This is a genomic window from Natronocella acetinitrilica, from assembly GCF_024170285.1.
In the GTDB taxonomy this organism is placed as follows: domain Bacteria; phylum Pseudomonadota; class Gammaproteobacteria; order Nitrococcales; family Aquisalimonadaceae; genus Natronocella; species Natronocella acetinitrilica.
Genome location: NZ_JALJXV010000008.1, coordinates 115,344 through 230,686, shown reverse-complemented (window position 1 = coordinate 230,686; position 115,343 = coordinate 115,344). Strand labels below are relative to the sequence as shown.

Genomic DNA, 115,343 nt, shown 5'->3' with positions numbered 1-115,343 from the left:
ATGCGCTGGATGGTCTGGACGTGGACGACGTGGACGCGCTGGCCAGCACTGGTGCCGCGATTCGCCAGATGGTTCTGGATACCCCCTTTACCGAGCGGCTGGAACGGGAAATCACCGAGGCCTACGCCAGACTTGAGGCAGAAGCCGGTGGCGAAGCCTCTTTCGCGGTGCGCTCATCCGCCACGGCGGAAGATCTGCCGGACGCGTCCTTCGCCGGGCAGCAGGAGACCTTTCTCAACGTGCGTGGCCTCGACAATGTGCTGCTGGCGGTCAAGCATGTGTTCGCCTCGCTGTTCAACGACCGGGCCATCTCCTACCGGGTCCACCAGGGTTTCGATCATGCCCAGGTCGCCTTGTCCGCCGGCATCCAGCGCATGGTCCGATCCGATGTCGGGGCGGCGGGCGTGATGTTCACCATGGATACCGAATCCGGCTTCCGGGACGTGGTATTCATCACGGCGTCCTATGGCCTTGGAGAGACTGTCGTTCAGGGCGCGGTGAACCCCGACGAATTCTATGTGCACAAGCCCACACTCGCCGCTGGTCGTCCGGCCGTCCTGCGCCGCACCCTCGGCAGCAAGGCCATCAAGATGGTCTACAGCGATGAGGCGGGCCACGGCCGCTCGGTACAGACCGTCGACGTCGATGCGGCGGAAAGCCAGCGCTTCTCCCTCGACGACAACGAGGTGCAGGACCTGGCGCGCCAGGCGCTGATCATCGAGCAGCATTATGGCCGCCCCATGGACATCGAGTGGGGCAAGGACGGCCGCGACGGCAAACTCTACATCCTCCAGGCCCGACCGGAGACGGTGAAAAGCCGGGACGGTGGACAGACCCTGCAACGCTACCAGCTCAAGGATCAGGGCGCCGTGCTCGCCACCGGTCGTGCCATCGGCCAGCGAATCGGCGCCGGCCCCGCCCGGGTGATTGCCAGTCACAAGGACATGGGTACGGTGCAGCCCGGCGATGTTCTCATCACCGACATGACCGACCCGGACTGGGAGCCGATCATGAAGCGGGCTGCCGCCATCGTGACCAACCGCGGGGGCCGCACCTGTCACGCCGCGATCATCGCCCGGGAACTCGGGATCCCTGCCGTGGTTGGATGCGGTGATGCCACCGAGCGTGTGCGTGATGGCCAGGACGTAACGGTTTCCTGTGCCGAAGGCGACACCGGGTATATCTACGGCGGCAAGCAGGATTTCGAGATCAAGGAAGTCAGTCTGGCGGATATGCCCGACCTGCCCTTCAAGATCATGATGAATGTGGGCAACCCTGATCGGGCCTTCGACTTCGCAAACCTGCCCAATGAAGGCATCGGCCTGGCACGGCTCGAGTTCATCATCAACCGGATGATCGGGATTCATCCCAAGGCGCTGCTGGAATTCGACCGGCAGGATGACGACCTCAAAGAGGTCATCACCACGCAGATCGCGGGTTACGCGGACCCGGTCTCGTTCTTCGTCGACAGGCTGGCCGAAGGTATCTCCACCCTGGCAGCGGCATTCACACCGAAGCCGGTGATCGTGCGCATGTCCGACTTCAAGTCGAATGAGTACGCGAACCTCATCGGCGGAAGCCAGTACGAGCCTGATGAGGAAAACCCCATGCTCGGTTACCGGGGCGCATCCCGGTATATCTCGGAGAACTTCCGCGACTGCTTCGCACTGGAGTGCCAGGCGCTGAAGAAGGTGCGGGACGACATGGGGCTGACCAACGTCTGGATCATGATCCCCTTCGTGCGCACGGTGGACGAAGCGAAGGCGGTGGTGGATCTGCTTGCAGAACACGGCCTGAAACGGGGCGAGAACGACCTCAAGCTCATCATGATGTGCGAGTTGCCCTCCAATGCCCTGCTCGCCGATCAGTTCCTGGACGTTTTCGACGGTTTCTCCATCGGCTCCAACGATCTGACCCAGCTGACCCTGGGGCTGGATCGCGACTCCGGGCTGATCGCACATCTGTTTGATGAGCGTAACGATGCCGTGAAGGCGCTGCTCCACATGGCCATCCAGGCCTGCCGTCGCCGGGGCAAGTACGTGGGCATCTGCGGCCAGGGTCCGTCGGACCATCCGGAGCTGGCCCGCTGGCTCATGGATGAGGGCATTGAAAGCGTCTCGCTCAATCCGGACTCGGTGATCCAGACCTGGCTCTATCTCGCCGGACAGGAAGTCGGAACGGACGACTGACGACAGTTTTTGGAAACCGTTTCCACTTCACCGGTTTCCGCTGTTGTGCTAGTCTCAGTGCACCTCTTTCACCGGGGAGTCAAGCGCATGGCCGCATCTGTCTATCGCAGTGAGGATCTCACTTTCACCGTTGACGTGGAGGCCCTGCTACAACGCCTCGGCAACGCGCTGGAACCCGACAGTCTACTGGTGGACGAAGAGTCCAAGCGTCCATTCGAATGCGACGGCCTGTCTGCCTACCGGGAGCTGCCCCTGGTCGTGGCTCTTCCCGAGACGGTGGAGCAGGTGCAGACGGTGCTGACCATCTGCCGGGATCTGGGCGTGCCCGTGGTCGCACGGGGGGCTGGCACCAGCCTGTCGGCGGGCGCCTTGCCCCACCCCCAGGGCGTGTTGCTGAGCATGGCCAAGTTCAATCGCATCGTCGAAGTCGACAATGCCCGGCGCATCGCCAGAGTACAGCCTGGCGTGCGCAACCTGGCCATTTCCGAAGCGGCGGCTCCCCACGGCCTGTATTACGCCCCCGACCCCTCTTCCCAGATCACCTGCAGCATCGGTGGCAATGTCGCCGAAAACGCCGGCGGTGTGCACTGCCTGAAATACGGCCTGACGGTTCACAACGTGCTGTCCGTCACCATCGTGACCATGGACGGCGACGTGGTAACGTTGGGCTCGGAGGCGCTCGATTCGCCGGGCTATGATCTCCTGGCGGGAGTTACCGGCTCCGAAGGCATGCTGGGTGTACTCGTCGAGATCACCGTGAAGTTGCTGCCGCAGCCCCCGGTCAAGGAAGTGCTGCTCGCAGCCTTCCCCACCGTGGACAGTGCTGGCCATGCAGTCGCCGGCATCATCGCCGAGGGCATCATCCCCGGTGGCCTGGAGATGATGGACAATCCGGCAATTCGCGCCGCAGAAGACTTCGTCCATGCGGACTACCCGGTAAACGCGGCAGCGATCCTCATTTGTGAACTCGATGGCAACACCGAGGAAGTCGGTGACCAGTTGAACAAGGTGCGCGGCCTGCTCGAGCAATATGGCGCGAATGATATCCGCGTAGCTGCCAACGCCGATGAGAAGGCCCGCTTCTGGGCGGGACGAAAGGCCGCCTTCCCGGCTGTCGGCAGAATTTCACCGGATTACTACTGCATTGACGGCACCATTCCGCGCAAGCGGCTGGCTGAAGTCCTTCGCCGAATGGAGGAACTCAGCGAGGAATACAAGTTGCGCATCGCAAACGTGTTTCACGCCGGTGATGGCAACCTCCACCCCCTGGTGCTTTACGATGGGAATGTGCCCGGCGAATTCGATCGCACGGAACAGCTGGGCGGCAAGATCCTCGAACTCTGCGTTGAAGTCGGCGGCACTGTCACCGGCGAACACGGCGTCGGCATGGAAAAGATCAACCAGATGTGCGTGCAGTTCGAGAAGGGTGCGCTGGAACAGTTCCACGCAATGAAGGCGGCTTTCGATCCGGCGGGGCTGCTGAACCCCGGAAAGGCCGTACCGACCCTGCATCGCTGCGCCGAATTCGGGGCGATGCACGTGCACGGCGGCAAACTGCCGCACCCTGACATACCCCGGTTCTAGGCGATCTTCGCGTCGGCCTCTCCTGGCCGGCGTTGCCTGAGCATTGCGAGTAATCATGAGCGATAACCAAGACAGAAGCACAGAACTCGTGGAGCAGGTACGCGCCGCGCTGGCGGCGGGCACGCGGCTTGCCATTCAGGGCGGTGGCAGCAAGTCGTTCTACGGGCGCGCGGTTGAAGGCGAGCCTGTGACGTTGCAGGGGCACACGGGCATCGTGAACTACGAGCCAACCGAACTGGTACTGACCGCGCGCGCCGGCACACCCTTGCGCGAAGTCGAGTCCGTACTGACGGATGAAGGGCAGATGATGCCGTTTGATCCGCCTGATTTCGACGGCAACGCCACCGTGGGGGGCGCATTCGCAGCCGGGCTCTCCGGGCCGGCCAGGCCATGGCACGGCAGTGCCCGCGATCTGATTCTGGGCATGCGCCTGATCAACGGTCGTGGCGAACACAATCGCTATGGTGGCGAGGTCATGAAGAATGTCGCTGGCTATGATGTCAGCCGCGTCGTGACCGGATCGCTGGGCACCCTTGGCGTGATCACGGAAATCTCCATGAAGGTCCTGCCCCGTCCGGAAGCGGAATGCACGCTGGTTCTCGAGCAGGACCCCACCGCAGCCACCTTGGCCGTGGAAAACTGGTTCCGTGAGGGTATGCCGGTGACTGGTGCGGCCATGCATGAAGGGCGTCTGCACCTGCGCCTGGCCGGGTCCGCCAGCGCAGTCCGGGTGGCCCGGGAGCGCATCGGTGGCGAGAAGCTGAGCGACGGATCAGCCTGGTGGCAAGGTCTGCGGGATCAGACCCTGCCCTTCTTTGCCAGCGACCTGCCCTTGTGGCGCATTTCCCTGCCGCCGTCGGCGGGCAATCTGGACCTGGACGGCGATCGCCTGTTCGACTGGAACGGCCAGCTGCGCTGGTTGTACACGGCAACGCCGGCGGCAGAGTTGCGCGAGCGAGCGTCGAGCCTGGGTGGCCACGCCACCCTGTTCCGGGGTGGCGCTCCCGACGCGGCGGTTTTCCATCCGCTGACCCCGGGTGTCCACACGCTCAACCAACGTCTGAAACAGGCCTTCGATCCCGACGGCATCTTCAATCGCGGACGCATGTACGCCGACATCTGACCGGACTCCACTATGCAAACCTGGATTGACGCAGCACTGAAGGACACCCCCCAGGGGCAAGAGGCCGACCGTATTCTTCGTACCTGTACGCACTGCGGGTTCTGCCTGGCCACCTGTCCTACCTACCAGTTGCTGGGCAACGAACTGGACAGCCCACGCGGCCGCATCTACCTGATGAAGCAGGTGCTGGAGGGCAAGACGGCGACAGCGACGACCCAGCTTCACCTGGATCGCTGTCTGACCTGTCGCGCCTGTGAGACCACCTGCCCGTCCGGGGTGGAGTACGGCAAGCTTGTGGATATCGGCCGAGAACTGGTCGAGGAACAGGTCAAGCGCGACTCCGGCGGATTCATGCGCTGGGCATTGCGCACCGTCCTGCCTCGCCGTGCGCTTTTCTCGGCACTGCTGCGGACCGGTCAGTTCGTCCGGCCGCTGGTTCCCGGCGCGCTGCGCGGCAAGATTCCGCCCCGGCGGCAGCCCAAGCCCTGGCCGGAGAAGACACACCAGCGCCAGGTGCTGATGCTCGAGGGCTGCGTCCAGCCCGCCATGGAACCCACGATCAATCCCACCACGGCGAGACTGCTGGACGAAATCGGTATCAGCGTCATTCGCACGCCCTCATCCGTGTGTTGCGGGGCGATCAGCCAGCACCTGGGCCATCCCGACGAGGCCAGGGAGCAGATTCGACGGAACATTGACGCCTGGTGGCCCCATATCGAGGCGGGCGTCGAAGCGATCGTTGTCAACGCCAGTGGCTGCGGTGTGCAGGTAAAGGACTATGGTCATATCCTCCGCGAGGACAAGGCCTATGCCGAGAAAGCAGCCACCGTTAGCAAGCTCACCGTTGACCCCGTGGAATTGCTGCTGAACGAGGAAGACAACCTCACACCAGCGGCGGGAGTCCCCCGCAAGATCGCCTTCCAGTCTCCCTGCACCCTGCAACACGGTCAGAAACTCGGTGGCCGCGTTGAAGGGCTGCTCACGCGGCTCGGCTTCGAGCTGACGCCGGTGGCCGACGCGCACCTGTGCTGCGGATCGGCAGGTACCTACTCGGTACTGCAGCCGACCCTGTCCAAGCAATTGCGCACCAACAAGCTGAACAATCTGCAATCCGGGCGCCCCGATCTCATCGCCACCGCAAATATCGGCTGCCTCACACATCTGAACGAAGCCTCGGAAGTGCCCGTCCGCCACTGGCTCGAACTGCTGGCCGGGAAAGGAGCCGCATCGACATGAACAAACCACATCAGGATGATCTGTCCCGGGTTGTTGAACCGACGGAACTGCACCAGCAGCTTGCTTCCGACAACCTGGTCGTGGTCGACCTGAGTGACCGCTCGCGCTATGAGGAGGCCCACGTCCCAGGCGCGGTGCATTGCGACTATGCACGCCTGCTGCGGAAGGACCCACCGGCAATGGGGCTGCTGCCGCCGGCGGACGCGTTATCCCGGCTGTTCGGCGAACTGGGGCTACGGCCCGGCTGTCGCGTGGTCGCCTATGATGATGCCGGCGGCGGCAAGGCAAGTCGTCTCCTGTGGACGCTCGCTTCGGTTGGGCACCCCTCCTACGCCTTGCTCAATGGCGGTCTCGGTGCGTGGCTGGCCGCGGGCCTGCAAACGGATTCCGGCAGCGGCCCCGCCGCCGTGTCCGGTGCGTATCCGGTGAACCTGGCCGAGCTCCCGGACAACATGGCCGACAAGGCCTGGATTCAACAACACCTGGGGCAGCCCGGGATCGCATTGCTGGATGCGCGATCCCCGGCCGAGTATGCCGGCGAGGATCTGCGGGCAGCCAGGGGCGGCCACATACCCGGTGCCATCAATCTGGAATGGACACAGGCGCTGGACGCCGACAACTTCAACCGCTTGCGTCCTGCTGCGGAATTGCGGCGCTTGCTTGAAGAACGCGGTATCACACCAGACCGCGAGATCGTGACCTATTGCCAGACGCACCATCGCTCGTCGCTGCTCTGGCTGGTGATGCGTCACCTGGGCTACGGCGCGGTGAGAGGTTATCCCGGCAGCTGGTCCGAGTGGGGCAATGATTCCGCCCTGCCCGTGGAGAAGTAGTAAAACCCCTGGCTAGTTTTCCTCAGGGACGCGCAAAAGACCGTCCCTGTAGAACCGCAACTCCCTGATGGACTCCTTGACGTCGTCCATGGCGAGGTGCGCGGCTTCCTTCTTGAAGCCCTTGCCAAAACCCGGGTACCAGCGCGCGGCCAACTCCTTGAGCGTACTGACATCGATGTGTCGGTAGTGGAAATACCCCTCGAGTTGCGGCATGAGGCGGTGCAGGAAGCGACGATCCTGACAGATACTGTTCCCGCACATCGGCGAGACGCCAGCCGGCACCCATTTCTGCAGGAACTCCAGGGTCTCACGTTCCGCCGTGGCATAGTCGTAACTGCTGTTCCGGACGCGATCCACCAGCCCCGATTGCCCATGCTGTCGCGTATTCCACGCATCCATGCCCTCCAGTACGGAATCCGGCTGGTGTATGGCAATCACCGGACCTTCGGCCAGCACGTTCAGCTCACTGTCTGTAATGACCGTGGCGATCTCGATGATGCCGTCGTTGTCGGTATCCAACCCGGTCATTTCCAGATCGATCCAGATAAGATTGCGTTCACTTGGTTCGGGCATGAGGGTCTCGAGTTTCCAGTCTGGCGTTGTGCCGGCATTCTAACAGAGGCTATTCTGCCCTGCCGGCCCGGCAAGAGCCCCCCGGGGTTCTGCGAATACGACACCAAACGAGGGAGAGCCCGGACATCGCGAAGCCGCCTGAACAGGAAGGTCGGATTGTTGCGTCCTACGGTGCGGAGAGCATTACCGAGGTGGCACAAGGACGACTGCTGCGGACGATGACGCGGCGGAGCACCGGTCGCGTGGTCTGCGGCGACCGCGTGACGGTACGGGAATCGTTTCCCGGAGAAGCGGTGGTGGAACGTATTCTTCCCCGCCGGAACGTGCTGGAGCGCACCAACTACCGTGGGCAGGCCAAGCCCCTGGCCGCCAATCTCGATTTGCTATTCGTGGTGATCGCGCCGGCTCCGATACCGGATCTGCATCTGCTCGACGCCTATCTGGTGCTCGCAAGCCACCTGGCCGTGAAGCCCGTCATCGTGCTCAACAAGGTGGATACGCTCACAGACACCCACCCGCTACATGCGGACTTGGCGCTCTACCGGGAGCTGGGTTACGGAATGATCAGCGTCAGTGCAAAGCAGGCAGTTGGCCTCGATGCCGTGGGTGAGACCCTCGACGGCGGCACGGCGATTCTCCTGGGGCAATCCGGTGTCGGCAAATCATCACTCGTCAATCGGCTGATCCCGGACATCGACGCGCGGACCCAGGCGCTGTCAGCCACCAGCGGACAAGGCCGACATACGACCACCGAGACCACGCTCTACCATGTGCCTCCGACCGGGGCGTTGATCGATTCACCCGGTATTCGCATCCTGCGCCTCGGCCACCTGCCCGCATCGGAGATTCAGCGCGGTTTCCCCGAGGTGGCCGAGCATGCCCAAGGCTGTGACTACCGCGACTGCCGCCACGATCGTGAACCAGCATGCGCCGTTCGCGCCGCGCTGGAGAGCGGCCAGATCGCGGCGTCGCGACTGGTCAGCTTCCACCGTCTGCTGGCAGGCTCTGCTCAGGCCCCCGGGGGGTAACGCTCCTCTGGATGCGGTTCGGCGTCCGCCGTGACCGTGTCATAGCCTTCCGCCTCAAGTGCAGTCAGCACATCCCGCTTGTGCTCCACCCCCAGCGTCTCGATGGTCACCTCCACCTCCGCGGCACGCAGAGAGAGATCGGTAAAGGCCCGTTGGTGGGCAATCTGGATGACATTCGCGTTCAGGCGCGCAAGCAGCGTGGTCAGATGGGCGAGCGCGCCAGGCACATCGGGTATGCCGACACGAATCCGCGAAATGCGGCTGGTGCGAATCAGCCCCCGTTGAATGACTGACGACAACGGCAACAGGTCAATATTGCCACCGCAGAGAATCAGCCCCACGCGACGACCACGGAAGCGCTGCGGGTGTAACAGAACCGCGGCAAGTCCGGCGGCACCGGCACCTTCCACCACGGTTTTCTCGATCTCCAGAAGGTAAAGAATTGCCTGCTCGAGACTGTGCTCGCTGACCAGCAGCACCTCGTCCACGAGTCGCCGAATAATCGGCAACGTCAATAGCCCTGGCCGCTTCACCGCAATTCCATCGGCAATGGTGGCACGGCCGCAATGGATGGGTTCACCCGCCAGCGCCTGATGCACGGCAGGAAACCGCTCGCTCTGCACGCCCACGATATCGATGTCCGGCTTGACGGCGCGAGCTGCCGTGGCGATCCCGGCAATCAGACCACCGCCGCCGATGGGCACCACGAGAGTATCCAGCGCGGGTACATCTTCCAGGAATTCCAGCCCGATCGTGCCCTGGCCGGCAATGACGGCGGGATCGTCGTAGGGGTGCACAAAGGTCAGGCCGCGCTCGCCGGCGAGCTTTTGCGCGATGTCCCCGGCCTCGGCCACCGTCTCGCCCTCAAGCACGACTGCCGCGCCATGGCGGCGGGTGTTCTGTACTTTCACGGTGGGTGTGTGCCTGGGCATCACAATGGTCGCTGAGATACCCAGGCGTTCCGCGTGATAGGCCACGGCCTGGGCATGATTGCCGGCGGACATGGCAATCACGCCGGCGTTGCGCTGCGCTTCGTCCAGCAGCAGCAGGCGATTCAACGCCCCGCGCTCCTTGAACGCGGCCGTGAACTGATGATTCTCGAACTTGAGGTAGATCGTGGCGCCGGTGATGTCGGACAGGGTTTCGCTGAGTTCGCAGCCCGTGCGCATCACCTGACCGCTGATACGCGTCGCCGCCTTGCGTATGGCGGCGACGGTAGGAGCGGCGTCAGTCTGCTTCAACCCGGGGGCCACTGCATCCGCCGACCGGCCAGCACATGGAGGTGGATGTGATAGACATCCTGCCCGCCATCACGGCCGCAGTTCATGACGGTGCGGTAACCATCCTCGGCGAAACCCTGTTGACGGGCCACCTGCTGTGCCACCAGGAAGAGTTTGCCCACCAGGGCCTCATCCTCCGGGGTGAGGTCTTCGATGCTTGGAATACACCGCTTGGGAATGACCAGGTAATGATGTGGCGCCTGCGGGTTGATGTCCCGAAAGGCCAGAACATCGTCCGTCTCGACGACGATATCGGCGGGAATCTCCCGACGGACTATTTTCATGAAAATGGAATCGTCACTCACGCTTTTTCCCCCTCAAGAAGGCAGCCACTCATCGAAAACTTCGGCGGCCCGCAAACGCATGGGACAAGGTGCCACTGTCGACAAACTCGAGTTCGCCACCCACCGGCACCCCATGGGCAATGCGGCTGCAAGAGACGCCCTGCTCTGCCGCGATGTCCGCGACGTAGCGGGCTGTGGCCTCGCCTTCCACCGTTGGGCTGACCGCCAGTATGACTTCCCGGATTTCACCACCGGCAAGCTGTCGCTCGAGTTCATCCAGGCCGACATCGGCGGGGCCGATGCCATCCAGCGGCGAGAGCCGCCCGAGCAGCACGAAATAGCGCCCCCCGTAATCGGTGGCCTGCTCCAGCGCGAACACGTCCGACGGGCTTTCCACAACACAAAGGACCGACTGCTCTCGCTTGTCGTTGCGACAGAGCTCGCAGACGGTCTCCTCGGTAGGCAACCGGCACTGTGTGCAGCGCCCAACGCGCTTCATGGCCGCCTCCAGCGCACGGGCAAGCCGCTCTCCTCCCCCTCGATCCCGTTGCAGCAAGTGCAGCGCGATCCGCTGCGCACTGCGTGGCCCGACACCGGGCAAGCAGCGCAGGGCGTCCAGCAGTTCCTGGATAAGGGGAGAGTACGCCATGGATCAGAACGGCAGATTCATGCCGGGCGGCAGGCCCATGCCCGAGGTCATCTCGGACATTTTTTCCTGTGTGGTCTCCTGCACGCGCCGCACGGCGTCATTCACCGCCGCCGCCACCAGATCGGCGAGCATGTCCTTGTCATCCTCGAACAGCGAGTCGTCGATCTCGATCTTGCGTACTTCATGCTTGCCGTTCATGACCACCGTGACCAGGCCGCCTCCAGCCTGTCCGCTGATCTCCATGCGGGAGATTTCCTCCTGCACCTTCTGGATGTTCTCCTGCATCTTCTGGGCCTGTTTCATCAGGTTACCCAAGCCGCCTTTCATGCTGCTTACCTCTCAACTGATTGCACGGGTTTGCTTGCCAGCCACGCAGATTCAACGACGTGGCTGAATGGAATCCGGAATGACCTCTGCATCAAATAGATCTTTCAAGGCCCTGACGTTGGGGTCGCCCGCGATGGCAGCCTCCGCGGCCTCCTGTCGCCGGGTGCGGTCTTGGTCAGCCAACTCCGCAGGGGTGTCGGCCTCGACCTCACCCACCAGTTCGATGTTCAGGGACACCTTCCTGCCCAGTGCCTTGCTCAAGGCCTGTTCGATGCGCTGCTCCACGGGCTTGTTGCGCAAGTGGGTGTGCACACGTTCCAGTTTAAGCACCACCTGATCATCATCGATCCCGCCCCAGGCGCAGTGCATGGCCAGTGCCCGACTGATTCCTCCAAGCCGCATTTGCTCGACCAGGGTCGGCCAGGCCGGGATCTCGGTCACCGCTTTCGGCTCCTCGGGCTTGCCGGGAGCAGCAGCCGGCGGTGCCTTATTCACTGCCGCTGGCGGCGGCGGCTCAGGGGTTGGGGCAGGCGTTGATTCCTGCGGTTCTGCCTCGAACCAGGGGGGCTCATCGGCAGGCGGGGGTTCCTCCGGCGCTTTCGGCTTGACCGGTGGTTTCGGCTTCACCGGTGCGGCTGCGGACGGCGCGGCGCGATCGGCTCGTGGTGCCGGTGACGGCGCAGCAGCACGAGGGGTGTCCTGCTCGAGGACTGGTCTGAAATGCAGCATGCGCAGCATGATCATCTCGAAACCGGCGCGGGGCTCCGGCGCCAGGGTCAGATCACGGCGCCCCTGAAGGCCGATCTGGTAGAACAGCTGGACATCCTCTGGGCCGAGACTTTCCGCCAGCGCCTGCAAGCGCTCCCGCTCCGGTTCGTTGTCATCCACCGCGCCAGGCACGCTCTGCAGCAGACTCAGGGTGTGGAGATGGCCCAGCATGCCGGCCAGCACATCGTGAAAATCCGCGGCGCGCTCCGTCAGCGAGCCAACCACGCCCAGCAGCCCGGCTCCATCATCCGCAGCGAGGCGCTCCAGCAACTGCAGCACGGCGTCGTCCTCCATGCTGCCCAGCATGGTCCGGACGTCGTCATCATTGACGCCACCACCGCCATAGGCAATAGCCTGATCGGTGAGGCTCAACGCATCCCGCAGGCTGCCATCGGCAGCGCGGGCGAGCCGCGTCAGTGCCGGATTGTCGGCGACAATTCCTTCCTGTTCGAGCACATGCTGCAGGTGCCCGGCAATCAGTGCGGCAGGCAGGCGCTTCAGATTGAATTGCAGGCAGCGGGACAGAATAGTCACCGGCACCTTTTGCGGATCAGTCGTCGCAAGCAGGAATTTCACGTGGGGTGGCGGTTCTTCCAGCGTCTTCAACAAGGCGTTGAAGCTGTGCTGGGAGAGCATGTGCACCTCGTCAATGAGATACACCTTGTAACGGCCGCGCGTCGGTGTGTACTGCACGTTATCGAGCAGTTCACGGGTATCCTCCACCCGCGTGCGGGAAGCGGCGTCCACCTCGATGAGGTCGACAAAGCGCCCCTGGTCGATCTCACGACAGGCATCGCAGACGCCACAGGGTTCGCTGCTAACGCCGGCCTCGCAGTTCAGGCACTTTGCGAGTACCCGCGCAACCGTGGTCTTGCCGACACCGCGGGTGCCGGTAAACAGGAATGCGTGATGCAGGCGGTCATTATCGAGGCCGTTGATCAGCGCCCGCAGGACATGCTCCTGGCCCACCATCTCGGCAAAGATGCGGGGTCGATACTTGCGCGCCAGTACCTGATAACTCATGCCGCGAGGAACTCCGGATCAGCTGTCTTGGACGTCGCCGCGAATTGTACCATCGCGCAGCTCACAATCCGGTCAACAAGGCAGTCGGATTCGGGATGGGCCGACCCTTGTGCAGCTCGGAGAAGCCGATGACGATGCGGATCACCGCCCAGACGAACCAGGCGACCAGCACCACGAAGCCGATAATCACCACAGACAGCAGCATGCCAATCACCATGGCGGCCAGGCCCAGCCAGAACGTGTAGATCTGATAGGTGTAGTGGCTGCGCAGCCACTCGGGGGCGTCACGGCGTTGCACATACGCAAGAACGAGGCCGATCAGCGCCGTGATACCGGTAAAGAAACCGATCACGTAGAGCCCGTAGATGATCGTCGCCATGGTCTTGTCGCCATCCGCCGGCCCCGGCGAACCCGCTACCTGCTGTTGCTCCGTCATGCGGACCTCGTCAGATTGTCATCTTTCAGGTGTTTGATTCGGGGCCACCTCGGCGGCATTGTTGCCCTGGTCCAATCGCTCCACCGCCGCTCGGCCTCGATCGGTGAGATTCTCCAGCCGATCGATCTGCTCATCGAGCCGCGGCAAGGCCTCACGGCGGTACCGGGAGAGTTCCTCGATGGCTCCCATCACGTCGACAAAGGCGTGCTCGAGCTTTTCCATGTCCAGAGTGGCCGAGCTTGCCCGGGTCTGGATGTCCACGCCCTGGGTTCGCAGTTTCTCCGCAGTACCCGCGATCATGTCCGCCGTCGTGGCGTTTAGCCCTTCGACCCGATCGAGCACAAGTTTCTGGTTGGCCAGGGCCATGGCCACGGTGACCGCCACATTCAGGGCCGAGACCGTGACATTGATCGCCCGATCGACGCCCCGCATCAACTCCCGGTTGTTGCGGATGATCACTTCCAGGGCCAGCACGCCTTGTTGGGTCACTGCCAGCTGCTGCTGCAGGTCGGTGATCCGCTGGCGCAACGGGAAAAGCAGTTCTTCCTCGATGAACGCGCGGCGCTCCGACTCCCCGGCCTGATCCGCCGCGGCCACGAACCGCTCGTCGATGAGGCGCCCGAGCCGGATCTGATCGCTCAGTTCCGTCAGCAGGCCGCGCATGACCTCCTGATCATCCGTGAGGGTGAGGTTATCCCGCCGCAGCATGTCCTTGCCCGACTGGAGATCCCGAATGATTGCGTCCAATGCCTCCTGGGCGCTCTCGAACCGACGGAAATAACGCTGCAGCGGCGCACCCACGCCGGGAATGCGGCCGAGCAGGCTTGCCAGGCCGCCGGTGGTCAGGCGGTGGTGTCTGGGGTCGAGATCAGCCATGGCGGTGCGCAGTTCCACCAGGGCGTTGGCAACCGGGCCGCCATCATCCCCCTGGTGAGCGAGCCGGCGGATGGGCTGCTGCAACATGGCACTGCGGTGTGCCGCCTGTTGCTGCACCTCGATGCCCATGCCATCGACGGCATCACGCGGGCGAGCCCCACCGGTCAGCGCCAGCACGTCATGCACAAAGGAATCGGCCTGGGCCACCAGCGACTGGTCCGGCTCGTGGCCGGCGACGTCGGAATCTATCTCCTTCAAGTCCGGGGTACGTAATGCAAGCGGTCTGCCCTCCCCCTGGGAATCGACGTTCTCGGTCATGGTGCCGTCCTGTCATGGCTGTACTGTGCCGAACGCTCCGCGAAACGGCGCAGGTCGTCAAGAGCCCGCCCCGCCTCCACGGAGGCCGTGGGTCGATCCGTGTCGAGCCGCGATATGGCGAGGGTGGCGTCATCAAGCGCCGTCAGCATGGACTCCAGCCCGGCGACGTCGGCTCTCAGGGCGGCCTCCTCGCCCGCGATCAGATCAAGCCTGGCTTGTAGTGCCTTGCGCTCTTCCGGATGTTCATCGATGTCGGCGGCGGCCAGTCTGCGTCGCACGTAGGCAACGTCCATCCCCGCCAGGCCCTCGGCGCGCGCCGCCAGACCGTTCAAGTGATCAACGGCGGCATTGCAGACCTCCCCCACAAGAGAGCGCCCCCGCTCATAGGTCAATTCGCCGGGGTTGAAGCGCCGCCCGAGCAGATCGGTGAGACGGGCCTTGCGGGTGTAGACGCGATCGACCTGCGTAATCAGATCCTTGCGGCCGGCGGCAAGCAGACGTCGCCTGGTCTGCCAGAGGGACTGCACGACGGCATCCGCGTGCTCGGGGGGGCGGGCGCCATCCAGCCTGAGCAGCGCGGACTCACCTGCGGCAGCCCGCGTTTGCGTCGAGCGGGCCTTGTGCAACTGTGCCCGCTGCCGGCGCCACTTCAGCCAGTAGCGTTCCAGCGGCAGACTGGCCGGAATCACCGCCAGCCCGGCCAGCCAGCCCCACAGGCTGGGTCCGAAACCGCCCCAGAGAGAAGTGAGCCATAGCAGGAAGGCAAGTGCAGGAAAGGCGAACCAGTAACGCGCAATCACGTGCCAGCGCCGCGGAGGGTCCGTCGGCACGGCTTTGGCCGGGTTCATCATGCCGACCATGAACCAGATCGGGCAGGACAGGAACAGGCCGTATGCGAGGCCCTGAAGAAACGCGAACATGCCAACCCTCACGAGACATGAGTCTGGGTCGGCGAGGCGGCCCGACGGCCTGAATGGAGGCGGCGAATACCAGCCACACCCCGGCGCCCGAATCCACTGCTGCGGCTGCTCCCTTCCGGGCCTGACCGGGTTCACAGCTTCTCGTCGCGAGGGGACCGGCACCGCCGCCATTGACAGTGTCGACAGTCACCTATGCCGAACGCAGCGAGTGTATCAGTTGGCACCCCGGCAATCCATGCGGGCATGCCGGGAGAACCGGCACGCCCGCTGATCAGAAGCGCGCCCGCACCCCGGCATAAACGTTGCGACCCGGCGCCGGTTCGTAATACTGCGCATTGTTGGCGTTGACCCGGACGTTGCTGAAGTAGTCGCGATCGAACACATTGTTCAGACCAACGAAGGTCTCCACCTCACTGGTACCCATGCGCTGGACCGTGCCCACCCGGGTGTTGACGAGGCCGTACCCACCCACATTCTCGTCATTGGCGTTGTTTGCGTAGACGCGGCTGACCACGAGGGCATCAACGATCGCGTAGGCGCCGTTCGGCTCCCGCCAGGCAATTTCCCCGAACAGGGCGTGCTTGGGCAGCCCGGGCAGGCGATTGCCACTGAAGTCAGTCCCATCTGCGTCCTCGAAATCGGTAAATCGGAAATCAGACACGGTCCATGCACCGCTGACGCTCAAGTTGTCGCCAATGAAATGCTCCAAGCCAAGCTCGAGACCGTATCGCCGACTTCGACCGGCATTGCCGAACACATTCGGATCCGTCTGGACATTGACGATCTCGTCTCGGGTACGCACCGAGAAGACTGCGAGGTCGTAACGGGTGTTGTCGCCGAGAAAACCCTTGATCCCGACTTCGGCATTAACGGCGCGCTGGGGCTCCAGGTCGGGATTGAAACCACCGCCGCCACCGGGTGGGGCAAACTCCGTGAAGGTGGGCGTTTCGTATGCGGTTCCGACACTCGCATACACTGCATGAGCCGGCAGGAGTTGATAGCTGAACCCGGTGGCCGCACTCACCTCCGTGAAGCTTTGACTCCCTGACTGGTCCCCACCATCCTGTAGGCGGTCATCGATACGGAAACGTACCCGGTCCACACGGCCGGCCACCGTCCAGTCGAGACGATCCGTCAGGCCGATGTCAGCCTGAGCGAAGGTTCCTGCAGCAGTGGCCTTCTGGCGCTCGTCCTGGCTTTGTCCGGTCACCTCGCCCTGGGGATTCACGCCGAAACGCTCGCGGTCGTCCCGCTGCTCGTCCACTTCCACGCCAACGATGTAGCGAACCGGCGTATTACCCGCGCTGAACGCGTTGCTGTAATCAAGGCCGAGGCCGTAGAAATCCCGCTCGAACTTGATGAGGCTTTGTCCGGGGAACGGGAGTTGCTGGCGAAAATCCCGTTGCGTATAGAACGTCCTCGCCCGCAGGGTGCCGCCGGCGACGGCTCGATCCTCGTAGATGAGCCCCAGCCGTTGCTGCTCGACTTCCTGCCCGGCGTCGAGATTGATGGCATTGGCATTGGCACCACGTCGATTATCCCGGACCTGCTGCCGCGTAAGCCCACCGGGGTCCTGCCCCACAGGCTGATCCAGGGCCGTGAACACGGTGGTCAGGCTGCGATGCTCGTCGAAGTCATACCGGACCTTGCCGTTGAAAAGACGCTTTTCCGTCTCGCTTTGCTCGCGGAAGCCATCGTAAGCCAGCTCCCAGGCACTGAAATGGTAGTTCCAGGGCCCCTGCTCGCCTCCGCCGCGGACTCCGTAACGGCGGAAGTTGTCGCTGCCAGCCGTGCCCCGCAGTTCCAGATAGGGCGTCGGCGGCCCGTCCCTGGTGGTGATATCGAGCACGCCACCGGTGGCATTGCCGTACAGGGCGGATGACGGCCCGCGAATCACTTCGATGCGGTCCACCGATTCCAGGTCGATGGCATCGAGTTGAGACTGCCCGTCCGGCAGCGTCTCGGGTATGCCGTCGACAAACACGCGAATCCCCCGCACGCCAAACGGTGCGCGGGCTCCGAACCCGCGTATCGAAACCCGCAGGTTCTGGGCGAAGTTGTAGCGATTCTGCATGAATACGCCGGGCACGCGATTCAGCGACTCATCCAGTTGCAGGCCCTGACGCCCGTCCTGAATATCTTCCGGCTGGACCACGCTCACGGCCTGCGGTGTACGGGTAATATCCCGCTCGACACGGGGCGCAGTCACGGTAATGGGTTCCAGAGTAAGACTTTCGGCCATAACCATGCCCGGAGCCCCAGCGGCGAGCAGGACTCCACCCGCGAACCTGATCGATCGGTACATGTAACGCCCCCGTTTACTGTGACTTTATTTTTCCGGAGGCGCGCCACGGCCTCGGACCGAGATGGCCAAACGAACTACTCCGGCAACTCCACGCTGAAAGCGATGGAGGAATACCACGCCGCCAGATCGGCGATGTCCTCGTCGCTGAGCCCTTTAGCAATGATAGACATCTGGGCATGATTCCGTTCACCAGACCGGTAGGCACGGAGCTGCGCCGCCAGGTAAATGGCACTGTCTCCAGCAATGTGGGGCGCGTCGGGAAGTCGGCTGACCCCGTCAAGACCATGGCAGGCGATGCACTGCTGTGCCTTGGCCCGCCCCGCCGTGACATCTCCTCCATAAACAGAGACATGCATAGCGAAGATCAGCGCGCCTGCCGTTACCGTCAGAGCGATTCGAGTAATAACTGAGGATGCCATGTGAGAAGCTCCGGAAGCAGCTGTGCCGGGACCACCGGTCATGGCGGCCCCGGCAAGATGCGGCAGTTCAATCAGTCGCGACTGCCGTTGTAGGAGATGCGATAGATAGCACCGGCGGTGTCATCGGACACCAGCAGCGAGCCATCCGGGAGCTGCAATACGTCGACAATGCGACCGTAATACTCCCCCGTTTCGTCATCCAGCCAGCCTTCCGCAAAGGGAATGGTTTCCCCGGAAGGGCCACTACCGTCTGCTTCGAACGGGGTGAACATCACGCGAGCGCCAACCGGCGTCGTGCGATTCCAGCTGCCCCGCTGAGTGCTGAACAGGCCACCACGATAGGCCTCCGGGAACTGGCGTCCGGTGTAGAACGTCAGCCCCAGATCTGCGGCATGTGCCACCGTTTCCACCACGGGGAAAGTCAGACCTTCCGGCGGGTCGTCATTCCGATACTCATTGGTGCGCGTGGTGCCACCGCCGTACCAGGGCATCCCGAAGTGCATGCCCGGACGTGGCGCATGGTTGATTTCTCCCGGCGGTATGTCGTCACCCATGCCATCGACCTGGTTGTCGGTAAACCACAGCTCCCGGGTGGTGGGATTGAAAGTGATACCGACGGAGTTACGAACACCCCGGGCATAGACTTCACGCTCACTGCCATCCCGCTGCATCCGGACGATGCCGCCGATGCCCAGATCTTCGTACAATTTCAGCTTCTCGCGCGGCTGGACATTGTATGGCTGGCCAAGGGAGATATAGAGCTGGTTATCCGGGCCGATACGGCAGACGCGGGCACCATGGTTGAAGCTTTCCTCTTCCCGAGGAATGAGTTCTCCACTGGGTACGACGATATCCACGGCGACATCCGGACCTTCAAAGAAGAATTCAGCCGCCGGGAAGACCAGTACGCGGTTATGCTCCGCCACGAACATGAAACCATCCTGGCTGAAGCAGGGGCCGGGCTGGGTGAATGAGATTGCCGGTGCGAAGCGCTTTACCTCGTCCGCCACACGATTCTTGGTCCGGTCGGTCACCGCCCACATGTCAGTCTTGCGGGTACCGACGAACACCACACCGCTGGAAGGCCCAATCGCCATATGGCGCGCGTCGGGCACAACTGCGTAGAGATCAATGCTGAAGCCCTCCGGCAGACGGACTCGCTCCAGGTTACGGCGAATGGCATCGGCGACTTCTCCCGTCTGAGGAACCGTTGCCATGTCGAGGGACTGGCCAGTGGGCTGGAAACTGCGCATGCGCTCCAGCGCTTCGTCACTGGTGGGCTGAGTTGCGGCAATGCTGCTTGCAGCCATCAGCGCGGACGCGGCAACGGCCAATGCGGTTTGCTTGATCATTCCTTCCTCCATCATGGCGGCAGTTTTTTGGGCAGCCGCCGGTTGTAATTTTTGTAATAAACCCGGGCCGTACAGATTGCGGGGATTCACCTCCAAAGCCGACTAGGATCAGATTGGTATATCACCGCTCTACCAGACTGGCAACGAGGATCTGACTCAACGCCGCTACCACGTTATGCTGTGCCGCGATGAACCGGCTCACCATCAGAGAAGGAGTGCAATGTGGATACGCCCGCACCCAACTGCCCCAGCTGTGGCATGACCGCCGCACAACCGTGTGATCGACCCACCTGCCCTGTTGGCCACGCCGTAGCGCAAGCCGCGCAACCGTGTGCCCTCTGCGGACTGTCGAATGACAAGGCCTGCAGCCTGCCGGGTTGCCCAGCGCAGCAAGAGAAGCCCGAGGGCGTGGACATGGCCATTCCCGCTTGTCCGAGTTGCGGCATGCGCACCCGCGATGCCTGCGATCGCGCGCGCTGCGCCCTCGCCTGAACCCTCACGCCGGAGCACCCGGAATGACCTCTCGCAGCAAGACTGTGTCGCTGGTCCTGGGTGCCGGCGGTGCCCGCGGCCTCGCCCATATAGGCGCAATCGAAGAGCTGGTTGACCAGGGCTACGACATCCAGGCCATCGCTGGTTGCTCCATGGGGGCGCTGGTCGGCGGCATCTACGCACTGAACAAGCTCGACGTCTACCGCGACTGGGTCACAAGCCTGGAACAATCCGATGTGCTGGCTCTGCTGGACTGGACCCTATCCCGGGGTGGACTGATTCAGGGCGAGAGAATCATCTCCAAGCTGCGGGAGATGGTGGGTGACTGCAACATCGAGGACCTGCCCCTCGACTACACCGCCGTGACGGTGGATATCGTCCGCGAGCAGGAGCTCTGGCTCATAGAAGGGCCGCTGTTCGACGCCATTCGCGCGTCCATCGCAATACCTGCGGTTTTCACACCCCATCACTACCGAGGCCGCACACTGGTAGACGGCGGGCTGCTCAATCCCGTCCCCGTCGCCCCCACCCGCCGCACACTCACTGATCTCACCATCGTGGTCGATGTGAATGGCCACCCCGGCAAGGAAGTCGAAGCCGAAGAAACGGAGGATGCACCGGTAGAAAACGGATTACTGGACAGGCTCCGGGGCGTCATCGGTGGCGACGGACACAAACAGCCCGAGGCTTCTGGAATGGCGTTATCCGAAGTCCTCATCCGCTCACTGGAGACCATGCAGGCCGCCATTACCCGCCAGCACCTGGCAGTGTTTCAACCGGATCTGGTGATTCACATTCCCCGCAATGCCTGCATGATCCACGAGTTCCACAAGGCTGCAGAAATGATCGAGTTGGGCCGACGCATGACGCGCGACAGACTCGCGCGGCATTACGCTTGAGGCAGTTTGTCTTATTTCGGATTGAAACGCGGTCTGACGCACGTGGTGCGTGCAGGTGACCGCTTGGTTATGCGTTATGCCCGCTCACAGCAACAACTCGCTTCAGTAGCGGCCCGGGTCTTTTACCATGAGGCAGCCTGTCAGTTGCGAGGCTAGCTTTTCGTTAAACCACTTTATGGTCCCCTCCTTTTTGACACCTTGATCCGGATCGTTGAAGTACACCTTACCGTTGCCGACCCCAGTCAGCACAATCACGTGCCCCACACCAAACCAGTAGCCTGCACTCCAGACTGGGCCGCCGTCGCGGAGATACTTGAAAAGATCGCTTTCCGAGTGTTGATTTTTTACTGGGAGCTTGTATAGCCCGACCTTGCCGGCCAGCGTGATGAATTCGCTGGGATGGAGGCCCACCTGATCCGCGACCTGGTACTTGCTGGCAACAGTATTCATTGGGCCGGCGCCCTTGCCATTTTGCTGCCAGTAAAGCCAGATCATGTACGCGCTGGTATGCCAACAGCAGTTCGGTTTTTCCTGCGCCTCTAGCGGGACATTGAGCTGTATCGTAGCCATCGATGACTCCTTTCGTAGGTTTGGATGACAGCGAATCAACGGCCTTCGCAATGATTCCATCACCGTAATGGCGAGAAATCTACCCTTCTCGGTTTCCCCAGGAACTTTTGTCAACGCCACAAGAGCTCACCGCGTGAATACTTCAGCGCTTCCTTGAGGGGCAGTGCCACCGATAACGAGACGGCTTGATTCCACATCGTAGCGATAATGCACAAATATCCGCAGCCGCCCGGGAACTGGACTAACTCCCCAGCAAGATGTCGCGTCGGTGGCAAGGCATATCAAGCGTTGCTTGAGTGGAGTTGCCGCTCGCCCATGAGACGTTCGCGCAATGCCTGTTTTTGTTGCCCGAGTTCCGCTAGCCAGCCGTTCAACCCGGCCCGCTGATCAGAGTCTCCGTCAAGTTCAGCAGCGAACTCTCCCACCCAGGCCTGCCAGGTGCACAGATCCTGGAAATTGCCCAGCAGGTTCTGGCGTTGCCTCAAGCTGGACAGCAGGTCACGATGCCGCTCGGGATCCAGCTCGGCCAGATATCGGATGCGTTTCACACCTTTGCGGAGGTCATGAAGCGCTTCGTCTGGGCTGGCCACCGTGATGGAGGCCAGGCTCCGATCGTGCTGCGCAACCTGCTCGGTCAACACTGTCTGGACACGTTTTCGGGTTAGTTTTCGCAAGGCTTTCCGGAAGCTCCCTGAGGCGAGAAAGCGCCCCCAGACCAACTTCTCTCTCGCATAGGCCTCACTTGCGAGCTGCTCACACAACGCCTGATGCTCAACGTCCCGGCGGCTGCTCAGCCACGCTTGCAGGGCCGGCTGCACTCTTGGAGCCAAGAGTGGCCGTTGCTGAGAAAGTGACGCCAGAAAAACGTCCAGGTCGCGCAGATCGCTGGTCGCCTGGGCGCGCCTCTTGAGACGCTTGAGCCCCTTCCGAAGCCCCGGCACTTTCACTGCCGCCAGCACGGATTCGCCGATTGCACGACTACGGCGGAGGTTGACGCGATACTGGTGCAGAAATTCGGGATCAAACCCGGCGATCACGCCGGGCTCCAACTCCCGAATGAGTTGGTACTGATGTTCAAGCTGCAGAGCAGCGCGCTCCGGAAGATGAATACCGCCCGGCTCCTTGGTTGCCGGAGCCTCGGGCTGAAAAATGTCGTAGCTGACCTCAGCCGGGGAAAGGCTGGCCACCCATTCAGCACTACGTGGAGTGACCGATCGCCAGGCACCATCAGGCAGGCGCAGATGCACCAGAGATCCTGTTGGGAAAGAAGCCGGCAGTTCGGGGCAAAGCCAGCGGGCCAATTCGATGAGCGCCGGGTTGTGGCCGATGACGAGTACGCGCGCGGCGTCAGCTGGTAGCGCCTTCAGCCACTCGCGCAGGGCGTCACCCCGAAATGTGTAGAGTGCGTCGTCGACATGGACCCGCTCGACAAGGCCCAGACGCGGCAGTGCCGCGTCGATCACCTCCAGCGTCTGGCGGGTGCGGTCGGCGCTACTGACATGAATCTCGCCGGCCAGGGCACCGCAACGCCCGAGCGGGCTCGCCATAACCGCCGCCTGACGGCGCCCTCGGCGGCGTAATGTTCGCTGATGGTCGACCATGTCGCCCCGCGCGCGTTTAGCCTTCGCATGGCGAATCAAGTAAAGCTCTCGCATCGTTCACCCCCTGGCAGGGATCCGCTGCTCTAAGCATAGGATTGTTCTGCCCGAGCGGTCCGCGAGGATGGGTTGCGTCAGACGGCGTTATTCGTCACTGACTCCGAACCGCGTGAGCGCTAGCTGGAATTACCTTACGAGTCAGGTGCGGCCCGCCATGACCCGCGCGAGCTCCTGTCGATAGGCTGTTGCGTGTTGTTCCGGGTCGATAGGGAAACGGCCGAGTTCCATGGCCAGGTCGAAGAAGCCCTGGCCGGGCAGTCCGCCCCGGCGGCTGACAACGAGAACGGCGATCATGGGCCGCCCGGCGGCAACGTCCTCGCGCATCAAGTCCTCAAGGGCCTGGGCCACACGCTGGATGGTGCGCGGCGGGCTGAGGCCGAGAGCATCAGCGGCCTGCTGGTAGGTGATAGGCACTGCGTCCGGAAGATCACTGAGGATCTCACGCAGACGCGGGGCAAGATCGGGGGAACCTTCGGTGTTCACCAATTGCGGCCTGCGGCGTAACTTTTGGGCAAGCTATCACGCCTCATGGCGGAGCGGGCAAGCTTTCTGAACCATAGCGCATCAATAGGAGGTTTGGACAATCCAGGCTAAAAGAACCGCTTGCGGGACCTGGCATGGATGGATAGCCAGTGATTCCTACCGTAGAGTGGTGAAGTCTTGGACTTCCCCCAGTCTCGTGAGCACCCAAGCACCTCACCTTGAAGCCTGCTCGAAGACCTCGGGGCTGACGTCCCCAAGGTGGCCATGGATCGGAACCGCTCGGGATTCGTGCTCGCATACTCCGCAACCCCATCGTTCACCATCCTGGCAACATCCCGCGCCAGGGCACGTTCAGCCCAGTAATAGAACAGTGGTGGCGCCGGCGAGCGCACGGCCACATCAACGCGGCCCGCGTCCAGCGCGGAGACCTTGGCGAGAGGATCGTGAAATTCGTCCTCCCAGCGGATACACGTAGCCCTGGTCATGCTGAATCCACGGCTTGCTATCACGCATGACTTGCCGGGCCATCATCCTGTCCTGCTCCCCGACGAAGGCATCGACGGCCACCCTGGAAAACACGTGGTTATGGAGATCAACGTCTTTCATCGACTTCCCCGAGGAATGATGTCATCCGGAAAACGCGCTCATCAGCCAACGCCGCAACTCTAGAATTCCGGCTTTACCTGGCTTCGGAAGCAATCGTGGATCTCAGCCCCCGTCATGAAAACAACATCATCGTGTTGCCGGATGTGCTCGTAGAGACGCGCCAAAGCGTCAATGCGATGCGGTGCACCAGTGAGATAGGGGTGCACGCTGATCGCCATGACCCGGGGTATCGTTGTCCCTTCGCGATAAAGCTGGTCAAAGTGGGCACGCCCACGGATGAAGATCTCGTCCGACGGGTGCTGTTGCACCGCACTGATCACCACATCGTTGATCTCCACCGTGTACGGAATGGAAACCATGGGGCCATGCGCGGTCTTCAGGTAGACCGGCAAGTCGTCGAGCACCCAATCGGCCACATACTCGATGCCCGCGTCCCGGAGCAGATCCAGCGTCTCGCCAGTTTCGGTCAGACCGGGGCTTTCCCAACCACGGGGAGCCTTGCCGGTGAACTGCCTGATCGCGGCAATCGCGTCCGCGATGGCCTTTCGCTGATCGTCCAGCTTGTGCATGGGGCCCTGTACATGACCATGGCCCATGAACTCCCAACCCCGATCCAGTGCCTCCCGCGCGATACGCGGATACTCCTCGCAGACGGTCCCGTTGACGGCAAAGGTCGGTATCACATCGAATCGTTGAAGCACGTCCACGAAGCGCCAGAAGCCCACGCGCATTCCGTATTCATGCCAAGCCCAGTTGGGGATATCCGGCAACAGCGGCTGCCCCATCGGCGGTGGCAACACTGCTCTCGGCATCGCGCAACTGTCGTCCCAACGCTCCGCATTGACAATCGTCCAGATTGCCACGCGTGCATTGTCGGGAAAGCGTAGGGGCGGCCTGTCCACGATCGCGCTGTAGGGAAGACGCTGCGAAGTTCGATAGGAACTGTCTATCACTGTTTGAACTCCCCCAACAAACAACACCAAGCCCGCGTCCGAAACACGTCGCACATGGATAATCAAGGATACGGAAAGGAATATTGATCGAGACCAATCCTCGTGCTTTTTACCATGAGGCTGCCGCGGCAAGCCGTCAAGTCACGTCCACGCACACGTCGCCAGTTGCCTGCATGCGCCATTACGTAGTAGGTTCTAAAATCACATTACGATAGCCCGCGGACCACATAACGATAACCTGCGGACCACATAACGATAGCTCGCGGCCGGTCGGCCACTGAAGGGCACGCCACAAAGGGCCGCGATGCCGGCCCCACCGGCGCTCAGGAGAAGCCTAGGGATAGCGCGTTCCGCCCGGTTCGGCGAATCTTTGCCGTGCCCGGGGTGTGGCTCGTGCGAGATCCGTCACGCTGGGGAGGAGTCAGGATGGCGTTGCTTGAGCGCCTCGATGGGAAACAAACTACCGGCGGTCTCGTTACCGTTGTCGCGGTATCGATGGCGCTGTACCACTTGTATACGGCTCATTACGGCGTTCTCGCCCATTGGCAGAACCGGGCAATCCATCTCAGCTTTGCGCTGACACTGATCTTCCTGATCTACCGCACATTGCCGAATGCAACCGGCCCATGGCGCTGGCTCTCCAACGGCATCGATTTACTCTGCCTCGCCGCGGTGGGCTACGTGGCGCACTACTCGATAACCGGTCATCTGGATATTCAGCAGCGGGCGGGGCTTATTCCGGTTTCGGACCAGATTGTCGCGGCAATACTGATCTTTCTGGTCCTTGAGGCGACGCGACGCTGCGTCGGCATCGCGATGACGATCATTGCGGGCCTGTTCCTGCTGTTCGTGTTTTATGGCACCTATCTACCGGGACAACTTGGCCATCCGTCCTTCAGTTACGCCCGCCTCACCAACCAGTTCTACAACTCGACAGGCGGGATATTTGGCGCCCCGATCGCGGCATCGTCCGTCTACATCGTGCTTTTTATCATCTTCGGCGCCTTCCTCAATCGCTCCGGTGCCGGGGATTTCTTCAGTGATCTTTCGAGGGCACTAACGGGGAAGTCGATAGGCGGACCTGCGAAGGCTGCCGTGGTTGCGAGCGGGCTCACCGGAAGTGTGACCGGTTCCGCCGTGGCGAACGTGGCCACCACCGGACCGTTCACCATTCCGGTGATGATCCGGTATGGCTACTCGCGCGTTTTCTCCGGCAGCGTTGAAGCCGCCGCCTCGACCGGCGGGCAGGTGCTCCCACCCGTAATGGGGGCCACGGCGTTCATCATCGCCGAGTTCACCCGCACACCCTACAACCTGATCGCCCTGTATGCGCTGTTTCCAGCCCTGCTTTATTTCCTTGGCGTGTTCGCCATGGTTCATCTGGAGGCGAAGAAGAACAACATTCCCACGCTGAAGCCTGAAGAAATCCCGAACCTGAAGAACACGCTGTTGACGGGAATGCATAATCTGATTCCGCTTCTGGTGCTAATAGGAATGCTGGTCGCGGGCTTCAGCCCGATGAAGGCCGGCTTCTACGCGATCGTCCTGGTCGTCGTCATCAGCTGGTTCCGCAAGGATACGCGGATGATGCCAAAGGACATCATCCTCGCATTACGCGATGGAGCGGTGAATTCGCTGGTGATTGTCATGGCCTGCGCCGCGGCGGGGCTCATCGTGGGCAGCATCAGTGTGACCGGCCTCGGCCTCAAGTTCTCGGCGGCAATCATCAGTTTGAGTGGCGGCTTGCTGTTGCCAGCGCTGATTCTTACCGCACTGGCGAGCCTGGTGCTGGGAATGGGCATGATCAGCATCAGCGCCTACGTCATTCTGGCGTCGCTGGCGGCACCCGCTCTGGTGAACATGGGCGCGGAACCCGTGGCCGCACATCTCTTCGTCTACTTCTTCGGCATCCTGTCGAATGTCACGCCGCCGATTTGTATCGCGGCATTCACGGCAGCCGGAATCGCGGGTGCCAGTCAGATACGGACCGGGTTGACGGCCACCCGGTTGGCCGCGACCGCGTTCATCATTCCGTTCATGTTCGTGATTGATCCACGACTGATGCTGATGGGCGAGCCCATGTCACTGATCATTCCACTCTTTTCGGCGACGGTTGGCGTGCTTGCCCTGGCTGCGGCGCTGCAAGGCTACTTGCTGACGAAGGTGATATGGCCCGAGCGCATTGTGCTGCTTCTGGCGGCCTTGGCCCTGCTGAGCGGCAATCCGCACTCGGATGTAATCGGCATTGCACTCGGTGCACTCGCGCTGACGTTTCATATAGTCCGGGGGCGCCGTCAGGATGCAGCAACGCGCATGGCGAGCTAATGCTCTGTAACTTAATGTAATTTTTTCAGGTGAGGCAGGAGAGTAATGACGATGAAGAGAATACGCGGACTTGGGTTGGTGCTGCTGACTGCAACCATTGCAATCGGCTCCGCCACTGCACAAGCACAGCAAGTGCGGGACGTCATCTTCGCATCCGGGCCACAGGGCGGCGGCTGGTATGCGAGTGCTGCCGCCGTGAGTCAGATTCTGACGGAGAACTTCAGCGGGCTGCGTGTCACGGTCAACGAAGGCGGTGCCGTGAGTAACGTTCGGACATTGAACGCCGGGATGGACGCCAACGTCGGCTACTCCTGGACCAGCTTTCTCTCGGACGGCATCAATGGACGGGGTGACTTTGAAGGGAGCCCGCAGGAAACCGTGTCACCCATCATGACCATGCAGCGCAACTATATCTCGATCGCGGTACCGGCCCGTAGCGACATTCACAGCCTCGAGGATCTTTCCGACAAGCGAATCCTCTCGGGTAATCGCGGCGGCGGTGCGGAGCGTGCGTTCGAGAAGCTGATGGGGCTGATCGATGTCACGTATGACGACATCCGTGACGCGGGTGGATCCTTGGTGTTCACGGGTTACGGCGACGGCCCCTCCCTGATGCGTGATGGCCACATTGATGCCGTGGTTATCCCGGGCCCCGCACCCCACGCACTCATTCTTGAGGTCGAAAGCCAGATTCCGGTGAGATTGCTAGAAGTTGATCGGACGATTCTGGAACAGTTCGTGGAGCAGAATGAAGGCTTCGGCATCGATGCCGTGCCCGCCGGAACCTATCGTGGCCAGGATGATGACGTCACCGTGCTGGCGTCATACACCGTCTTGGCGGTCCATGACGGCCTGCCGGATGAGTTCGTATACGATATGACCAAGGCGTTGTTCGAGAATCGCCAGAAGGTCGCGGATGTGGTCGCTGATTTTGATTTCCTGACCGAAGAGACCGTTTTCCATGGAATTAATCGCGACAATGTGCACCCAGGCGCCATGCGCTACTTTGAAGAGCTAGGCCTGTAAGGCAAGAGTTGGGGTCGACGGGGCTTTCCACCCGCCGACCCCGGCCCATCTAGCTGCCAGCAGGTCACTCCAGGTTACGGACCGTCGGATACGCCGCTTGCATTTTTTCCAGGGCCTGTAGCTCCTGATCCGCGATCCGGGAAAGAACGGAACCCGCGGACTTCAGCTCGCTGGTGTAGCGGAGCTTCTTGAACAGCTCCGATGACTCAGCCATGTGTTGACTCGCTCCCATGACATCATCAGCCGGCAAACCGTGATTTTCCAACTCATGAGCGACGCGCCGCAGGTAACCGGATGCACCCAACCGACCCAGCACTCCATGGTTGGGGATGTTTCCACGAACGAACAGAGGGCGCACATCCCCTCCCGGTGCAACCGCGTCGCCAAGCTCTCCTCGCTCAATGGCACGGGCACAGGCGGCCATGCCAGGCGCTCCGGTCTCGAAACGAGGAATCTGCCACTGGTTACCGAACAGCGCATACGGACGAGGGTACTCACCGGACAGAATCTTGAGGTTACGTCGGAAGCTATCCCGGATAGCCGCCTTGATGTCCCATTCGGGATTCCGTTCCGGCTCCACCCACACCATGAGGTAGGGCCCGTAGCCATCGTGCAGACTCCACTCGCCGCCCCATGGATGGTGATGAGCCCAAGGCTCGTATCCGGACGGCCCCCGTTGCTGGGATTCTTCCCAGGCGCGTCGGAATACCTCCACCGGAACGTCATACTTGGAGTACGGCAGCACATCGTTGGGCTCGTAGATGGTCACCGAGCCGGCATCGAGGTCATAAGCCGTCACCACCACGTGGTGCCCGAACCCCGTGGGCCCCATGGTCTCATGCTGAAACGCAATTCGCGGCGAGGTCTTGGCCCCATAGGGCAGGAGAAGACTGTAGTGAAGACCGACCTGAACCGGGATTCCCCGATCAACCAAGCTCCGCAGTCTGGACCAGGCGCCATCCCAGCCATCCGGGTCATCTTCTTCCCAGTGCCCCTCAAAACCGAGGATGCGCGGGGTGTATTCCCACAACTCATGGAACGCACTCTTTCCACCGTTGAACGCGGGAGCACCCCACACAGGACACCAGCGGAAAGAAAAACCGTCACCCGAGATGCCGTCTGCAAAGAGCACATCGTCTTCGCCAAAATAACGAAACATCCCAAGCAGACCGGTGAAATAGCAGCGCCCCGAATTCGCCTGCTCCGGATAACCCTTTGGTCCCATCCACGTCATGGAATAATAGGCACTTTCGTAATCTCTGACGAACGACATGTCCTGCCCTCTCAAAATAATGGTTCCACGAGAATTATGTGGTATCTGAAAAATTACTTCAACAGCACGATAAAGAAAAAACGGTCATCGCCAAAAATCAGAAAAGACGAAACGCGCCATTGAAATTAATCATTTTTAAAAAATGTCTTACCAAACCGAAAGGAGCTAGCATGAATAGCGAGAAAGATAAGCACGACCACCAATGCCCTAAATATGAACCATTCGGCTGGCAACATTGGCCGGAACATCACTGGATGTCCTACCAGTTCCGGCGAGGGCTTGGTGAAACACAAGAAGGCGGCGGCTCGATAAGCGAGTGTTTTCTTGCCGCAAGTCGGATGATACCAGGCGACAAGGAAAGCTGGCACAAGGAGTGGTATCGAGTTGCGGAAGAAAACAGAAAGCGCGGCGATCAAGCTGAGACAAACGGACATATCGAAACCGCAAAGAACTGCTGGATTCGCGCAGTGGATTATTACAGGAACGCGGAGTTCTGGCTTCCCAGCGACGACCCCCGTCGGATGGAAACGTTTGACAAGTGCGAAAGTTGCTTCCAGAAGGCCGGCAGGCATTTCAATCCAAAGGTTGAGAAGGTTCTCATCCCGTACGAAAATGGCCAACATCTACATGCGTATTATCTGAAATCGCCGCGGGGCGGGGACAAACAACCCGTGCTCATTTCATTTGGCGGGCTTGATTCGTTTAAGGAAGAGCTTTATTTCATGGTTGCGCGAGGGGCCATGAATCGTGGTATTTCCTGCCTGCTGGTGGACGGCCCCGGACAAGGTGCAACAATTCGCCGCGAAAAGATTTACACCCGCTACGATTATGAGGTCCCGGTTGGGGCCTGTATCGATTACCTCGAAACACGGGATGATATCGATCTCTCCCGTATTGCCGTATCTGGTTCCAGCATGGGCGGTTATTACGCCGCACGCGCCGGTTCCTGCGAGCCGCGGTTGGCCGCGACAATTTCTCACGGCGGCAACTGGAGTGTATACGAGAATTGGCAGAATCGTTCCGACGACCACGGTTTGGTCGACCATATCAACTGGGTCACCAATTCCAAGGATGTGCATGAATCACGCGAAAAACTCGTGAACTTCACGCTGGATGGAGTGCTTGAAAACATGAAATGCCCGTATCTAATTGTGCATGGCGGGCACGATGTATTGGGCGTCAAACAAGCTTCAAAGCTGTATGACTACGCAACCAAGATGGGCGTCAACGTGACAATCAAGTTTGTCTCCGAGGAAGAGACAGGCGCCGACCACTGTCAGCATGACAACCCAACTATTGGACAGGAGTACATGATGGATTGGCTCGCTGATCAGTTCCAGATAGACCAGAAAGCTTTGAATAACGCGTAACGTCGTGAGGGTTGCGGGGCGGCGAAGGTTCCGTTGAGTTTCAACGTGCGCGCTCGCCGCTCTGCTCTTGGTAACCCGGCATCATAACGGTTGCTAGGTAAAGCCGCGCGACGCATAGAGGAAGATCGCTCGCTGGGGACAGCCAACTGTAGGGCTCATCCATCTGGAGTAACGCGAGCTCCCGAAGCCGATTCACAATGGCGGCGCAGGATCAGCTTGCAGTTGTTGCGGCAGAAACACCGCTTTCCCAGCGCCCCCTGAACATATCCCAGCATGCCCCGCAACGACACACGCTGCGCCGAATTATGGACGTCAGTTATCCGGCTGCGCGCACATCGCAAGGCCCGCTCTCTCTCTCGCCGCCCGCTCCTGGGGCAGCAATGCGGCATAGACGAAGTCATTGGCGGGCGTCGGGATTCCTGCCTGCCGGCCGAGGCGGATGACCGCACCGGTCTGCTGGTCAAGCTCGGACGGCTTTCCTTCGGCGATATCCCTCTGCATGGAGGCGGTCCCCTCGGGCGGCTGGGTATCGAGTTGGCGCAGAGCCCTCAATGCGGCGTCATGCGGCAACCGCACCCATAGCCCCCGACCCACAGCAGCAATCTCTTCCAACAGAGCGATCAGCATTTCCCGTGTTTCGGGAAGAGTGCGCGTGATGCCTATAGGCGCCCGGGTGACAGCACCAACGCCGCCTTTCGCGCAAATGAGAAGAAACTTGTGCCACAGGGCAACTCGAATGTCGTCGGCACTTCTGCGACCGCGCCGACGCAGACGTCGAATGCCCGCTGCAAGTCATCAATCCGCGCGGTTCTTTCATTATTCCGCTCTCCAAACCTAACGACGGGCTCGATGGCGAAATGGCGGATGTGGCCAGGACCGTCGCGCCAAGCGAGAATCCCGCACAGGCCATTAAGCACCGGCTCCTCGCCGAGAATCGCGGCCAAGGTATCCGAGGCCTCCACTCCGTTCTGGAGAGGCAACACCATCGTTCTCTCGCCTACCATGGGGCGAATGGCTTGGCCAGTGTCCGCAACCTGCCAGGCCTTGACCGCGACGATGACGCAATCGACCACTCCAACCGCCTGCGGATCCGCTTCAACATGAACTGGCGACAGATGCAGATCACCCTTGTGGCTGGTCACTCGCAAGCCATGCGTCCGCAAAGCGCGAAGCTGCTCACCCCGGGCAATGAAGGTGACGTCATGACCCGCTTCCGCAAGACGTGCGCCGAAATACCCACCTACCCCACCCACTCCAATCACCGCGAAGTGCATATGTGCTCCTCTGAAGTCGTCTTTGCAATCGACATGGTGACCTGCCTGACTTTATCGGACCACTGATTCCTGGAATCTGGCCTCAGATTGATATTGATCTCTTAGGGTAAGCTTGTCTCATGTGGCGTCCGATAACCTAGGCTGTGACCCTCCCCCAGAATCAGGTCCGGCCGCGCTGTGTCGGGGCGGAGGAGGGACCGTCGGAAGTTCCTAGCTTGCCGGCTAGCCCCACCATGCCACGCATAAAGTTCCCGCCGAAAATCAGGCGGAACTTGCTGCCACCCTTCACAAAGTCGCCGTACCGGACGGCGTGGGAATTGATGGACGAAATGACGGCGCGGTATATCTGCAAGGTCGATCAGCAGCTTCGCGGATTTCTTGCAAGGCACTGGTTAGCGCAACTTGGTCGCAATGAGTTTGACCTTAGTCGTCGTCGCTAACCGGCGTCGCCTCCGCTCTGCCGCCAAAGCAGCCAGCGCTCTCATCATCCGATACTGCATCGGTCAAGGGCTCGGGCCGGCGGCGATCGACGGTGACTCGAATGAGATCCATGCGATTATAATACCCCGCCATATCGTGGTGCTGCCTCAAAGGCAGGAGACTCGCAAGGTTGACGTCCGCATGCACCAAGCCCTCTTCGTCCCTGCAGATGCTGCTCAGCACGTCATTGGATGGCCCGACCACCATCGACGCCGACCGGGGACATGCGCGGAGGATGGCTTCGGCCTCGTCATCGCCGTTCGCGATGACGTAGATTGATGCCTCGTCAAGAAAACCGGAACTGACGATCACGAAGGTCTTGGATTCAAACGCATGCGCCGCAGCGCGGGTTCTGATTGCCTCCGTCAGGTCGTACCCACCGCTTTCACGGGGGTCCGTGAATGGCCAGACTGGCGGATAGTTGGAGGTATGGATCTCCTCCCCCTGCGCCATCAACGCATAACGGGACAGAGGATTGCCGTTCTCGCCACAGATCAACGATCCGATCCGTCCAATGCGGGTCGAGATTACGCGCAGGCCAGCTGCATCGCCATGGTTCCAACTGAGCTTCTCGTAGAAGGTCGGTACCAGTTTTCGGTGCACGTTCAGTACGCGCCCATCATCCCCGATGAGAATATTGCTATTCCAAAGGCAACCGGGACTGTGGGGCGAGCGTTCGGTGAAACCCAGCGAGACATGAAGTTGGCAACGTCGCGCCTCTTCTGAGATAGCAGCAATCTCTGGGCCATCGACCAACAACGATGACTGCGCGAGTCTCATGAAAAATTCATGCCCATTGATTGGCTTGAACAGCGCATTCCACAACGGGAACCCGGGGATGAAGCTTTCCGGGAAAACCAGCAGCTTCACCCCGGACTCCGATGCCATGCGGATCCATTGCTGCGCGGATCGTACACCCGCCTCGGCATCGAGCATGGCCGATGCCGCATGGGCGGCGCCCACACGCAAAGTGCCCTCCGGCTGTCGCGTGACCTTTCCGTTCATCATTCACACCCTCTCTTTATTAAGCACGCAATTTGCCACGATGGTCTACGCCACCGCCCAGGTACGATGCAGCCAGGAACGCGATCAGCAGCACCGGTCCGACACCCCCCGCAATGACATTGCCTGTCGCCAGATAGACGAGGTAGGCCAGCGGGCCTGCAAGACCCGCCAGAACGCGCTCCCATTGCCGCAATCGACGGCCCAGCGCCCCGTACACCGCGGCCGACGTCAGAGCGGTTGCAACAAAGAAAAACGCCAGCGCGAGTGCACCACCCCACCCGAATTCCGATGGGCTCAGTATCTCCGGATGCGCAACGAACGCGTAGGGAATCAGGAAGCAAACAAGGCCGAGCATGAAGCACTGCACTGTAGTGCCAATGAACGTGCCGCCAGAAATGCGCATCGCCGTGAGCACGCCGACCGCGATGGGCGGTGTCAGTGTCGACATGATTGCGAAGTAGAAGCCAAACATATGTGCGGTCAGCGGCGCCAGGCCTACATCGATGAGAGCTGGTACCACGACAATGGCAATCAGGGCATAGGCGGCGGGCGTGGGCAGACCCATGCCAATCAGCAGGGCAATGGCCATTCCGAGTAGCAGTGTCAGCGGCAGCGAGCCACCGCCAATGGCCGAAATGCTCCGCCCAAGTGAAATGCCCGCGCCTGTGGTGGACAGTGTCTGGACAACAAGCCCGATTGCCGCAAGCATCAGAGCGAGATAGATGGCGATTCGAATGCCTTCCCTGACCCCGCCCGCAAGCTGGTGGAGCTCGGGCCGATAGCGCCCAGGCCTCAGGAAGGTCAGAACCATCAATGAGGCAATGCCAAGGAATCCCGCCATGGCCGGCGAATAACGCAAATACAAAAGCCCCACGAGCACGGAGAGGGAGACGAGAAAGGACGGCATGATCCAGAGAATGCGGTCCCAGTCCACCGGTTGGCGCTCATAGGGAATCGACTCGGACGAACCCACCAGCGAGAACACCCCGATCATGATCGTCGCGATGAAAAGCAGCCCGGGAATAATCGCCGCCTTCACAATCTCGAAATAGGCCACGCCGAGAATTTCCGCCATAAGGAAGGCGCCCAATCCCATGATGGGCGGCAACAACTGGCTACCGGTGGAAGCAAGAACCTCAATGGCGCCAGCCTGCTCTTTCGTGAATCCGGACTGTTTCATTGACGGGATGGTCATCCCACCCGACAGGGCGATATTGCTCACCGCCTGGCCCGTCACCATTCCGATCAGGGAACTAGCGACGATGGCTGAATAGGCGATTCCGCCGCGAAAGAAGTTGCCGATTGCGCGACCCACATCGGCGAACATCCCGATTACGCCGGCGCCGTATAGCAGCCCACCATAGACCAGGAGAAGAAAGATCATGTCGGCGGAAAGCGGCATGAAACGGAATAGGCCCCTTGGCCCTCCGTAGCCCGCAAGCGTGCTGACCAGCAAGTTCGGACGGGTGTGTGACGGAGCCCACGTCGCCGGTATCAGGTGGGCATAGGCGAAATAAGCCACCGCCAGCGCACAGAGAGCCGCAAGGGGAAAGCCCCACAACAGCCAGGTCAGGACCAGTACGGCCAGCACCAGCAGCGCGCCCATGACGAGAGCTTTCGCGTCGATGAACGGTTGCGTGAACTCGAGCGTCCCGAGGTTTGTGTAGAGGAACCACCCGGCGATCATGGCGACCAGCGCCGCGGTCACGGCGGCCAGCACGTGCAGCGCCTTCGACCAGGCGGCCTTTCTCATGTCCGGGCCATCGATGACGGCGATCACGGCGGCGAGCAGCAGAACACCGGTCAGGTGCACGGTGTAGTGCTGCATGGACCCGTGCAGGCTGACCCAAACGGTCAGCATCTGATAGCCGATGAATACCAGCGCGGCTGGTACCAGCAAGTGCGCCGCCCACCGCGCGGCCCGGTGCGATACCGAATCCAGAAGTCTTGTCATGGAAGGATCTCCGAGAAGTCGTCCTGAGCGAGACAGCGGGGAACCGCCACTGCGGCGGCCCCCCGACGCCCGTCAGGTCACTCGACCAATCCTGCTTCTCGGAATGCGCGCATTGCGCCGGGGTGGATCATCTCCGGAGACACCCGCGCAAGCTCGGAAATGGATTCCGGGTCCCAGATTCTGGCGATGGCGCTGTATTCACCGATCTGTTCACCGATCTCCATCCAGATTCGCACCAGTTCATAGGCGCGATCCTCGGGAAAGTCCTTGTGAGCGCTGAGAGTCATGAAGTTGCCGAAGGTCGTGAGTTCCTCGGGCTGGTTGGTGAAGGTCCCTTCGGGAATACGGCGCAGCAGGAATGGCGCCCCGGTTTCTTCAATGAAGTCCGTGATCTTCTCCTCTGGCACGTTGACGTAGTGCCAAGACCTGCCGGAGCTCTCCAGAGCGCGAAACGGCTGTGGTTCAAGGTTTGCGCGGAAGTCCTTGGCTGAATGAACGACGAGGGCACCGACATCCGATCGACCATCGAGCATTGCATCAATGTTCTCGTTGGCGCCGAGGGCGTTGAATGACGCCAACCGGGGCGTAAGACCCCAGTGATCGAGCAGGATGCGGTGATGCATGCCCCACTCGTTCTGAGTCATGAGCCCCGTCCCGACACGCTTGCCGGAGAAATTGTCCGGACTCGCGATGGCCGAGTCCAGGGTGACGAAGAAATTTGACGTCTGGCTCATGACCCCGAGAACCCGGAAATCCGAGGCCGCAGGAAGTGCGCTGGGGAAGAACGGGGCGAGCCCTTCAGCCGCCGCCCATTCGGCGACCTGACCAGAACCGAAAACGGTGTTGGTCCATAGCTCCGGTGATTCAGCAACGAATCGGACGTTGTAGACGAATCCAGGCGTTTCAACGGCAACGAAGCTAAATTCGTCCGTATAATCACCCGCGTAGTTCTGGAAGGTAGCCCAAGCAAGATAAGGACCGCTTCCGCTCGGTGAAACCAAGATTTCAACCCGATCCGGATTGCCAAAGGCTGATGTTGGCGCGGCCAGGACGATCGTAACTGCGGCGGCACAGGCAAGTCGAGTCATACATTTCATGGTGCTTTCCCCCAAACGATTACAGGTTACCGATGGCACGGACCTGACTTCTCCTCGAGACTTTTTTTAGTTCGGTTGGGCGGCCACTCGACTTCAGATTAGTGTGGCCATTCATAAAAGCGAATAGCGTTTTCTGATGATTCACATAGTATGGTCCTATGGACTTCTCATTCCAGAACCTAAAATACTTTGTCGCAGTCGCCGAGGAAGGCAGCGTGACACGCGCCGCCCGCCGCCTTTTCATCTCTCAACCTTCGGTCTCCGCTGCAATCAGCCATTTCGAATCAACGCTTGGGCAGAAGTTGTTTGTCAGGCGTCCATCCCGAGGGGTCATTCTCACCCCGGCCGGAGAACAACTCCTGCCCCGGGCCCGGGCACTACTTGCACAGGCTGACGAGTTGCAAGCAGCGGCTTCACACATCGGGAGTCAGTTGTCCGGGACCCTTCGGGCGGCCTGCTTCGTAAATCTCGCACCGATCCATTTCGCGGCCTTATTGTCTAGCTTTGGCGCGAAATATCCTGGTATCAGCGTGGTGTTCCGTGACGGTCATCAGGAAGACATTCTCGATGGTGTCCGTCGGGGGTTGTTTGAAGTGGCGATCACCTTCGACCTAGGGTCACTGGAGGATTTCGAGACGACGACACTGGCAGAACTCCCCCCAAACGCCGTTCTGCCGGTTACACACCGGTTGGCAAACAGGTCATCGATCGATCTGGAAGAGCTTGCTCCTGAGCCCCTGATTCTCATGGATTTTCCTTTGACGCGGGAATACTTTCTTTCCCTCTTTCGAATCCGAAGACTGAAACCACGTCTGGAACACCTGACCAAGTCTTTCGAGATGCTAAGGGCGCTTGCTGGAAACGGTCTCGGCTACGGGATGATCAATGTCATACCCGCCATTACCAAGACATGTGATGGAAAAGAGACTTCTGTGGTTCCGCTGCGCCCTCCCGTCGCCCCGCTTCACATCGTGGCGATCCGCCTGAGGGAGATGCCGCTGCGCGCGGTGTCGGAGGCCTTCCTGCACCACGCGGGAGAGTTCTTCGCCCAGCGTCAATCACACGACAGCCTAAGAAAATGACGTAGATGGCGTCACTCCTCTGCGTCTCCCGCTCGACGAACAGGTGCGCAGAGACGTATCCGCATGGGAATGTGCGGGTCACGAGGAAACGCCCCGAAGCCTGGGGCTGTCGGGGCGCCTGATGAAGGGCCGGATTCACCGGCTTCAAGCGTTTTCAAGCGGATGGACGCTTGGGTGAACAGATAAAAATATCTATCCTAACTATTTGATTTAAAAACATGTATGGCGGAGAGGGAGGGATTCGAACCCCCGGACCCTTTCGGGTCAACGGTTTTCAAGACCGCCGCTTTCGACCGCTCAGCCACCTCTCCTGCGCGGGCTATTCTGCGGATTCCACTCGAACGTGACAACCCGCCCGTCAACTGACTCAGTAAGGTGCGTCTGCCAGGCCGGGTACGTCGCCGAGGCTCCGTTCCCTTGCACGAAGGCCGCGGACGATTTCCCCCACGAGCCCAGGGCCCCGGTAAACAAGCCCAGTGTATAGCTGAATCAGGCTCGCGCCGGCATGGAGTTTCGCCACGGCGTCCTCCACTGATTCCACGCCACCGATACCGATGATGGGCAAGGCGCCGCGCAATTCGTCGGCGAGCAGGCGGATGACCTCGTTCGAACGATGTTGCAGCGGCGGGCCGGAGAGGCCGCCAACCTGGTCAGCGTGGCGCTGTCCGTTGACGCCGTAGCGACTCAATGTCGTGTTGGTGGCGGCGACGGCATCGATATGATGGGCAACCAGCGCACGCGCCAGCGCCAGTGTCTGCTCGTCGGTCATATCCGGGGATATCTTGACGACCAGCGGAACATAACGGCTCCACGACACTGAAAGTCTCAACTGGGCAGCCTTGACGGAGGCCAGCAGTTCATCCAGCAACCCACCGTGCTGCAAATCCCGCAGGCCCTTGGTGTTGGGCGATGACAGGTTGACGGTGATGTAGTCGGCGTAGGGATACACCCGATCCATGCAGTACAGATAATCGTCGACGGCCTGTTCCGTCGGCGTATCGGCGTTCTTGCCGATGTTGATGCCCAGAATGCCCTGATAGCCAGACGCTGCAACGCGGGCTACCAGGTAGTCCACGCCCTTGTTGTTGAACCCCAGGCGGTTGATGAGCGCACGCCGCCCGGCCAGGCGGAAAATCCGCGGTTTGGGGTTGCCGCTCTGTGGCCGCGGCGTAACCGTGCCCACCTCCACGAAGCCGAACCCCAGCGCCGCCAGGCCCCGAATGCAATCACCGTTCTTGTCCAGCCCCGCGGCGAGGCCAACAGGATTGGGGAAGCGCAACCCCAGGAGTTGCCTTTCAAGCAGCGGGACGCCACCGGCGAGCAGGCGCGCAACGCCCAGAGGGCGCGACCAGCGCAAACCCGTGAGACCAAGTTCATGGGCACGCTCGGGGTCGAGGCGGGACAGCATTGACTGCAATGGGCGATAGATCATGATGGCCGGCGTTCAGGAGACTGAAGCTATGGTGAAGCAAGTACGGTGTAGTGTCGAGACCGGCACCTCGACCCCCGCCACCGGCATACAGTAGACTCCGATGATCTGTTGCAGTGCAATGTCGATCTGTTGTGCTTCGGCGCCAAGAACAGGGGTTTGATCATGCGTCGCGTTATCTTCAATCAGAAAGGCGGGGTCGGGAAATCGACGATTACCTGCAACCTGGCAGCAATCAGTGCCAGCCGTGGCCTGCGCACCCTGGTGGTGGACCTGGACACCCAGGGAAACTCCACCGCCTACCTGATGGGGCGCGAGACCGCGCTACCGGAAGACGCGGGCACCGCACCTTTTTTCGACCAGGTTCTGAGCTTTCGGCTCTATGAGAAGGACCCGCTTGAATTTATTGTAGAGTCTCCCTTCGAGAACCTGCACGTCATGGCGGCATCCCGCGAGCTTGAGAACCTGCAGGGCAAGCTGGAATCGCGCTACAAGATCTACAAGCTGAAGGAAGCGCTGGAAGGCCTGGAGAGCGAATACGACGCTATCTACGTAGACACGCCACCGGCTCTCAACTTCTATACCCGTTCGGCGCTGATCGCCGCCAATCGCTGCCTGATTCCGTTTGATTGCGACGACTTCTCCCGTCGCGCCCTGTACGAGCTGCTGGACAACGTTGCCGAGATCCGTGCTGACCACAATCCGGAACTCACCGTCGAAGGCATCATCGTCAATCAGTTCCAGTCCCGCGCCAAGGTCATCCAGCAGGCCGTGAATACCCTGCGTGAGGAAGGTCAGCCCGTGCTGGAGCAGTTTCTTTCCGCCTCGGTGAAAGTCCGCGAATCCCACGAACACTGCAAACCGTTGATCTATCTCGCGCCCAAACACAAGCTGACTGCCGAGTTTGCCAGCCTCTACGACGCCCTGATGTCGCACTGAAATGGGGCACTGATATTCAGTCTTCCTCGATAGGGCCGATAATGCAGTAAGGTACCGGGAGCCGATCGAGGTTCGTGTGCGCGTTTGTTCTGTCCGTTTCAGCCCCCTCCTCCTGCTGACACTGGCTGTGTCGGCCTGGTTGTGGACAACGCCCGCGGCCGTGGCAGAAGTGCCTCGCCAGCCGGCAATTCATGCATTGGTTGACGTGTCTGCCAGCATGCGTCGAACCGATCCGGCCAATGTCCGGGTTCCCGCTGTTCGCCTGCTGGCACAGCTTGTTCCGGAACAAAGCCGCACGGGGATATGGTTTTTCGCAGATACCGTGGAGACCACCCTGCCCGTACAGGCAGTGGATGCCGAGTGGCGCGCTGCGGCTAGCCTGATCGCCGATGACGTGCATTCCCGCGGACATGGCACAGACATTGGTGCGGCGCTGCAGGCTGCGGTGGACGCCTTCGATGACGACACCGAGGCGTCCTCACGCCATGTACTGCTGTTCACCGACGGGCAGGTGCATCTCTCCCGGGACGATGCCGTAAATGCCACGGAACGGCAGCGAATCATTGCAGAGCTGTTGCCCGCGATCAGGGAAGCGGGCATCCACGTTCACGCAGTCGGCCTGTCCGATGAGGTGGATGCCGAGCTCCTGCAGGCTCTCGCCGAGGGCACCGGCGGGCAACTGGTCCTTACCGCTGATGCGGAACAGCTCGAACGGCTTTTCCTGCGGCTATTCGACAGCGTGACACCCCGCGACCGCGTTCCTCTGGAGGGCAATCGATTCGTAGTGGACATGTCGGTTAGCGAACTGACGGTTGTAGCGTTTCGCTCTGCCGACGCCGAAATCAGTCTGACCGCACCGGATGGGCAGGTACTAACGCCAGCGGATGCCGGAGATGCGGGGCTTCGCTGGCGCCGCGAACAGCGTTACGACCTCATTACCGTTGAGAACCCGGAGCACGGCACCTGGCAGCTCGACGGTGAGGAGGACCCGGACAACCGGGTTCTGGTCATTACCGACTTGCGCCTGCACCTGGGTGGCCTGCCCGCCTATCTGCTAGCCGGTGAAGAACTTGGGCTGGAAGCCTGGCTCACCGATGGCGAGACGGCGATCACCGATACCGGCTTCCACGATGCGCTGGGCGTGACCGCGCAGATTCAGCCCGGCGGGGATCGCACCGTTCACAGGCCCATGCAGCGGGATGATCATTACCGCTATCAGCTTGCCGAGCAGGAGGCGCGGGGGGGCGGGGCAACGCGGGTAACCGTGACCGTGGAAGCAGGAACCTTCCAGCGCCAGCAGATGCGCAGCGTGGTTGTTCTGCCGAAACCCGCAACGGCGCGGATCGCCCCCCTGCCCGATGATCCGGACCTGGATCGACGACTGCTGCTTAGCCCTGATGAGCGCTCGCGGGCAACCTCGGTAGCCTTGTATGCACGGGTGACCAGTGACCGCGGCGAAAGCAGTCGATTTCGACTACCTGGCCAGCCCGAGGACGCCACGGACTGGTATGTGGACATGGATCATCTTGACGCCGAACGTGATTATGTGCTGACCGTAGAGGCTCACGGGCGCCTGCCGGATGAACGGGAGTTCGCGGTGGAAATCGGCGCGTTCCACCTGCCTGGCCAGGCACCTGACGTCGCGGCGCCCGAAACCCGATCTTCACAAATTGGCCGGCCGCTGCTGGTGATCGTGTTGGTCGCCTTCAATATTGCGCTGCTCGGCGTCATTATCATCGGGTTCCTGGCATTCCGGCGTCGCACACCGGTCCCGTCTTTTGACGATTCGACCAGGCCACGCAAGGAAGGAGACGCCTCATGACCCAAACCCAATGGCTGGTCATGATCCTTATCGGAGAGCTGGCGATCATTCTGGCGCTGGTGCTCGCGCTGGTGGGCATACTGGCAATGCGCAAGCGAGGCCGGGATCGCGCCGCTGCGGACAAGCTCTTCAACCGCGTACGGGCGAGCGAGGCCAGCCGCCAACAATGGTTGAGAGACACTCTGGCAACGCGTGGCGGACTCGAGGGCGACGCCCTGGAGGCCAAGATCAACGAGGTGATCAACGCAGAACGCAGGTTCTATGAGCAATTCATGGATCTGTACGTCAACCGTGATACCGAAGCTGCCGAGCAGATGCCCGAGCGCGTCGACGAACTGGTACGGCCCTACGTTGACATTGAAGGTGCAACCGTCTCCGACCCGGGGAACACGGCGGAGAGCGCGGCAACGCCCGCCAAGCCCGAGGTGCAGCCCGACGTTGTCGACGACATACCGGTTAGCGCTACGCCTGCCGTGCTGCAGGAACGCACCCGCAAGCTGGCCGCAGACGTCACCATCTACCGCCAGACACTGAACCGGGTCTTCGCCGAATACACCGCCATGTTCGGCGTCCACGTGGACGCCTCGAGGGAACTCTCGGCCCAGGAAATCATCGATCGACTGGAGTCCGGACAACTGGCTGATCCGGACGAAGCCCCTCCGACGCGAGGCGACTAGTGGAACCGTCTGAAAAACAGGATATGCGGTGGCTCGTCAGCGAGCTGATCGGCGATGTCAAACCGGCAACACTGGCCGTGGTCGGGAAATTCCCTGCCCTGGACGAGGCCGGATTGGGGAAGACGCCAGAGATCGCTGTCACGCGGATCGAAGCGGATGCGTACCGGCAGCTTGCAACGCTGGGCATGCAGGATCTCGTCCTGGTGGGAGACACCCTTGAGCAACTGGAACGCCGCGACGGCGAAGCCCTGCTTGCCGGCTTGCGCGACCTGTTCGCACGCCGGGTCATCGTGAGCCTTCAGCCGGAGCACGGCTGGCAGCCGCGGGATCTGATCGCCTTCGGCTTCACGCGCCTCGGCAGGGATCACGCCGGAACGGCCGAGTTCTTCGGCTTCGACATCGCCACCTACAAGACCACGCCAGACTGGTTGAACGCGAGGAACTGGGCAAATCCGGATCTGTTTGACAAATTCCGCTGGTAGTCCCGCGCCCTCATAACCACACCGCCTTTTCTTATTCTGAAGTATTCCTTTTTGCTATAAGCCTGGCTTGCTACTGTCTCCGCCCAGGACATCCTCCATTGACGCGGGAACGAAGGCGTACGCCATGTATCGATATGACAGTGACGACCAGGCGCTGGTAGATGAACGCGTCGTCCAGTTTCGCGACCAGACCAGGCGCTATCTCGATGGCAAGCTGACGGAGGACCAGTTCCGCCCGCTTCGCCTGATGAATGGCCTCTACATACAGCGACACGCGCCCATGTTGCGGGTGTCCATCCCGTATGGACTGCTGGGTAGTGACCAGTTGCGGATGCTGGGTTCCATCGCACGTCGTTACGATCGAGGCTACGGCCACATCACCACCCGGCAGAACATTCAGTTCAACTGGCCAACGCTGGAGTCGGTGCCCGACATACTTGCTGATCTTGCATCAGTGCAGATGCATGCCATCCAGACCAGCGGCAACTGCATCCGCAACATTACCTCGGATCATCTGGCGGGGGTCGCCGACGACGAGGTGGCGGATCCACGCCCTTACTGCGAGCTGATCCGGCAATGGGCCACCCTGCACCCGGAGTTCTCCTATCTGCCCCGCAAGTTCAAGATTGCGGTGACAGGTTCCCGGACGGATCGGGCGGCAACACAGGTCCACGATATCGGCCTCCGTCTCGTCCGCGACGACAACGGCGAGTTGGGTGTCGAAGTCCTTGTCGGCGGTGGGCTGGGACGAACGCCCATTATCGGCGAGGTCTTGCGGCCCTTCCTGCCTCTCCGCCATCTGCTCTCGTACCTGGAGGCCATACTCCGCGTCTATAACCTGCTAGGGCGACGGGACAACAAGTACAAGTCCCGAATCAAGATTCTGGTGCGTGCCATGGGCGTCGAGGCATTTCGTGAGCGCGTTGAGGAGCACTGGCAGCACCTGCGGGAACAGCCCGAGCTGACGCTGGAGCCTGAAGATATCGAAACCGTGTCAGCGCACTTCGCGCCGCCACCCTATCGTGACGATGTAGACGCCAGCGGCGTGCAGTCGCTGCTGGAAACGGATCCGGCATTTGCGCGTTGGTATGCACGCAACACCCGGAAACATGGCCGCGACGGATACCGCATCGTTTTCGTGTCCCTGAAGAAGCCCGGCATTGCGCCGGGGGACATCACCGATATACAGCTTGAAGGTCTTGCAGACCTGGCGGATCGCTACAGCTTCGGCGAAGCGCGGGCCACGCACACCCAGAACCTGGTGCTGGCGGATGTACCGCTGGATGCTCTAGACGGGCTATGGCGCGATCTGGACGCCCTGGGCCTCGCGACACCGAATATCGGCACCGCTGCGGACATGATCTGCTGCCCGGGCCTGGACTTCTGCAGCCTTGCAAACGCCGGCTCCATTGATGTAGCGGCTGCGATCCATGAGCGTTTCGACGATCTCGACTACCTCTACGATCTCGGCGACTTGCGGATCAACATGTCCGGCTGCATGAATGCATGCGGCCACCACCACGTCGCCCATATCGGCGTGCTGGGCGTCGACAAGAAAGGCCGGGAGTTCTATCAGCTTACCCTGGGTGGCTCTTCGGCCGATGCCGCTGCTCTTGGCGATCGTATCGGCCCGGCAGTGCCCAAGGACCAGGTGGTGGATACGCTGGAAGCGCTACTCGATACGTTCGTTGCCCTTCGTGAAGGCGAGGAAAGCTTTCTGGACACCTACCGGCGGGTCGGTATACAGCCATTCAAGGAGCAGGCCTATGCCAACGCTCATTAAGTCCCGACGACTGGTCGACGAAGGGGATGCCTGGCGCATTCTCGAACAGGACGAGCCGCTCCCGGAGTCAGATGCCATCATTCTGCCCTGGGACAGGTGGATTCTCGAGTGGCCGGGACTCGCGGAGCGCAAGCCAGATACCCTGGGAATACTCGTGGATGGCGATGTGCCCATTCAAGAGCTGGGGCCCCAGGCTTCGCGGGTCGCGATGATCGCTCTGAGTTTCCCCACCCTGGCGGACGGTCGCTGCTACTCCCACGCACGCCTGCTTCGATCAGTCTACGGCTACCGGGGCGAGTTGCGCGCAGTGGGCGACGTGCAGCACGACCAGCTCTCCTACATGGAGCGTGTCGGCATCGACAGTTTTCTGTTTGCGGGGGATTCTTCGGAGGCAACCGAGGCGCTGGCCGCATTCGATGCCTTTTCGGCTCACTACCAGAATGACGAGGCACCGCGCCTACCCAGGTTCAAGCGTCGGGTCAGCGCAACAACCCCGGTGGAAAGCTGATCGGACTCATCCGTGGACGGAATCGGCCCTGGTCGCCAGCCATTCGGCGATCGGTGCGGCGGCTCGCTCCCAATCCCGTTCCAACATCATGGCATGGGCCATGTCGGGCACCATCTGTAATTCGGCGCCAAACGCCGTGGCCGTGGCTTCCATATCCGCCGTGGAGAACAGCGCGTCATCCTCGGCACCAACCACCAACATGGGCAGCTGACGCATGCCCATGGGCTGCGGCGTATTACCGAAGGTCATTTCCATGAGCGCACGCTGCGATTCCGCCTGCATACGCCGCGAATAGGCTGCCAGCAGATGTTCATCGAGATTGTCCGAGAATACCGCTCTGCCGGCGGAACGGGCATCCACCGCATCAGGCCCCAGGGCATGCATCAATGACATCTGGGTGAAAAGCATCGGGTCGCCAGTCATCATTCTGACAACCGATGCACCCAGGCCGGTTGGCGGCACGGTGGCCATCAGCACTGCCGCCAGGGCAGGATGCTTTTCCAGATACTTCTGAACCACGAAGCCACCCATGGAATGGCCGATGAGTATGGGCGTGCGTTTCAAGCCGGCGACAGCGTTGGCGACGTCCTCGACATAGTCGGTAACACCGTGAAAGTGCAAGGATTCACTACCCTCGCTGCGGCCATGGCCGCGGAGACTGACAGCGTGGGTCTCATAGCCCAGTGCAGCGAAATAATCGAGGAAGTGCTCGTCCCAGCACCAGGCACCGGCGTACGCCCCATGGACGAAGAGCAGCGGCGGCGAGCGCCTGTCACGGCGAGGCTGGCGACTGATCACCTCAAGCCGCGGATGCTGACTACCTGCGGGGGCATAGCCGAACCAGCCATGGAACATACGCCGAAACTCCTCTCCACTATTCGTTGTCAGTCGGAAAGCAACAATGCTGCCCGCGAACCATACGCGAAACATTATCCCCAGCGCGAATGGATCGCAGGCGACTGAATCACAGTTCAATCACGCCGCCCACCGCCCGCTACTGTGGCGGCGGCATGCTACCATCGTCGGTCTCGCGGGAACCAGGAGCATCCATGAGTAATCAGCCAGCCGCCATCCGTCGGGCCGACTACAACGCCCCCAGTCACTTCGTTGACACCGTCGACCTTCGCTTCGAGTTGAACGACGATGGCACGATTGTCAGCAGCCGCCTGCAGTGTCGTGCCAGTGACGGAGAACCTGGCGCGGACCTGCTACTCGATGGCAACGAGCTGAAGCTGCTCGAAATCAGTGTTGATGGCCAGCCGCTGCCAGCAGCACGCTACACAGTCGACGATCAGTCTCTGCGTATCCGTGACCTCCCCGCCCAGTTCGAACTGGAGATCCGCACCGAGATCCATCCACAGCGCAACACTGCACTGGAAGGGCTCTACAAGAGTGGCGGCATGTACTGCACCCAGTGCGAGGCCGAGGGTTTTCGCCGCATCACCTATTTCCCTGACCGCCCGGATGTAATGGCGGTTTACACCACCACCATCGTCGCTGATCCGAACAGCTATCCCGTGCTGCTGTCCAACGGTAACCGCGTGGATGCCGGGCACCTGGACGATGGCCGCCACTGGGTGCGCTGGCACGACCCCTTCCCCAAACCAAGCTATCTCTTTGCCTTGGTCGCCGGGGACCTGGCATGCCACCAGGATCGTTTCGTCACCGCCAGCGGGCGCGATGTGCTGCTGCAGATCTTCGTCGAACACCACAATACCGGCAAGACGGATCACGCCATGGCGGCACTCAAAAGCGCCATGGCGTGGGACGAGCGCACCCACGGGCTGGAGTACGATCTGGATCGCTACATGATCGTGGCGGTGGACGACTTCAACATGGGCGCCATGGAGAACAAGGGGCTTAACGTATTCAACACGGTCTGCGTGCTGGCTGACCCGGAAACCTCCACCGACCGGGACTTCGAGACCGTTGAAGCCGTGATCGCCCACGAATACTTCCATAACTGGACCGGAAACCGCGTGACGTGCCGCGACTGGTTCCAGCTCAGCCTCAAGGAAGGCCTGACGGTCTTTCGCGAGCACCAGTTCTGCGCTGACCAGGGCTCCGCAGAGGTCAAGCGCATCGGCGAAGTTCGCACGTTGCGGGCCGCCCAGTTCCCGGAGGACGCCGGCCCCCTGGCGCATCCGGTTCGACCGGATTCCTACATCGATATCAGTAACTTCTATACAGCTACCGTCTACAACAAGGGCTCGGAAGTCATCCGCATGTACCACAGCCTGCTGGGTGCCGAGGGCTATTACCGGGGCATGCAACTCTACTTCAAGCGCCATGACGGGCAGGCGGTGACCTGCGACGACTTTCTCGCCGCCATGGCGGATGCCAATGATCGCGATCTTACCCAATTCTCGCGCTGGTACAGCCAGGCTGGAACGCCTGTGCTGGAGGTGCAGGACGACTACGACGCGACCGCACAGCGCTACACCTTGACCGTACGGCAGAGCTGCCCGGCAACGCCGGGACAGGCTGAAAAACTCCCCTTCCATCTGCCCCTGGTCATGGGGCTGCTGGATCAGGGTGGCCGTTCCATGGCACTGCATCTGGCTGACAGTGCTGCCAGCGATGCGCCCCTCGAACGGCTGCTCGAGATCACGAGTCATGAGCAGCAGTTCGTATTCGAGCAGGTGTCCGAGCGTCCGGTGCCGAGCCTGCTCAGGGGATTCTCCGCGCCGGTTCGCCTGCGATACGACTACACCGATCAGCAACTCGCGCTGCTCGCCGCCCACGATGCCGACGGATTCACGCGCTGGGAAGCCGGACAGCAGCTGGCGACCAAGCTGATGCTGGCCGCCCTGGGCCGGGCCGAGCCCCCGGCTCACGTCGCAAATGAGCATCTGCTCTCGGCCCTGGACGGGGTGCTTCGTCGGGCCAGCGAAGATCCTGCTTTCGCGGCGGAGGCGTTGACCCTACCCAGTGAAGCCTATATCGCCGACCAGCTTGCCGAGGTCGATGTCGAGGCCATTCATCGGGTCCGCGAGGCCTGCATCCGCGACATCATTGCCGAGTTGGGTTCCGACCTCGAGACGATCTACCGCGAAAACCGGGGAACTGATCAGGCCATGGATGGGGCAAGCATGGGCAGACGCGCCCTCGCCTGCACGGCACTTGGCCTGCTGGCCCGGGGAGACGATGTCGAGGACCTGCTGCGCGATCACTACCGGAACGCAGCGAACATGACGGATCGCCTCTGTGCGCTCGGCTTGCTGGCTCACACGGACAACGACGCAGCCGCTGCAGCACTGGCCGATTTCCACGATCGCTGGCGCAACGACGACCTGGTAGTCAACAAGTGGTTCCAGGTGCAGGCCATGTCGCTGCGCGAGGATACGCCTGAGCTGATTGCACAGCTGATGGAGCACCCTGACTTCAGCCTGACCAATCCGAACCGGGTGAGAAGCCTGATCGGCGCCTTCGCACAGGGCAACCCGTTGCGTTTTCATCGGCCCGATGGTGCCGGCTATCGGCTGCTTGCGGACACCGTTTTGCAGTTGAACGCCATCAATCCCCAGGTGGCGGCGCGCATGTTATTACCGCTGACCCGCTGGCAGCGACAGATTCCATCCGCCCGGGAAGGGATGCGCCGGGAATTGGAACGGATCGGAAATGCGCATAAGCTGTCGAAAGACGTGTTCGAGGTGGTTTCGAAGGGCCTGCAGGCCTGAACGGCCGGGCATCCTGGCCAGGACCACTCAAGCCGTAAGTCAGACATCACAGGTGACGCCCATGCGCCGACTCATACTTGCCCTGCCGGTTGCTCTCCTGCTCTCCCTGGCGTTGATCGCCGGCAGCCTGGCGAGTGCATCGATGACGCCGCTCTCCCCGGAGCGGCAGCACCCGGAAACGGCGAGACTGATCGCCAAGCTACTGACCTATCAGCATTTCAACAAGCAGCCTATCGATGACCGCCTGTCGGCGCGGGTCATGGATACCTACCTTGATCAGCTCGACCCGGACCGCTATTACTTCCTGGCCTCTGACATCGAGGAATTCCATGCCTACCGGGAGCGCCTCGACGACATGCTACTGGACGGTGACCTGTCCATTCCCTACGCGATCTTCAATCGTCTGCGGGAACGCACTGCCGAGCGGACCGAGCACGCCCTGAGCGTGCTCGAGGGTGGCTTTGACCTGAACACCGATCGCTCCATCGACCTGGACCGCTCCGAAGCGGACTGGGCTGAAGACACCGAGACCATGAATCGGGTCTGGCGTGACCGCATCAAACACGATGCGCTCACCCTCCTCCTCGCGGGAGAGGAAGAAGAGCAGACCATGGATCTGCTGAACAGTCGCTACGAAGGCATGGCCAAGAACATGGAGCGCTCGGGCCCGGAGGACGTGTTCGAAGCGTTCATGGGCGCCTGGGGGCGGGCCTTCGATCCGCACACCAGCTACCTGTCACCACGCAATAGCCGTGAATTCGATATCCAGATGCAGCTGTCGCTGGAAGGCATCGGCGCCGTGCTCCGCACGCACCGGGACTTCACCGAGGTGGTGGAACTCATCCCCGGGGGTCCGGCATCACAGGACGGCCAGTTGCAGCCGGGCGACCGCATCATCGGTGTTGGCCAGGAAGGCGAGGATATGGTCGATGTGGTGGGCTGGCGACTGCGCGACGTGGTCGACCTGATTCGCGGCCCCAAGGAATCCGAGGTCCGGCTGCGGGTACTTCCCGCTTCAGGGGGCTCTGATGCAGCCCCCCGAACCATTCCGCTGGTGCGCAATGAGGTGGCTCTGGAGGAGCAGGCCGCCCAGAAAAGCATCGAAGAAGTGCTGCGCGACGGCGACACCTACCGCATTGGCGTGATCACCATCCCGGCCTTCTATGCCGACTTCGCCGCGGCGCAGGCCGGGGACGAAAATTACCGCAGTACCACGCGGGACGTGGTTCGTCTGCTTGGTGAACTGGCGGAAGAGGACATCAACGGCCTGGTGATCGACCTGCGCGGCAATGCCGGCGGCTCATTGCAGGAGGCCGCAAGCCTGACAGGTCTTTTCATCAACGGCGGCCCGGTGGTCCAGATTCGCCGTAGTGACGGTGACACCGAAGTGTTGCGCGATCGCGATGGCGGCATCACCTATGAGGGCCCGCTGACAGTCATGGTGGATCGCTTCAGCGCGTCGGCGTCAGAGATCTTTGCCGGAGCCATTCAGGATTACGGGCGCGGCATCGTGGTTGGTGAGCGGACATTCGGCAAAGGTACGGTGCAGAGCCTGGTAGACCTGAATCGCTTCACCAGCAACCAGAATACCGAGGCCGGCAGACTGAAGCTCACCATTGCGAAGTTCTATCGGGTGTCGGGTAGCAGCACGCAGAAGCGCGGCGTAGAGCCCGATCTGCACTTCCCGAGTCGTGCGCGGAGCGATTCCGTGGGTGAGAGTGCGGCAGAGAACGCACTGCCCTGGGACGAAATTCGCGAGGCCAACTATTCCAGCCATGGTGATCTGGGCGGCCTGCTGCCCTTGCTGCTGAAGCGCCACGAGGAACGTAGCGGCCAGGACCCCGGTTTCCAGGCACTGGTTGCCGAACTTGAAAAGCAGAATACGGTTGCCAATCGAACGGTTGTCTCGCTCAATCGCGAGCGGCGCCGTTCCGAACGCGACGAATCCAACGCCCTACAACTGGAAAAGGCCAACGAGCGCCGCGCAGTCTACGGGCTTGAGCCGTTATCCGACCTCGACGCACTGCGCATGGCCGACGACGAGCCGGACGTGTTGCTGAAGTCGACGGCGGATATCACCACGGATCTTTTCCTGGTGCACCGTTCGCCATCAATGGCACGCCGCTGGAGCGCCGAACTCGCCGCTGACTGAATACGGCCTGCCCGAAGCCGGGAGCCTCCTGGAGGTTCCCGGTTTTTTCATTTATGACTACGCATAACAAGAAGAGGAGCCCGTCCATGTCTGACGCCCCCGTGCTATTCGATACCATTCCCGCCGGCCACTATCGGATCGGTGTGGCGACGCTGAACAACAGTCGCCGGCTGAATGCGCTGGACAATGCCATGATCTCGCTACTGCAGCCGCAACTGGACGAGTGGGCGCAGGACCCGGCAATCGCAATGGTGGTCCTGCAGGGCGCCGGCGATCGGGCTTTCTGCTCCGGCGGTGATATCCGGGACATGGCCACCGCCATCAAGAGCGGCGATCTCACCCGAGCCGAACGCTATTTCAGCGAAGAGTATCGCCTGGACTATGCCCTGCATACCTACCCGAAGCCCATTCTGGCCTGGTGTCATGGCGTGACCATGGGCGGCGGACTCGGGCTCATGCAGGGCGCCAGTCACCGGGTGGTGACCGATGACGCCTTGCTGGCCATGCCCGAAATCGGCATCGGCCTGTTCCCGGATGTCGGCGCCGCCTGGTTTCTCCAGCGCATGCCAGGCCGGCTCGGCCTATTCTGCGGGCTGACTGGAGCAAGGCTGGGCGCCGACGACGCAGTCAGCTGCGGGCTGGCCGACTATCGCATTGCTGCCGACCGCCATGGCACCGTGCTGGGTCGCCTCCCTACCCTGGCTTTCAGTGACGATCCCGCAGCCAATCACGAAGCGCTCAGCGTGTTCCTGCGGGCGCAGCATCGCGCCGGCGCCCAGTCCGGCATGCTGCAACGACTGGAGCGCATCAACGCCATTACCGATCACCGCGATCCGGTTCCGATTCGCGACGCGCTGGCGGCTGCGGCCGAGGACGATAACTGGTTTGCCCCTTGCAACACCCGGGTGACGGATGGCTCGCCCACCACGTTCGCACTGGTGCTGGAGCAGTTCACGCGCTGCCGGAGGATGTCGTTGCGGGAAGTCCTGCAGATGGACCTGGTCATCGCCATGCGCTGCTGCAAGCACAGTGACTTCCCCGAAGGCGTGCGTGCACTGCTGCTGGACAAGGACGGGGATCCGCACTGGACCCCGGCCCGACTGGAAGACGTTGACCGCACCGAACTGGCGGAATACTTCATCCGTCCCTGGCCGGCTGGCGCCGGCCCATTGGATGACCTGGGGAGACACTGATCATGCCCTGTGATGGGCCGGCAGGCGCTCCATCATCGGTGGGGGCGCGGCTGGTCGGGCGAAATAGTAGCCCTGGACCAGGTCTATACCGCTATCGCGCACCCAGTGCCACTCCGCCTCGGTTTCGATCCCCTCGGCAATGACCTTGCCGCCGTTGTCCTTGACTGCGCGGATGATCCCCTGGACGAGATTGGCCTTGTAGCGGTCGGAGTCCACGTTGCGAATCAGCTCCATGTCGAGCTTTACGTAATCCGGCCGCAGGCGGGACAACAGGTTCAGTGAACCATAGCCGGCACCCAGATCGTCCAACGCGACGGGGAATCCGGCCTCGCGATAGACACTGAGTATGCCAAGCAAGTGGTCCGGGCTCTGAATCGCATCGCTTTCAACCACTTCGAAGACGAAGTTGGATGAAGGCAGGGAGGAGCGATGCGCCGCATTGATCGTGGTGGCCAGACAATAGGCCGGATCATAGATGCTGGTGGGGTTGAAGTTGATGAAAAGCGGGGTGCGCAGGCCGTGCTGGCCAGCCTGCTCGATGGCCGCTACCCGGGTGAGGCGATCCAGGTGATGCAGCAGATCCGCTTCCCGCGCTGCTCCGAATAGCTTGCCGGGGGGAATCAGTTCCCCGGTCTCGCTCCGCCCCCGCGCCAGACACTCATAGGCAACGGGCACCGTGGCATCCGAGACTGACATGATCGGCTGATAGTGGACCAGAATCCGCTCCTGCCGCATCAGTTCCAGCAACCATGCGCTGTCAGCCAGTGATATCAGGGCACGCAGCGGACGAATCTGCGACAACTGTGCGAGCGCGAAATCCCGTGGGTCACGCACGACAACGCTGCGACAGGCTTCCTGCTCCGTGGGCGACATAACCGCTGACAGACAGGCCATCAGGGCCTCACCGCGATCCTCCAACGCTATGCCGAGATTATCGCCTTCCAGATGCTGGTAGTCGAAACCCTCGCTGGCGAGCATCCGCACCATTTTCTTGCGCGTATGCGGCAAGTTCGGCGCCAGCACCAACGTGCCTGCGTACACCGGAACCGGGATGATTTCGCAACCTGTACAAGCCATGGAGACAATTCCTAGATATCGGAGAGTGGTATGGGTTTGCCGATGCCGTAGCCCTGGGCATAGTCGACACCGATCTCCCTGATCAGCTGCAGAATGGCGTCATTCTCGACGAATTCGGCGATGGTCTGCTTGCCCATGACATGGCCGATCTCGTTGATCGACTTGACCAATGCAAAGTCTATCGGATCGTCGGCGATATCCTTTACAAACAACCCGTCGATTTTCAGGAAATCCACGGGCAGATTCTTCAAATAGGCGAACGATGACAGTCCACTGCCAAAATCGTCCAGCGCGAAACGACAACCGAGGTCCTTCAGCCGACTGATAAACGGGGCCGCCGCGGTGAGATTCCTGATCGCGGCAGTCTCGGTGATCTCGAAACAGAGCTTATCCGGGGGCACGTTACCGTGACTGACCTGCTCCAGCAGGAAATCAAGGAACTCTTCCTCATCAAAGGAATGACCGGAGAGATTGATCGAGCAGGTGTTGAGACCAGAGAGGCGCTCCGGCTTGCCGGCCAGCCAGGCCAGAGTGGCCGCAACCACCCAGCGGTCAAGCCGCGACGCAAGTCCGAAACGTTCCGCCGCGGGAAGGAACGCACCTGGCATGACCAGCGAGCCTTTTTCGTCCCGCATTCGCAACAGAACTTCGTAATGCCGACCGGGCAAGGCCGGGTTTCCAAGCGGCGCGATGGGCTGCGCATACAGCTCAAAGCGGTTATCGTCCAGGGCATCACGGATGCGACCGACCCACTGCATCTCACCGTGACGACGGGCCAGTTCCGAGTCGTCCTCGCGATAGAAATGGATGCGGTTGCGCCCCTGGTCCTTGGCGGCATAGCAGGCGGTGTCGGCCAGACTGAGTACGTCGTCGATACTGCTGCTGCTCTCGGAAATGGGCACCACACCGATACTCACGCCAATGCCGAAACTGCGCTGCCCCCAGACAAAGCGGAAGTCTGACACAGCTCGCCGCACCGATTCCGCGAGGCGTCTGGCGTTCTCCGGCTCGCAGTACTCGAGCAGCACTCCGAACTCATCGCCACCAAGGCGGGACAGCGTGTCACGGCGACTGACCAGGGCCCGCAGCATCTCGCCGAGTTGCCGCAACAGCTCGTCACCCGCGATATGCCCGCAGGTGTCGTTGATGACCTTGAACTGGTCCAGATCCATGTACATGAGCGCATGGGTGACCCGTTCGCTCTTGCTGGTCTCAAGGGCGCGTTTCAGGCGATTCTCGAACTCCCTGCGATTGCAGAGGCCCGTTAGCGCATCATGGCTGGCCTGGTAACTCAACTCCTCACTGAGCTTGCGGGCCTCCGTCACATCTTCACAAACCGCCAGAACGACAGGCACGTCATCCATGGCGCTCATGGCCCGCGCGGTGACCCGCGCCCACAACGACGTACCATCGGCACAGATGAATTCGGCATCCCAGCGGTGCACATCGCCGTCGGCATCCAGGGCAACGCGGATATGGTTATCAACGGCGTCCCTGCTCTGCCTGCTTTGCAGCAGGTCGAACGGCTGCCCCACCAACTCCTCAACGGGGCAGCCCAGGGTTTCGCCCGCATAGCTGTTCACGGAACGAATGAAGCCGTTGATGTCCACCGTGAAGAACATGGAGGGGTTATGGTCGTAGAGGGCGCGGTAGCGGGTCTCGCTTTCCTGCAGGGCATCCTGGGCCCGTCGCCGCTCGCGATTGATCATGGCCTGGGCGATCTGCCCGGCCACGCTGCTGACGAAGCTGACCTCCTCTGGTGTCCACCGGCGCAACTCGTCCACCGACTCCACCGAGAAGACGCCAACAACCCGTCCGGCGATCAGGATGGGGGAATCCAGCAGGGACTCGATGCCAAAAGGCTTCAGGTAGGTTTCCGCCAATAGCGCCGTGCGGGGGTCGTTCACCGCATCATCGACATCCACGGCGACACCGGTGCGCAGGTTCTCGTAGTAGTCGGAGAACTCGTCCCGGGTGAGCACGCCTCCCTGGTCATGGCGGCCCACGCTGGCAATGTACAGGTCTTCGCATTCCAGCAGGGCGTCGGCTTCGCGCAGCAGCCAGACGCTGCAGCGCTCCACCCCCATGGCCGCCGCACCCAGCTCGGTGACCAGTCGAAAAGCCGCACTGAGATCTCCCTCCGCCACGGCATCGCTGGTAGCGATATGGCCCAGGGCTTCGTGCTGATAGCGCGTACGGCGCAAATGGTTGAGCCGCTGCTGCTCCTGCTCGAGTCGCTCGGACACATCGACCCCGGTGCCCACCAGGTACAGGCCATCGGGAGCGTCTACCCGGCGCAGCGTCAGCACGTGGGGGATACGCCGTCCACTGCGAACGTCAAGCAAGCGCCCCTCGATGGAGCCGCTGCCGCGCTCCATGACACGGCCCAGCCCCACTTCCACCGCCGCGCGATCCGCCTCGACGAAACAATCGATCAGAGACGGCAGGCCCCGAAGCCGATCCATGCCAGCCAGTTCCTCGAGGCGTTGATTCCAGCGGCGCACCTGAAAGTGCTCGTCCAGCAGATAAAAGATGCCTGGCAGACTGTTGATCGCCGATTCGGTGAAATAGCGTTCGTTGAGGAGGTTCTGCTCCGCTGCCCGACGCTCACTCATGTCGATGATGCTTGCCCGCACCAGGGCCTGGCCGTTGCCGGATGGCAGACGCACCACGTGCACCTCGGCGGGGAAGGTGTCAGCCTCGGTGTTGCAGCAGACGCACTCCACGGACCGCCGACTGCCTTCCTCAAGACTCTCGAACAGTGCCTCCACCGTGACGTCGTCCGCGGGATCCCCTGGCTGCCATTGCGCCAGGAAGTCCGACGGTGTTGCCGACAGCAAAGTCTCGCGATCCACCTGGAAGAGCGCCAGCGCATTTTCGTTGGCGTCAACGAAGCGGCGGGAGACCAGATCGAACACGATGATCGCCTCCACCGCGTTCTCCACCATGGAGCGGTAGCGTTGTTCACTGGCGGCCAGGGTGCGCAATCCTTCCGCGCGCTGCATGACGTGCAGCAACATCTGCCCCGCCAGGCTCAATAAAAGCTTGGCATCACCGCTCCACTGCCGTGGTTCGGTGACCACATCAAAGCCCACGTAGCCCACCAGCTGATCGTGGATGCGCAGTGGACAGAGCAAGAGGGATTTGATGCCCTGCTCCTCGAGTCCGACTCGATCCATGGCGGCTTCCGGCGGCAAGTCGTCGAGATGATCGATATCCAGCATGACGCCGGTGCGCTGTCGATCCAGCAGCCAACGGAAGGCATCCGGCGGCACCGGCTGCAAATCCTGGATAGCGGGCGGGACGCCTGTGGCACACCATTCATGGGTGCACCAGGCGGTCTCGCCGTCATCGCGGTATTGCAGTAGATAGCAACGCTGCACCTCCGCATGCCGTCCGATGCTCTCAAGTGCGCGATGGATAGCGACATCCAACTCGCCAAGACCGATGCTGATGAAGCGGCTGCTCAATTCTGCTATCAGTTCCAGCGAGCGGCGCCGGTAGTCCAGCGCCATGTCGGCGCGGCGCCGCTCGGTGATATCAACCAGGTAGCAGTAGAGTTCCACCGGCTCGCCGCCAGCGTCCTCCACCACGGTGACGCTGAGTTCGACCCAGACCTGTTCTCCATCGCGGCGGTAATAGCATTTCTCGAGATCGGCATGGCGCAACTCGCCCACCGCCATGCGCTGCAGGATGCGCTCCTGGTAAACGGACTCCTCCTTATCGGAGAAATCCGTGAACCGGCGTCCCAGAAGGTCGGTCTCGCTGTAGTCGAGAAGTTCGCAGAACTGCGGCGCCACCTGTCGCCAGCTGCCATCCAGCGACATTCGGTTGACCATCACGCGGGAGAAGGCACGCGCCCGCTCAAGACGCGCCTCGCGGGCCTCCAGTTCGAGTTCCCAGTCCTGTTGTGCACTGAGATCCCGGGCGAGCACCGCGAAGTGGGCGTCTGGCCCGTCGTGGTCCGATACCAGGGTGGCCTGCAGATGACGGCGGTCACCATTGCCGCCGCGGATGATGAGTTCGCCTTGCCAGTAACCCGTGCGGTGCACCGCCTCGACAGCCTTCATCCAGCGCATGCCTTGATCCGGCACCTGGACGAAGGCCTGGGAAAGCGTGTGCGGGGCTGAGGAGTCGTCAAGGTCCAGCAGTTTTCGAGCGGCCGGATTCGCAAAGTGAATCCGCGCCGTCGCATCGACGATGTAGACTGGCTCATCCAGCGACTGCGCCAGACGCCCCAGCAACTGACCATCATCCTGATACGCAGTCGCCATTGCCTGGTTGATACCGCCTTCACTTTGTCTGAAAACGTGCAAGCGCCCATGTCTCCGTCAATCGCGGCGGGCACTCCCGGATATCGGTACGAACGGCCGCGACTGCTGCTCTCCCAGCATAGTAAACGGGAACCTGGAAGTGGCGCAGGAATGGCCTCGGAATTTGCCTGCTACGTCACATAAAGAGGGTGCCGAAGCCTTCAGCGCTCGGTGAGGGGCCGCATATCGACAACCATGAGCTGCAGGCGCTTTCGCCCCTGCCAATGATTGACGTCCAGGCGATAAGCCATCTCGATGGTTTCGGGCAGCCCGTCCCAGCCCCGCTCCACTGCGCCAAAGGCAATTGCCTCCACAGAGTGACGCGGGCTGTCCACGGGGCTGAGCTGCAAGCGCAGGTGGCGCTCGCCGACGATACGGCGGGAGTGGACGCGAAAGACGTTATGAAAGACCGGCTCCGGAAAGCCTTGCCCCCAGGGGCCTGCAGCGCGGATCTCCTCGGCCAGCGGCAGTTCCAGATCGCTTGCCTGCAATGGACCGTCGGTGAGCAATTCTCCACGGAACTGCGCGGGATCGACACTGTCCGCCACCACCTGGGTAAAGAGGGACGAGAAAGTATCGAAATCGGCCTCGGCAAGGGACAGGCCGGCTGCGCCTGCATGCCCACCGAAGCGTGGAATCAACCCGGGCTGCAGGCTGTCAACGCGGGCTATCGCGTCGCGTAGATGCAGGCCGGGGATTGAACGCCCGGACCCCTTCAGTTCGCCATCACCGGCCGGTGCGAATACCAGCGCCGGGCGGTGAAAGCGTTCCCGGAGCCGAGAAGCCAGTATGCCGACCACACCCTGATGCCAGTTGGCGTCGTAGAGACACAAGGCCGCCGTAAGCGCATCGCCATCGATACGCGCCTCCAGATCCGCCAGGGCTTCATCCTGCATCCGCGCCTCGATGGCACGTCGCTCCCGGTTGAGCGCATCCAGTCGGCCCGCAAGGGCTGCAGCCGAGCGCGCGTCTTCCGCCAGCAGGCACTCGATACCGACAGTCATGTCCTCGAGCCGTCCCGCCGCATTCAGGCGGGGGCCCGCGGCAAACGCCAGGTCCGAGGCGACTGCCCGCTCAGCGTCCCGGCCGCCCACGCCTAGCAGCGCCAGCAGGCCCGGGCGACAACGCCCAGCCCGGATGCGGCGAAGCCCTTGCTCCACCAGGATGCGATTATTGCGATCCAGGGCGACCACATCGGCAATCGTACCCAGCGCCACCAGGTCCAGCAGTTCGGCCAGGGACGGCACGGCGAGCCCACGCCGCTCGAACCAGCCCGCCCCGCGCAAAGCCTGCCGTAAGGCTGCCATGACGTAGAAAATGACCCCGACGCCCGCGAGGGACTTGCTGGGAAACCGGCTATCGGTCAAGTTGGGATTGACGATCACATCAGCCGCCGGGAGGCTCGGTCCCGGCAAATGGTGATCGGTGACGATCACCTGCATCCCGTGGGCGTGAGCCTCGGCGACCCCCGCATGGCTGCTGATGCCATTGTCCACGGTGACCAGTAATTGCGCCCCCTGGTCCGCCGCAATCGCGGCAATGGGCGGCGTGAGACCGTAGCCGAATTCGAAGCGGTTCGGGACCAGGTAGCCGGGCTCCACGGCCCCCATCCAGCGCAACGCCAGTATGCCCAGGGCAACGCTGGTCGCGCCGTCGGCGTCGAAATCCCCCACCAGGACGATGCGCCGCCCCTGCATGACCGCAGTGGCCAGCACTTCGGCAGCGGCGTCCAGCCCGGTCAAGGTTCCCGGTGGCAGCAGGTTGTCGAGCCCCAACGCGAGATCATCAGCCGAGGCGACACCACGGGCACGCAGCACCCGATCGAGCACCGGGTGCACGCCAGCGATGGCATGACCTGGCGGCAAGAGACGCTGGCGCAGTACCGGGTTCATCGAGACAGCTCCAGGAACCGCTTGAGCGGACGATTGCGACGCCAGACACGGTAGCGATCAGTCGCCTTGCAGAGCCAGGTGGAATCATCCCCGATATGCAGACTCAGCTGCCGGAGGCCACCTTGGTGAAGTGCCGTGAAGGCCGGCTTCAACCAGTCGTCATCCAGCGCGGATATCCAGCTCTCCCAGCGATGGAAACTCTCGCCGTCAAGCACGGGGGGTGCAGGCGGGATATCCACCAGAACTGCTTCACCACCCGCTGCCGCCGCCAGCACCTCCTCTGGTTCGAAGGGCAGCAGTCGAGGGCCGCCAGCGCTCATATCAGCAAGGCCCTGCACACCGGCGTCCGACCCGGCAACGCCGTGCCAGGGAATCCGGGTTGACGTGGGAAGCACGCCTCCCGACCAGAACCAGAGCCCGTTTATCCGAGGCTGCCCCCTGGAGGCGCGACGCTCGCTCACCGCGCTGCCGTGGAGCAGCATTTGCCAATCGTTCAGATAGCGAATCCAGCCCGGAGCGTCCTGGCCGGCGGGCAGGCAGTCCTGCAACCGCCTGCCGATGATCCGGCGCAATGCGGGCATGTTCATGTCAGGCGCGTCAGCAGCCACGCGCAGCAACCACTGGTTCGCGTCGTGCACATGCAGAGTTATGGCATCACTTTCATATAACGCATTGAATTCTCGCGCGATCGCCGTGGATTCCGCATTGGTTACGGCGAGGGTTTCTGGCCCGAGAACCACTAACGTGTCCCGGTCCGGCACGAGTTGGAGTGGTGCTGCCCGAAACCAGCACGCCTCACCGGGATCCAGGCCACAGCCCTTGGCCGCGAGCGCGGCATTGGAGAGCGTCGCAACAGTCCGGATGTACGCGTCCTGCAATTGGCCTGAATCGCGGCCACCGCGGGACAACAGACGAGAGAGTGTCGGCGCCGTACCTGGCATGAGCAGATCAGCGGCGCCCGGGGGAACCGGGCCCAGAGCCCCGGCGCAATGCAGGTAAAGCCCCGGCGGGAGCATTGCGCTGCCCGACACTAGATCCGATCCAGTATGGCCTTCCGAACCGCTTCAAGCTCCGCAGGGACCTTGCTGATGGCATCACCTGCCTGCCGAATCGCCACATCCGGGTCTTTCAGACCATGACCGGTCAATGTGCAGACTACGGTGCTGCCCGCTGGTATCTTGCCCGTGCCGATATCGCGCATGGCGCCTGCAACCGACGTAGCGGAGGCAGGCTCGCAGAAAATGCCCTCGCGATCCGCCAACAAACGCTGTGCCGCCAGAATTTCCGTGTCATCGCACTGGTCGAACCAGCCATCGGATTCCTTGCTCGCCGCCCAGGCCTGCTGCCAGCTTTGTGGATGACCGATTCGAATTGCGGTAGCCACTGTCTCGGGCTCGTCCACCATCTCCCCACGAAGGAAAGGATTGGCCCCGGCCGCCTGGTAGCCGACCATGCGCGGACGGCCGCCCACGGTGTTGCTGGCATAACGGCAATTGCCATCGCAAAACGCACAGGCATCCGTGAGCTTGCCGTCGCGACTGCCGGAACATTCGCAATAGCCGATCCAGTGGGCGGTGATATTGCCGGCATTGCCAACCGGCAGGCAGTGGAAGTCCGGCGCCCTTTCCAGTTCTTCGACGATCTCGAACGCGGCGGTCTTCTGTCCCTGGAGACGATACGGGTTGATGGAGTTGACGATGGTGACCGGTGCGTGCTCCGACATCTGCTTGACGATGCGCATGCCGTCATCGAAGTTGCCTTCGATCTGCAGAACTTCCGAGCCATGCATGATGGCCTGGGCAAGTTTGCCCATGGCGATCTTGCCGTCCGGAATCAGCACGAAGCAGCGAATCCCGGCTCGCGCGGCGTAGGCAGCGGCAGAAGCTGACGTGTTGCCCGTGGACGCGCAGATAATTGCCTCGCTGCCCGCGTTCACCGCCTGGGTCACGGCCATGGTCATGCCACGATCCTTGAAGGAGCCGGTGGGGTTCAAGCCCTCGAACTTCACGTACAGCTCGACGTCGCAGCCCAGATCCCGGGGGATGTTATTCAGGCGAATCAGGGGCGTATTGCCCTCACCCAGACTGATTACCCGCGCATCGTCGGCGATGGGTAAACGATCCCTGTACTTGTCGATTAGGCCGGAATAACGCGGTCGAAATGGCATGATCTCTACTCGTGTTCTCGGCACGCCCAGCCGTGCCGGTGGACTACTGAAGCTGTTCCAGGCGAATCCGATTGATGCGGCCCTGTACCGCTGGCAGCGCTTCCATCTGCTCCTGCGCCGCGTTCATCTGGCGCTCCTTCACCCGGTGAGTCAGGATGATGACAGGCACATCATCGGCGCCTGGCGCGGGTTCCTTCTGCAGTATGGCCTCGATGCTGATGCCGTTGCTGCCGAGTATGCGCGTTACATCGGCCAGCACACCGGGCTCATCGAGCACCTCGAGCCGCAGGTAATAGGCGGTTTCCACGGCAGACATTGGCAGGACCGGCTGATCAGACAACGCCGTGGACTGGAACGCCAGATACGGTACCCGCGACTCAGGCTCTACATTGAACTCTCGCACCACGTCAACCAGGTCAGCCACAACGGCCGACGCCGTGGGCGCCGCACCTGCACCAGCCCCGTAATAGAGGGTGGGGCCGACGGCGTCACCCATCACCATGATGGCATTCATCACGCCATCCACGTTGGCCAGCAACTGCCGCTCCGGCAGCAGCGTCGGATGCACCCGCAGCTCCACACCATCCTCGGTCCATTTGCACATGCCGAGGTGCTTGATGCGATAGCCGAGCTCCTCTGCATACGCAACATCTTCACGGCTCACATGGCCGATGCCTTCAACATGAACCTTGTCGAACTGCAGGGGTATGCCGAAGGCGATGGAGGCGAGAATTGTCAGCTTGTGGGCGGCGTCTACCCCCTCGACGTCGAAGGAAGGATCCGCCTCCGCGTAACCGAGTCGCTGCGCCTCTGCAAGGACCTCGGCAAACTCCCGGCTGTTGTAGTACATCTCGCTGAGTATGTAATTCGCGGTGCCGTTGATGATGCCGGCCAGCCACTGAATCCGATTACCCGTCAGGCCTTCACGAATAGACTTGATGATCGGGATGCCGCCCGCCACCGCGGCCTCGAAGGAGACTGTCACGCCCCGATCCCGGGCCCGCTCGAAAATCTCGTTGCCATGCTTGGCGATCAGAGCCTTGTTAGCCGTGACGACGTGCTTGCCGTTATCGATGGCCCGAAGCACCAGCTCGCGGGCCGGCTCATAACCGCCGATCAGCTCCAGCACGATTTCCGTCTCGGGGTCATCGACGATGCTGAACGGGTCCGTGGTCAGCCGGATGCCATCGGTTGAGCACGCACGCGGCCTGTCCAGGTGACGGGCAGCGGCACTGACAACATCGATGTTGCGACCCGCCCGACGGGCGATTTCGTCATTGTTGCGCTGCAGGAGATTGATGGTTCCCGCACCGACTGTGCCCAGGCCCAGAAGGCCGACTCTTACTGCACTCACGCGTTCTCCTCCACGACCCGGATCAACGACGGGCGTGACCATACCGCAATACCGTGCCGAGTTCATCTGACCTCGGCGACCAAAGCCTTCTATTGCGCCCTGCGCCGGCGTAATCGTACAGTGTTGGGCATGCAATTGACCATGGAAAACACTGGCGACGCCAATCGTATTCACAGTTACGACGACGGCTTCGTCGTGATAAACGGCGAGCGCTACGAGGGCACGACGGTGGTGATGCCTGGTACGCTGCGCCCCGGCTGGGGGCCATTGAGCCTGGCGGAACTGACTACGGCCCATGCCGACGAACTACTGGCGCTGGATCCGGAGTTGATCGTACTGGGTACGGGTGCTCTGCAGCGGTTTCCCGCTCGCGAGTTCATGGTGCGATCCATGGAGGCCGGAGTCGGCGTCGAAGCCATGACCACAGCTGCCGCCTGCAGAACCTACAATGTGCTCATCGCCGAGCAGCGCCGGGCGCTGGCTCTTCTGTTCATGATCGAGGGCCCGGGCACCGCTGACTGATCAGCGGCTCCCGGGCTTGCTGTCAGCCAAACACTGCGTCCTGCGAAAACCCTTCCTTTTCCATAAGATCCCGCAACTTCTTCAACGCATCTATCTGGATTTGCCGAACACGTTCACGGGTGACCCCGATTTCATTGCCGACCTCTTCCAGGGTGGCACGATCGCGGCCACGCAAGCCGAATCGCCGCTCCACCACGGCCCGTTGCTTGTCCGTCAACTCGTCAAGCCAGGTCTCAAGGTGATGCAGGACATCTTCGTCCTGAAGCAGAACCGAGGGGTCCGGGTTGTTCTCGTCGGGGATGGCATCGAGCAATACACGGTCAGCATCCTTGCCGATGGGCGTGTCCACGGACGTTGTGCCCTCGTTCAGCCCCATCATCCGCTGCACATCCGCCAGAGGGCGATCGAGCATCTTGGCGATTTCGTCAGCGGATGGCTCGTGATCCAGCGTCTGCGTGAGTTTTCGCGCGGCGCGCAAGTACTGGTTGATCTCCTTGATGACGTGGATCGGCAGTCGGATCGTACGGGTCTGATTCATGATCGCCCGCTCGATGGTCTGGCGAATCCACCAGGTGGCGTAGGTCGAGAAACGGAAGCCCCGTTCCGGATCGAACTTTTCCACCGCACGGATAAGACCGAGGTTGCCCTCTTCGATCAGATCAAGAAACGCCAGACCGCGATTCATGTATCGCCGGGCAATCTTGACCACCAGGCGCAGATTGCTCTCGATCATGCGACGGCGGGACGCGGCGCAACCACGCTGTGCCTTGCGCGCGAAGTAGACTTCTTCCTCGGCCGTCAGCAGCGGCGAGAAACCGATCTCGTTCAGATAGAGTTGCGTGGCATCCAGACTGGACCCGGCGTGCTCACCGGGTGAGAACTGCAGTGTTTCCTCCTCCTCTTCATTCTCTTTTTCTTCGTCGACGGCATCGACTTCTTCTACGAGTTGCGCGTCGTCTTTCGACACACCCAGCAGCCCGGTACCGTCTTCGACTGCGGCATCCTGCGCCGCGTCCACACGCTGCCCGGCAGTCCGTTTCCTCGCCATGCTGTTCCCTCCGTGAGCCTCCGCTCCCGCAGCGCGCGCCGCCCGTCGGGACGAGAGGGGTAGCCTCGGGAAGCACACTCACTCCCCTCGAAAAACCAATATATGCCTCCGAGAAAAACGGTGCAAGCCTTTGAAGATTAGGACTGCATAGGTTTTGTACAACTACCTCATGAAACCCCTGAACCACAGGGGCTCCAGCTTGGACAGCGGTTATCTTGAGCGTGGCAGCAGGGGCACCGGGTCCACCGCCCGACCATCTCTGCGCAATTCGAAGTGGAGCATCGGCTGGCCACCATTGCGCCCCATTCGCGCGATCGTCTCGCCCTGATCGACCATATCCCCCTCATCCACCAACAGCTCCCGATTGTATCCATAGGCTGTCAGGTACTGGTCGTTGTGCTTGATGATCACGAGGTTGCCATAGCCCACCAGACCGCTGCCGCTATACACCACACGCCCCCCGGCAGCCGCCTTGATTTCAGCACCTTCATCGCCACCGATATTGATGCCCTGCTTGCCATCGGCATCGGCGGAAAATCGCTTCAGCACATCTCCTGGGGCGGGCCAGACCCACCCGTTGGTACTGCTGCTGCCCGTCGACGCCGGGGCCGACGGACGTGGTGGCGGAGCAGGCGGAGCTGATGGAGACCGCGAGGCCGTTGCTGGCTCTCGTGGGGCAGGCGGTGGGCTGGACGCGGTCCGCGACGTGGAGGCGGATGGCGAGAGACGAAGCTCTTGCCCGGGATAGATGGTGAAGGGTTCGCGGATATCGTTCCAGCGAGCCAGAGTCCGATGATCAACATCATGTCGGAAGGCAATGGAGTAAAGCGTGTCGCCCCTCGCCACACGGTAGACGCCGTTTGCCGTGTCGCCGGTGGCACGGGCGGTGCGATCCGACACTGGCGCGTAGGTATCACCGGCACAGCCCACGAGGAGCAACAGCACGCAGGCAAGGCCGACGGCCGACACCGCACGCCTTATGCTCGCTCGGTTCCCCATACCGTCACCACTCCTATCCATGATCAGCGGCTCATGGAGACACGGATTGATTCGCGCGCTCGCGCTCGAGTCAATCCGTGTCACCTCAGGTAGAAGTAGGCCGCAATCAGCAATATGACCGTACCCCACCCCAGCCAGTCAATATAACGCTTGAGCAGTGGCTCAACCCTGGGGCCTCCCCAGCCGACAAGCAGGGCCACAAGAAAAAACCGGCCGCCCCGCCCCACCAGGGACGCCAGCACGAAGGGAATCACTGGCAGTATCAAGGCACCGGCGGCAATGGTGAAAACCTTGTAGGGAATCGGTGAGAAACCCGCAATCAGAACCACCCAGAAGCCATACTCCATGAACCAGTCCTGGGCCTGCTCATAAGCCCCAAGCTGTCCGAACTGGACAATCAGCGGCATGACCAGTTCGATGGCGAAATAGCCGATCAGGTAACCGAACAGGCCGCCGAGCACCGAGAACACCGTGGTCAGTGCGGCGAAGTGCAGCGCACGATTTGGTCGCGCCAGCGCCATGGGCGCCAGCATCACATCCGGAGGGATAGGAAAAAACGAGGATTCTGCAAAACTTAGAACAGCAAGATAACGTGGCGCATAACGATGGGCTGCCCAGCGCAGGGTCTGCTCGTACATGCGCGAGAACACACGAATCATTGCGTCCCGCCAAGCATGGGCACGAAACTGACCTCGGCCAGCACCTCGCGCTCGTAGCCGTCATCATGTCGGGTGTAACAGACCAGTTCCTGCCGCTCACGGTCGCCCACCGGTGCTACCAGACGTCCGCCCAGGGCCAACTGATCCAGCAATACGCTCGGCACATCGTTCGGCGCTGCAGTGACCACGATCCCCCGGAACGGCCCCTGACCAATCCAGCCCTCATAACCATCCCCGTGACGAACGCGAACGTTATGGACGCCCAGGGAGCGGAGGCGTTGACGTGCTTGCTGGGCAAAGAATCCGATGCGCTCCACGGAATAGACCATGGAGGCGAAGCGAGCCAGCACCGCCGCCTGATAGCCCGAACCGGTGCCAACCTCAAGCATGTCTCCGCCTTCGCCATCCACGATCAGCGCCTCGGTCATCCGTGCTACCACGTAGGGCTGCGAAATGGTCTGGCCGAGGCCGATGGGCAGTGCGGTGTCGTCGTAGGCGCGACTGGCCAGCGCCTCGTCAACGAACAGGTGCCTGGGCAGGTCGCGGATGACCTGGAGCACGCGATCATTGGTAATTCCCCCCTCGCGCAAGCGCTCGACCAGGCGCTGCCGCGTCCGCTCGGAGGTCATGCCGATGCCCTTTCGCAAACGCTCGTCGATCATGACAGCCCCGTGACCCAACCGGCGATCTTGTCCAGCGCCTCGTAACGTGTCAGGTCGATCTGGATCGGCGTGATGGAGACAAAACCGTTGCGGACCGCATGGAAGTCGGTGCCCTCCCCGGCATCCTGTTCGCTGCCGGGAGGGCCAATCCAGTAGATGGGACGGTTGCGCGGATCCATTTCCCGAATAGCCGGTTCAGCCCGGTGGCGCTGACCTAGCCGGGTTGCCTCGAAGCCGCGCAGGGCACTCCAGGGGATGTCAGGAACATTCACGTTCAGAATCGTGTCCGCCGGCAATGGATCGCGCAGCAGTCGCTGCACCAGCAGCAGGGCCACTCGAGCAGCTGTATCCAGATGACGCGGATCGTGGGAGCACAGAGAGATGGCAATGGCTGGCAGACCAAGGAAACGCCCTTCGGTTGCCGCGGCCACGGTTCCGCTGTAGAGGATGTCGTCCCCCATGTTGGCTCCGGCGTTGATCCCGGAGACGACCATGTCCGGATCGTCGTCCAACAAGCCGGTTACGGCGAGATGCACGCAATCGGTGGGCGTCCCCTCGACACGATAGACCGACGGCTCAACCATGGTCGCGCGGATGGGTTGGTCCAGGGTCAGGGAATTACTGGCCCCGCTGCGGTCCCGATCCGGGGCCACGACCACCACATCGCCGAGACTCTGCATCTCCAGCGCCAGTCGCCTGATTCCCGGCGCCTGGTAGCCGTCATCGTTGCTTACGAGAATACGCATTGCGTCCTCTGGACAATTGCTTGCACTGAGGTCGACGGCCAGAACGGCGCGTCGCCGTGGCGGGGCCAGTAGCGCCCCCTAATCTGTCAGGGGACACAGTATACTGGCCTGCAACATTGCTGCATCCATGGAAGTGGGCAGCTGATCACAGCGTTTGAATTCCGCTTGAACCAGCGTGGGCGGTACCTTGTCGAAAATGCCTGGGAATGCGCAGGAGCCACCATGACCGACAACCGGGAAGACGATCTCGAGCTGTTCCGGGAAGCCATGGCGGACGTGCGACCCCTGCCACAGGATCGCGTGGTTCTGCGACCAAAGCCACCGAAGCCCATCCCCCGCCAACGCATCGCCGACGAAGAACGGGTGATGCAGGAACTGCTGACCCATGATTTCGATCCGGAGATGCTGGAGACCGGCGAGGAGTTGTTCCACGCCCGCCCCGGCCTGCAACGGCGCGTGGCCCGCAAGCTCCGTCGTGGGCAATATGGCATCCAGGAGGAACTGGATCTGCACGGGCTGACCGTGCCACTGGCCCATGCTGCATTACGTGAATTCATAGCCGAGTGTCGGCTACGCAATCTGCGATGTGTGCGCGTCATCCATGGCAAGGGGCAGCGTTCGAGTAACCGTGGGCCAGTGCTGAAGACCAAGGTCGACCGTTGGCTTCGGCAATGGGATGAGGTCATTGCCTTTTGCTCCGCACGCCCGCGGGATGGCGGCACGGGAGCAGTCTACGTACTGCTCCGGGCCTGATCACGGGCATCGGGAAATTGCCCCAGTTCCCGGAGCACGGCGGTGGCATAACTGCCCGCCGGCAGTTCGAACCCGAGTTCCCAGGCGCTGCCGTCCAGCGCCCGCCATGACAGACCCGCCACCGGTACCCGCAACGCACGCCGCTCACCCCGCAGGCCGCAGCGGGCAAGACCACCGACAAATTCCGGATAGCCGGCCAGCACCTGCTGCTCCAGGGTGGCGACATCACCGGACGGCGGCTTCCCACCCTCACCGGGAAGTGGCCCGGTGGGGTGGATGTCCAGCCGCGGGAGGCGGGCATCGCCCGCCGTGTTGTCATCGGCCATGAACAGGCTGTGGCTATCGGTGAAGGTCATCAAGTCACCGGGTAACCCGTGATTCCAGTTGCCGGCGGATACCCTGTGGGCAAGCACCTGGTTGAACAGGAAGGAACGGGCTGCCGACAGGTACAGGCCCCGCTTGGTCCTGTCCCGCTCCCGCCTGCCTGCGAACAGTGCTGCCGCTCGCTCCAGGTTGCGGCCATTGATACCGAAACGCTGGGCACCGAAGTAGTTCGGCACGCCGACACGTGCGATCTGCAGCAGACGCCGGTGAATGTCAGCGGAATGGCCCTGTACATCCCGCAGTACCAGGCGGAAACGGTTGCCGCGCAGGGCTCCGACACGCAGCTTCTTGCCATGACGCAGGGTGGCGATCCAGGTCAGCCCCGGCGGTGGCTCGGGAAGCTCCAACGCCTGTCCCGCGGCATGGATACCGAACCACTGTTCAGTGACGGCGTGTCGATCCTTGAGTCCCGCCCAGGTGATGGCCTTCTGGGGGATCTGTAGCGCCCCGGCAAGCCAGCGGGCAACATCCGGCGTGTTCCAGCCTTCTTTCCTGACCCGGACAAACAGATGCTCTCCGGCGCCATCCGGGCTGTAGCCCAGTTCCTCGAAAACCTGAAAATCTGCCGTGGCGGCGCGAAGCAGACCGCTGGCCGCAGGCGGGCCCAGGGCACAAGGCAGATCCGTCCACGCCGTCGTCGCCGAGATCCCGCTCACCGGGACGACTCAAGCAACACCACCGCCAGAGCGGCGATGCCCTCCTCCCGGCCGGTAAAGCCCATGCGCTCGGTGGTGGTCGCCTTCACGCTAACGGCCTCCATCGGCAGCGAGAGGTCCTCGGCGATATTGCGGCGCATGGCGGGAATGTAAGGTGCGAGTTTCGGCTTCTGGGCAACCAGGGTGCCGTCCACGTTCACCGGGCGGAATCCGGCTTCGCGGGCCAGGGAGAGCACGTGCCGAAGCAGCATGCGGCTGTCCGCCCCACGCCAGCGCTCATCGGTGTCGGGAAAGTGCTGACCAATATCGCCGGCGGCAATTGCGCCAAGCAAGCCGTCGGCAATGGCATGCAGCAAGGCATCACCATCCGAGTGGGCGGCCAGGCCCTGGTCATGGGGTATATCGACACCACCGAGCACGAGGCGGCCACCGTCCTGAAACCGATGGGCGTCAACGCCCTGACCAATGCGCATACTCATGTGTTCGAATCGTCCCTCTGAGCCTGCAGGATGCACTCCACCAGGGAAAGGTCTGCAGGATAGGTAAGTTTGATATTGAGGCGACTGCCTTCCACCAGTGCCGGACGATAGCCGGCAAGTTCCATTGCCTGGGCTTCATCGGTGACCTGCTGCCCAGCGCCCAGAGCCTCTTGCAGGGCCGCGCGTAGCCGCACCAGGGGGAAGCACTGGGGTGTCAGGGCATGCCACAGCCCGGTGCGGTCGACCGTGGAAGACACCCTCTCCACACCGGGGTTCTGCCGCTTCAGCGTGTCGCGCACCGGCGATGCCAGCAGGCCGCCATCGTCAGCGGCACGGGCCACCGCGAGCAGCCGTGTCAGTTCATCCGGAGACACACAGGGCCGGACCGCATCATGCACCAGCACCCAGGATGGAGGCGTGGGCAGGTCATGCAACCAGTTCAGCGCATTGAGCACCGACTGCGCGCGTTCCGCGCCGCCCTGGACCACATCCACCGGCTTGTCGAAGCCAAGATTGAGCGCCGACCACCAGTCATCGTCGGGGCTAATGGCCACCACGGCCCCACGTACCTCCGGATGCACCAGCAGGGCATCCAGGCTCCAGCGGATAACCGGCGAACCATCAAGGGAGAGGTATTGCTTCGGTGTGGGTCCACCCATGCGCCGCCCCACCCCGGCGGCGGGCACCACGGCATAGACGTGATCGGCGTGGGTCATGGTTCGGCGACCTGGTAGAACACCTCGCCTTCCCGAATCATGCCCAGTTCGCTGCGGGCGCGTTCCTCAAGAGCATCAAGACCGCTCTTGAGATCGTCCACATCAGCTTCCAGCGCCGCATTGCGTGTCTGCAGTGTCTCGTTTTCGTCGATCTGCGCGTCCACCGAGGCCCGCAACTGCCACATGTGCCGCAGTCCGCCATCCTGCGTCCACAGCTGTGCCTGCAACAACAACAGGCAGCCCAGCAAAGCGACGATCATTAGGCGCATCGGCAATCAGGCCCGCTCTAGCCACTCTCGGCTTGATGAGTGCTGCATCCGACCATACCCCAGCTCCACGGCGGGGAACAGCCCGATGGACTGCAACGGGCCTGCGCGACCCACAGCTAGAACGCCTTCAGATTGGGAAAGGCCTTGCGTCCGGCGTACACGGCATCGTCACCCAGCTCCTCTTCGATGCGCAGCAGCTGGTTGTACTTTGCGACCCGATCGGAACGGCACAGGGAACCCGTCTTGATCTGGGTGGCCGTGGTGGCGACGGCCAGATCGGCAATCGTGGTGTCCTCGGTCTCACCGGAACGGTGCGAGACCACCGAGGTGTAGTTGGCCGCGTGGGCCATGGCAATGGCGTCAAGCGTCTCGGTCAACGTCCCGATTTGGTTCAACTTGATCAGGATCGAATTGGCAACGCCGCGATCGATACCATCCTTGAGAATGCGGGTATTGGTGACAAACAGATCATCGCCCACCAGCTGGCAGCGGGAGCCGATCCGCTCGGTGAGCACCTTCCAGCCATCCCAGTCGCTTTCGTCCATACCGTCTTCGATGCTGATGATGGGATAGCGGTCCACCCAGTCGGCCAGCACACCGGCGAACTCCTCGGCGGAGTAGCGCTTGCCCTCCGAGGCCAGATCGTAGACGCCGTCCTTGTAGAACTCCGAACTGGCCGCGTCGATACCGAGCCAGACATCCTCGCCGGCCCGATAACCCGCCTGCTCGATGGCTACAAGGATCGTCTGCAGGGCAGCCTCATTGGAAGGCAGATCCGGCGCGAAACCACCTTCGTCGCCCACGGCCGTGCTCAACCCCTGCGCCGTCAGGACCTTTTTCAGGGCATGAAATATCTCGGTGCCACATCGCAGCGCCTCACTGAAGCGGTCGAAACCGATGGGCAGGACCATGAACTCCTGAAGGTCGACGCTGTTATCGGCGTGAGCGCCGCCGTTGACGATGTTCATCATCGGCACGGGCAACACATAAGGGCCGTCCGGCGCCAGGGAACGGAACAGGGACAGGCCCTGTTCGTCGGCATTGGCCCGGGCCGTCGCCAGCGACAAGGCCAACAGCGCGTTGGCGCCGAGTCGACCTTTATTGTCGGTGCCGTCAAGCTCGATCATCGCCTGGTCGACACCGCGCTGATCACTTGAGTCCATGCCCTGCAGTGCCCGGGCCAGCACGGTGTTGGCATTTTCCACGGCGTTGCGCACACCCTTGCCCAGGTAGCGGGACTTGTCGGCATCCCGCAGCTCGACTGCTTCCCGGGTTCCCGTGGACGCGCCCGAAGGCACCGCGGCCCGGCCGAATGCACCGTTATCCAGCCAGACATCGGCCTCGACGGTCGGGTTGCCCCGGGAGTCCAGAATTTCTCGAGCCCTGATTTCCTTGATTGTCGCCATGCTGACAGTGCACTCCTATGCTGCTCGATGGTTCAGTTGATGAGGTCTTCCGCAAACCCGGCCTGCTTCACCTGGCGATCAAGCGCGACCAGGGTCTCAAGCAATTGCTCCATGTGCGGTAGCGGCCAGGCATTGGGTCCGTCGGAAAGCGCCTTGGCGGGGTCCGGATGCGTTTCCATGAAGAGCCCGGCGATACCAACGGCCACCGCCGCGCGCGCCAGAACGGGAACGAATTCCCGTTGCCCCCCGGACGCCTTGCCCTGCCCGCCCGGTAGCTGCACCGAGTGGGTCGCATCAAAGACCACCGGACAACCCGTCTCGCGCATTACCGCCAGCGCTCGCATATCCGAAATCAGGTTGTTGTAGCCAAAGGACACGCCCCGCTCGCAGACCATGATCTGCTCGTTCCCGACAGCCCGCGCCTTGTCCACCACGTTGGCCATGTCCCACGGTGCCAGGAACTGACCCTTCTTGATATTCACGGGTCGGCCCTGACTCGCCACGGCCTGGATGTAGTTGGTCTGACGGCAGAGAAACGCCGGGGTCTGCAGCACGTCAACCACCGCGGCAACCTCCGCCAGCGGCGTGTCCTCGTGCACATCGGTGATCACCGGCACCCCAACCTGCTGCCGTACGGACTCGAGTATGCGCAGCCCCTGCTCTATACCGAGACCACGAAAACTGTCGTGGGACGAGCGATTCGCCTTGTCAAAGGACGACTTGTAGATGAAGGGCACACCGAGGCGAGTGCAAAGCTCGTTGAGGGCTCCTGCGGTATCCAGCGCCAACTGCTCGGACTCGATGACGCATGGACCGGCAATCAGAAACAGCGGCCGATCCAGTCCGACGTCGAAATTGCAAAGCTTCATGGCTACGTCCTCCCGCCGCCAGCGGCGGCCACATCGCGTGCTGCGCGGACAAAGGCGGAAAACAGGGGGTGCCCATCCCGCGGCGTGGATGTGAACTCCGGATGGAACTGGCAACCGAGAAACCAGGGGTGATCCGGCAACTCCACAACCTCTGCCAGGTTACCGTCGACGGACCAGCCCGAGATGCGCATGCCCGCTTCCTGGACGCGATCGGCATAGTTGTTGTTGAACTCGAAGCGATGGCGATGCCGTTCGATGATTTCGCCACTGCCATACACCTTCTCCGCCAGCGAGCCCGGTTCGAGCCGGCAAGCCTGCCCACCAAGGCGCATGGTGCCGCCCAGGTCGTCATTGGGGCCGCGCCGCTCGATGCGCCCGTCTTCGGTGCGCCACTCCGTGATCAGACCGATCACCGGATTCTCGGCTTCCCGATTGAACTCGGTGCTGTGAGCGCCCTTGAGTTCCATGACATTGCGGGCGAACTCGATCACTGCGACCTGCATGCCCAGACAGATGCCGAGATACGGAATGCCATGCTCCCGGGCATGCCGGGCGGCAAGAATCTTCCCCTCGACACCGCGGCCGCCGAAACCGCCTGGCACCAGGATGGCATCCACGCCGTTCAATTGCCCGAGACCGTCCCGTTCCAGCTCCTCGGAATCAACGTAACGGATGTTGACCCGGGTCAGCGTGTGAATGCCGGCATGAATCAGTGCCTCGGACAGGGACTTGTAGGCATCTGCCAGATTGACGTACTTGCCAACCATGGCGATGGTGATTTCTCCATCCAGATGATTCTTGGCGTCAACCACACGCTGCCAGTCCGCCAGGTCAGCTGGGGGAAGCTTGAGCCCCAGCTTGGCCGCGACGATACGGTCCAGGCCCTGCTCATGCAGGACCAGGGGAACCTTGTAGATATCGTCCACGTCCAGGGCCGAGATCACGGCCTCGTGCTCGACGTTGGTGAACAGCGCGATCTTGCGACGCTCGTCATCCGGGATCGGCCGTGTCGCCCGGCACAGCAGGATGTCCGGCTGGATCCCGATGGAGCGCAGTTCCTTGACGGAGTGCTGGGTCGGCTTGGTCTTCATCTCGCCGCTGGCGCCGATGAACGGCACCAGGGTCAGGTGGATGTAGAGGCTGTCATGGCGGTGCTCGACGCCCATCTGGCGAATGGCTTCCAGGAATGGCAAAGACTCGATGTCACCTACCGTTCCGCCGATTTCCACCAGGGCCACGTCATGACCGGCAGCGCCTTCCCGGATGCAGCGCTTGATCTCATCCGTGATGTGCGGGATGACCTGCACGGTGCCGCCCAGATACTCTCCGCGGCGCTCCTTGCGAATGACATTCTCGTAGATTCGACCGGTGGTGAAGTTGTTCTTCCGGCCGGTGCGCATGCGGACGAAGCGCTCATAGTGACCCAGGTCCAGGTCGGTCTCGGCCCCGTCTTCTGTCACATAGACTTCACCGTGCTGAAACGGGCTCATGGTGCCCGGATCAACGTTGATATACGGGTCGAGCTTGATCATGGTGACATTCAAGCCCCGCGCCTGCAGGATGCTGGCCAGGGAGGCGGAGGCAATTCCCTTGCCCAAAGAGGAAACCACACCGCCTGTAATGAAGATATATCGGGTCATATGAACTACGCATCCAGGTGACAGTAGACTGTGCGCCGGTGCCGAATGGCAGGCCACACACGCGGGACGGGAAGTCCGCTGAAGACGGGACGAAACACTAACAGAATGCCCCTGAGCGCACAATCAAGGGGCCTGTCAATCCCGCGGTTCGTAGCGCAGTTCCAAGCCCGGCTCACCGGAGTCTGCTGCATGATTCTCGCAGATGCAGACGCCGGGAATGGCGATGATCTCACCGTGCAACCGAAGTCGCGGCCACTGCTCCCGGGACCAGGGCGGAATACCCGCCTCCTGTAGCAGCTTTTTCACCGGACGATGAGGTCGGCCCACGGGCTGACAGTACTCCCCCGGGCGATAGCCGCCCACCATAACGCCGCTGCTGATCACCCCGGCCCGCAGTCCGGCACCGCTGCTGCACCGGGTGTGCAGCACACCGGATGGCAACAGCAGCCGTTCCTCCCCACGCCAGGGGCGCGGTGCGGTGAATGGTGGCGGATCGATGCCGTCATCGGCATAGAGGCTCTCGCGATACCGGCGGATGCGGCCACCGGGCCAACGCAGTTCTGGCCGGCGGTCCGGTTCGGCATGGAGCAGATCGTGCAGCCCCTGCACCAGCCGCTGGCGACCGGGCGGGGGCAGCGACAGCGACTGCAGCCAGGCCCGGACCAGGTTTCGCCGCCGCCGCCCCGGCAGGGCCCAGAGTCTCGTGCAATCCAGCACCGGGCCATCCGGCAGACCGTCTACCCCGGCAAGGTCCCGTCCGAGCCGCCGGGACTCCGCAGCCGCATCGGCCAGCCTGGCCAGTACACCGACGGCATCTGGCCAGCGCTGCTGCAGGCGAGGCAGGATCTCATGGCGGAGGAAATTGCGGTCCCGCGCCAGGCAGGCATTGCTCGGGTCCTCCACCGGATGAAGGCCGTGCTCCGCCACGTAATGCCGCAGGCTGGCGCGAGGCACGTCCAGCAAGGGGCGTAGCAGTCGGCCGGCACCCAGGCTGCGACTTGCCGGGATGGCCGCGAGACCATCCACACCGGAGCCACGAAGCGCGCGTAACAACAGCGTTTCCGCCTGGTCATCCTGGTGGTGCGCAGTCACCAGGGCCTCACCCGGCTTGAGTAGTTCGGCCCAGGCCTGATAGCGGGCTGCGCGGGCGCGGGCCTCAAGGTTTGCATCGCCCGCGGGATAGACGTGGAGGACGGTCAGGGGCAAGTCCAGAGCGTCACAGACCCGTTGGCAGTGCTCTTCCCATGCGTCTGCGGCATCCTGGAGATGGTGGTTGACGTGAACGGCACGAAGCTCCCATGGCGCGGCACCTCGTGATTCGCTGAGGGCATGCAGCAACGCCAGGGAATCCGCCCCACCGCTGAAACCGACATGCACCACCGAATCGGCTCCCAGCTCCCGCAAGGCCTGGAGCACGCCATCGGGAGTGAGAGTCCGCCGGGCCATAGGGGCTATTCCTTGAAGTTGCCCACGGCCATCAGGCGTTGATAACGCCTTTCTAGCATGGTTTCGAGATCTTCCTGCTCCACCGCCTGCAGTTGCTCGAGCAGGCGGGACTTCAAGTTCTCGGCCATGGCGGCCGCATTGCGATGGGCGCCACCCAGCGGCTCATCCACGACCAGGTCAATCAGCTCCAGCTCCTTGAGGCGACGCGCCGTGATGCCCATGGCTTCGGCGGCGTCCTGTGCGCGTTCAGCGCTCTTCCAGAGTATCGATGCGCAGCCCTCCGGCGAGATCACCGAGTAGGTGCTGTAGCCAAGCATGAGCAGGCGATCGCCCACACCAATGGCCAGAGCCCCACCGGATCCGCCTTCTCCCACCACTGTACAGATGATGGGGGTACGCAGGCAGGCCATTTCCTGCAGGTTGCGGGCGATAGCCTCGCTTTGCCCCCGCTCCTCGGCACCAACCCCGGGATAGGCACCCGGGGTATCGATGAAGGTGAGCACCGGCATCCGGAAGCGCTCGGCGGTCTGCATGAGGCGCAAGGCCTTGCGATAGCCCTCGGGACGGGGCATGCCGAAATTGCGGCGCACCTTCTCCCGGGTATCCCGGCCTTTCTGGTGACCAATCACCATCACGGGGCGACCTTCAAGACGACCTACGCCGCCAACGATGGCCGGGTCATCCGCATAGCTGCGATCGCCATGCAACTCCTCGAATTCGGTGAACATCTCCTTGACGTAATCCAGCGTATAGGGCCGCTGAGGGTGGCGCGCCAATTGCGCAATCTGCCATGACGTCAGATTGGAGAAGATCTGTTCAGTCAGGCTCACGCTCTTCGCGCGGAGCCGCTGGATCTCCTCGCTGATGTTCAGATCATTGTCATCGCCCACATAGCGAAGCTCTTCGATCTTCGCTTCCAGTTCCGCTATGGGCCTCTCGAACTCTAGAAAATTCGGATTCATGTCTTTACGAGTCGCTATCCATGTATTCGTTCGTCAGTATTCTACCCGCACGGCACCGTCACCGGTGAGAGCCGTGAGCCGTTGCAGCAGTTCATCGGTGGGCCGTACCCGCCATGACTCGCCGAAGCGCAAGACGGCATCCGCATCGTCACCGCTGTACTCAAGCCAGACCGGGCAACGCCCATCACGGAATGGGGCAAGGGTCTGCTGCAGGTGATCCAGGGCGCCGTTGCCCAGTCTCTGATGACCGAGCTTCATGACCAGCCGCCGCGCATACGCTTCGCGCACATCACCGATATCGAGCACCCGTTCGGCATTGATGCGCCAGCCATCATTGAAGTCATCGTAACCAAGCGCCCCTTCCACAACGACCAGCTGATCCTTGCCCAGCAGCCGGCCGTACTGCCGATAGGCCTCGGTGAACAATGACACCTCGATGCGCCCGGTACGATCATCCAGCACCAGGAATGCAATGCGGTCGCCACTTTGCGTGTTGCGGGTGCGGATGGACATGACCAGCCCCGCCGCCACAACCTTCCGCTCGCCACGCCCCCGGCCGCCATCCTGACCAGGCTGACCGCCGTTACCGCCGGCCAGCGCATTGATCCGTGCGGTCACGACCTTTTCCAGCTCGGCCTCGTAGCGGCTGATGGGATGCCCCGTGAGATAAAGCCCCAGGGTTTCTTTCTCCGCCTGCAGGCGCTCTTCCTCGGGCCACTCCGGATGCTCGGGATCGCTGGCACTGGGAAGCAGGCTGTCGTCCGCCGCGGCGTCGAGAGTGCCGAACAGATCGTTCTGCCCCACTTCCGCGTTTCTTGACTGCTGCTCCGCTGCACGCAGGGCATCGGGAATCGCCGCCATCAGGGACGCACGGTTATGACCGATACTGTCCAGGCAGCCGGCACGCACCAGCGCCTCGAGCACGCGACGATTGATGCGGCGGCTGTCCACGCGCCGGCAGAGATCCCGCACATCCTGATAGGGGCCGTTGGCCTCGCGTTCCTCCACCATGGAGTCGATGGCACCCTGCCCCACGCCTTTCACGGCGCCAAGGCCATAGACGATGGTGGTCTCGTCCGCGGCCCGGAACTTGTAGCCGCTGCGGTTCACATCGGGCGGCAGGACCTCCAGCCCCATGTCCCGGCACTCCTCGATGAGGGTCACCACCTTGTCAGTGTGGTCCATGTCCGAGGACAACACGGCGGCCATGAAGGGCGCCGGATAGTGCGCCTTCAGCCAGGCCGTCTGGTAGGACAGCAGCGCGTAGGCGGCGGAATGGGACTTGTTGAAGCCGTAGCCTGCGAACTTCTCCATGAGATCGAAGATGCCGCCGGCATGTTCGGCGCTGAGCCCATTGGCCATGGCCCCGTCGAGGAAAATCTGCCGTTGCTTGGCCATCTCCTCGGGCTTTTTCTTGCCCATGGCCCGTCGCAGAAGGTCCGCCCCGCCTAGGGAGTAGCCGGCCAGCACCTGGGCGATCCGCTGTACCTGCTCCTGGTAGAGGATCACGCCATAGGTTGGCTTGAGCACGGGTTCGAGGTCGACATGATGCAATTCCGGGGTCGGGTAGGCGAGCTTCGCCCTGCCCTGCTTGCGGTCGATGAAGTCGTCCACCATGCCGGATTGCAGCGGCCCGGGACGGAACAGCGCCACCAGGGCGATAATGTCCTCGAAGCTGTCGGGCTGCAGGCGCTTGATCAGATCCTTCATGCCCCGGGATTCGAGCTGGAACACCGCCGTGGTCTGGCAGCGCTTCAGCAACTCGAAGGTGGGCCGGTCCTCGAGGGGGATATCCTCGATGACCAGAGGCTGCTCGTTGCGCTCGCCACGAATCACGTTGATGGCCTTCACCGTCCAGTCGATGATGGTCAGCGTGCGCAGGCCCAGAAAGTCGAACTTCACCAGGCCAACGGACTCCACGTCATCCTTGTCGTAATGGGTGGCCAGCGACGTGCCCCCGGGCTCGCAGTAGAGCGGGGAGAAATCCGTCAATTCGGAGGGCGCGATCACCACGCCCCCGGCATGCTTGCCGACGTTCCTTGCCACCCCTTCGAGCTTGCGCCCCAGGTCCAGCAAGGTGGAGATCTCTTCGTCGGATTCGTACTGCTCGCGAAGCTCCGCCTCCTGCTTCAGCGCCTTGTCCAGCGTCATGCCTATTTCGAAGGGAATCAGCTTGGCAATGCGATCAACGAAACCATAGGGGTGCCCCAGGACGCGCCCCACATCCCGCACCACGGCACGGGCCGCCATGGTGCCGTGGGTGGCGATCTGCGAGACCTTTTCCCGACCGTACTTGGCGGCGACATAATCGATGACCCGGTCGCGGCCTTCCATGCAGAAATCCACATCGAAATCCGGCATGGAGACCCGTTCCGGGTTAAGAAACCGCTCGAACAGCAGGTCGTAACGCAATGGATCCAGGTCAGTTATGTCCAAGGCATAAGCCACCAGGGAACCCGCGCCGGAACCCCGGCCAGGCCCCACGGGAATGCCGTTATCCTTGGCCCAGCGAATGAAGTCCGCGACGATCAGGAAGTAGCCCGGGAAGCCCATCTGGATGATGACGTCGAGTTCCCGTTCGAGACGTTCCCGGTATACGGTACAACGCTGCTCGCGATCCGGCGCCTCGGCGGGCAGCAGGCGCTCGAGCCGACGCTCAAGCCCGAGCCGGGATTCCCGCCGCAGGAAATCATCAATGGTCATGCCATCCGGAATCGGGAAGTCCGGCAGGAAGTTCTCGCCCAGGGTGATGTCCAGGTTACAGCGGCGTGCAATTTCCAGGGTATTGTCGATTGCCTCCGGCACATCGGAGAACAGCTCGATCATCTCATCCGGTGTGCGCAGATACTGCTCTTCCGAGTAGTCCCGCGGTCGGCGTGCATCGTCCAGGGTGCGGCTCTGGTGGATGCAGACGCGGGCCTCGTGGGCTTCGAAATCCTCAGCCTTGAGGAAGCGCACGGCGTTGGTGGCAACCACGGGTACGGACTCCGCGTTGGCCAGTGCCACGGCCGCATGCAGGTGGTCTTCATCTCCGGGGCGGCCACAGCGTTGCAGCTCCAGGTAATAGCTGTCCGGAAACAGTTTCAGCCACCACTGCAATCGCGCCCGCGCCTGGCCCGTATCACCGGCCAGCAAGGCGCGGCCGACATCGCCGTCCCGGCCGCCGGAGAGCACGATCAGGCCTTCATGATCGGCTTCGATCCAGTCTCGCCGGATCACCGGTCGATCACCCTGCTGGCCTTCCATATAGGCCCGGGAGATCAACCGGGTGAGGGTTGTGTAGCCATGTGTGGTGCGTACCAGGACGATGAATCTTGACGGCCCTTCAGCGAAATCGACAGCTTCTTGCAGCCACAGCTCGGAACCAACGATGGGCTTCACGCCAGCGGCCATGGCTGCGCGATAGAACTTGACCATACCGTACAGATTGACGTGGTCGGTCATGGCGACGGCGGGCATACCCGCCTCCGCAACCGCCCCGATCAACGGCTTGATACGCACGATGCCGTCCACCAGCGAGAACTCGGTATGCAGGTTGAGGTGAACGAAGCCCTTGCTGTTCTGTGTCATGGATGCGCGTGTCTGATCCTGTGTCGTCGCCCGCCCCTCGGCGGAGGCTTCGCGACGAGCCGTGGTGGACGTGTATTATGACGGACCCAAGAGCCGGCCGGAACCGTCATGGCGACTTCCGGCGGCGAGACTCGACCATCTAGACCCCGGCGTCAACCGGGCATGGAAGACCCTGATGATCCATGCAACAGCAAGCGTCCATCCGGACGCCACACTCGGTCGCAACGTTTCCGTGGGAGCCTACGCCTACATCGGCCCCGCCGTCGAGGTGGGCGACGGCTGCCGGGTTGGCCACCACGCCGTCCTCGAGGGGCCCCTGCGCATCGGTGCGGATAACGACATCGGCCCCCATGCGGTGCTGGGCATGGGCCCCCAGGACCTGGGCTACCAGGGCGAGCCCACCGAGTTGCGGATCGGCGATCGCAACGTGATCCGGGAGTTCGTGACCATCCATCGCGCCACCGTCAAGGCAGATCGGGTCACCGAGGTGGGCAACGACAACATGCTGATGGCCTACTGTCATGTCGGCCATGACTGCAAGGTGGGCAATCACATTGTCATGGCCAACGGGGCGACCCTTGCCGGCCACGTGGTTGTACATGACCACGTGAATATCGCCGGGCTCTGCGCTATCCATCAGTTCGCACGCATCGGCGCCTACGCCATGCTCGGCGGCGGCACCATGGCTCCCATGGATATCACACCCTACGCCATGGTGTCGGGCAATCATGCCCGGCTCTTCGGCCTCAATCGCCGCGGGCTGCAACGCCACGGCTTCGACAAGGAAGCCGTCACCCGAATCCGGAAGGCCTACCGGATCCTGTTTCAGTCGGGGCTCCGCCTGGAGACAGCGCTGAAGACCATCGAGGCGGACCCGGAGTTGTCTGATGACTCCATCCGCTATCTGCTGACGTTCATCCGAGGATCAAAAAGGGGAATCACCCGATGAGTCGACTGCGTACCGCAGTGATCGGTGCCGGTTACCTGGGCCGATTTCACGCCCAGAAATACGCCGCACTACCCGACTCCGAACTGGTAGCCGTTGTAGACACAGACCTGGAGCGCGCCCGGGAGGTGGCCGATGAAGTCGGTTGTGAGGCCCTGTCCAGCCATACCGCTCTCAACGGAAAAGTGGATGCGGTGAGCATCGTGGTGCCCACCCAGGCCCATCACAGGGTGGCCCTGGACATGCTACACAGCGGCAGCCATGTGCTGGTGGAAAAGCCGATGACCGTCACCCTCGCCGAGGCCGACGAGCTGATAGCGGCTGCGCGGGATGCGGATCTGCGCCTGCAGGTGGGCCACCTGGAACGGTTCAATCCCGCCGTACAGGCCCTGGTTGGCATGGTCAGCACACCCATGTTCATCGAGTCTCACCGGCTGGCCCCGTTCAACCCCCGCGGCGCCGACGTCAGTGTGGTGCTGGATCTCATGATCCACGACATCGACATCATCCTGAACCTGGTGGGGCAACCTCTGCGGCGCATCGATGCCAACGGCGTCCCGGTCATCTCCGACGATATCGACATTGCCAACGCCCGGCTGCAGTTTGAAAACGGCTGTGTCGCCAATGTCACGGCGAGCAGGGTCAGCCTGAAGAGCGAGCGCAAGATGCGGCTGTTTCAGCACAGCAGCTACATCGCCCTGGATTTCCAGAATCGAAGCCTGGACGTCCGGCGCACGTCCGGACCCATCGGTGGCGGCCAGATCCCGGAGATCCAGAGTGACAAACAGGCGTTCCCCAGCGGCGACGCGATCCTCGCCGAAATCGAGGCATTCCTGAACAGCATTCGCCACGGCATCCGACCGGTGGTGAGCGGTGAAGATGGGCGGCAGGCTCTTGCAACCGCCATCGAAATCACACGCCAACTAAGCGAACATCCCTTGCCCGGCCAGACACAGACGGCCGGCGATTGCCATAACGACGAGGCCGATAACCGATGATTCCGATGGTAGACCTCACCGCCCAGTACGACGATATTCGCGGGGAAATCGAGAAGGGTTTCAGCGAAGTGCTGGATGGCGCCCAGTTCATTCTGGGGCCCAATGTGCAGGCCTTCGAGCAGGAATGCGCCGAGTATCTCGGTGCCCGGCATGCGGTGTCCTGCGCCTCGGGAACGGACGCCCTGCATCTGGCGCTGGCCGCTGCCGGCGTCGGCCCAGGCGACGAAGTGATCACCTCGCCGTTCACCTTCATTGCCACTGCGGAGGCCATTCGCTACGTCGGCGCAACCCCGGTCTTCGTGGACATCGACCCACAGAGCTTCAACATCGACCTTGAACTCGCCGCCCGGGCCATCACCCCGAGAACCCGTGCCATCATGCCGGTCCATCTATTCGGGCAGCCAGTAGACGCCGAGGCCTGCCAGGCGCTTGCCTGCGAGCACAACCTGCTCATGATCGAGGATTGCGCACAATCCTTTGGCGCCAGCTGGCGGGGCAAGCAGACGGGGACTTTCGGCATTGCCGGCTGTTTCAGCTTCTTTCCCAGCAAGAATCTCGGCGGTTACGGTGACGGCGGGCTGGTCTGCACCGAGTCAGCGGACATAGCCGAAGAACTCCGCGTGCTGCGCAATCACGGCAGCCGGGAACGCTATCATCACCATGTGATCGGCTATAACAGTCGACTGGACGAACTCCAGGCCGTCATCCTGCGGGCCAAACTCAAGCGGATCGACCGCTACAACAACGAGCGCCGCCGGGTCGCGCGCACCTACAGCGAAGCCCTGGCGGAGCTACCCGGTATCACCGTGCCGGCAGAGACTGCCGGTGCCCATCACGTTTATCACCAGTACACCCTGCTGCTGGACGGCGATCGCGCCCGTGTAATGGAAGCCCTGAAGCAGGCGGGCAGCGCCAGCGCTATCTATTATCCGATTCCGCTGCATCGTCAGGAGGTGTTCCTCCGGGATTATGCCGGCGTGTCACTGCCGGTGGCGGAATCCGCTGCCGAGCGCTGCCTCTCTCTGCCCATCTATCCGGAGCTCGACCCGGCCAGACAGCAAACCGTGATAGACGCCTTGCGGACAGCGCTGAACTGAACCCTGCAGGAGACGCGGCTCAGCCGGTCTCCAGGATAGCCCGCACCGGTGCGAAGGAGCGCCGGTGCTCGGGACAGGCCCCATGGGCACGCAAGGCGGCCATGTGGGCGGGCGTCGGATAGCCCTTGTGTCGATCAAAGCCATAGGCGGGATAGCGCTGGTGCAGCTCCAGCATCCAGGCATCACGAGCCGTTTTGGCGAGGATCGAAGCGGCACTGATCGCCGGCTCCAGTGCGTCGCCCCCGACGACGGCGGTGGCCGGACAGGCCAGTCCGGTGGGACACTGGTTGCCGTCCACCAGGACATGGGCTGGGGCGTGCGCCAGACCTTCCACCGCCCGCCGCATCGCAAGCAAGGACGCCTGCAGTATGTTCAGCTCATCGATTTCGCTGACACTGCAGGGAACGATAGCCCAACTCAATGCCTGCTCCCGGATGCTGGCGGCAAGCTGTTCCCGCCGCCGCGGCGTGAGCTTCTTCGAATCAGCCAGGCCAGGGGGATAGTTTCGCGGGTCGAGAATCACCGCGGCCGCCACCACCGGACCGGCCAACGGGCCACGTCCAGCCTCATCCGCGCCGGCAACCAGCGTCAACGCCTGCGGGGTTTCAGACATTGCTCCGGCGCTGGGTTTCATGCCGGCAGTTTCCGGGCCGACAGCAGGAGTTGGTGAACTGCAAGGGCAGCCTGCCGACTGGCGTCAAGTCGCAATTGCCGATGCATATCCGCAAAAGCCTGGCGCAGGTCGGCGCGAGTCTCAGATTGCTCCAGCAACCGCAGCATGGCAGGACCCAACTGTTCCGGCACAGCCTGCTCCTGTGCAAACTCTTCGATCAGGTGGCGGCCGGCAATGAGATTGGGCATGGCGAAGTGCGGCACCTTGACCAGGCGCCTGGCCAACCATGCAGTCATGCCCGAAACACGATAGGCGGCCACCATAGGCCGTTTGTACAGCATCGCCTCCAGCGTGGCTGTGCCGGACGCCAGTAGCACTGCGTTGCTGGCTTCCATGCACAACCGGCTCTGGCCACGATACAAGTGCACGTTGTCCAGCCCGGGCTCGGCGGCGAGCTGTTCTTCCATCGCCTGCCGAATACGGTCTGTCGCACAAGGTATGACGAAGACAAGTCCGGGTTGCCGCTCCTGCAACCAGCGAGCGGTTTGCAGGAATACGGGCCCCAGCTTCGTCACTTCGCTCATGCGGCTGCCGGGTAGTAAGGCTACCAACATCCCGTCGGGCTCCACCACGATCTCTAGCGCCTGCCGCGCGGCAATCTGGTCAGGCTCCAGCGGAATCTCGTCAGCCAGCGGGTGACCCACGAACGTGACGGGAACGGCATGGCGCTGGAAGAATTCGACCTCGAAGGGAAAAATACTGAGCAGCAGGTCCACTGCCCTGCGAATGGTCTTGACCCGTCCCTGCCGCCACGCCCAGACCGTGGGGCTTACGTAGTGCACGGTGGGAATGCCCGCCGCCTTGAGGCGGCTTTCCACCCCCAGGTTGAAGTCCGGCGCATCGATTCCGATGAACACATCCGGTGGGTTCTGCAGAAAGCGCTGGACCAGATCCGCCCGAATCCGCAAGAGCCCCGGCAGGTGCTTCAGCACCTCGAACAGTCCCATGACGGACAGGGATTCCATGGGATGGTGAGATGTCATGCCCTGCTCGAGCATGCGTTCGCCACCGATGCCCTCGAACTGGATCTCTGGCTCCAGGGCCTGCAGCTCCCGCATCAGACCGGCACCCAGGTAGTCGCCGGAGACCTCACCGGCAATGATGCCCACACGCAGGCTACGGCGTTCTGGCATGTCGGCCATGGCTCAGCGGACGATGCCCCGGCCGTCCTGGCGCAGGAAGTCCACCAGCGGCGTCAGGGCCGCTTCCTGGCGGCTGGCTGGTTCAAGCTGCTCGATGGCCTGATCCAGCCGCAGGCCCTGCTTGTAGATGGTCTTGTAGGCGTTCCGCAGGGTGCGCAGCGTTTCCGCGCCGAAGCCACGGCGTCGCAAGCCTTCCGCATTGATGCCATGGGGTTCGGCGGGGTTGCCCGCGACGGTGACATAGGGCGGCACATCCTGCTTGATACAACTGCCCATGGAGGTAAAGCTGTGGCAACCGATGCGGCAGAACTGATGCACCAGCGTGAAGCCGCCCAGAATCACGTCATCGTCAACCGAGACATGCCCGGCCAGTGACGCGCCGTTGGCAAACACCGTTCGATCGCCGATCAGGCTGTCGTGGGCAATATGCACATAGGCCATGATCCAGTTATCGTTGCCGATACGCGTGATGCCGTTGTCCTGGGCCGTTCCGCGATGGATGGTGACGAATTCGCGGATGGTATTGTTGTCACCGATCACCAGCCGGGTCACCTCACCGGCGTACTTCTTGTCCTGCGGATCCGCGCCCACCGAGGCAAACTGGAAGATCCGGTTGCCCCGCCCGATGGTGGTCGGCCCACTCAACGTGACGTGGGGCCCGATCTCGCAATGGTCGCCAATCACCACATCCGGGCCGATGATGGAATAAGGTCCGACCTGCACACCTTCCCCGAGCGAGGCTGTCGGATCGACAATCGCCGTTGAATGAATCAAATCGTCAGGTCCCGCATGGTGCACATGATCTCCGCCTCGGCGACGGTGTTACCGTCCACCGTGGCGATGCCATCAAAAACCCAGATGCCGCGCTTCCGACGCAGGATACTGACCTCCATGCGGACCTGGTCGCCCGGCTCAACGGGGCGCTTGAAGCGCACCTTGTCACTGCCGACCAGGTAGAAGATCTTGTTGCCTTCCGGCCACTCTCCCTCGGTCTCGAAGGCCAACAGGCCGCAAGCCTGGGCCATCGCCTCGACCAGTAGCACGCCGGGCATCACCGGCCGCTGGGGAAAATGCCCCTGGAAAAACGGCTCATTGACGCTGACGTTCTTGATACCGACCAGTCGCTCGCCCGGGACGCTCTCCAGCACACGATCCACCAGAAGAAAGGGGTATCGATGCGGCAAGGCAGCACGAATTTGGTGTATGTCCATATTGTCCTGATCTCTTTTCATGGCGGCTCCGGTGCGGAGCCAGGTATTCAGGGAGCGGCCCCACAGGGAGGGCGATCGGTGCGCGGGCGCCGTCCTATGGGCCCTCTGCGTCGCGGTCACCGTCCAGTTCCCGCAGTCTCTTTTCGAGTTCCCGCAAGCGCTTGGCCATGTCGTCCAGTTGATGGAAGCGAGCGACGCTCCTGCGCCACTGACGGTTGGGCTCTACTCCCGTGCCCGAGGAATAGACGCCCGGCTCGGTCAGGCTCTTGGTCACCTGGCCCATGCCGGTTACCTGCACGCCGTCGACGAGCCGAATGTGCCCGGCGATGGCCGACATACCGCCAATGGCGCAGTGACGACCGATTTCGGTGCTGCCGGCAACACCCGAGCAGGCCACCATGATGCTATGGTCACCGATACGGCAGTTATGTCCGACCTGTACGAGGTTGTCGATCTTGACACCGTCCCCGATGACGGTATCGCCAATGGCGCCGCAGTCGATAGTGGTGTTTGCGCCCACCTCCGCGTGGGCACCGATCACCACACGCCCAACCTGCGGCACCTTGATCCACTGACCATTGTCCTGGGCGAACCCGAAGCCTTCTGCACCGATCACCGCACCTGGCTGGAGCACACTGGATTCTCCGATGACGCTGCCATCGCAGATCGTCACCCGGGCTACCAGACGGGCCCCTCTGCGCACCATAACCCCACGCATAAGCACACAGCCAGGTCCGATCTCGACGTCGTCTTCGATGTGGCAATCCGGACCGATGTAGGCCTGTGCGCCCACATGCACGCGCTCACCAAGATATGCGGTTTCGTCAACCACGGCACTATCGTGCACATGAGGCGGTGGCCGATGACGTGGCATCACGAGTGCCAGTGCATGGGCGTAGGCCAGGTGCGGATTGGGCGCAATCAGGGCATTGGTCGGGCATTCACCGGCCAGGCTTTCCTCGAGCACGACCAGAGTGGCTTGGGTATCCGCCAGATGGCGGCGGTAACGGGAGTTGGCCAGGAATGTCAGGCTGCCAGGCCCCGCCTCTGCCAGAGACGCCGCATGATTCACTACGGCAGTCGCGTCACCCCGGTACGCCAGACCCAGTGATTTCGCCAACTCGCCAACAGTGACTCCCACGCACCTCTCCTACGTATTGCCCCACAGGAAACACAAAAAGAAGCCGGGAAGTTCGCCCGGCCCGGCAGACCCCGCACCAACGGCGGACGCTAGCGATTCTGATGACGCTCCCGCAACCGGTCCAATACCAGTTCCGTCACGTCCACCCGATCACTAGCGTAGACAACTCCATCCGTAATAACGAGATCAAAACCACGGGATTCGGCAACCTCGCCCACGGTATCGATCACCAGACGATGCAGCCGATTCAGCTCTTCGTTCCTGCGCATATTGAAGTCTTCGCGGAATTCCTCTTCCACGCGACGCAGGTCGCGTTTCCGTGTCACGACCTCGCGCTGCAGTCGACGCTGCTCGTCGTCGGTCATCACAGCGCCATCCCTGGAAAGGCGTTCCTCAAGCTGCCGTACGTCGCTGAGTTCGGCGGCAAGCTCACGATTTCTCGGCCCGAACTCCTCCTCCAGAGATCCAAGCGCAGCCTCTGCCTGCGGCGCCTCATTGGTCAGCCGCGACCAATTCACGAAAGCGATACTGGCTTCCGAGGCAAGCAGACCGCCAGGAACGACCATGGTGGTCAGAATCAGGCAGATCGCCAGGAATCCTGCGACTCCGTTCGGTCTATCCACTCTCACACTCGGATCAGAAGAATGTACCAATGGAGAACTGGAACCGGTCAAGGTTGTCCTCCGGCTCGTCATTTAACGGCCACGCGTAGCTCATTGTCAATGGACCCAGAGGCGAGATCCAGGTGAACGCCGTGCCCGCACTGTACCGCAAACGATCCAGATCAATGTCCTCCTGTTTGGTGTTGTAGACCTGACCTGCATCAACAAACAACGAGAACCGAACGGCATTGGATTCGATGAAAGGTGGCGGGAAGAAGTACTCGATGGAGCTGTTGACCCGGAAGTTACCGCCGATGGGCCGCCCATCCTCATCATCGCGAGGACCGAGAGAGCTGACCCGGTAACCGCGCACCGACTGGATGCCGCCATTGAAATAATTCTCGAAGAACGGCAGCTCGCTGAAGTCACCGTAGCCCTCGCCGTACGATGCCCGGCCGAACAGCGACAGCGTGGTGTTCTCGGTAACGCCGAAGTAACGACGGTTGCTGTAGTTTGCCTTGTAGTAGGTGAGATCACTACCAGGTACCGCAACCTCACCGCCGAACTCCTGAGTGCCCCCGGCCGACGGGAAAGTAAAGCGGTCGGTGGTGTTACGACTCCAACGGGCCAGAAGCTTGAAGTTCTGGTACGTATCACCGAACTCGTCAACAAAGTCGGTGATCCGGGATGGCGCCTGCGACCCCGGTGACAGCCGGATATCCTCATAACCCACATCGAAGCGGATCTGATCCTCTTCGTTGAGCGGCACGCCGAGCCCCACCTGCACGTTGCCGGAGCGCAGGTTGTAGTCGGACAACCGGCGCCGCGTCAGATTGGTGTCTCTGAGGAACGCCGAGAAATGGCGGGTGACGCCGTCCACGTTGTAGTAGCGGTCTGTATAGTTGATCTGGTAGAGACGGGTATCGTCGCTGCGGTTCGCTGCAACGCCCATGCGGTCACCGGTACCAAGCACGTTGTCCTGCGCCACAGACAGGTTCAGCAACACGCCGGCGCCACTGCCGTAGCCCACGCCGGCCTGCAGGCTGCCGGACAGCCCCTCTACCACATCAACGTTGACATCCACCTGGTCCGGCTGTCCGGGCACCTGCGGTGTCTCGATATTGACCGACTCGAAAAAGCCAAGCCGGTTGAGCCGGGTCCGCGACAGTCGGATCTTGTCGCCGGAGAACCAGCCGCCCTCGAGCTGCCGGAACTCGCGACGAATCACTTCGTCATCCGTGCGGTAATTGCCGGATATGTTAATGCGCCGCACATAGGCGCGAGCGCCCGGATCCACGTAATAGGTCATGTTGACCAGCCCGGTGTCCCGATCGATATCCGGGACCGCATTGACATTGGCAAACGCGTAGCCTTCCACGCCGAGGCGGGTGCGAATGCGGTCCGATCCCCGGGTGATGTCCGCCTGGGAGAATATGGCGCCGGATTCCAGCTCCAACAACTCGAGCAGCTCGTCTTCCTCGACGATCAGATCGCCGACGACCTCGACATCGCCGAGCCGGAAGCGATCACCCTCAGAGAGGTTTACCGTCACATAGATGCTCTGGCGGTCCGGCGACAGGGACACCTGGGTCGAGGTCACTGCAAAATTGACGTAGCCCCGGTTGAGGTAGTAACTGCGGAGCCGCTCGAGGTCGGCACTCAGACGTTCCCGGGCATAGCGGTCGCGCCTCGAGAAAGGCAGATACCAGGGCCTCGGGCCGAGTTCGAACAGACGGCGCAATTCCCGGTCCGTGAATGCCTGATTGCCAACGAAGTGCACCTCGCGAATCCGCGCGCTCTCGCCTTCATCGACATCGATGCGGATACCAACGCGGTTGCGCGGCAGGGGCGAGACCGTGCTGGATACCTCGACATCGTACCGGCCCTGGCCGAAATACTGCGCACGCAGCTCATTCTCGACATTGTCGAGCAGCGAGCGATTGAACGTCTCACCTTCCGCAAGCCCGATTTCACGAAGGGCTTCCATCAGGGGGTCGGTCTGAATCGCCGTATTGCCAAAAATCTCGATTCGGGCGATGGACGGCCGCTCGACCACGTTGACCACCAGCACGTCGCCATCCCGCGCCAGCTCGATATCCTGGAAAAAACCCGTGTCATACAGCGCCCGCATGGCCTCGGCGGCGGTCTGCCGATCCACCTGGTCATTGACACTGATGGGCAGGTAATTGAACACGGTGCCGGGGGAGAGTCGTCGCAAGCCCTCCACGCGGATATCCGTGGCCGTAAAGGATTCGAAAGCCATTGCGGGGTAAGTCACCGCAAGGCAGAGCAGGCACGTCGCTAGAAATCTGCGCATAAACTCTTGATTTGGATTCGATTCAGCCCAGCAATCGCGCCAGGTCGTTGTAGAAGGCAAGCCCCATCAGCCCGAACAGCATCATGATGCCCACCTGCTGGCCAAGGATCTGCGCCCGCTCTGATGGCGGGCTGCCCTTGATCGCCTCGACCGCAAAATACAGCAAGTGGCCGCCGTCGAGAACAGGAATCGGCAGCAAATTGAGTATTCCGAGGCTGATGCTGACTATGGCAAGGAACTTGAGGAATGGCACAAGGCCGCTGGACGCGGTGTCACCGGCGAACTGCCCGATGGTAATCGGGCCACTGAGATTATTGAGTGATGCCTGACCGACGATCATCTTCCACAGTACGTTCAGGGTGAGGACACTGGCACGCCAGGTGTCCACCACGGCCTGCCCGGTGGCCTCTAGCGGCCCGTAGCGCACCGTGTGGGCCATGCCATCGTAAGCGCCCGCAGGGACATCCGGCCGGATGCCGAGTATGCCCCGGTCGCTGCCCTGCTCCCCGAGCTGCACATCCACCCGCTCGATGCGGTTGCCGCGGTCCACTTCCAGAATCACGGCGCTACCGGCACGATCGCCCAGTGCTGCCACCAGGGACGACCAGTCATCAACGGGGCGATCGTCCACGGTCAGAATTTCATCGCCTGCAAGCAGCCCTGCCTCGTCCGCCGAGCCGCCGGCAATCAGTTCGCCGATCCGGGCGCGGATCTCGGGTTGCCATGGCCGGAAGCCAATTGCGCCCAACAGATCAGGATTGTCTCCCACACGGCCCAGACCACTCAGATCAAGCGATCGACTGAACTCCCCACCGTCCTCTCCGCGCAGGGACAACTCGACCCGATCCCGGGACAGGGCGCCGTCGAGCAATGTGATCAGCACACGATCCCAGGTCGGCGTCGCACGGCCATTCACCGCCAGCAACTCGTCGCCGCGTTCGAGACCGGCCTCCGCCGCCGGGGTGCCCTCCTGGACCGCGCCGATCACAGGTCGCACCTCGGTCGTACCGGCAACGAATATCAGCCAGTACACGGCGATGGCGAAAATGAAGTTGAAGGCCGGACCAGCAGCAACGATGGCCGTTCGCCGCCACAGGGGCTGTACGTTGAAGGCGCGGTGCCGATCTTCCGGCGCAACGTTGCCCTCGCGCTCATCGAGCATCTTGACGTAGCCACCCAGGGGAATGGCCGACAGGCAGTACTCGGTCTGATCGCGACCACCACGCCAGGTGTAGAGGGGTTTGCCGAATCCGATGGAGTAGCGCAGCACCTTGACACCAAGACGCCGGGCGACCCAGTAGTGCCCGAACTCGTGAAATGCCACGAGAACGCCAATGGCCACCACGAAGGCCAGAATGCTGGTGCCGATGCCTGTCACGTCCGTCTTCCCGCTTCGAATCGTTTGACCAGATCCCTGGTCACACGCCGACTGTGCTGATCCGCAGCCAGCACGCCGTCCAGTGAACTGACCGCGACGCTCGGCAACTGTTCCATGACAGCCGCCAGGAGTCGTGGAATATCCATGAAGCCGATGCGCTCGTCCAGAAATGCCGCGACTGCGATCTCATTGGCTGCATTGAGTGTCGCGCAGGCGTTGCCGCCGGCCTTCATTGCGTCCTGCGCCAGGCCCAGGCATGGAAAACGTTCCAGGTCAGGTGGCTGGAAGTCGAGACGCCCCAGCTGGAACAGGTCCAGCGGCTGCGCCCCGGAGGCGATGCGCTCCGGGTAGGATAACGCGTGGGCGATGGGAATGCGCATGTCCGGATTACCCATTTGCGCAATCACGGAACCATCCAGGTATTCCACCAGCGAGTGGATAATGCTCTGCGGATGCACCACAACCTGTACGTCATCCGGCTGCAGCCCGAATAGCCAGCAGGCCTCCACCAGCTCCAGGCCCTTGTTCATCATCGTCGCCGAGTCGACGGATATCTTCCGCCCCATGCTCCAGTTAGGGTGTGCGCAGGCCTGATCCGGTGTCACGGCATGGAGCGTCGCCGGATCCGCGTCCCGAAACGGTCCACCAGAGGCGGTCAGCAATATCCGCCGTACCCCACTGGCGGCAAGCTCGCCACGATGGAAATCCGCCGGCAGACACTGGAAAATCGCATTATGCTCGCTATCCAGCGGCAACAGTTTCGCCCCACTCTCCTCGACGGCCTGCATGAAGACAGCTCCGGCGGTCACCAGGGCCTCCTTGTTTGCCAGGAGGACCCGCTTGCCGGCTCTTACTGCGGCCAGGCCGGGCGCCAGACCTGCCGTGCCGACAATCCCGGCGACCACCGTCTGCACCTCTCCAGCCGCGGCAACCTCTTCCAGTGCCCGTGGCCCGGAGTCAACCTGGGTGGCCAGCCCGTCGGCCTGCAGGCGTCGGCGAAGTCGTGCAGCCCTGTCATCCTCTCCGAGCACGGCCCGTGCCGGCTGAAAACGGCGGCATTGTTCGTACAACAGCTCGTCATTGTCATGAGCCGTCAGGGCAAAGACGCGGAAACGCTCGGGGTACCGACCGATAACGTCCAGCGCACTGACTCCGATTGAGCCGGTGGCGCCAAGCACCGTCACTGCTTGCGGATCCGGGATCGTCATAAGAGGTAGAGACCTGCGGCGAATATCGGTGCGGCGGCAGTCAGACTGTCAATGCGATCGAGCACGCCACCGTGTCCCGGCAAGAGGCTGCCACTGTCCTTCACACCACGGCGTCGCTTGATCATGCTCTCGTAAAGATCACCGGCTATGGAGAAGACGGTCGTGGTGACCACGAGAAGGATAAAGCCGCCGAACTGGATCGGTGGGACCTGAGGCAAAGCCAGCACGAGCAGGGCGCACACCACGGCCACCAGCAGCCCGCCCATAGCGCCTTCCCAGGTCTTGCCTGGACTGATAGCCGGTGCCAGCTTGCGGCGACCAAATGCACGCCCAGCGAAATAGGCGCCCGAGTCCGCCGCCCAGATAATCACCAGCATCAGGAGGATGAACCAGGGGCCTGCAAACAGGGTGTGCATCCACACCATCGCACCCCATGCAGGAACCAGCACAAGCCACCCCGAGATCATCCCGGCCGCGCCCCGCAACGGCGCCTGACCGCCACGGCCCGCCCCGTAGGCGGCGAGCCGGGTCAGTGCATACAGCCACCAGGCGACGCCAGCACCCAGCAACACGGGCAGCACGATGCCGGGCTCTTCACTGTAGACCAGCCCCAGTGAGGCGGCGATCAGGGCCAGAAACGACCAACGGGATGAGGTTTGCTGCAATTCGATCAGGCGACTCCACTCCCAGGCACCCAACAAGACAACGCAGCCCATGAAGACGGCAAACATCCACGTCGGCGCGATGAGTACGGCAGCCAGAACCAGGGGCAAGAGCACCAGGGCGGTGATCAGGCGAAGCTTAAGCACGGGAGGCCTGTCCGAGTTGCTCGCTGGTCAGACCGAAACGGCGCTCACGTCCGTGATACCAGGCGAGCGCCTGGTCAAGTTCCTTGACGTCGAAGTCAGGCCACAGGGTGGGCGTGAAATACAACTCCGCGTACGCGAGTTGCCAGAGCAGAAAGTTGCTGATGCGTTGCTCGCCCCCGGTTCGAATCAGCAGATCCGGCGGAGGCAGATCCGCCAGAGCCAATCCCTGACTCAGGTGCTCCTCGGTGATTGCGTCGGCATCCAGTTCCCCTGCTGCGACGCGGGCAGCGATTGCTTTCGCCGCCTGGGTGATATCCCAGCGGCCACCGTAGCTCGCCGCAACCACGAGGGTCATTCCGTCGTTGTTGCGGGTCAGTTCCTCGACCCGCTCCACCTGCCTGCAGAGGCGCTCGCCCAGACGCTCGCGCTCGCCCACCAGGCGAATACGCACACGGTGTTCGTGCAGTTTGTCGGCCTCTTTTTCCAGGGTCTTGAGGAACAGATCCATGAGGACGGAGACTTCTTCTTCGGGACGGCGCCAGTTCTCGCTGCTGAAGGCAAACAGCGTCAGGACCTTGACGCCCTTGCGGCCACAGGCCTCGATCAGGCGCCTGGCCGCTTCCACACCCGCGCGATGGCCGGCTGGCCGAGGCATGAATCGCCGACTCGCCCAGCGGCCGTTGCCGTCCATGACGACCGCGACGTGGTCCGGCCCCGACACGCCTTGATCCGGGTCTTCATCCAGTTGCAGCCTGGCCTTGCTCATGCCCTAAGACACCCACCGCGTTCGAGACCTGCAGACTCGGCGTGGCGACGAAGACTCGCGGCCCTCGCCCACCTTGCTCAGATCTCCATGAGTTCTGTTTCTTTCTTCTCTAGTAGCGCGTCGATCTCCGCTACATACTTGTCGGTCAGTTTCTGAACAAGATCGTTGGCGCCGCGTTCCTCATCCTCGGAGATGTCCTTTTCCTTCAGCAACGTCTTGAGATCATTGTTGGCGTCGCGGCGAATATTGCGCACCGCCACCTTGGCCTGCTCCGCCTCACCCCGGACGACACGCACCAGATCCTTACGGCGCTCCTCGGTCAGAGGCGGCATCGGCACCCGAATGACGCTGCCCGCACTTGCCGGGTTCAGGCCCAGGTCGGACTTGAGGATGGCTTTTTCCACCGCCGACACCATCGTCTTTTCGTAAGGTGTGACGAGCAGGGTCCTGGCATCCGACGCGGTCACGGTTGCAACCTGACCAATCGGCATCTCAGCCCCGTAGTACTCGACGGTCACATGATCCAGCAGGCTCGAATGAGCGCGGCCGGTGCGAATCTTTACGAATTCACCCTTCAGAGCCTCGACCGATTTCTGCATCCGGTCTTCGGCATCCTTCCTGATTTCATCGATCACGGTTCTATCCTCTCTGCACGATCGTACCGACATCAGCCCCGGTTACAACGTCCTTCAGCGAACCGGGACGGGTCATGTCGAAGACCTGGATGGGAAGGGAATGATCCCGACAGAGAACGATCGCTGTAGCATCCATGACCATGAGCTTGCGCTCTAGAACCTCGTCATAGGTTAGCCGGCGGAAGCGCTCGGCATCCGGATTGCGCATGGGATCGTCGCTGTATACCCCATCGACCTTGGTCGCCTTGAGCATCACATCGGCGTTGACCTCAACCGCTCGCAGGCTGGCGGCTGAATCAGTCGTGAAAAACGGGTTGCCGGTGCCCGCCGCGAATACCACGACCCGCCCCTTCTCCAGGTGACGCAAGGCGCGACGGCGAATGTAGTCCTCGCACACCTGGTTGATCTTGATCGCGGACATGACCCGGGTGAAAACGCCCGCATGCTCAAGCGCGTCCTGCAACGCCAGCGCATTCATCACCGTGGCGAGCATGCCCATGTGATCCGCGGTAACCCGGTCCATACCCGCCTGGGCCAGCCCGGCACCGCGGAAGATGTTGCCACCCCCGACGACCAGGGCAATCTCGACCCCCATCTCCCTGACTTCGCGAATCTCAATGGCCAACCGTCGGATGACGGCAGGATCGATGCCGTAGTCGGCATCGCCCATCAGGCCCTCGCCACTGAGCTTGAGCATAATGCGGCGATAGACAGGAGTCGCCATTCTTTGCCCCTCAAATCATGTCGGTGACTGCACCCTGATCAGGCCGGGAGTTCAGGACCCCCGGACCTGCGCCATGACCTCTTCGGCGAAGTTCCCCTCGGCCTTCTCGATACCCTCTCCCACTTCAAGACGGGAGAAGCTCAACACCTGCGCATTGGCGCCCTTGAGCAACTGGCCGACGGTCTGGTCCGGATCCTTGACGAAAGGCTGACCGACGAGCGTCGTCTCCTTGAGAAACTTCTTTACACGGCCTTCGATCATCTTCTCGATGATTTCGGCAGGCTTGCCGCTGTCCTGGGCCTGGGCACGGAGAATCTCGCGCTCCTTTTCCAGTGTCTCGGCCGGCATGCCGTCTTCGTTCACGCAAACCGGGTTGCTCGCTGCGACATGCATGGCGATATCACGGCCCAAGGCCTCATCACCACCCTGCAGTTCGACCATCACGCCGATGCGGGTGCCGTGGAGATAATAGTAGAGTTTGCCAGAGGCGCTTTCGAAACGGGTGAAGCGGCGTACCTGCACGTTCTCGCCGATCTTTGCCACCAGTTCCTTCTGTGCCGTCTGCACATCGTTGCCGCCACCATACGGCAGCGCCAGCAGCGCCGCCACATCGGCGGGCTTGCTCTCGAGCACGATCGCGGCGACGCGCTCGGCAAAGCCGGTGAAGTTCTCGCCACTGGAGACGAAATCCGTCTCGCAATTGACTTCAAGCAGCACGCCCTCGTTGCCGGCTTCGCTGACAACTGCGACCACGCGACCCTCGGCGGCTACGCGATCAGCCTTCTTGTCAGCCTTCGCCAGGCCCTTCTTGCGCATCAGTTCGACGGCCTTGTCGAGATCACCGTCGGTCTCGACCAGGGCCTTCTTGCATTCCATCATGCCGGAGCCGGTGCGCTCCCGCAGTTCCTTCACCTGTGCAGCGGAAATCGCCATCTGTGAATACCTCTGAAACGTGTACATGAAGACGCCGCAGGCCCTGTACCCGCGGCGCCCATCTGACAAACCGGTCGCGCTGAAACCCTAGTGGGTGGCGCCGGTCTGCTCTGCGTCAGTTCCGGATTCGGCGCCTTCGCGCAACTCGACAAAATCATCCGACTCACTGCCAGGCCGCACCGACGACGCCTTGGCGTCGAGAATGGCGTCAGCGGCACCCTTCAGGTAGAGGCGAATGGCGCGGATAGCGTCGTCATTGCCGGGAATCACGTAGTCGATGCCACGCAGTTCGTTATTGGTATCCACGACACCAATGACCGGGATACCGAGCTTCCGCGCTTCCTGAACGGCGATTTTCTCGAAGCCGACATCAATGACGAACAGGGCATCGGGCAGACGCTCCATGAACTTGATACCGGACAGGGAGCGATCCAGCTTGTCCTTCTCACGGGTCAGCATGAGCGCTTCTTTCTTGACAACCTTGCGGAAGGTGCCGTCCTGCTCTTGCTGCTCAAGGTCTTTCAGTCGGCGAATGGACTGCTTGACCGTGCGGAAGTTGGTCATCATGCCGCCAAGCCAGCGGTGATCGACGAATGGCATGCCACAACGCTCGGCCTCTTCACGCACGGCCTGACGAGCCGGACGCTTGGTGCCGACGAACAGGATACGCCCGCCGTCCGCGGCCAGCTTGCCCATATAATTAAGGGCTTCCTGATACAGAGGCAGGGATTTTTCCAGGTTGATGATGTGGATCTTGTTGCGCTCGCCGAAAATGAACGGGGCCATTTTCGGATTCCAGTAGCGCGTCTGGTGACCGAAGTGAACGCCGGCCTCCAGCATTTCTCGCATGGATACGTTAGCCAATGGACTGCTCCTTGGGTTTGGGCCTCCATGCACCCGGCATGCAAAAACCCCGGAGGGCAACCCATTGCATGTGACGGTGCATGTGCGGATTCTCAAGCGGCCCGGGGCCGCGTGAACGTGTGCCGACAAGTAATTGGTGGTTTGCCTGTTCGGCGCGCGCTTTATACCATACATGGGTGTTTGCGACAATTTTGGCGCGCCCTCCAGGGTGAAGCGCAGGCAACGATACCGACCGTTGGCTGACACCCTCGCCGCGGTGATTCAGTCGCAGCGAAATTGCGTACTCTGGTGCCGTTCAATGCCAGCCCGGGCGAGTGCGCCGAAGATTGTACCCCCGGCATCAGCGTGTAGAGTAATGCGGCTGACGCGGCCACCGTCCGCTGGCGCCGCCTTGACAACCAGCCCCATGAACCAACAGGTCTCAACCGAATGGCAGTTACCATCAAGAGTGGAGAAGAGATCGAGAAGATGCGCGTTGCAGGCCGTCTGGCGGCCAGCGTGCTGAACATGATCGAGCCACATGTTGCGCCGGGAGTCACCACCGAGGAACTGGACCGGATCTGCCACGAGTTTATCGTCGATGAACTTGATTGCGTGCCGGCACCCCTTAACTATCGTGGCTTCCCCAAGTCAATCTGCACGTCGGTCAATCATGTGGTCTGCCATGGCATTCCAGGGCCCAAGCGCCTGAAGAAAGGCGACATTCTCAACATCGATATCACGGTGATCAAGGACGGTTATCACGGTGACACCAGCCGGATGTTCTTCATCGGCGAGCCACCGGTACTTGGCAAGCGCCTGAGCGAAGTCGCCCATGCCTGCATGTGGGAAGGGATCAGGCTGGTGCGTCCCGGCGCCCATCTCGGAGATATCGGTCACGTGATCCAGCAACTGGCGGAGAGCCACAATTATTCCGTGGTGCGGGAATATTGTGGCCATGGCATCGGACGCCAGTTCCATGAGGATCCCCAGGTATTGCATTATGGAGAGCCCGGCACGGGAATGGCCCTCAAGGAGGGCATGTGCTTCACCATCGAGCCAATGGTGAACGCCGGTCGCAAGGAGACCCGCCTGCTGAAGGACGACTGGACGGTAGTGACCAAGGATCACAGCCTGTCCGCTCAATGGGAACATACCATTCTGGTAACCGCCGATGGATTCGAAGTCCTGACTCTGCGCGAGGGGGAAACCCCTGGCGTTATGCCGAACTGAGGTTTCCCAGCGCTGATGGCAATCGTGCACGCCGATGTAGACGCACTGCTATTCGATCCGACAGATCTGGACGCCCGTCTAGCCGCCGGAACGGCTCCTGTCAAAGCGTTCCGCCACTGCCTCGAAGCCGGGGACGCCATGCTGGAGGGGCGCTTCCGCGAGGGCACGCCCGCCCGACTGGTCGTTCCACAACGCAGCTGGCTGATCGACCAGGTCCTGGGCCGCGCCTGGCAGCGCCTCATGGATGGCGAGACCGGGAACGCAGCCCTGGTGGCGGTAGGCGGCTACGGTCGCGGTGAACTTCACCCCGGATCGGATATCGACATCATGGTTCTGATCCCGGCCGACTGCGGCAAGGACCTGTCAAGCCGGATCGAGCGCTTCATCACCTCTCTATGGGACATCGGCCTTGAGGTCGGCCATAGCGTTCGGACGGTTGAAGATTGCGTTCGGGAATCCACCGCGGATATCACCGTCGCCACCAACATCATGGAATCACGCCTCCTCGCCGGCGCGGAGACGCTATTCGACGATATGCGCGAGGCGACAGCGCCAGCACATGTCTGGGCAAGCCGCGACTTCTTTGCCGCAAAGCTGGCCGAGCAGGAGGCGCGGCACCTCAAGTATCACGATACCGCCCACAATCTGGAACCCAATATCAAGGAGAGCCCCGGCGGACTGCGCGATATCCAGATGGTGGGCTGGGTCGCCAAGCGGCACTTTGGCGCCGAAACATTGCGGGATCTGGTCGGCCAGGGCTTCCTGAACGAATCCGAATATGAAGAACTGATCAGCGGCCAGAACTTTCTGTGGGATATCCGCTTTGCCCTGCACCTGCTGGCGGGAAGACGCGAGGACCGGCTGCTGTTCGACCACCAGACCGCACTTGCCAAGCAATTCGGTTACGCCGACCAGGACCATACCCTGGGTGTCGAACAGCTCATGCAGCGCTACTTCCGAACGGTCGCCGACCTGGGCCGGCTCAACGAAATGCTGCTGCAACTCTTTCAGGAAGCCATTCTCTACGTCGACGACGTGGAGCCACCGCAACTGCTTAACAAACGCTTCCAGGCGCGAAAGGGGTTTCTCGAAGTCACCCACGGAAATGTCTTCAAGCGCTATCCGTTTGCGCTGCTGGAAGCCTTCTTGCTGATGCAGCAGCACCCGGAGCTCAAAGGTGTGCGCGCGTCCACTATTCGCCTCATTCGCGACAGTCGCCACCTCATCGACGACAAGTTTCGTCGGGATTTGCGCTGTCGCAGCCTGTTCATGGAGATCATGCGTCAACCCCGCGGGCTCACCCATGAATTGCGGCGGATGCACCGTTATGGTGTGCTCGCCCGCTACATTCCGGCATTCGGCGCAATCAGCGGCCGGATGCAATATGACCTGTTCCATGCCTACACGGTTGACTCTCACACTCTGTTCGTGGTGCGTAACCTGCGCCGCTTCGCCATTGATGAGCACGCAGACGAATTGCCGTTCTGCAACACCATCATGCAGCGCTTGCCCAAGACCGAGCTGCTCTACCTGGCGGGAATCTTTCACGATATTGCCAAGGGTCGCGGCGGCGATCACTCCGAACTGGGCGCCGACGATGCCTACGAGTTCTGCATCCACCATGGGCTCAGTCAATACGACGCCCGCCTGGTGGCCTGGCTGGTGCGCCATCATCTGCTGATGTCCATGACCGCCCAGCGCAAGGATATTTCCGACCCGGAAGTGGTCAGTCGTTTCGCCCGCCAGGTGGGCGATCGGGTCAGGCTTGACTACCTCTACCTGCTCACCGTGGCGGATATCCGCGCAACCAACCCGGGGCTTTGGAACTCCTGGCGCGACTCGTTGCTGATGGAACTCTACACGGCAACCACACGGGCACTGCGGCGCGGCCTGGAGCACCCCATCGACAATGAGGAACTGGTTCGGGAAACCCAGCAGCAGGCAAGGCGCCGGCTCAAGGTGATGGGCCTGCACCACATGTCGGTGAAATCCATCTGGCGACACTTCACCGACGATTACTTCCTGCGCTATTCCGCGGAAGAAATAGCCTGGCATACGGAAGCCATCGCCCGGACGAGACCCGAGGAGTTACCTTTAGTACTTGTGGACGCCCAGAGCGCGCGCGGTGGCACAGAGGTGTTCGTGTATACGGAGGACCGCGACCATGTCTTTGCCCAGACGGTACAGGCACTCGACCAGCTGAATCTGAATATCCAGGACGCCCGTATCATTACCACCGAACACGGCCACACGCTGGACAGTTATCTGGTCCTGGAGGACGACGGCGAACCCGCGCGGGAAACCTGGCGTATCGACGAGATCGCCGGGCGTCTGCAAGCAGCACTGCAACAGACCAGACTGTGTCCGCCGGCCAGGCGACCAGTCCCCAGGCAGCTGCGCAGCTTCACGATCAAGACCGAGATCAACTTCAGCCCCGATGAAACCAATGAGCGCACGGTGATGGAACTCATTACCGGCGACAGGCCGGGTCTGCTGGCCCGTGTCGGATACGGCTTCGCCCAGTGCGGCTTCCGCCTGCAGAACGCCAAGATCGCCACCATCGGTGCCCGGGTCGAGGACGTGTTTTTTGTCACCGACGAGGACAACAGGCCACTGAGCCGTCCGGAGCAGTTCGATTGTATCCGCGACGCCCTGATCGATCTGCTGGACGAACGTTCCAACCTCGCCGAACGCGCCACCGGTCTGTGAATCGACGACCATGAACCCGGATCTGCAACGCCTACAGCCCTACCCCTTCGAGCGCCTGCGAAGCCTGTTCCAGGGGGTACAGCCACCGACAGACCTGAAAGCCATCAGCCTTGGTATCGGCGAACCGCGACATGCAACGCCGTCGCAGGTAGTGGACGCACTCACAGGGGCAGTGGATGGCCTTTCGCGCTACCCGGCGACCAAGGGTCAGCCGGCCCTGAGGCAGGCTATTGCCAACTGGGCACAGCGGCGTTTTTCGCTGCCCACAGGGTCACTTGATCCGGATGAGCAGTTACTGCCCGTCTCAGGCACACGCGAAGCCTTGTTTGCCATCGCCCAGACCGTGGTCGACCGCAGCGGCAAACCGCTGGTAGGCATGCCCAACCCCTTCTACCAGATCTACGAGGGGGCCGCCCTTTTGGCGGGAGCGGAACCGCTGTTCCTCAATTGCGCTGCCGACACGGACTACCTGCCAGATCCGGACACGATATCCGCCGCAGACTGGGACCGCTGTCAGTTGCTGTATCTGTGCAGCCCCGGCAACCCTTCCGGTGCGGTGATGCCACCGGCCCTGCAGCATCGCTTCATCGAATTGGCCCAGAAACATGATTTCGTGATCGCCGCGGATGAGTGCTATTCAGAGCTCTACCCGCCCGGCGCGACGCCACCCCGTGGTTTTCTGCAGACAGCTCTCGAGACGGGGCTATCCGACTTTCGTCGACTACTGGTGTTCCACAGTCTTTCCAAGCGCTCCAATGCTCCCGGCCTGCGCTCTGGTTTCGTGGCCGGTGACGCCGAGTTGATCCGGGCGTTCCTGCTCTACCGCACCTATCATGGTTGCGCCCTCCCCGAGCAGACCCAGACCGCCAGTATCGCCGCCTGGGAAGACGAGCAGCACGTAGTCGACAATCGCGAGGCCTATCAGCAGAAATTCGACGCCGTGCTGGGAATACTGGAGGGCTGCCTGGAGGTGCGCCGCCCGGTTGCAGGCTTCTATCTCTGGCCGCGAACACCGCTGGACGACACTGAATTTGCCCGAAGGCTTTATGCCGAACACCATGTGACGGTTCTACCGGGCAGCTATCTGTCACGGCAGACCGATGTCGGCAACCCCGGGGCCGGGCATGTGCGCATGGCCCTGGTTGCATCGCTGGACGATTGCGTCGAGGCGGCGCGGCGGATCAAGCTTTTCTGCCGCAGCCTCTGAGCAATGCACCTGATCGGATCATCAAACTGGGAGTAGACCATGGAGCAACTGCAGTCTGTCATCGAGAGCGCTTTCGAAAAGCGCGCCGAATTCAACCCCGCCACGGCCCCCGCCGAGGTGCGCGAAGCGGTGGAGGCCGCCCTCGCTCTGCTGGATAGCGGCGAAGCCCGGGTTGCGGAGAAGCGTGATGGCGACTGGGTGGTGAACCAGTGGCTGAAGAAAGCCGTGCTGCTGTCTTTCCGTCTGCACGACAACACCGTCATGCGCACCGGAGCCATCAACTACTTCGACAAGGTTCCACTCAAGTACACCGACTACAATTCCCAGCAATTCCGCGACGGCGGCGTGCGCGTGGTGCCGCCGGCCGTGGCTCGCCGCGGCTCTTACATTGCACCTGGTGCGGTACTGATGCCCTCGTACGTGAACATAGGCGCCTACGTGGATGAGGGAACCATGGTGGATACGTGGGCAACCGTGGGGTCCTGCGCACAGATCGGCAAGGGCGTGCACCTCTCCGGCGGTGTCGGCATCGGCGGTGTGCTCGAACCGCTGCAGGCGAACCCGGTGATAATCGAGGACAACGTCTTCGTGGGTGCCCGCTCCGAGGTTGTCGAGGGGGTCATTGTCGAAGAGGGTGCGGTGATCTCCATGGGTGTCTACATCGGCCAGAGTACCAAGATCTACAATCGGGAGACCGGTGAGGTCACCTATGGCCGCGTTCCGAAGGGCGCGGTGGTTGTGCCCGGCAACCTGCCGGCGAAGGACGGTACGCACAGCCTGTACTGCGCCGTGATCATCAAGCAGGTGGACGAGCGCACGCGGGCGAAAGTCAGCATCAACGAACTGCTGCGCCCCTGAGGCGCCTTCGGAGGGAGTCGTGATTGTCCTCTACGGCATCAAGAGCTGCGACAGCTGCCGCAAGGCACGCAAGTTCCTGGAAGCCAACGGCCTGACCTTTCGCTTCCATGATCTGCGGGAAGCCGGCGTGGATGCAGCGCTGCTGGAGCGGTGGATTGACGTGCACGGGCCAGACACATTGGTGAATCGGCGCAGCACCACCTGGCGGGAACTGGATGCCAAGGACCGGGAACGCGCTGGCAGCGGCGATCTGCTGAGGCTGCTGATGGAATACCCCACCCTGATCAAACGGCCGATACTGCAAGCACCCAACGCATGCATTGCCGGCTTCAGGGAAGCGGACTACCGGGAGAGCCTCCTCCATGAGTGACACGCTGGATCTGGCCTGCGATCTCATCCGGCGGCGCTCCGTCACACCTGACGATGCGGGCTGCCAACGATTGATTCAGGAGCGGCTTGAAGCCCTGGGCTTCAAGCCTGAATGGATGCGATTCAACGATGTCACCAACCTTTGGGCACGACGCGGTGACAACGGCCCCTTGCTGGCCTTCGCGGGCCACACGGACGTGGTACCAACGGGCCCCGAGGCGCGCTGGTCATCACCACCCTTCGAACCCACGATACGAGACGGTCTGCTCTATGGTCGGGGTGCCGCAGACATGAAGGGCAGCATCGCCGCCTTCATCACCGCCCTGGAACGCTTTGTCGACCGGCATCCCGACCACGACGGCTCCATTGCCCTGCTGATTACCAGCGACGAGGAAGGCCCGTCGGTGGATGGCACCGTGAGGGTGGTCGAGGTGCTGGAGCAGCGCTGTGAGAAGATCGACTGGTGCCTGGTGGGCGAACCCAGCAGCGAGGCCCGGGTCGGCGACATCATCAAGAATGGTCGTCGCGGGTCGTTGAACGGGCGGCTGACCGTGCGGGGCAGGCAAGGCCATGTGGCCTACCCGCACAAGGCGGCGAACCCCATTCACCTGCTCGGCCCGGCCCTGGTGGAACTGGGCGCCCGTCACTGGGACGACGGTAACGAAGCCTTTCCGCCCACAACCTTTCAGATTTCCAACATCAACGGCGGCACTGGCGCGACCAACGTGATTCCCGGCGAGGTGGACTTGCTGTTCAATCTGCGGTTTTCCACCGAGTGGACCGCCGAGCAGCTGCAAGCAGAGATCGTGGCCATCCTCGACCGTCATCAACTTGACTACGCCATCGACTGGACAGTCTCCGCACGGCCATTTGTGACCGCCGAAGGTGCCCTGGTGGAGGCGACCGCGGGCGCCATCAAGGAGGCCACCGGCAATGCACCGACCCTGTCCACCGCCGGCGGCACCTCGGATGGTCGCTTCATCGCCCCCACCGGTGCCCAGGTGGTGGAACTCGGTCCGGTAAACGCCAGCATCCACCAGATCGATGAGCACGTGTCGGTGAGCGATCTTGATACCCTCAGCGTCATCTACGAAGGCGTACTGAGACGCCTGATCGCTCCGCCAAGCACCTCGTAGACCGCAGCATGATCCGTGTGGGCAATGTTGAAGCGAAGGTAGGATCCGTGCTCACCGCCTGGGCGGAAGACATGCCCGGGCGCGAGCATGACACCATCTTCGGCGGCGATTCGCGTCAATTCGGCCGCATCCACGCCGCCGGGTAATTCTGCCCAGACAAACAGCCCGCCAATGCCGTCGTCCCCCACTCTCAGGCCGAGCTCCTCGAGACGCTGGACGACGCGCCTGCGCACACGGGCAAGACGCTTGCGCACGCCGGAAAGGTGCCGTCGGAATTGCCCGTTCTCCAGCATGAACAGCACCGCACGTTCGGTGATGCAAGGCGTGGCAAGCGAGGACAAGAGTTTCATGTCCAGAGCCCGCCTGGCAACCTCCGGGCTGGCGGCCAGGTAGCCCACCCGCAGGGAGCTGGACAGGGTCTTGGAGAAACTGGAGACGTAGATCACCTGCCCCAACTCGCCCAGGGCTGCCAACCGCATTGGCTCACCGGGGTGGAGTTCACCGTAGACATCATCCTCGACAAGCAGGAGATCATTGCGCTCCGCGATGGCAAGTAGTCGGTGCGCGCAGGCGGGCGACAGGCTGGTACCGGTGGGGTTGTGCAAAACGGCATTGATGAAGTACGCCACCGGGCGGTGCTGCTCGATACGCTGCTCGAGCAGGTCGGTATCCAGGCGTTGTGCGCCCCGGGGTATACCGACAATGCGGACACCAAGTGTCCGAAGATGCGCGAAGAGCGTGTAATAACCAGGATCATCAACCAGCACGGTGTCACCGGGCTGGAGGAAGAGCCGGGCAATAATATCCAGCGCCTGGGAGGCGCCCTGGGTGGTGATGATCTGCCCGGGATCGGCCTTGATCCCGGCCTGGAGCAGGGTGAGATGCAATTGCATCCGCAGGCCGGGCAAGCCTGCGGGATGCCCGTACTGAATGGGTTCACCAGTCGCATCCCGAGCTGCAGCGAGTAGCGCACGGCGCAGTCCGTCGTTGTCCAGCCAATCCGCGGGCAGCTCGCCCCAACCCGGTCTGTGCATGGTGCCGGCGGTCTGCATGCCGGACCTGAGCAGGGAGACCGCATCGATGTCCTGACTCTCGTGCGGAAGCGGTTCCGGTTGTCCGATCGCGGGCTGCCGGGCACGAATAAAGAAGCCGGAACCGGGGCGCGCCTGTAACCGTCCCCGCGCCACCAGCCGGTCATAGGCCTCCACGACGACGTTGCGGCTCACCTCCAGTTGCTGCGCCGCATGACGGATGGACGGTACGCGATCGCCATCACGCAGTTCCAGCTGCTCGACGGCCTGCTCCACCACCATGACCACCTGATCGACCAGCGGCTGCCTGATTTCCCGACTGAGCGGCATCATTTTCATGACGGTGTCTCTGAATCAATAGGGTGACAGTCTCTTTTAACTGTACCTATTTTGTACCTATTCATTGGGGATAATGCCATCGGGATCGATGACTGAGGGAGGCTTCCCATGGGATTCCGCAGGCCTACACCCCTGCAGTTCGCCCTACTGGCATGTCTGGCCATCAGCGGTTGCGACTCACATCCGCTGGATGTGCCTGCCACGGCACAGGGCGTGGATGCATTCACCTCGCTTCCGGGAGGTGGCTATCTTGTAATCGTGGACAACAGGTTGCTGATCTACGACCCGTCCATCGGCTGGCGTGCCGGTGCCGCCTACGAGCGAAACAGCGACGGACCAGCGTCACGCTCGGCGCTGACTACCGACAATCTTGCGAATTCCGGGATCAATTTCGCCCCCCTGGCCGATTCCGTGATTGTCGACGTGGTATTCACAAGCCACCGCGGCGAAACCCTGGACCACGGCGCAGAGGACACGGAAGCTCCCGCGCTGGGGCTGGCGGTGACCGCCAATGGCTGGGTGTATCGCCTCCGTTGGCCGAACGGCGTGACGGCCGAGCCGACAATCCGACGGCTAGGCGCTATCCCCGAAGGCTGGGAGGCGGTTGCGGTCAGCGGCCACCACCGCCCCTTCTCGGCGTCGGTGCTGGCCAGGCGGACTGGTGACTACCATATACACACCGTCGGTCGCTGATCAGGACAGATCGATTGCATGGGCCTTGAGATCCGCCAGGCTGCAGACCTCCAACGCGGTTTCGTTGGTTGCCATGAGCAGTACCGGCGGCGCCACGTCTGCCTCCAGGGCCTGTTGCCAGCGCGCTGCGCACAGGCACCACTGGTCGCCGGGTTTGAGCCCGGGGAAACCCGCCTCCGGCCGTGGTGTCACCAGATCGTTGCCCTGTTCCAGGCTGAACGCGAGAAACTCCGCGGTTACCCTGGCACACACCGCATGCAAACCCACGTCGTAGGTATTGGTCTCGCAGAAGCCACTCCGGGTGAAGCCGGTCACGGGATTGTCGCAGCAAAGCGCCAGGGGCTCTCCGAGTACATTGCGCGCGTGGTGGATCGTTTCCATGGTGAGTCTCCGACATCATTGGGAAAATACGTCGACCCTCGCTGCGAGCGCCGCCTTGCCAGGCCGGGCCTTCGGGGCGCAGAAACGTGCCGAACTTCCGTTATGGGACACTGCACTGCTCAAAGATTAGCAGTTCTCGCTGTCAGGGCGCTGAGCCTGCCAGACCGCCGGGAATTCCCGGACCGAAGACGGTCCGTGGTGATGGACGAGTTCCAGAACCGCCTCCTTGAGTACTGCAATGACTTCGCCACGCCCGGAAAGACCGAGTGACCGCGCGGTATCTCTCCAACTCCGCCCCTGGAGCAATTTCAGAATGAAAACCGCCCGATGGCGCTCTGTCAGGCTGTGTCTGGCAGCGCGCTCCACCAGCGCCCACCAGGCCAGGGTGTGCAGCGAGGCCAGACTGGCCTCATAGGCCCGGCAGGTACTGGCAAAGGCGGCCGCGTCAAGCCAGTCCTGCCCGCCGGGCGGGCTGCCGGCCTCCCCCAGTTGCCCCAGCACGCCGTCACAGACGTCCCAGGCAAGCGTGGACAGCGTGTCCTGAAGGTGTAATGGCAATTCCCGACGGAAGCGATGCCGACCCTCCGCAACCCGTTCCCGGGCAGCATCACTGATAGACCGGGCTACCAGCAGGGAGTGGGTACCACTGGCGGCGTCGCGACGCATGCCTACACGCAAGGGCAGGAAGCCGTTGCTCCACCAGAAGGTCAGCAGGTCCGGGGTCACACCGAAGCTTGAACCGATCATGTCGAGGCTGTTTGCCTCCGCCGCCTCCACGAGACTGCCAAGCAAGGCAGAACCAACACCCCGACGCCGACAGTCCGGATGGACAGCAATACGCATGATCCGCAGCCCGCGCAGAGCGGCACCTTGCCGCACACCAACGTGGGCGGCCAGGGACTGTGGAAGCAGGTGTCCCTGGGGCCGTCGCCGACCGGTCCAGATGGCCTCCGCAAGTTCCGGCGGAAAGCCGCCCTCTTCCGCCACAAGCGCGATGCCCACGACCTGATCCGCCATGGCCGCAAGGTGCACGCTGAGATTGGGACCATCGAGCAGATGGCGCAGGTCCATGGGCCGGGTGCGGTAGTGGGCCTGCACCAGCAAACCGAACACCTGGCGAAGCAGGGGCTCATCGGCGAGCAGCGCGTCCCGGTCCAGCAACCGGCAACGCAGGCGGTCGGCGCTACCAACCGCTGGCGCTTCCGGCAACTCCGCGTTCAGCAGCAGGCATGAGAATGTGAGCCGCTCCAGGGGATCATCTGCGGCCCATCGCATGGGCTCCCGGAGTTCAAGCTGCCGCCAACCCGGCGCGTCGCGGTCCAGTGCTGAACGGAAACGCAGCGAGAATCCGCGCCCGGTTCCCTCGTAGCCGTGAACGGTGGTGGAGAAGACGATGCGGTTGTAGCGCAACAACAGCGCCTGAAGGATGTCGGGCGCGATCCCTGCCGCTTCGTCAACCAGGAGCAGATCCGCCGGTGGCGTCTGCTCCAGCAGGTCCGCCGGAGAAACATAGATTGGCGCGGCCGCACCGGCGAAGCGGTATACCGCTTCGCATTGCTCGTGTCGCGGGGCCGTCAGGAGGATGCGTGCCTGCGGCATCTGCTTGTGCAGGCGGGCAGCGGCAAAGCCCAGCGCTGCTGACTTGCCCCGCCCTCTGTCGGCGGTCAGCACCAGAGGCCGTCGGCGGCGCCCACCTGCCACGCGGCAGACTTCCTCGATTGCCAGGCCCTGTTCGACGTAGCACTGCGGATCATCGACCGCCTCCACCGGTGCCGCCGGCAACGGCGGAAGTGGCGCCCCCTCGCGGACAACCAGGACGTCCTCGTCTTCCCTGAGACAGCGAGCGAATCGGGCGAGAAAGCGACCGGAGATGGACGCCATCGGGTAGCCTTCCACCGCCAGTCGGACATGCTCCGGATCCGCGTAATGCGGCCAGTCATCCAGTGGCGGACAGCACAGTATCAGGACGCCGCCGGCGCGAATCGCACCACTCAGGGCACCGAAGCCGTCGGGATCCAGCCCGGCCCAGGCATCCCAGGCGGCGAGATCAAGCTCAGATCCGAGGCAGTCCCGGGCTCCAGTGGCCTGAGAGCTAGGCCAGTTGGGCGGAGCCGTCTCATCATCACCGACCCAGAGCCCGCTCTCAACCGGCGCCAACTCCGCGGCCAGCGATAACGCCCAGTCGCGGCGACCCGCAAGGCAGACCAGGCGACGCTGACGCCCCATGGCCAGGCCCTCCCGCAGCACCGCAAGCCAGTCGGGAAACGCAGTCTCTTTAGGACTTGCCGTGTTCATGGACTCTCCACAGGTACCAGCCGGGCCGAACGGCGAGCATTGGCGCGAACCTGTTCCTCGGAGAACCACCAGGTTTCCGCCTCACCTGATAACCAGGCCGACAGGCCATCCCGGAAATGCCGATGGAACTGGCGTCCGACCACGCCACCGGCCAGGGATGCCTGCACGGCCTCGTTATCTCCCATGTCGGCCCGAAAACGCAGTGAATCATGCAACTGCACGTCGAAGGAACCATGCCAGCCATGGGCGGCGCGCAGCAGGGTCTCGCCGGAACCATCGTAGGGGTGCTCACCGCCACCGAGGAAATCCCGGCCCCACCCCTCGGGCCGTATGGGGCTGGTAAACCGGATCCGATGCGCATCCCCCCATCGCCACCGATCGACATCATTACCATGCTCGGCGGCCAGTGTGTCCAGCGCAGCCATCAGTGCAGACTCGAACACCGCATCGGGCGACGGTGCATCAGGCCCACGCCATGGAGTCCGATCCCCCGCCGAGAGGATATCGTCCAGGCGTTCTTTCCACAGGTAGGTATGCGACAGGTAAGCGCGGGTGAGACCCTCGCCGAGGACATCTACCATGATTCGGCGGCTCAACTCCCGGTAGGCGTGCTGGTAGATCAGGGATTCCGGACGGTCGGCGCGATCCTCGAAGTCCCAGGCGGCCAGCAGGCCCCGCGCCCGGCCCAGGGTCTCCCCGCCCCTGCCAGTGGCCAGCAAGCGATCCGCCGCAGCGACGAAACCGGGCGTCAACCGTTCTGCCTGAAGGTTGCGACGGTCCAGCATGATGCGCCATTGTTCTGCCGGCGACAGGGGGACATCCCTGTCCAGCAGTTCCACGAGTCGGCGATAGCGGTAGCCGGGTGCGAAGAATTCCGAATACTGGAACGGAAAATAAGCCGGCCGGGTATCGTGGTTGGCGGCGGCTACCCAGCCCACCGCAGGATCACGCTCCCCCGGCATCCACTGGGGTGGAATCCACCCCACCCAGTCATCCGCACCGTCGACCCGGCGAGGCAGACTGCTATCGCCCCTGGCCCTAACCGGAATACGCCCGGTGGCCTGGGAGCCAATCTCCCCGGTGTCCGCTGCATAGACGACGTGCAGGGTCAGCAAACCGATATCCCGCGCCGCCTCAAGTAACTGCGAGACCGAGTCGGCCTGCCAGAGCCGGTCAAAACCAAGGCGACTACCCGTGGCTTCGGGCTCTGCTGCCGTCCAGCGCAAGCTCATCAAGTGTCCCGTTGCAGCCATGGCCGGGAGGTCGGACACGATCGGGCCACGCCGCGTCTCCCTGACGCGCAGGATCTCATCCCGGTAGCCGTCGGGCGCGGCGGCGTCGGCCACCCGAATGCGCTCCTCGCGGATGACCAGGCGCAACGACCGCTCACCGTCCAGGTAGCGTGTGGGATCATCCGGATCCAGCACCTCGAGGTACAGATCCTGGGTATCGCCGTAGGCATTGGTGACGCCAAAGGCGACGGACTCGTTACGCCCCACCAGTAGGCCGGGGAGCCCGGGAACCGCGGCGCCGATAGCGCGACGCTCCGGGGTGTAAAGACCGATCGGGTGCCAGATCCCCGGCAGTGTGCGGGCGTCGAGGTGGGGATCATTGCCGAGTACGGCTGCGCCGCCAGTCGCCCGCGACGGGGCCAACGCCCAGGCATTGCTGCCAAACCCGGGGCCGGATGGTTGTGTTCCAAGCTCGCTACTATCGCCGTCGCCGGCAGCGTCAATCGAGGCGCCCGCGTGAGTCGAGACCGGCTCGGGCTCCAGGGCCCCCAGGTGCGGGAACAGTATCCGGGCATTGCTGATGCCAATCCGATCGACAATGCGCTGCATGACCGCCGCCGACGTAAAGCTCTGGCTCTGGGTGGATGCAACGAAATGCGCGATGGCCAGGAGGTCCTCGGGTTCCCAGGGCTCTGCCTCCATTCCCAACAGGCGAAACTCGAGATGGTGTTCGTGGCCGTAGTGCTCAACGTAGGCATTCACCCCATCGACATAGGCCTGCAAGGCGATGCGATCAGCCGGTTCGAGTCGCTGCCAATGAGCCCGCGCATGACCCGCCGGATTGAGGATACGCTGCCGTCGATCGGAGCCCAGCGCCGTCTCACCAAGCACCTCCGCCAGTCGGCCCTCGAGCAGGCGCCGATAAACCTCCAGTTGAAACAGCCGATGCTGGGCGGTGATGAACCCCTGGGCGATATAGACGTCACGGGTGTTGGCGGCAAACAGGTAGGGAATCCCCCGCCCGTCACGCAAGACCTCCACCGCTTCCGTCAAGCCGGGAACCGGTAATTCACCGGACTCCTGGAACTGAATGAGGCTGTAGAGCCAGATCCAGCCCCCAAGGCAGGCGAGACAGATCAGACCAGTCACGATGGCTACGGAACGCGGGCGTATCATGTGCAATAATCCCGGCGTTGATTCAAGCTCGTCGGTCTCATCCGGCGAAAGCGCGCAACGTCCAGTGTCTCCTCAGATAAAATAATGACGGGAGGGTTAAAGAGATGCGACACCTTATCACCATGTTTCTGGCCATCGGCCTGCTCCTGGGTGCAGGGCCTGCGATGGGTAGTAACCACGTCAGTGGTGGGACTGTGTATGAAGTCCATGTGCGCGGTCTGCCACCGGCTGGGCGTGCCTGGACGCAGACGCGTCCCGTGCAGGACCTTCCACGAATCACCCTGCAGAATATCGACATGGACCGCAGTGTACTTGTGGTTCGCAGCCGCGGCCTGTTCAGCCGGTCCGCTCTCGAGCGCGCCGTCGAGGAATCCGGCCTGCAGCTTCTCTACATAGAAGAGCGGCAGAACTGAAACGACATCAGCAAGGTGACTTGCCGCCAGCATGTCACCTTGCTGAATCCGTCGCCGCATGATCGTCTGCAGGCTTGAGTCCGATAACCTGTATCGCATCACCCGCCAACGCCCAGTTGATCTCCAGCCCCGCCAGTCGCATCCCGTATTGCCGCCCTGTTCCATCCGCGTGGTAGGCAGGCCTGGGGTCCAGCGCCAGAACCTCCTCAATCAGGCAGCGAAGACGCTCGCCATCAGGGTGTCGTTGCAGTTCGACGGCGGCCTCAGGGCTGAAGATGATCCGGTATTGGACCGGCGGCGACGCGGAGAAGGCCTCGGGTGCCTGTGCGCCGGCAACCTGGTCGGCGTAGGGCAGATAGGGTTTGATGTCCAGAATCGGCGTTCCGTCAACGATATCGGCCCCCTCTACCTTGAGATACATCTCCCCCCTCTCCACCGCGACCCCGCGGAAGCGCACCAGAGACAGCCCGATGGGATTCGGCCGGTACGGGGTGCGCGTGGCGAACACCCCGAGCCGTCGGTTGCCGCCCAACCGTGGGGGACGAACCGTCAGCCGGACATCCTCTGACCGATTGGCGTGACACCAGAACAGCAACCAGAGGTGGGAATACTGCTCAAGTCCGGCAACTGCGGCAGGTTGATCATAGGGCGGCAACAACACCACCCGACCTCTGGCCGATGGCACCAGACCGGGCTGCCTGGGGGTGCCGAACTTGTCCTGGAAGTCACCACGCATAACAGCGACTGCATCAAGGAGACACTGAATCATTCACATGCTCGCGGTGGATTTGCAGTCTTGCCGACGACAGCAGTCTACCGACGTTGCGGAGTCACCGCGCCAGCCGCTCCCGCGGTCGAAAGCGCGTTGCCGCCCATCGCAGGTCCAGGGAGACTCTCGCCACACCGGCAAGGCCGCGTCGGGTGACGCAGGACCAGCCGTTGTCATGGCTGAGGTCGTCATCCCGAACGGCCGGGGGCTTGGGGAAGCAGATCCAGAGCAAACCGTCATAGCGCAGGCGTCTATGCGCACCAAGGAATCGTGACTGTAATTCGCCGGCATTGGAAACGAATAGCAACAGAAAGTCGAGTCGCTGGCCCGCATCAAGGTGAATTCCCGGGTGCTCCAGCCTGCGCACAAAGCCAGGCGGAGAAAATAACAGCGTCCCGCGCATACCGGGCTGAATCTGCAATTTCCGAATCAGCAACTCATCCATCATGGCGGCTCGGGCAGGAACGGAATGTGTTCGATCTTTCTTCACAAGAAATAGCACAGCCTGATCAGGAAAGGGATGTGTCAGGCAATCGGGTCGGGTAGGTCCAGCCACTGCTGGGCGTTGATCCCGTTCAGTATGCGATGGCAGTACTGGTGCTTGCCAGCCTGCCGCAGCATACGGGCAGCGGCGATGGGCCTGGCACTGTAGGCAAGGGGGTCTTCCAGCACCCGTGCCAGCGCCGAGGGAAGGACTGCCAGACTGAGCACATCCAGGGCGTTGTGCTCAGGCACCCGCTGAAAGCCATGCGCCG

General features: G+C 62.1%; 101 protein-coding genes, 1 tRNA gene and 1 other RNA gene (2 of these 103 cut by a window edge). 33 read left to right on the top strand and 70 right to left on the bottom strand.

What is annotated here, in order from left to right:
• The 5 genes from ppsA to J2T57_RS16700 all read left to right on the top strand — a co-directional run.
• On the top strand, positions 1-2,189 hold the 3' portion of the coding sequence (ppsA, locus tag J2T57_RS16720) for a phosphoenolpyruvate synthase (protein WP_253481975.1). The gene continues 196 nt to the left of window position 1, outside the view; only the last 2,189 of its 2,385 coding nucleotides appear in the window; the start codon falls outside the window, past its left edge; its stop codon occupies positions 2,187-2,189.
• An 87-nt stretch (positions 2,190-2,276) separates the two neighbouring features.
• The gene (locus tag J2T57_RS16715) at positions 2,277-3,773 is read left to right on the top strand and encodes an FAD-linked oxidase C-terminal domain-containing protein (RefSeq protein ID WP_253481506.1); all 1,497 of its coding nucleotides are present in this window, start codon (positions 2,277-2,279) and stop codon (positions 3,771-3,773) included.
• Between the two features lie 55 nt (positions 3,774-3,828).
• Positions 3,829-4,896 carry a glycolate oxidase subunit GlcE gene (gene glcE, locus J2T57_RS16710; RefSeq protein ID WP_253481485.1) on the top strand — a complete coding sequence of 356 codons (1,068 nt, stop codon included), beginning with the start codon at positions 3,829-3,831 and terminating at the stop codon, positions 4,894-4,896.
• Positions 4,897-4,908: 12 nt separating this feature from the next.
• The gene (gene glcF, locus J2T57_RS16705) at positions 4,909-6,132 is read left to right on the top strand and encodes a glycolate oxidase subunit GlcF (RefSeq protein WP_253481483.1); all 1,224 of its coding nucleotides are present in this window, start codon (positions 4,909-4,911) and stop codon (positions 6,130-6,132) included.
• Positions 6,129-6,965, top strand: coding sequence for a sulfurtransferase (locus J2T57_RS16700; RefSeq protein WP_253481469.1), 837 nt, complete (start codon positions 6,129-6,131; stop codon positions 6,963-6,965). Before glcF ends, J2T57_RS16700 begins: the two co-directional genes overlap by 4 nt.
• Before the next feature lie 12 nt (positions 6,966-6,977).
• Here J2T57_RS16700 and orn read toward each other — a convergent pair whose 3' ends face one another.
• Positions 6,978-7,538: an oligoribonuclease gene (gene orn, locus J2T57_RS16695; RefSeq protein ID WP_253481466.1), complete on the bottom strand. Its 561-nt coding sequence runs from the start codon at positions 7,536-7,538 to the stop codon at positions 6,978-6,980.
• A 191-nt stretch (positions 7,539-7,729) separates the two neighbouring features.
• Here orn and rsgA point away from each other — a divergent pair, with 191 nt between their 5' ends.
• The gene (rsgA, locus tag J2T57_RS16690) at positions 7,730-8,566 is read left to right on the top strand and encodes a ribosome small subunit-dependent GTPase A (protein ID WP_253481463.1); all 837 of its coding nucleotides are present in this window, start codon (positions 7,730-7,732) and stop codon (positions 8,564-8,566) included.
• On the opposite strand, the gene J2T57_RS16685 is transcribed toward rsgA, so the two are convergent.
• The 12 genes from J2T57_RS16685 to J2T57_RS16630 form a co-directional block, all read right to left on the bottom strand.
• The gene (locus J2T57_RS16685; RefSeq protein WP_253481446.1) at positions 8,548-9,807 is read right to left on the bottom strand and encodes a threonine ammonia-lyase; all 1,260 of its coding nucleotides are present in this window, start codon (positions 9,805-9,807) and stop codon (positions 8,548-8,550) included. The two genes, rsgA and J2T57_RS16685, sit on opposite strands and share 19 nt — an antisense overlap.
• Positions 9,804-10,130: a histidine triad nucleotide-binding protein gene (locus J2T57_RS16680; protein ID WP_253481972.1), complete on the bottom strand. Its 327-nt coding sequence runs from the start codon at positions 10,128-10,130 to the stop codon at positions 9,804-9,806. Before J2T57_RS16680 ends, J2T57_RS16685 begins: the two co-directional genes overlap by 4 nt.
• 49 nt (positions 10,131-10,179) lie before the next feature.
• Complete coding sequence (gene recR, locus J2T57_RS16675; protein ID WP_253481443.1) at positions 10,180-10,779, bottom strand: recombination mediator RecR; 600 nt, start codon at positions 10,777-10,779, stop codon at positions 10,180-10,182.
• A gap of 3 nt (positions 10,780-10,782) precedes the next feature.
• A complete protein-coding gene (locus tag J2T57_RS16670; protein WP_253481426.1) occupies positions 10,783-11,106 on the bottom strand; it encodes a YbaB/EbfC family nucleoid-associated protein in 324 nt (107 codons plus the stop codon).
• Positions 11,107-11,157: 51 nt separating this feature from the next.
• Positions 11,158-12,897, bottom strand: coding sequence for a DNA polymerase III subunit gamma/tau (gene dnaX / locus J2T57_RS16665; protein ID WP_253481414.1), 1,740 nt, complete (start codon positions 12,895-12,897; stop codon positions 11,158-11,160).
• A 61-nt stretch (positions 12,898-12,958) separates the two neighbouring features.
• Positions 12,959-13,333, bottom strand: a complete 375-nt coding sequence (locus tag J2T57_RS16660; protein WP_253481411.1) for a DUF4870 family protein — start codon at positions 13,331-13,333, stop codon at positions 12,959-12,961.
• Positions 13,334-13,351: 18 nt separating this feature from the next.
• Entirely contained in the window at positions 13,352-14,527 is a 1,176-nt protein-coding gene (locus tag J2T57_RS16655) for a toxic anion resistance protein (protein WP_253481408.1), read from the bottom strand.
• Positions 14,524-15,447 carry a cobyrinic acid a,c-diamide synthase gene (locus J2T57_RS16650; protein ID WP_253481405.1) on the bottom strand — a complete coding sequence of 308 codons (924 nt, stop codon included), beginning with the start codon at positions 15,445-15,447 and terminating at the stop codon, positions 14,524-14,526. Before J2T57_RS16650 ends, J2T57_RS16655 begins: the two co-directional genes overlap by 4 nt.
• Positions 15,448-15,511: 64 nt before the next feature.
• Positions 15,512-15,608: signal recognition particle sRNA small type (gene ffs, locus J2T57_RS16645), an RNA gene on the bottom strand.
• A 110-nt stretch (positions 15,609-15,718) separates the two neighbouring features.
• Positions 15,719-17,695, bottom strand: a complete 1,977-nt coding sequence (locus J2T57_RS16640) for a TonB-dependent receptor family protein (RefSeq protein ID WP_253481402.1) — start codon at positions 17,693-17,695, stop codon at positions 15,719-15,721.
• Positions 17,696-17,826: 131 nt separating this feature from the next.
• On the bottom strand, positions 17,827-18,171 hold the full coding sequence (locus J2T57_RS16635) for a c-type cytochrome (RefSeq protein ID WP_253481399.1): 345 nt from the start codon (positions 18,169-18,171) through the stop codon (positions 17,827-17,829).
• Between the two features lie 71 nt (positions 18,172-18,242).
• Positions 18,243-19,523: a PQQ-dependent sugar dehydrogenase gene (locus J2T57_RS16630; RefSeq protein WP_253481395.1), complete on the bottom strand. Its 1,281-nt coding sequence runs from the start codon at positions 19,521-19,523 to the stop codon at positions 18,243-18,245.
• Positions 19,524-20,038: 515 nt separating this feature from the next.
• Here J2T57_RS16630 and J2T57_RS16625 point away from each other — a divergent pair.
• Complete coding sequence (locus J2T57_RS16625) at positions 20,039-20,914, top strand: patatin-like phospholipase family protein (protein WP_253481392.1); 876 nt, start codon at positions 20,039-20,041, stop codon at positions 20,912-20,914.
• 102 nt (positions 20,915-21,016) lie between these two features.
• Here J2T57_RS16625 and J2T57_RS16620 read toward each other — a convergent pair whose 3' ends face one another.
• The 5 genes from J2T57_RS16620 to J2T57_RS16600 all read right to left on the bottom strand — a co-directional run bounded on the left by J2T57_RS16620 (position 21,017) and on the right by J2T57_RS16600 (position 25,094).
• Positions 21,017-21,484: a papain-like cysteine protease family protein gene (locus tag J2T57_RS16620; protein WP_253481389.1), complete on the bottom strand. Its 468-nt coding sequence runs from the start codon at positions 21,482-21,484 to the stop codon at positions 21,017-21,019.
• 281 nt (positions 21,485-21,765) lie between these two features.
• A complete protein-coding gene (locus J2T57_RS16615) occupies positions 21,766-23,031 on the bottom strand; it encodes a CHAD domain-containing protein (RefSeq protein ID WP_253481386.1) in 1,266 nt (421 codons plus the stop codon).
• A gap of 249 nt (positions 23,032-23,280) precedes the next feature.
• Positions 23,281-23,625, bottom strand: coding sequence for a hypothetical protein (locus tag J2T57_RS16610; RefSeq protein ID WP_253481384.1), 345 nt, complete (start codon positions 23,623-23,625; stop codon positions 23,281-23,283).
• Between the two features lie 107 nt (positions 23,626-23,732).
• Positions 23,733-24,110 carry an amidohydrolase family protein gene (locus J2T57_RS16605; RefSeq protein WP_253481381.1) on the bottom strand — a complete coding sequence of 126 codons (378 nt, stop codon included), beginning with the start codon at positions 24,108-24,110 and terminating at the stop codon, positions 23,733-23,735.
• 180 nt (positions 24,111-24,290) lie between these two features.
• Positions 24,291-25,094: a polysaccharide deacetylase family protein gene (locus J2T57_RS16600; protein WP_253481378.1), complete on the bottom strand. Its 804-nt coding sequence runs from the start codon at positions 25,092-25,094 to the stop codon at positions 24,291-24,293.
• A 516-nt stretch (positions 25,095-25,610) separates the two neighbouring features.
• On the opposite strand from J2T57_RS16600, the gene J2T57_RS16595 reads away from it, so the two are divergent.
• Complete coding sequence (locus J2T57_RS16595; RefSeq protein ID WP_253481368.1) at positions 25,611-27,509, top strand: TRAP transporter permease; 1,899 nt, start codon at positions 25,611-25,613, stop codon at positions 27,507-27,509.
• Positions 27,510-27,560: 51 nt separating this feature from the next.
• Positions 27,561-28,535, top strand: coding sequence for a TAXI family TRAP transporter solute-binding subunit (locus J2T57_RS16590; RefSeq protein ID WP_253481365.1), 975 nt, complete (start codon positions 27,561-27,563; stop codon positions 28,533-28,535).
• A 64-nt stretch (positions 28,536-28,599) separates the two neighbouring features.
• Here J2T57_RS16590 and J2T57_RS16585 read toward each other — a convergent pair whose 3' ends face one another.
• Entirely contained in the window at positions 28,600-29,808 is a 1,209-nt protein-coding gene (locus J2T57_RS16585; protein ID WP_253481362.1) for a BtrH N-terminal domain-containing protein, read from the bottom strand.
• Between the two features lie 38 nt (positions 29,809-29,846).
• Here J2T57_RS16585 and J2T57_RS16580 point away from each other — a divergent pair, with 38 nt between their 5' ends.
• On the top strand, positions 29,847-31,178 hold the full coding sequence (locus tag J2T57_RS16580) for an alpha/beta hydrolase family protein (RefSeq protein ID WP_253481358.1): 1,332 nt from the start codon (positions 29,847-29,849) through the stop codon (positions 31,176-31,178).
• A 312-nt stretch (positions 31,179-31,490) separates the two neighbouring features.
• Here the strand turns inward: J2T57_RS16580 and J2T57_RS16575 are convergent, their stop codons facing one another.
• The 5 genes from J2T57_RS16575 to J2T57_RS16555 form a co-directional block, all read right to left on the bottom strand.
• Complete coding sequence (locus tag J2T57_RS16575; RefSeq protein ID WP_253481969.1) at positions 31,491-31,883, bottom strand: ketopantoate reductase family protein; 393 nt, start codon at positions 31,881-31,883, stop codon at positions 31,491-31,493.
• Positions 31,838-32,452, bottom strand: coding sequence for a ketopantoate reductase family protein (locus J2T57_RS16570; protein WP_253481338.1), 615 nt, complete (start codon positions 32,450-32,452; stop codon positions 31,838-31,840). Before J2T57_RS16570 ends, J2T57_RS16575 begins: the two co-directional genes overlap by 46 nt.
• Before the next feature lie 423 nt (positions 32,453-32,875).
• Positions 32,876-33,940 (bottom strand): carbon-nitrogen hydrolase family protein, encoded by a 1,065-nt coding sequence (locus tag J2T57_RS16565; protein WP_253481335.1) that lies wholly within the window; start codon positions 33,938-33,940, stop codon positions 32,876-32,878.
• Between the two features lie 16 nt (positions 33,941-33,956).
• A complete protein-coding gene (locus tag J2T57_RS16560; protein ID WP_253481330.1) occupies positions 33,957-35,891 on the bottom strand; it encodes a TRAP transporter permease in 1,935 nt (644 codons plus the stop codon).
• A 77-nt stretch (positions 35,892-35,968) separates the two neighbouring features.
• Complete coding sequence (locus J2T57_RS16555) at positions 35,969-37,027, bottom strand: TAXI family TRAP transporter solute-binding subunit (RefSeq protein ID WP_253481327.1); 1,059 nt, start codon at positions 37,025-37,027, stop codon at positions 35,969-35,971.
• 119 nt (positions 37,028-37,146) lie between these two features.
• On the opposite strand from J2T57_RS16555, the gene J2T57_RS16550 reads away from it, so the two are divergent.
• Entirely contained in the window at positions 37,147-38,070 is a 924-nt protein-coding gene (locus tag J2T57_RS16550; protein WP_253481325.1) for a LysR family transcriptional regulator, read from the top strand.
• A gap of 223 nt (positions 38,071-38,293) precedes the next feature.
• Here J2T57_RS16550 and J2T57_RS16545 read toward each other — a convergent pair.
• Both J2T57_RS16545 and J2T57_RS16540 read right to left on the bottom strand, forming a co-directional pair.
• A tRNA-Ser gene (locus J2T57_RS16545) sits at positions 38,294-38,381 on the bottom strand.
• A 56-nt stretch (positions 38,382-38,437) separates the two neighbouring features.
• Positions 38,438-39,502, bottom strand: coding sequence for a quinone-dependent dihydroorotate dehydrogenase (locus J2T57_RS16540; protein WP_253481323.1), 1,065 nt, complete (start codon positions 39,500-39,502; stop codon positions 38,438-38,440).
• A gap of 162 nt (positions 39,503-39,664) precedes the next feature.
• Here J2T57_RS16540 and J2T57_RS16535 point away from each other — a divergent pair, with 162 nt between their 5' ends.
• The 6 genes from J2T57_RS16535 (at position 39,665) to J2T57_RS16510 (ending at position 45,710) form a co-directional block, all read left to right on the top strand.
• Complete coding sequence (locus tag J2T57_RS16535) at positions 39,665-40,438, top strand: ParA family protein (protein WP_253481321.1); 774 nt, start codon at positions 39,665-39,667, stop codon at positions 40,436-40,438.
• A gap of 160 nt (positions 40,439-40,598) precedes the next feature.
• Positions 40,599-42,260 carry a VWA domain-containing protein gene (locus J2T57_RS16530; RefSeq protein ID WP_253481319.1) on the top strand — a complete coding sequence of 554 codons (1,662 nt, stop codon included), beginning with the start codon at positions 40,599-40,601 and terminating at the stop codon, positions 42,258-42,260.
• Entirely contained in the window at positions 42,257-42,937 is a 681-nt protein-coding gene (locus J2T57_RS16525; RefSeq protein ID WP_253481317.1) for a hypothetical protein, read from the top strand. The genes J2T57_RS16530 and J2T57_RS16525 overlap by 4 nt, the downstream gene beginning before the upstream one ends.
• Positions 42,938-42,960: 23 nt before the next feature.
• Positions 42,961-43,419, top strand: coding sequence for a DUF6231 family protein (locus J2T57_RS16520; RefSeq protein ID WP_253481315.1), 459 nt, complete (start codon positions 42,961-42,963; stop codon positions 43,417-43,419).
• Positions 43,420-43,543: 124 nt separating this feature from the next.
• Positions 43,544-45,202, top strand: a complete 1,659-nt coding sequence (locus J2T57_RS16515; RefSeq protein WP_253481296.1) for a nitrite/sulfite reductase — start codon at positions 43,544-43,546, stop codon at positions 45,200-45,202.
• Positions 45,186-45,710: a DUF934 domain-containing protein gene (locus tag J2T57_RS16510; protein WP_253481293.1), complete on the top strand. Its 525-nt coding sequence runs from the start codon at positions 45,186-45,188 to the stop codon at positions 45,708-45,710. Before J2T57_RS16515 ends, J2T57_RS16510 begins: the two co-directional genes overlap by 17 nt.
• A gap of 6 nt (positions 45,711-45,716) precedes the next feature.
• On the opposite strand, the gene J2T57_RS16505 is transcribed toward J2T57_RS16510, so the two are convergent.
• Positions 45,717-46,565, bottom strand: coding sequence for an alpha/beta hydrolase (locus J2T57_RS16505; RefSeq protein WP_253481275.1), 849 nt, complete (start codon positions 46,563-46,565; stop codon positions 45,717-45,719).
• A gap of 194 nt (positions 46,566-46,759) precedes the next feature.
• Between J2T57_RS16505 and pepN the strand changes: the two genes are divergently transcribed.
• The 3 genes from pepN (at position 46,760) to J2T57_RS16490 (ending at position 52,735) form a co-directional block, all read left to right on the top strand.
• Positions 46,760-49,390: an aminopeptidase N gene (pepN, locus tag J2T57_RS16500; protein ID WP_253481272.1), complete on the top strand. Its 2,631-nt coding sequence runs from the start codon at positions 46,760-46,762 to the stop codon at positions 49,388-49,390.
• A 61-nt stretch (positions 49,391-49,451) separates the two neighbouring features.
• Complete coding sequence (locus J2T57_RS16495; RefSeq protein WP_253481252.1) at positions 49,452-51,542, top strand: carboxy terminal-processing peptidase; 2,091 nt, start codon at positions 49,452-49,454, stop codon at positions 51,540-51,542.
• A gap of 86 nt (positions 51,543-51,628) precedes the next feature.
• The gene (locus J2T57_RS16490) at positions 51,629-52,735 is read left to right on the top strand and encodes an enoyl-CoA hydratase/isomerase family protein (RefSeq protein WP_253481249.1); all 1,107 of its coding nucleotides are present in this window, start codon (positions 51,629-51,631) and stop codon (positions 52,733-52,735) included.
• Here the strand turns inward: J2T57_RS16490 and J2T57_RS16485 are convergent, their stop codons facing one another.
• The 6 genes from J2T57_RS16485 to J2T57_RS16460 form a co-directional block, all read right to left on the bottom strand.
• Positions 52,736-53,812, bottom strand: coding sequence for an EAL domain-containing protein (locus J2T57_RS16485; RefSeq protein WP_253481246.1), 1,077 nt, complete (start codon positions 53,810-53,812; stop codon positions 52,736-52,738).
• 11 nt (positions 53,813-53,823) lie between these two features.
• Positions 53,824-58,086, bottom strand: coding sequence for an EAL domain-containing protein (locus tag J2T57_RS16480; RefSeq protein WP_253481242.1), 4,263 nt, complete (start codon positions 58,084-58,086; stop codon positions 53,824-53,826).
• A 200-nt stretch (positions 58,087-58,286) separates the two neighbouring features.
• A complete protein-coding gene (recJ, locus tag J2T57_RS16475; RefSeq protein ID WP_253481239.1) occupies positions 58,287-60,017 on the bottom strand; it encodes a single-stranded-DNA-specific exonuclease RecJ in 1,731 nt (576 codons plus the stop codon).
• Complete coding sequence (locus J2T57_RS16470) at positions 60,014-61,048, bottom strand: hypothetical protein (protein ID WP_253481235.1); 1,035 nt, start codon at positions 61,046-61,048, stop codon at positions 60,014-60,016. The genes recJ and J2T57_RS16470 overlap by 4 nt, the downstream gene beginning before the upstream one ends.
• Positions 61,048-62,184, bottom strand: a complete 1,137-nt coding sequence (thrC, locus tag J2T57_RS16465; protein WP_253481233.1) for a threonine synthase — start codon at positions 62,182-62,184, stop codon at positions 61,048-61,050. The genes J2T57_RS16470 and thrC overlap by 1 nt, the downstream gene beginning before the upstream one ends.
• Positions 62,185-62,227: 43 nt before the next feature.
• Positions 62,228-63,538: a homoserine dehydrogenase gene (locus J2T57_RS16460; RefSeq protein WP_253481230.1), complete on the bottom strand. Its 1,311-nt coding sequence runs from the start codon at positions 63,536-63,538 to the stop codon at positions 62,228-62,230.
• Between the two features lie 141 nt (positions 63,539-63,679).
• On the opposite strand from J2T57_RS16460, the gene J2T57_RS16455 reads away from it, so the two are divergent.
• Positions 63,680-64,060 (top strand): Mth938-like domain-containing protein, encoded by a 381-nt coding sequence (locus J2T57_RS16455; protein WP_253481227.1) that lies wholly within the window; start codon positions 63,680-63,682, stop codon positions 64,058-64,060.
• 22 nt (positions 64,061-64,082) lie between these two features.
• On the opposite strand, the gene rpoS is transcribed toward J2T57_RS16455, so the two are convergent.
• From rpoS to surE, 5 genes are all read right to left on the bottom strand, one after another.
• Complete coding sequence (gene rpoS, locus J2T57_RS16450) at positions 64,083-65,108, bottom strand: RNA polymerase sigma factor RpoS (RefSeq protein WP_253481224.1); 1,026 nt, start codon at positions 65,106-65,108, stop codon at positions 64,083-64,085.
• 210 nt (positions 65,109-65,318) lie between these two features.
• Positions 65,319-66,107 (bottom strand): peptidoglycan DD-metalloendopeptidase family protein, encoded by a 789-nt coding sequence (locus tag J2T57_RS16445; protein WP_253481206.1) that lies wholly within the window; start codon positions 66,105-66,107, stop codon positions 65,319-65,321.
• Between the two features lie 80 nt (positions 66,108-66,187).
• Positions 66,188-66,763 carry a YqaA family protein gene (locus J2T57_RS16440; RefSeq protein ID WP_253481966.1) on the bottom strand — a complete coding sequence of 192 codons (576 nt, stop codon included), beginning with the start codon at positions 66,761-66,763 and terminating at the stop codon, positions 66,188-66,190.
• Entirely contained in the window at positions 66,763-67,428 is a 666-nt protein-coding gene (locus tag J2T57_RS16435) for a protein-L-isoaspartate(D-aspartate) O-methyltransferase (protein ID WP_253481204.1), read from the bottom strand. Before J2T57_RS16435 ends, J2T57_RS16440 begins: the two co-directional genes overlap by 1 nt.
• The gene (gene surE, locus J2T57_RS16430; RefSeq protein ID WP_253481202.1) at positions 67,425-68,174 is read right to left on the bottom strand and encodes a 5'/3'-nucleotidase SurE; all 750 of its coding nucleotides are present in this window, start codon (positions 68,172-68,174) and stop codon (positions 67,425-67,427) included. Before surE ends, J2T57_RS16435 begins: the two co-directional genes overlap by 4 nt.
• A gap of 222 nt (positions 68,175-68,396) precedes the next feature.
• On the opposite strand from surE, the gene J2T57_RS16425 reads away from it, so the two are divergent.
• Positions 68,397-68,927, top strand: coding sequence for a Smr/MutS family protein (locus J2T57_RS16425; RefSeq protein ID WP_253481200.1), 531 nt, complete (start codon positions 68,397-68,399; stop codon positions 68,925-68,927).
• Here the strand turns inward: J2T57_RS16425 and truD are convergent.
• The 10 genes from truD to dnaE form a co-directional block, all read right to left on the bottom strand.
• Positions 68,906-69,967 (bottom strand): tRNA pseudouridine(13) synthase TruD, encoded by a 1,062-nt coding sequence (truD, locus tag J2T57_RS16420; RefSeq protein WP_253481198.1) that lies wholly within the window; start codon positions 69,965-69,967, stop codon positions 68,906-68,908. The two genes, J2T57_RS16425 and truD, sit on opposite strands and share 22 nt — an antisense overlap.
• Positions 69,964-70,440 carry a 2-C-methyl-D-erythritol 2,4-cyclodiphosphate synthase gene (gene ispF, locus J2T57_RS16415; protein WP_436262717.1) on the bottom strand — a complete coding sequence of 159 codons (477 nt, stop codon included), beginning with the start codon at positions 70,438-70,440 and terminating at the stop codon, positions 69,964-69,966. Before ispF ends, truD begins: the two co-directional genes overlap by 4 nt.
• Positions 70,441-70,442: 2 nt before the next feature.
• Positions 70,443-71,162: a 2-C-methyl-D-erythritol 4-phosphate cytidylyltransferase gene (ispD, locus tag J2T57_RS16410; RefSeq protein ID WP_253481179.1), complete on the bottom strand. Its 720-nt coding sequence runs from the start codon at positions 71,160-71,162 to the stop codon at positions 70,443-70,445.
• Entirely contained in the window at positions 71,159-71,431 is a 273-nt protein-coding gene (ftsB, locus tag J2T57_RS16405; protein WP_253481963.1) for a cell division protein FtsB, read from the bottom strand. The genes ispD and ftsB overlap by 4 nt, the downstream gene beginning before the upstream one ends.
• Before the next feature lie 116 nt (positions 71,432-71,547).
• Complete coding sequence (eno, locus tag J2T57_RS16400) at positions 71,548-72,837, bottom strand: phosphopyruvate hydratase (protein ID WP_253481176.1); 1,290 nt, start codon at positions 72,835-72,837, stop codon at positions 71,548-71,550.
• Between the two features lie 32 nt (positions 72,838-72,869).
• A complete protein-coding gene (gene kdsA / locus J2T57_RS16395) occupies positions 72,870-73,706 on the bottom strand; it encodes a 3-deoxy-8-phosphooctulonate synthase (RefSeq protein ID WP_253481173.1) in 837 nt (278 codons plus the stop codon).
• A gap of 2 nt (positions 73,707-73,708) precedes the next feature.
• Complete coding sequence (pyrG, locus tag J2T57_RS16390) at positions 73,709-75,346, bottom strand: CTP synthase (protein WP_253481170.1); 1,638 nt, start codon at positions 75,344-75,346, stop codon at positions 73,709-73,711.
• 135 nt (positions 75,347-75,481) lie between these two features.
• The gene (gene tilS / locus J2T57_RS16385) at positions 75,482-76,792 is read right to left on the bottom strand and encodes a tRNA lysidine(34) synthetase TilS (protein ID WP_253481155.1); all 1,311 of its coding nucleotides are present in this window, start codon (positions 76,790-76,792) and stop codon (positions 75,482-75,484) included.
• 5 nt (positions 76,793-76,797) lie between these two features.
• Positions 76,798-77,754 (bottom strand): acetyl-CoA carboxylase carboxyl transferase subunit alpha, encoded by a 957-nt coding sequence (gene accA / locus J2T57_RS16380; protein WP_253481149.1) that lies wholly within the window; start codon positions 77,752-77,754, stop codon positions 76,798-76,800.
• Positions 77,755-77,787: 33 nt separating this feature from the next.
• Positions 77,788-81,324: a DNA polymerase III subunit alpha gene (gene dnaE / locus J2T57_RS16375; RefSeq protein WP_253481146.1), complete on the bottom strand. Its 3,537-nt coding sequence runs from the start codon at positions 81,322-81,324 to the stop codon at positions 77,788-77,790.
• Positions 81,325-81,499: 175 nt separating this feature from the next.
• Between dnaE and lpxA (J2T57_RS16370) the strand changes: the two genes are divergently transcribed.
• From lpxA (J2T57_RS16370) to J2T57_RS16360, 3 genes are read left to right on the top strand one after another with little or no spacing between them, the layout of a single operon-like run.
• The gene (lpxA, locus tag J2T57_RS16370; RefSeq protein WP_253481143.1) at positions 81,500-82,273 is read left to right on the top strand and encodes an acyl-ACP--UDP-N-acetylglucosamine O-acyltransferase; all 774 of its coding nucleotides are present in this window, start codon (positions 81,500-81,502) and stop codon (positions 82,271-82,273) included.
• The gene (locus tag J2T57_RS16365; protein WP_253481140.1) at positions 82,270-83,268 is read left to right on the top strand and encodes a Gfo/Idh/MocA family protein; all 999 of its coding nucleotides are present in this window, start codon (positions 82,270-82,272) and stop codon (positions 83,266-83,268) included. The genes lpxA (J2T57_RS16370) and J2T57_RS16365 overlap by 4 nt, the downstream gene beginning before the upstream one ends.
• The gene (locus J2T57_RS16360; protein ID WP_253481137.1) at positions 83,265-84,365 is read left to right on the top strand and encodes a DegT/DnrJ/EryC1/StrS family aminotransferase; all 1,101 of its coding nucleotides are present in this window, start codon (positions 83,265-83,267) and stop codon (positions 84,363-84,365) included. The genes J2T57_RS16365 and J2T57_RS16360 overlap by 4 nt, the downstream gene beginning before the upstream one ends.
• A gap of 19 nt (positions 84,366-84,384) precedes the next feature.
• Here the strand turns inward: J2T57_RS16360 and rnhB are convergent, their stop codons facing one another.
• The 15 genes from rnhB to rpsB form a co-directional block, all read right to left on the bottom strand.
• A complete protein-coding gene (gene rnhB / locus J2T57_RS16355) occupies positions 84,385-84,978 on the bottom strand; it encodes a ribonuclease HII (protein ID WP_253481134.1) in 594 nt (197 codons plus the stop codon).
• A gap of 17 nt (positions 84,979-84,995) precedes the next feature.
• Positions 84,996-86,180: a lipid-A-disaccharide synthase gene (lpxB, locus tag J2T57_RS16350; protein ID WP_253481129.1), complete on the bottom strand. Its 1,185-nt coding sequence runs from the start codon at positions 86,178-86,180 to the stop codon at positions 84,996-84,998.
• A gap of 3 nt (positions 86,181-86,183) precedes the next feature.
• Complete coding sequence (lpxA, locus tag J2T57_RS16345) at positions 86,184-86,954, bottom strand: acyl-ACP--UDP-N-acetylglucosamine O-acyltransferase (protein WP_253481126.1); 771 nt, start codon at positions 86,952-86,954, stop codon at positions 86,184-86,186.
• Positions 86,951-87,412: a 3-hydroxyacyl-ACP dehydratase FabZ gene (fabZ, locus tag J2T57_RS16340; RefSeq protein WP_253481122.1), complete on the bottom strand. Its 462-nt coding sequence runs from the start codon at positions 87,410-87,412 to the stop codon at positions 86,951-86,953. The genes lpxA (J2T57_RS16345) and fabZ overlap by 4 nt, the downstream gene beginning before the upstream one ends.
• Positions 87,413-87,485: 73 nt before the next feature.
• Positions 87,486-88,532, bottom strand: a complete 1,047-nt coding sequence (lpxD, locus tag J2T57_RS16335) for a UDP-3-O-(3-hydroxymyristoyl)glucosamine N-acyltransferase (protein WP_253481118.1) — start codon at positions 88,530-88,532, stop codon at positions 87,486-87,488.
• A gap of 89 nt (positions 88,533-88,621) precedes the next feature.
• Complete coding sequence (locus J2T57_RS16330; RefSeq protein ID WP_253481115.1) at positions 88,622-89,155, bottom strand: OmpH/Skp family outer membrane protein; 534 nt, start codon at positions 89,153-89,155, stop codon at positions 88,622-88,624.
• Between the two features lie 13 nt (positions 89,156-89,168).
• Entirely contained in the window at positions 89,169-91,451 is a 2,283-nt protein-coding gene (gene bamA, locus J2T57_RS16325) for an outer membrane protein assembly factor BamA (protein ID WP_253481113.1), read from the bottom strand.
• Positions 91,452-91,473: 22 nt separating this feature from the next.
• Positions 91,474-92,829 (bottom strand): RIP metalloprotease RseP, encoded by a 1,356-nt coding sequence (rseP, locus tag J2T57_RS16320; RefSeq protein ID WP_253481110.1) that lies wholly within the window; start codon positions 92,827-92,829, stop codon positions 91,474-91,476.
• Positions 92,826-94,037 carry a 1-deoxy-D-xylulose-5-phosphate reductoisomerase gene (gene ispC / locus J2T57_RS16315; protein WP_253481092.1) on the bottom strand — a complete coding sequence of 404 codons (1,212 nt, stop codon included), beginning with the start codon at positions 94,035-94,037 and terminating at the stop codon, positions 92,826-92,828. The genes rseP and ispC overlap by 4 nt, the downstream gene beginning before the upstream one ends.
• Positions 94,034-94,846: a phosphatidate cytidylyltransferase gene (locus J2T57_RS16310; RefSeq protein WP_253481081.1), complete on the bottom strand. Its 813-nt coding sequence runs from the start codon at positions 94,844-94,846 to the stop codon at positions 94,034-94,036. Before J2T57_RS16310 ends, ispC begins: the two co-directional genes overlap by 4 nt.
• Entirely contained in the window at positions 94,839-95,612 is a 774-nt protein-coding gene (gene uppS, locus J2T57_RS16305) for a polyprenyl diphosphate synthase (RefSeq protein WP_253481078.1), read from the bottom strand. The genes J2T57_RS16310 and uppS overlap by 8 nt, the downstream gene beginning before the upstream one ends.
• A 77-nt stretch (positions 95,613-95,689) precedes the next feature.
• Positions 95,690-96,247 (bottom strand): ribosome recycling factor, encoded by a 558-nt coding sequence (gene frr / locus J2T57_RS16300; RefSeq protein ID WP_253481075.1) that lies wholly within the window; start codon positions 96,245-96,247, stop codon positions 95,690-95,692.
• A 4-nt stretch (positions 96,248-96,251) separates the two neighbouring features.
• Positions 96,252-96,971, bottom strand: a complete 720-nt coding sequence (gene pyrH / locus J2T57_RS16295) for a UMP kinase (RefSeq protein WP_253481072.1) — start codon at positions 96,969-96,971, stop codon at positions 96,252-96,254.
• A gap of 51 nt (positions 96,972-97,022) precedes the next feature.
• Positions 97,023-97,904 (bottom strand): translation elongation factor Ts, encoded by an 882-nt coding sequence (gene tsf, locus J2T57_RS16290; RefSeq protein WP_253481054.1) that lies wholly within the window; start codon positions 97,902-97,904, stop codon positions 97,023-97,025.
• Between the two features lie 87 nt (positions 97,905-97,991).
• A complete protein-coding gene (gene rpsB / locus J2T57_RS16285; protein ID WP_253481051.1) occupies positions 97,992-98,768 on the bottom strand; it encodes a 30S ribosomal protein S2 in 777 nt (258 codons plus the stop codon).
• Positions 98,769-99,197: 429 nt separating this feature from the next.
• Here rpsB and map point away from each other — a divergent pair, with 429 nt between their 5' ends.
• The 6 genes from map to dapE are packed head-to-tail and all read left to right on the top strand — an operon-like array spanning position 99,198 to position 106,259.
• Entirely contained in the window at positions 99,198-99,980 is a 783-nt protein-coding gene (gene map / locus J2T57_RS16280; RefSeq protein ID WP_253481048.1) for a type I methionyl aminopeptidase, read from the top strand.
• A gap of 15 nt (positions 99,981-99,995) precedes the next feature.
• On the top strand, positions 99,996-102,689 hold the full coding sequence (glnD, locus tag J2T57_RS16275; protein WP_253481044.1) for a [protein-PII] uridylyltransferase: 2,694 nt from the start codon (positions 99,996-99,998) through the stop codon (positions 102,687-102,689).
• A gap of 10 nt (positions 102,690-102,699) precedes the next feature.
• The gene (dapC, locus tag J2T57_RS16270) at positions 102,700-103,896 is read left to right on the top strand and encodes a succinyldiaminopimelate transaminase (RefSeq protein WP_253481041.1); all 1,197 of its coding nucleotides are present in this window, start codon (positions 102,700-102,702) and stop codon (positions 103,894-103,896) included.
• A gap of 39 nt (positions 103,897-103,935) precedes the next feature.
• On the top strand, positions 103,936-104,754 hold the full coding sequence (gene dapD / locus J2T57_RS16265) for a 2,3,4,5-tetrahydropyridine-2,6-dicarboxylate N-succinyltransferase (RefSeq protein ID WP_253481038.1): 819 nt from the start codon (positions 103,936-103,938) through the stop codon (positions 104,752-104,754).
• A 19-nt stretch (positions 104,755-104,773) separates the two neighbouring features.
• Complete coding sequence (locus tag J2T57_RS16260) at positions 104,774-105,124, top strand: Spx/MgsR family RNA polymerase-binding regulatory protein (RefSeq protein WP_253481035.1); 351 nt, start codon at positions 104,774-104,776, stop codon at positions 105,122-105,124.
• A complete protein-coding gene (dapE, locus tag J2T57_RS16255; RefSeq protein WP_253481030.1) occupies positions 105,117-106,259 on the top strand; it encodes a succinyl-diaminopimelate desuccinylase in 1,143 nt (380 codons plus the stop codon). Before J2T57_RS16260 ends, dapE begins: the two co-directional genes overlap by 8 nt.
• Here the strand turns inward: dapE and J2T57_RS16250 are convergent.
• Positions 106,211-107,629, bottom strand: a complete 1,419-nt coding sequence (locus tag J2T57_RS16250; RefSeq protein ID WP_253481020.1) for an aminotransferase-like domain-containing protein — start codon at positions 107,627-107,629, stop codon at positions 106,211-106,213. The two genes, dapE and J2T57_RS16250, sit on opposite strands and share 49 nt — an antisense overlap.
• A 108-nt stretch (positions 107,630-107,737) precedes the next feature.
• Between J2T57_RS16250 and J2T57_RS16245 the strand changes: the two genes are divergently transcribed.
• On the top strand, positions 107,738-108,322 hold the full coding sequence (locus tag J2T57_RS16245; protein WP_253481017.1) for a hypothetical protein: 585 nt from the start codon (positions 107,738-107,740) through the stop codon (positions 108,320-108,322).
• Here J2T57_RS16245 and J2T57_RS16240 read toward each other — a convergent pair whose 3' ends face one another.
• The 3 genes from J2T57_RS16240 to J2T57_RS16230 all read right to left on the bottom strand — a co-directional run bounded on the left by J2T57_RS16240 (position 108,323) and on the right by J2T57_RS16230 (position 113,406).
• Positions 108,323-108,703 carry a DUF2237 family protein gene (locus J2T57_RS16240; protein ID WP_253481014.1) on the bottom strand — a complete coding sequence of 127 codons (381 nt, stop codon included), beginning with the start codon at positions 108,701-108,703 and terminating at the stop codon, positions 108,323-108,325.
• A 126-nt stretch (positions 108,704-108,829) separates the two neighbouring features.
• Positions 108,830-110,998, bottom strand: coding sequence for a tRNA(Met) cytidine acetyltransferase TmcA (locus tag J2T57_RS16235; RefSeq protein WP_253481011.1), 2,169 nt, complete (start codon positions 110,996-110,998; stop codon positions 108,830-108,832).
• Complete coding sequence (locus J2T57_RS16230) at positions 110,995-113,406, bottom strand: penicillin acylase family protein (protein ID WP_253480999.1); 2,412 nt, start codon at positions 113,404-113,406, stop codon at positions 110,995-110,997. Before J2T57_RS16230 ends, J2T57_RS16235 begins: the two co-directional genes overlap by 4 nt.
• A 104-nt stretch (positions 113,407-113,510) precedes the next feature.
• Between J2T57_RS16230 and J2T57_RS16225 the strand changes: the two genes are divergently transcribed.
• Positions 113,511-113,819, top strand: a complete 309-nt coding sequence (locus J2T57_RS16225) for a hypothetical protein (RefSeq protein WP_253480995.1) — start codon at positions 113,511-113,513, stop codon at positions 113,817-113,819.
• A gap of 34 nt (positions 113,820-113,853) precedes the next feature.
• Here J2T57_RS16225 and tsaA read toward each other — a convergent pair whose 3' ends face one another.
• The 3 genes from tsaA to J2T57_RS16210 all read right to left on the bottom strand — a co-directional run.
• Positions 113,854-114,588, bottom strand: coding sequence for a tRNA (N6-threonylcarbamoyladenosine(37)-N6)-methyltransferase TrmO (tsaA, locus tag J2T57_RS16220; protein WP_253480992.1), 735 nt, complete (start codon positions 114,586-114,588; stop codon positions 113,854-113,856).
• A 61-nt stretch (positions 114,589-114,649) separates the two neighbouring features.
• Positions 114,650-115,036 (bottom strand): hypothetical protein, encoded by a 387-nt coding sequence (locus tag J2T57_RS16215; RefSeq protein ID WP_253480974.1) that lies wholly within the window; start codon positions 115,034-115,036, stop codon positions 114,650-114,652.
• A 77-nt stretch (positions 115,037-115,113) separates the two neighbouring features.
• A protein-coding gene (locus J2T57_RS16210) for a ribonuclease H-like domain-containing protein (protein WP_253480971.1) crosses the window boundary here: on the bottom strand, positions 115,114-115,343 show its 3' portion. The gene runs 754 nt beyond the window's last position; the window shows 230 of its 984 coding nt (coding positions 755-984); its start codon lies off the right edge, out of view — the gene reads right to left on this strand; it ends in the stop codon at positions 115,114-115,116.

What these genes read in the sequence shown, in the direction of transcription:
- dnaE (WP_253481146.1), bottom strand. Translation starts at nt 81,324, where the DNA reads ATGACACAGAACAGCAAGGGCTTCGTTCACCTCAACCTGCATACCGAG.
- glcF (WP_253481483.1), top strand. Translation starts at nt 4,909, where the DNA reads ATGCAAACCTGGATTGACGCAGCACTGAAGGACACCCCCCAGGGGCAA.
- lpxB (WP_253481129.1), bottom strand. Translation starts at nt 86,180, where the DNA reads ATGGCCGACATGCCAGAACGCCGTAGCCTGCGTGTGGGCATCATTGCC.
- J2T57_RS16225 (WP_253480995.1), top strand. Translation starts at nt 113,511, where the DNA reads ATGCGACACCTTATCACCATGTTTCTGGCCATCGGCCTGCTCCTGGGT.
- J2T57_RS16715 (WP_253481506.1), top strand. Translation starts at nt 2,277, where the DNA reads ATGGCCGCATCTGTCTATCGCAGTGAGGATCTCACTTTCACCGTTGAC.
- ispF (WP_436262717.1), bottom strand. Translation starts at nt 70,440, where the DNA reads ATGCGCATTGGTCAGGGCGTTGACGCCCATCGGTTTCAGGACGGTGGC.
- J2T57_RS16235 (WP_253481011.1), bottom strand. Translation starts at nt 110,998, where the DNA reads ATGAACACGGCAAGTCCTAAAGAGACTGCGTTTCCCGACTGGCTTGCG.
- ispD (WP_253481179.1), bottom strand. Translation starts at nt 71,162, where the DNA reads ATGACCCACGCCGATCACGTCTATGCCGTGGTGCCCGCCGCCGGGGTG.
- J2T57_RS16215 (WP_253480974.1), bottom strand. Translation starts at nt 115,036, where the DNA reads ATGATGGATGAGTTGCTGATTCGGAAATTGCAGATTCAGCCCGGTATG.
- dapE (WP_253481030.1), top strand. Translation starts at nt 105,117, where the DNA reads ATGAGTGACACGCTGGATCTGGCCTGCGATCTCATCCGGCGGCGCTCC.
- J2T57_RS16655 (WP_253481408.1), bottom strand. Translation starts at nt 14,527, where the DNA reads ATGACCGAGAACGTCGATTCCCAGGGGGAGGGCAGACCGCTTGCATTA.
- J2T57_RS16250 (WP_253481020.1), bottom strand. Translation starts at nt 107,629, where the DNA reads ATGAAAATGATGCCGCTCAGTCGGGAAATCAGGCAGCCGCTGGTCGAT.
- J2T57_RS16660 (WP_253481411.1), bottom strand. Translation starts at nt 13,333, where the DNA reads ATGACGGAGCAACAGCAGGTAGCGGGTTCGCCGGGGCCGGCGGATGGC.
- tsaA (WP_253480992.1), bottom strand. Translation starts at nt 114,588, where the DNA reads ATGATTCAGTGTCTCCTTGATGCAGTCGCTGTTATGCGTGGTGACTTC.
- map (WP_253481048.1), top strand. Translation starts at nt 99,198, where the DNA reads ATGGCAGTTACCATCAAGAGTGGAGAAGAGATCGAGAAGATGCGCGTT.
- J2T57_RS16455 (WP_253481227.1), top strand. Translation starts at nt 63,680, where the DNA reads ATGGAAAACACTGGCGACGCCAATCGTATTCACAGTTACGACGACGGC.
- J2T57_RS16435 (WP_253481204.1), bottom strand. Translation starts at nt 67,428, where the DNA reads ATGATCGACGAGCGTTTGCGAAAGGGCATCGGCATGACCTCCGAGCGG.
- J2T57_RS16230 (WP_253480999.1), bottom strand. Translation starts at nt 113,406, where the DNA reads ATGATACGCCCGCGTTCCGTAGCCATCGTGACTGGTCTGATCTGTCTC.
- J2T57_RS16590 (WP_253481365.1), top strand. Translation starts at nt 27,561, where the DNA reads ATGAAGAGAATACGCGGACTTGGGTTGGTGCTGCTGACTGCAACCATT.
- ftsB (WP_253481963.1), bottom strand. Translation starts at nt 71,431, where the DNA reads ATGCGCCTAATGATCGTCGCTTTGCTGGGCTGCCTGTTGTTGTTGCAG.
- J2T57_RS16585 (WP_253481362.1), bottom strand. Translation starts at nt 29,808, where the DNA reads ATGTCGTTCGTCAGAGATTACGAAAGTGCCTATTATTCCATGACGTGG.
- J2T57_RS16520 (WP_253481315.1), top strand. Translation starts at nt 42,961, where the DNA reads ATGCGGTGGCTCGTCAGCGAGCTGATCGGCGATGTCAAACCGGCAACA.
- J2T57_RS16425 (WP_253481200.1), top strand. Translation starts at nt 68,397, where the DNA reads ATGACCGACAACCGGGAAGACGATCTCGAGCTGTTCCGGGAAGCCATG.
- tsf (WP_253481054.1), bottom strand. Translation starts at nt 97,904, where the DNA reads ATGGCGATTTCCGCTGCACAGGTGAAGGAACTGCGGGAGCGCACCGGC.
- J2T57_RS16620 (WP_253481389.1), bottom strand. Translation starts at nt 21,484, where the DNA reads ATGGCTACGATACAGCTCAATGTCCCGCTAGAGGCGCAGGAAAAACCG.
- J2T57_RS16605 (WP_253481381.1), bottom strand. Translation starts at nt 24,110, where the DNA reads ATGACCAGGGCTACGTGTATCCGCTGGGAGGACGAATTTCACGATCCT.
- J2T57_RS16485 (WP_253481246.1), bottom strand. Translation starts at nt 53,812, where the DNA reads ATGGCTTGTACAGGTTGCGAAATCATCCCGGTTCCGGTGTACGCAGGC.
- lpxA (WP_253481143.1), top strand. Translation starts at nt 81,500, where the DNA reads ATGATCCATGCAACAGCAAGCGTCCATCCGGACGCCACACTCGGTCGC.
- J2T57_RS16245 (WP_253481017.1), top strand. Translation starts at nt 107,738, where the DNA reads ATGGGATTCCGCAGGCCTACACCCCTGCAGTTCGCCCTACTGGCATGT.
- J2T57_RS16490 (WP_253481249.1), top strand. Translation starts at nt 51,629, where the DNA reads ATGTCTGACGCCCCCGTGCTATTCGATACCATTCCCGCCGGCCACTAT.
- pyrH (WP_253481072.1), bottom strand. Translation starts at nt 96,971, where the DNA reads ATGGCGACTCCTGTCTATCGCCGCATTATGCTCAAGCTCAGTGGCGAG.
- J2T57_RS16615 (WP_253481386.1), bottom strand. Translation starts at nt 23,031, where the DNA reads ATGGCGAGCCCGCTCGGGCGTTGCGGTGCCCTGGCCGGCGAGATTCAT.
- dapC (WP_253481041.1), top strand. Translation starts at nt 102,700, where the DNA reads ATGAACCCGGATCTGCAACGCCTACAGCCCTACCCCTTCGAGCGCCTG.
- orn (WP_253481466.1), bottom strand. Translation starts at nt 7,538, where the DNA reads ATGCCCGAACCAAGTGAACGCAATCTTATCTGGATCGATCTGGAAATG.
- J2T57_RS16550 (WP_253481325.1), top strand. Translation starts at nt 37,147, where the DNA reads ATGGACTTCTCATTCCAGAACCTAAAATACTTTGTCGCAGTCGCCGAG.
- J2T57_RS16650 (WP_253481405.1), bottom strand. Translation starts at nt 15,447, where the DNA reads ATGTTCGCGTTTCTTCAGGGCCTCGCATACGGCCTGTTCCTGTCCTGC.
- J2T57_RS16680 (WP_253481972.1), bottom strand. Translation starts at nt 10,130, where the DNA reads ATGAAAATAGTCCGTCGGGAGATTCCCGCCGATATCGTCGTCGAGACG.
- J2T57_RS16565 (WP_253481335.1), bottom strand. Translation starts at nt 33,940, where the DNA reads ATGATGAACGGAAAGGTCACGCGACAGCCGGAGGGCACTTTGCGTGTG.
- J2T57_RS16560 (WP_253481330.1), bottom strand. Translation starts at nt 35,891, where the DNA reads ATGACAAGACTTCTGGATTCGGTATCGCACCGGGCCGCGCGGTGGGCG.
- J2T57_RS16480 (WP_253481242.1), bottom strand. Translation starts at nt 58,086, where the DNA reads ATGGCGACTGCGTATCAGGATGATGGTCAGTTGCTGGGGCGTCTGGCG.
- dnaX (WP_253481414.1), bottom strand. Translation starts at nt 12,897, where the DNA reads ATGAGTTATCAGGTACTGGCGCGCAAGTATCGACCCCGCATCTTTGCC.
- surE (WP_253481202.1), bottom strand. Translation starts at nt 68,174, where the DNA reads ATGCGTATTCTCGTAAGCAACGATGACGGCTACCAGGCGCCGGGAATC.
- ispC (WP_253481092.1), bottom strand. Translation starts at nt 94,037, where the DNA reads ATGACGATCCCGGATCCGCAAGCAGTGACGGTGCTTGGCGCCACCGGC.
- pyrG (WP_253481170.1), bottom strand. Translation starts at nt 75,346, where the DNA reads ATGACCCGATATATCTTCATTACAGGCGGTGTGGTTTCCTCTTTGGGC.
- accA (WP_253481149.1), bottom strand. Translation starts at nt 77,754, where the DNA reads ATGAATCCGAATTTTCTAGAGTTCGAGAGGCCCATAGCGGAACTGGAA.
- J2T57_RS16505 (WP_253481275.1), bottom strand. Translation starts at nt 46,565, where the DNA reads ATGTTCCATGGCTGGTTCGGCTATGCCCCCGCAGGTAGTCAGCATCCG.
- dapD (WP_253481038.1), top strand. Translation starts at nt 103,936, where the DNA reads ATGGAGCAACTGCAGTCTGTCATCGAGAGCGCTTTCGAAAAGCGCGCC.
- J2T57_RS16510 (WP_253481293.1), top strand. Translation starts at nt 45,186, where the DNA reads ATGCCAACGCTCATTAAGTCCCGACGACTGGTCGACGAAGGGGATGCC.
- J2T57_RS16445 (WP_253481206.1), bottom strand. Translation starts at nt 66,107, where the DNA reads ATGGGGAACCGAGCGAGCATAAGGCGTGCGGTGTCGGCCGTCGGCCTT.
- recR (WP_253481443.1), bottom strand. Translation starts at nt 10,779, where the DNA reads ATGGCGTACTCTCCCCTTATCCAGGAACTGCTGGACGCCCTGCGCTGC.
- J2T57_RS16625 (WP_253481392.1), top strand. Translation starts at nt 20,039, where the DNA reads ATGACCTCTCGCAGCAAGACTGTGTCGCTGGTCCTGGGTGCCGGCGGT.
- tilS (WP_253481155.1), bottom strand. Translation starts at nt 76,792, where the DNA reads ATGGCCCGGCGGACTCTCACTCCCGATGGCGTGCTCCAGGCCTTGCGG.
- eno (WP_253481176.1), bottom strand. Translation starts at nt 72,837, where the DNA reads ATGGCGACAATCAAGGAAATCAGGGCTCGAGAAATTCTGGACTCCCGG.
- J2T57_RS16240 (WP_253481014.1), bottom strand. Translation starts at nt 108,703, where the DNA reads ATGGAAACGATCCACCACGCGCGCAATGTACTCGGAGAGCCCCTGGCG.
- J2T57_RS16365 (WP_253481140.1), top strand. Translation starts at nt 82,270, where the DNA reads ATGAGTCGACTGCGTACCGCAGTGATCGGTGCCGGTTACCTGGGCCGA.
- J2T57_RS16700 (WP_253481469.1), top strand. Translation starts at nt 6,129, where the DNA reads ATGAACAAACCACATCAGGATGATCTGTCCCGGGTTGTTGAACCGACG.
- kdsA (WP_253481173.1), bottom strand. Translation starts at nt 73,706, where the DNA reads ATGAAGCTTTGCAATTTCGACGTCGGACTGGATCGGCCGCTGTTTCTG.
- uppS (WP_253481078.1), bottom strand. Translation starts at nt 95,612, where the DNA reads ATGAGCAAGGCCAGGCTGCAACTGGATGAAGACCCGGATCAAGGCGTG.
- J2T57_RS16595 (WP_253481368.1), top strand. Translation starts at nt 25,611, where the DNA reads ATGGCGTTGCTTGAGCGCCTCGATGGGAAACAAACTACCGGCGGTCTC.
- recJ (WP_253481239.1), bottom strand. Translation starts at nt 60,017, where the DNA reads ATGAACCCGGTACTGCGCCAGCGTCTCTTGCCGCCAGGTCATGCCATC.
- rnhB (WP_253481134.1), bottom strand. Translation starts at nt 84,978, where the DNA reads ATGTCTGAAACCCCGCAGGCGTTGACGCTGGTTGCCGGCGCGGATGAG.
- J2T57_RS16640 (WP_253481402.1), bottom strand. Translation starts at nt 17,695, where the DNA reads ATGGTTATGGCCGAAAGTCTTACTCTGGAACCCATTACCGTGACTGCG.
- J2T57_RS16525 (WP_253481317.1), top strand. Translation starts at nt 42,257, where the DNA reads ATGACCCAAACCCAATGGCTGGTCATGATCCTTATCGGAGAGCTGGCG.
- glcE (WP_253481485.1), top strand. Translation starts at nt 3,829, where the DNA reads ATGAGCGATAACCAAGACAGAAGCACAGAACTCGTGGAGCAGGTACGC.
- glnD (WP_253481044.1), top strand. Translation starts at nt 99,996, where the DNA reads ATGGCAATCGTGCACGCCGATGTAGACGCACTGCTATTCGATCCGACA.
- J2T57_RS16670 (WP_253481426.1), bottom strand. Translation starts at nt 11,106, where the DNA reads ATGAAAGGCGGCTTGGGTAACCTGATGAAACAGGCCCAGAAGATGCAG.
- rpoS (WP_253481224.1), bottom strand. Translation starts at nt 65,108, where the DNA reads ATGGCGAGGAAACGGACTGCCGGGCAGCGTGTGGACGCGGCGCAGGAT.
- J2T57_RS16540 (WP_253481323.1), bottom strand. Translation starts at nt 39,502, where the DNA reads ATGATCTATCGCCCATTGCAGTCAATGCTGTCCCGCCTCGACCCCGAG.
- J2T57_RS16630 (WP_253481395.1), bottom strand. Translation starts at nt 19,523, where the DNA reads ATGATCAAGCAAACCGCATTGGCCGTTGCCGCGTCCGCGCTGATGGCT.
- J2T57_RS16515 (WP_253481296.1), top strand. Translation starts at nt 43,544, where the DNA reads ATGTATCGATATGACAGTGACGACCAGGCGCTGGTAGATGAACGCGTC.
- J2T57_RS16360 (WP_253481137.1), top strand. Translation starts at nt 83,265, where the DNA reads ATGATTCCGATGGTAGACCTCACCGCCCAGTACGACGATATTCGCGGG.
- J2T57_RS16495 (WP_253481252.1), top strand. Translation starts at nt 49,452, where the DNA reads ATGCGCCGACTCATACTTGCCCTGCCGGTTGCTCTCCTGCTCTCCCTG.
- thrC (WP_253481233.1), bottom strand. Translation starts at nt 62,184, where the DNA reads ATGCCATTTCGACCGCGTTATTCCGGCCTAATCGACAAGTACAGGGAT.
- fabZ (WP_253481122.1), bottom strand. Translation starts at nt 87,412, where the DNA reads ATGAAAAGAGATCAGGACAATATGGACATACACCAAATTCGTGCTGCC.
- J2T57_RS16535 (WP_253481321.1), top strand. Translation starts at nt 39,665, where the DNA reads ATGCGTCGCGTTATCTTCAATCAGAAAGGCGGGGTCGGGAAATCGACG.
- J2T57_RS16570 (WP_253481338.1), bottom strand. Translation starts at nt 32,452, where the DNA reads ATGCACTTCGCGGTGATTGGAGTGGGTGGGGTAGGTGGGTATTTCGGC.
- bamA (WP_253481113.1), bottom strand. Translation starts at nt 91,451, where the DNA reads ATGCGCAGATTTCTAGCGACGTGCCTGCTCTGCCTTGCGGTGACTTAC.
- pepN (WP_253481272.1), top strand. Translation starts at nt 46,760, where the DNA reads ATGAGTAATCAGCCAGCCGCCATCCGTCGGGCCGACTACAACGCCCCC.
- J2T57_RS16635 (WP_253481399.1), bottom strand. Translation starts at nt 18,171, where the DNA reads ATGGCATCCTCAGTTATTACTCGAATCGCTCTGACGGTAACGGCAGGC.